Here is a 115,343-nt window from a genome sequence, read left to right as displayed (position 1 = left end):
CGCGTATACTACAAGACTGATTTTCAAAAGAAAAGCACTAATTGAAAAAAAACGCAGATGGGTAAAAATCGCTCACAAACCGACCTCTGCCAGAGCGTGACGAACTACCCATCTGAACTCAGTCCTGCTCTTCCTGGTTACCTTTTTCGCGCTGAATGCGCTGGTAAATTTCCTCACGGTGAACAGAGACGTTCTTCGGCGCATTGACGCCGATACGGACCTGATTACCTTTCACGCCCAGTACGGTCACTGTGACCTCGTCTCCGACCATCAGGGTTTCGCCAACACGGCGGGTAAGAATCAGCATGGGGGATCTCCTTATTACGTCCTGTGGGGGTGCTGACCTTTAGATACATTCACATTGCATCAACTCTGTACTTAAGCACAAACGCCAGAGTCTTCAAGCTTTTTGAAGTTCAGCGTTTGCTTATATGCACTATAGCTCAAAGGTCAGCCACGCGTTTACTCGCAGACGGTTTCCGCCTTGTCCAGGTTAAATGCGGTATGCAGAGCACGTACCGCCAGCTCCATGTACTTCTCAGCGATCACGACCGACACCTTAATCTCGGACGTGGATATCATCTGAATATTGATGTTTTCCTGCGCCAGGGCATCGAACATCTTGCTGGCGACACCGGCATGGGAGCGCATTCCGACGCCCACGATAGACACCTTGGCGATCTTGCTGTTGCCAGCAGAACTGCGGGCACCCAGCTCGGTCACGATCTGCTCGAGGATAGCCTGAGCGCGCTCGTAATCGTTACGGTGAACGGTAAAGGTGAAGTCGGTGGTCTGATCGGCACCGACGTTCTGCACGATCATATCAACTTCGATATTCTCGCGGCTGATAGGTCCAAGGATACGGGATGCGACACCCGGAATATCGGGCACACCCACCACAGTCAGCTTGGCTTCGTCGCGGTTGAACGCTATGCCTGAAATAACCGGTTTTTCCACAGTCTCTTCATCCTCTATTGTGATCAGCGTGCCCGGGCCGTCCTGAAAACTGGACAGCACGCGAAGCGGTACCTTGTACTTGCCGGCAAACTCTACCGACCGAATCTGCAACACCTTGGAGCCGAGGCTCGCCATCTCGAGCATCTCTTCAAAGGTGATACGCTCGAGACGCTGGGCGCCCGCCACAACCCTGGGGTCGGTGGTGTATACGCCGTCTACATCAGTATAGATCTGACATTCGTCAGCCTTCAGCGCCGCTGCCAGAGCCACACCGGTGGTATCGGAGCCACCGCGTCCGAGGGTCGTGATATTGCCCTCTTCATCGACCCCCTGGAAGCCGGCAACAATCACCACCCGGCCGGCATCCAGATCGGCACGCATGCGATGCGTTTCGATATCCTGGATACGCGCCTTGGTATGGGCGCTGTCGGTAAGAATTCGCACCTGGTCACCGGTATAGGAGCGGGCATCAACACCCCGCTTTTTCAGCGCCATCGACAACAGCGCAATGGTGACCTGCTCACCGGTGGAGACCAGCACATCCATTTCGCGCTTGTCCGGGCGCTCCTGGATCTCGTTGGCCAGACCGATCAGGCGGTTGGTTTCACCACTCATCGCAGAGACGACAACGACAATATCGTCACCGCGCTCACGAAATCCTTTGACCTTCTCCGCAACCGCTTCGATACGCTCTACCGAACCCACCGAAGTGCCGCCATATTTCTGAACGTATAACGCCATCTTCTCTATCTGTTCCATAGGGGCGCCCACGCAGGGGCGCCATCGCCAACTTACAGTGCCTGGGCTACCAGCTCCGGCACCGATTCCAGCGCGGCAGGCATGGCTGACTTGTCAGTACCACCACCCTGCGCCATATCCGGGCGGCCACCGCCCTTGCCACCGAGTTTCGCAGCGAGCTCACGCACCAGGTCACCCGCCTTGACCTTGCCGGTCAGATCCTTGGTGACACCGGCAGCCACGCTGACCTTGTCCCCCTGGGCCGTCATCAGGACAACGACACCACTGCCCAGCTTGTTCTTCAGCTGGTCGATGCTGTCACGCAGGGATTTGGCCTCGACACCTTCCAGGTTAGCCGCAAGCACCTTGATACCCTGAACCTCGATCACCTGGTTGAGCAGGTCACCGCTGGCAGCAGCAGCCAGTTTGGCGGTGAGTCGCTCGATCTCTTTTTCCAGCTGGCGGGTACGGTCGTTAAGATTACGAACTTTGTCCACCACGGTGTCGCGGGTACCTTTGACCAGGGAAGACAGGTTGCCTACAACCGTTTCGGTGTCGCGGAACCAGTTCAGCGCCGCCTTGCCGGTCACCGCTTCGATACGGCGTACGCCGGAAGCAATACCGCTTTCGGAGACAATCTTCATCATCGCGATGTCGCCGGTACGGCTGGCGTGAGTACCACCGCAGAGCTCCACGGAGAAGCCCTCTTCACCCATGCTCAGCACGCGAACCACTTCGTCGTACTTCTCGCCGAACAGCGCCGCGGCGCCCTTGGCCTTGGCTTCGTCGATCGGCATCACCTCTGTGGTTACCGCCGTATTGGCGCGCACCTGGGCGTTGACGATATCCTCGACCTGCTGCAGTTCGTCGTCGGTTACCGCTTCGAAGTGAGAGAAGTCGAAACGCAGACGCTCGGCGTCAACCAGTGAGCCTTTCTGCTGAACATGGCTGCCGAGCACACGGCGCAGCGCTTCATGCAGCAGGTGGGTCGCAGAGTGGTTCAGCGCCGCCGCACGGCGTTTTTCCACATCGATCTCGGTAGCAACGCTGTCACCGACTTCAAGCACGCCCTCTGCCACTTCACCGTGATGCAGGTGAACCTTGCCTTCTTTGGTGCAGTCAGCCACGTTGAACAGGCCACGATCCCAGCGGATCACACCACTGTCGCCCACCTGACCACCGGACTCAGCGTAGAAGGAGGTGTTTTCCAGCACCAGGGTGCCGCGCTCACCGGCACTCAGCTGGTTAACCGGCTGGCCGTCACGGAACAGGCCAACCACCTTGGTCCGGTCTTCAAAGGCTTCGTAACCGGTGAAACGGGTTTCGCCATCCACCTCGATGCGGGCGTTGTAATCCACGGAGAACTGACCGGATGCACGCGCTCTTTCACGCTGCTTTTCCATCTCGGACTCGAAGCCATCCATATCCAGAGTGACTTCGTGTTCACGGGCCACATCGGCAGTCAGATCAACCGGGAAGCCGAAGGTGTCATAGAGACGGAACACGGTCTCACCGGGCAGCACCTTGCCATCCAGATCGGCAATCGCCTGCTCCAGCAGGGACAGGCCGTTATCCAGGGTGCGGGCGAACTGTTCTTCCTCTTTCAGGATGACGCGCTCAACCTGCGCCTGCAGCTCTTTAAGCTCCGGATAGGCCTCACCCATCTCGGCCACCAGCGGAGCCACCAGCTTGTGGAAGAAGGTGCCCTTGGCGCCCAGCTTGTTACCGTGACGCACGGCACGACGCAGGATGCGACGCAGTACGTAGCCACGGCCTTCGTTGGAGGGCAGTACGCCATCGATGATCAGGAAGGCGCAGGAGCGGATATGGTCCGCGATCACGCGCAGTGACTTGGCAGTGAGATCCTGTACCCCCAGCACCTCGGCCGCGGCCTTGAGCAGGCTCTGGAACAGGTCGATCTCGTAGTTGCTGTGTACCTGCTGCATCACCGCAGCGATACGCTCCAGCCCCATGCCGGTGTCGATGGACGGCGCCGCCAGCGGCGTCATCTCACCATCGGCGGAGCGGTTGAACTGCATGAAGACCAGGTTCCAGATCTCGATGTAGCGGTCGCCGTCTTCATCCGGGCTGCCCGGAGGACCACCAGCCACTTCCGGGCCGTGATCGTAGAAGATCTCGGAGCAGGGGCCGCAGGGGCCGGTATCGCCCATGGACCAGAAGTTGTCTTCATCCAGTTTGGAGAAACGCTCGGGATCGGCGCCGATCTCCTCTTTCCAGATCTTTTCCGCTTCGTCATCGGTGTAATGCACGGTGACCCAGAGCTTCTCTTTCGGCAGACCGAGCACTTCGGTCAGGAAGGTCCAGGCAAACTTGATCGCATCACGCTTGAAGTAGTCACCAAAGCTGAAGTTACCCAGCATTTCGAAGAAAGTGTGGTGACGGGCGGTGTAGCCGACGTTCTCCAGGTCGTTGTGCTTGCCACCGGCGCGGACACAACGCTGCGAAGTGGTCGCACGGCTGTAGGAGCGCTTGTCGGTTCCCAGGAAGACGTCCTTGAACTGAACCATACCCGCGTTGGTGAACAGCAGGGTCGCGTCGTTACCGGGCACCAGCGGACTGGAGGGAACAACCTCATGCCCATGCTCGTTAAAGTAGTTCAGGAACGCCTGGCGAATTTCGGCACTCGTCATGTATTTCATCTGAATAAACCGTTTTCCTAGTTTCCTATTGCTGCGTAAACAGCGGGAATGTCTCTGGCGCAGCTGCCGAACTCAAACACCAGTGCACAGCCTGGTAATTCGATTAGCTTTTTCGCGCCCTGGCGCGTGCAAACACCGCAAAAAATGGCGGGACAGTATATAACGTGTCTGTTTTTTGTTCGAATACTTTTAGCGGCTGAAAAGCGGCATATTCAAGGCATTCAGCGCCAAAAACGTTCAGTCTTCGTTCACTTCCAGCGCATATCGAATCTCGTCAAAGCCGAATCCCCGCCCCTGAAGATGGCGCACCCGTTTCGCCTTCTCTTTCATATCAGTCACCGGGCGCCCTCCATACTTGCGTTCAGCCAGCTCTCGGGCCTGTTCAAACCAGTCCACCTCCTCCTCTTCCAGCACCTGCTCGACCAGTGCTGAAGCGATCCCTTTATTCTGCAGATCAAAGCGGACGCGGCGTTCACCATAGCCCTGGCCAACACGCTGGCGGAGGATCATACCGGCGCAGCGCAGATCGCTCTGGTAGCCATCCGCCGCCATTCGATCGAGTACTTTCTGCAGCAGAGCCTCTTCCACAACCCGACTGCGAAAACGGCTTTCAAGCTCATGACGGCTGTATTCACGCCGCGCCAGCAACTGGATAACAGCCTCGACCAGGCCCGACTCGGTTTCGATCAAGTTATCGTTTTTACTTTTTCGCTGGCCAAACATCGATCTCGCTACCTCCAGAACGCAGAAAAGGCCCCGAAGGGCCTTTTTCATTTTATACAGACGCGCAGCACTTAAATTCAGTGGCAATTAGAATTCAAGTTCAGCGTTCTTGTCAGCGTCTTCCTTGCCTGCTTCTTCTTTCGGCTTGGCCACGTTAAGCAGCTCGGCACGGATAGCGGTTTCGATCTCATCCGCCACTTCCGGGTGCTCCTCCAGGTAACGCGCCGCGTTGGCCTTACCCTGGCCGATCTTGTTGCCCTGGTAAGCGTACCAGGCGCCGGACTTGTCGATCAGTTTCTGCTGCACGCCCAGGTCGATCACTTCGCCCATATGGTAGATACCGGCGCCGTACATGATCTGGAATTCAGCCTGACGGAACGGCGGAGAAACCTTGTTCTTAACCACTTTGACGCGGGTTTCGTTACCGACCACCTCATCGCCCTGCTTGACCGCACCGGTACGACGGATATCCAGACGTACGGAAGCGTAGAACTTGAGCGCGTTACCACCGGTGGTGGTTTCCGGGGAACCGAACATGACACCGATCTTCATACGGATCTGGTTGATGAACACCAGCATGCAGTTCGCCTGCTTGACGTTACCGGTCAGCTTACGCAGAGCCTGAGACATCAGACGCGCCTGCAGACCGACGTGGGAATCACCCATCTCGCCTTCGATTTCCGCCTTCGGCACCAGCGCTGCCACGGAGTCAACGATGATCACATCAACCGCACCGGAGCGGGTCAGCATGTCGGTGATTTCCAGCGCCTGCTCACCGGTATCCGGCTGGGAGACCAGCAGCTCGTCCACATTCACGCCCAGCTTTTCAGCGTACTGCGGATCCAGCGCGTGCTCGGCATCGACGAATGCACAGGTTTTGCCCTGCTTCTGCGCCTGGGCAATCACCTGCAGGGTCAGTGTGGTTTTACCGGAGGATTCAGGACCGTAGATCTCAACGATACGTCCATAGGGCAAACCGCCTATACCCAGAGCGATATCCAGGCCGAGCGAACCGGTCGAAACAGCCGGAATCGCCTCACGCGGCTGGTCACCCATGCGCATGACCGCGCCCTTGCCGAACTGACGTTCAATTTGCGATAGCGCCGCATCAAGCGCCTTCTTTCTGTTATCGTCCATCACTCAACCTTTATCAAAGCCAGAGCTTTTATCGAGAGCCGTAAAAGCCGGATCAAAATACTGTATACCTGACCAGTATTATTCCAGAAAAAGGTTAATTTGCAACCTCAGTCGGGGAGATAGGCCAACAGCCCCTCAAGCGCCTGTACCACGGCCTGTCGGCGCACGGTTTCGCGGTCGCCATGAAAAAAACTCAAGCAGGTTACCGTGGGTTTTCCACGCACCGCCCAGGCCAGCCAGACCGTCCCCACCGGTTTCTCCGCAGAGCCCCCATCCGGGCCTGCGATACCACTGATCGCCACCGCGATATCGGCACTGGAGTTGGCCAGCGCGCCCTCTGCCATCTGGGTAACGACAGACTCGCTGACCGCGCCGAATTGCTCCAGCGTTTCCGCTTTCACACCCAGCATCCGCTGCTTGGCATCATAGGAATAGCTGACAAAACCACCCTCAAACCAGGCCGAACTGCCCGGTATCGCCGTCAGCGCCTCGGCCACCCAGCCGCCGGTACAGGACTCGGCCGTAATCGCCGTTGCTCCCGCCTTTACAAGTGCCTCTCCAACACTGCGCGCCAGTGCTTCCATACATCCCCACCTTTTTTCTGATTATGTGTCGCACTCTTCTGATTCGTTATTTATGCGACTTTAGTCGAATCAGTATATAAGCCACGTATCTGATGACCAGCCCCGCTTACCTGCCGCCCTCCGACGCCTTTAACCGCGGAAGCCGGCAAGGGACTTGTCGCCCACCCGCGCCGACAGATTACATTTTTGTCATTGTGCCCACCGCCGCACTGTTTGCTGGCAGAATATTGTCCAGCGGAGGATTAGCGTAGATGAAGATACTGATCGTCGAAGATGAGGAAAAAACCGGCAGCTACTTAAAGCAGGGGCTTACCGAATCCGGTTACGTGACCGACCTTGCCACCCGGGGCATCGACGGCCTGCACCTGGCCACTACAGAAGAGTACGACCTGATCGTGCTCGATATCATGCTGCCCGAAATCAACGGCTGGCACATTCTGGAAGCGCTGCGCAAACGGGGCGATGAAACCGCCGTTATTATCCTCAGCGCCCGGGATCAGGTTGATGACCGCGTCAAAGGACTGGAGATGGGGGCAGACGATTACCTGATGAAACCCTTCGCCTTCTCCGAACTGCTGGCACGGGTGCGCAACCTTCTCAGGCGCAGTCAGCAGACCGTGGAGCCCACCACACTCAAGATCGCCGATCTGGAGGTGGATGTGATCGGCCGACGGGTGGCCCGCGCCGGTCAACGCATCAACCTGACTGCCAAGGAGTATACGCTGCTGGAGTTTCTGCTTCGGCGCCGCGGTGAGGTGCTGTCCCGTTCACTGATCGCGTCCCAGGTCTGGGATATGAACTTCGACAGCGACACCAACATTATAGAGGTAGCGATACGCCGCCTGCGCAGCAAAATTGACGACCCCTTCCCCACCAAGCTGATCCATACCATGCGCGGAATGGGCTATGTGATGGATGAACCCGAAGCATCATGACCTCGCTCACCAGCCGACTGACCCTGCTTTTTGTCCTCGTATTCACAGCCATGTTCACGGTGCTGGGCCTGGTTATTCAACACAGCGTCGACCAGGAGTTTGAAAACCAGGATTTCAAAAGGCTGGAGGAGAAGCTGGAAACCGCTGCCCGACTGGTCGAGGGTCTGCAGAGCAACGGTGAGTGGGCGCTTGTCGATACCATCATGGATACGGCGCTGTCCGCACACGACAGCATCCGCGTGCGGATCGAGACAACACAGGGCGATACGCTGTTCAGCGACCGTCCCTTCAACTCGCCCTTCGATGCGGCTCAACTGCTGGCAGAGCCGGGACAGATAAAACACCGCAACTGGCAGGATGGAGAGACTGAGTTCCGCGGCGCGGCGATGGCGCTCTACGCGCCGCGCAGCCTGATTATCACCGCGGCCATGGAGACCAGCCAGCAGGCGGTGTTTATGCAGCACTTCTCATCCCGGCTGCTTAAAGTGATGCTTTGGGCCGCCCTGTGCAGCGGCTTTCTGGCCTGGTGGGTGACCCGGCAGGGGCTGGCCCCACTGCTCAGCATGGGCTCGGGTGCGAAAGCGGTCACCGCCTCCCATCTTGATCACCGGGTGCCTCTCGACAGCATGCCGTTCGAGCTGCACAACCTGACGAAGGAGCTCAACCGGATGTTCGAGCGCCTGCAGGACTCGTTCACCCGGCTGAATAATTTCTCCTCCGATATCGCCCATGAACTGCGCACCCCGATCAGTAACCTGACCACCCAGATGCAGGTTTCCCTGTCGCAACAGCGCAGTGCCGAAGAGTACCGGGATGTGCTGGCATCCAACCTGGAAGAGCTGGACAAGCTGTCGCGCATGATCGCCGACATGCTGTTTCTCGCCAAGGCGGAAAACGGCATGGAACTTCCCTCCAGAGAGCAGTTCAGCCTCGATCAGGAGGTGCTCAAGCTGTTCGAGTTCTACGAAGCACTGGCAGAAGACTACGAGATTACGCTGGAGACTCACGGACAGGGCAGCATAATCGGCGATCGCATCATGATCGACCGGGCCATCAGCAACCTGATCTCCAACGCCATCCGTCATACCCACCAGGGCGGGCGGCTCGACGTGAATATCAGCAGCGCTGCCGACACTGTCAGCATCAGCATCAGAAATACCGGCGACGAGATCCCGACCGCCGATATCCCCTACCTGTTCGACCGTTTCTACCGCGTCGACCAGGCCCGCTGCCACGCCGATAACGAAGGCACAGGCCTGGGGTTATCCATCACCCAGGCGATTGTCAGAGCCCACGACGGCACCATCGATGTCAGCTCCGGTGATGGCGTCACCTGCTTTACGCTGACCTTCCCGGCCGCGGATTAAACGCGTCGGTTTCAACCTCTTGCTATACCGGCACCAGGCTGGGAAGAACTCCCGGCCTATGCTGCATCTCATACAGAGTCTATCGCCTGGAGCCGGGCATCACCGGCTGAAAGAATATAAGAGCTGGTTTGAGCAATCCCATCCAAGGTCTCCCCCTACCCGCCAATAAGAGGCCGCGTTTTCAGTTCCATTAAAAGCGAATCAGGCTTCACCTGAAGGCGGGCAGTCTCCAGACAAACGAAAAAAAGGCCTCTTCCCATTAAAGGAAAGAGGCCCTTTGGTGCCAGTTGGCGTGAGTGCGGAGAGCTCAGTCAGCGTTACGCTTCAGCTCGATCTGACGCACTCGCGCGATTTCGTTACCAACCATGGTGATCTCTTTACCGCTGGCAGTGGTCAGGCTTGTACCCTCGTCCACTGACTTCACGAGACCAAATTCGTTTTCCACGCCCATTTTGCCATCATCGAAAACATACAGGGTGCCACCGTCCTGCAGACCATATTTCTCAACCGGTGCCAGACCGGCAACAGCAGCAGAGCTCATCAGGACAAAACCGGCAGCAATCAGTGTTTGTTTAATCATCGTCTTTATCTCCTTGAGTAAGTGTTCGAGAGCTATATTAAGGCCCCGGCACTTACTCAAAGCTGACGCCCAGATTACATAGCCGTAAGGTTTTAAAACGGCCTGTTTCGCGGTTTTTACCAACCGAAGCATTCATGCCACGGACTTTATTACAGGCATAAAAAAAGAGCCTGCAAAAAGGCTCTCTTTCAGTGTCGCTTGAGCGGTCGCGGTGATGCTCAGTCAGCGTTACGCTGCAGCTCGATCTGACGCACACGTGCGATTTCGTTACCAACCATGGTGATCTCTTTACCGCTGGCAGTGGTCAGGGTTGCGCCCTCTTCCACTGACTTCACGAGACCGAATTCGTTTTCCACGCCCATTTTGCCATCATCGAAAACATACAGGGTGCCACCATCCTGCAGACCGTATTTCTCAACCGGTGCCAGACCGGCAACAGCAGCAGAGCTCATCAGGACAAAACCGGCAGCAATCAGTGTTTGTTTAATCATCGTCTTTATCTCCTTGAGTAAGTGTTCGAGAGCCATATTACGAGCGCGCCACTTACCCAAAGCTGACATGAAGATTACATGACCGTAATGTTAATCAAACGCAGAAATAAGCGGGCTTACACTGGAACGGAGAAAGAGGAGCGGAGAAACCAGGAGCGCAGAAATAAGATCAGACGGGAAGAACAGAAGCCCCCGGGCGGAGGCTCCCGTTTAATTCAGGCGCTTAATTACAGGCCCGCTTTTTCATACACCGCGTGGGTCCAGGCGCCTTCCGGTTTCTTGGTGATAACCGGTGATGAATCGCCGCTCAGCAGGATATCCACGGTACGATCGAAGGCGGCAGGATCCAGGTAGCCGATCTCTTTCGGGTTACCTTCCAGCAGCTTGGCGATCTCTTTCGCCATGCGGATCTGGTGATCTTCGGTCTGGGCGCCGGTGTCGTCATACTCCAGCACGATCTCAGCGGCCTCTTCCGGATGCTCGGCGGCGTACTTCCAGCCCTTCACCGAGGCTTTCAGGAAGCGCGCCAGCTTGTCGACCATTTCCGGATCGGCCAGCTTCTCTTCGGTGGTGTAGAGGCCGTCTTCCAGCATCGCCACGCCCTGGTCTTCATAGCTGAACACGGTCAGCTCTTCCGGCGTCAGGCCGCCATCGAGCACCTGGCCATACTCGTTGTAGTTCATGGTGGAGACGCAGTCCGCCTGGCCCTGGAAGATCGGGTCCACGTTGAAGCCCTGCTTCAGCACGGTGACGCCGCCTTCGCTACCATCGGTGGCGATACCGAGCTTGGACATCCACGCCAGGAACGGATACTCGTTACCGAAGAACCAGACGCCGAGGGTTTTATCCGTCACGTCCATCGGCTGCTCGATACCTGAGGATTTCAGGCAGGTCAGCATCATGCCGGACTTGTTGAAGATCTGGCCGATGTTTACCAGCGGAAGCCCCTTCTCACGGGACGCCAGCGCCGCCGGCATCCACTCTACGATCACGTCGGCGCCACCACCGGCGATCACCTGCGGCGGCGCGATATCCGGGCCACCCGGCTTCACGGTCATATCCAGGCCTTCCTCTTCGTAGAAGCCCTTATCCAGCGCCACGTAGTAACCGCCGAACTGCGCCTGGGTCACCCATTTCAGCTGCAGCGTCAGCGGATCCGCCGCCTGTACTGCAGTGGTAGACAGCGCCGAAAAAGCCAGCGTACATCCTGCAATCAGAGAACTGATGTTTTTCTTCATCCTGTGTAGCTCCTGCTTTGACAAACCGTTTTTGGACTATCTGTTTTAAGAACCGTTGTAAGAACCGTTTTCCAAGAGAATTACTTAACCTGCAGCCCGGGTGGAGGGATGCCAGAAGGTCAGCTTGCGCTCCAGCAGCGCCAGCAGGCCGTAGCTGATAGAGCCCGCCAGAGCGGCAACCAGAATCGTGGCCCAGACCATATCCATGTTCATGCGCCCCACCTCGGTGGAGATGCGAAAGCCCATACCCACAATCGGCGTGCCGAAAAATTCGGCAACGATGGCACCGATCAGCGCCAGCGTGGAGTTGATTTTCAGGGCGTTGAAGATGAACGGCAGCGCCGCCGGCAGCTGTACATACCAGAGCGTCTGACGACGGTTACCCGCATAGGTGTGCAGCAGATTAAGGTGCAGGTTGTCGCTGGCGTGCAGCCCGGCCAGGGTATTCACCAGCATCGGGAAGAAGGTCATGATCACCACCACCGCCGCCTTGGACTGCCAGTCGAAGCCGAACCACATCACCATGATCGGTGCGATACCGACGATGGGGATCGACGACATGATATTGCCGATCGGCATCAGCCCCTTCTGCAAAAACGGGCTGCGGTCGATCAGCAGCGCAATTACAAAGCCGCTACCACAACCGATCAGCCAGCCGGCCAGCACCGCCTTAAGCCAGGTCTGGGCAAAATCCTTGGCCAGGGTTTCCAGCTCGGAAAAGAAGGTGATGCCGATGGTGCCTGGCGCCGGTAAGAGCACCGAAGGCACCGCGAAACCGGTGCAGATCAGCTGCCAGAGCACCAGCAGCAACACCGCAAACAGTGTTGGCACCGCCAGGTTCACGGCGCGCACCGCTGCTTTGGATTCCAGCCTGTCGCCCAGGGCGGTCAGCTGCTCCATGGCAAACCATCCGCCCAGCAGCATCAGAGGAATCAGCACCAGCCAGATCGGCTGACGACTGTAGGCACCGGGCTCACCGCCGGTTATCCAAAGGCTGAGAATCAGCGCCGCAGCGCCTGCTGCGATCAACACCAACCGGCTCATCGGCGTGCTCTGCGTATTAACAGTCATAGCGGAGGTCATGCGGCGATCCCCATACGTCGATTGATCTTGCGCTCCATCATGCCGACCAGTGCTACCAGCACGGCACCGAGCACCGCGGCGACCACCAAGGCGGCCCAGATCTGCACGGTCTGGCCGTAGTAGGAACCACTGAGCAGACGTGCACCGAGGCCGCCTTGGGCACCGGTAGGCAGCTCAGCGACGATGGCACCCACCAGCGAGGCGGCGATGGCGATCTTCAGACTGGCAAAGAGATAGGGCAGCGCCGTGGGCCAGCGCAGCTTCCAGAAGAACTCACCGGGCTTGGCGCTGTAGGTGGCCAGCAGCTCCATATGCAGTTTGTCCGGCGCCCTCAGCCCCTTCACCATGCCGATGGTGACCGGGAAGAAGGAGAGGTACATGGAGATGATCGCCTTGGGTACCAGGCCGGTGAAATTCAGCGCTCCCAGCACCACGATGATCATCGGTGCGATGGCGAGAATCGGAATCGTCTGCGAGGTGATCACCCAGGGCATCAGGCTGCGCTCCAGGGTGCGGTTATGCACAATGCCGATGGCCAACATGATGCCGAGCACCGCGCCCATCAGAAAGCCGAGCAGCGTGGACGACAGGGTGATACCGGTGTGATAAACCAGCGAACGCTTGGAGCTGATCCTGGTGTCGAAGATCGACTTGTACAGCTCCGCGGCGATCTGGTCCGGTGTCGGCAGCAGCGGCCGTTTCATCGAATAGGCATCGGCCAGCAGCTGACTGAAGTTCCAGTCGATATTGCGCCGCTCGTAGCCGTTGATCAGCAGATCGCTGTTGAGCCAGAGCGCGCCGACATACCAGAGTACCAGCAGCGCCAGCACCATCAACGTCAGCGCGGCGGCCTGACTTTTGTGAAGCGACTTGAACATCGGTGCGCCCCTGTCAGTTGATGCGGTGATCGTTGGCCAGTGCTTCACGCACTTCATGCGCCAGCGCGATAAATTCGTGGCTTTCCCGATCCTCAAGGGTGCGTTCGCGCGACAGCGGACTCTTAATGATCTTGGCGATCCGCCCCGGTCGCGGCGACATCACCACGATATGGGTCGACAACAGCACCGCCTCCGGGATCGAGTGGGTCACGAACACCACGGTTTTGCGGGTCTCACGCCAGATCTTCAGCAGCTCCAGGTTGAGGTGGTCGCGGGTGATCTCATCGAGAGCGCCGAACGGCTCATCCATCAGCAGCAGCTCCGGCTCAAAGCTCAGCGCACGGGCGATGGACGCCCGCTGCTGCATACCGCCGGAAAGCTGCCAGGGAAACTTCTTGTGGAAATCACCCAGGCCCACCAGCTCCAGGTACTTATCCACATGGCGCTGTTGCTGCTCCTTGCTCATGCCGAAGATCTCCAGCGGCACCTTGCAGTTCCCGGCGATGGTGCGCCAGGGAAACAGCCCCGGCGCCTGGAACACGTAACCGTAAAGACGGTTCAGGCGGGCATCCGCCGGCGAAGCGCCATCCACCTGAATCGAGCCTTGGGTCTGGCGTTCCAGATCGGCGATCACCCGCAGCAGCGTGGTCTTGCCGCAGCCCGACGGGCCGATAAAGGAGACGAAATCCCCGGCGTGAATATCCAGGTTAATGTGCGACAGGGCGTTCACCGGCCCATCGTTTGTCTCGAACACCAGCGACAGGTCATCAATGGCGATGATCTTGCGAGTTTCCGCCTGCATCTTTTCAGGGCTTGGGGATGGGGCGGCGTTTACAGTCATATCCATTCTCGGCTCCACTCCCAGCTCAGTCACGTTCCACGGCGGTAGGAGCGTTCACTTCGTTGAAGCGCTGCTGCGCCGAGAAGGCGGAGGCAAAAGCCGGACGCTTGATATAACGGCCCGCGCCCTCTTCCACGAACAGCTCGCCGTTGGCGTAAACCACCTTGCCCTGGCTGATGGTGTGGCTCGGTGCCCCGTTCACGGTGCGACCCTCGAAGATGTTGAAATCCACGTTCTGGTGATGGGTCTTGGCGGAGATGGTTTTGCTCAGGGCCGGATCCCAGATCACGATATCCGCGTCGGCGCCAACAGCGACGCGCCCCTTCTGCGGATAGAGGTTAAAGATCTGCGCCGCATTAGCGGAGGTCACGGCAACAAACTCGTTCATGGTAAGGCGGCCTGTATTCACGCCGGAATCCCACATGATCATCATCCGGTCCTCAACACCGGCCGTACCGTTGGGGATCATGGAGAAGTCGTCCTTGCCCATCGCCTTCTGATCGGCGCAGAAGCAGCAATGGTCGGTGGCGGTGGTCTGCAGCGTGCCGCCCTGCAGGCCCTTCCACAGTGCGGATTGATGCTCCTTGGGACGGAACGGCGGGCTCATCACGTGGGCCGCGGCAAAGTCCCAGTCATCGCTGCGGTAAACGCTGTCGTCCAGCTCCAGATGTCCGGCCAGCACTTCGCCGTATACGCGCTGACCTTCCTGACGGGCGCGGGAGATCTCACCCAGGGCTTCCTTGCAGGAGACATGCACCAGATAAAGAGGCACACCCAGGGTCTGGGCAAAACGGATGGCGCGGTTCGCGGCTTCGCCCTCCACTTCGCTCGGGCGCGACAGCGGATGGCCTTCCGGCCCGGTAATACCCTGCTCGGCCATTTTCTTCTGCAGGTGGTAAACCAGATCACCGTTCTCGGCGTGGACGGTGGGCATGGCGCCCAGCTCAAGGCAGCGGGTAAAGGAGTTCACCAGCGTTTCATCCTCACACATGATGGCGTTCTTATACGCCATAAAGTGCTTGAAGCTGTTGACCCCTTCCTCTTCGACCAGCACCTTCATCTCTTCGCTGACGGAGTCATCCCACCAGGTCACGGCCACATGGAAGGAGTAGTCGGATACGGAGCGGCTGGCCCATTCGCGCCAGGTACCGTAGGCCTCCAGCAGGCTCTGCTGGGGGCTGGGAATAACAAAGTCGATGATCATGGTGGTGCCGCCGGCAAGACCCGCCCGCGTACCGGTAAAGAAATCCTCGCTGGCAACGGTCCCCATAAACGGCAGCTGCATATGGGTATGGGGGTCTATACCGCCCGGCATCACATACTGACCGGCGGCGTCGATCACTTCCGCGCCCGCCGGCGCTTCCAGATCCGGGCCTACCGCCAGAATCTTGCCTTCGTCACACAGCACGTCCGCTTTCAGCGTCTGATCGGCATTGATAACGGTGCCGTTCTTGATGAGTAGAGCCATGACAATCCTCTGCGCAGCTAAATGTAGAAACTGCAGAGGCTATGCAATAGCTTGACCAACTGGACAAAAGATTAGTAGAGCAAGGGATCAAGCCATTGAAAATATAAGGGTATTTTGGTCATACAAAGCTGCTTACTCAGCAGCCATAGCTGACCGGGCAGTTAGAAAAGCGCAAGGTATCTGAGCAGATTCTGAGCGGGAGGAACCGTATTGGTGCACTTTTGACCAGTCGGTTAAAAAATGAAACAGCTTTCACACCATTTTGACGCCGCAGCCCTTCAGCACCAGCCTCGTCAGCAGCTCGATAGCGTTATCGAAATCATCATCGGTGAGCTCTTCACGGCCCAGCAACACCTTCATCTGCAAGGCAAAATCGGCGTAGGACTGGGTCGATGCCCAGAGGGTGAACATCAGGTGCTCGGGATTGACCGGGTCCATCCAGCCCTTGGCGATCCAGGCACGGAACACCGCCACCGTATCGTCAAACTGACGCTTCAGCGGGCCTTCCAGCTCTTCGCGTACATAGGGTGCACCATGCAGGATCTCGGCGGCGAAGATCTTGGAGGCATCGGGGAAATCGCGGGACTGACGCAGCTTACGCACTATATAGCCGCGCAGCGCCTCACGGGGATGGTCATCCACGTGCAGGTCATGCATCGCCTCCATCCACAGCTCCAGAATCCGCTTCAGCACCGCGCGGTAGAGGCCTTCCTTGGATTTGAAGTAGTAGAGCACGTTGGGCTTGGGCAGGCCTGCAGCCTCGGCAATAGAAGAGACCGTGGTGCCGGAAAAGCCGTTATCGGCGAACTGCTTCTCCGCCGCTTTGACTATCTGGTCAATGTTTTCCTGCCGGATTTCGGTCAACGGCCGGCGTGTTCGCCTGGCCGCTTTTTTCTTCTCGGTCATCTCTTTTCCACCCCATACAGCGACAGCCATGCCCGGGAATCGGCGCCCGCACCAGCCTCCAAGGTTGCACCAGTATGGTACCCAGACACAGAGTTAAGCGCCAACTGCGAACCAATCCAAGCTTTTATCCACAGTTTTTTCGTTTCGCCCTGACCTGCGCTGCAAATAGAAAGTCCTATTTTTTATCGGTGAATACTCTTTTTCATTCACAGACTTAGCATAAAAAACCAGCAACCGGAAAACCCACCTTCTGACCATGTGGTCAGAAGGTGGCACAGCCTCTGCATTACCGGATGACCGAATTACAACGAAGAAAGAGGCTGTCACAGCATGATCGAGCCACTCAAACATCTGGCAAACACCCCGGTGCAACCGGAAACGCTGGAGCTGAAGTTCTCCGACATAGCTCCCCCCCTGACAGAACGCCAGGCGGCACTGGAAAGCGCCCGCTGCCTGTACTGCTACGACGCACCCTGCGTTAACGCCTGCCCGAGCGATATCGATATTCCGGAGTTCATCCGCCAGATCGCCCAGGACAACGTCAACGGCGCGGCGAAAACGATCTGGAGCGAGAACATCCTCGGCGGTAGCTGCGCCCGCGTCTGCCCCACCGAGATTCTCTGCGAGCAGTCCTGCGTGCGTAACAAGAGCGATGAGTGTGCACCGGTTCTGATCGGCCAGCTGCAGCGTTACGCCACCGATAACGCCGACAAGTCCGCGCATCCGTTTGAGCGCGCCGAGTCCACCGGCAAACGGATCGCCATCGTCGGTGCAGGTCCTGCAGGTCTCAGCTGCGCCCACCGCCTTGCCATGCTCGGTCACGCTGTAGTGATCCACGAAGCCCAAGCGAAAAGTGGCGGCCTCAATGAATACGGTATCGCCAGCTACAAGATGACCGATGACTTCGCCCAGAAAGAGGTGGAGTTCCTGCTCGGTATCGGCGGTATCGAGATCATCTACAACAGCGCCCTGGGCCGGGAGATCTCCCTGTCGGCGCTGCAGTCAGACTTCGATGCGGTGTTCCTGGCTATTGGCCTGGGCTCCACCCGCACCCTGGCACTGGGCCATGAAGCAGCACCAGGCGTGATGACCGCCGTTGATTACATCCGCGAACTGCGCCAGAGCGATGACCTGACCGCGCTGCCAGTACCGGAAAACGCCATCGTTATCGGCGCCGGCAACACAGCCATCGATATGGCGGTGCAGATCAAACGCTTAGGAAGTGAGCAGGTTTACCTGGTCTACCGCCGTGGCGAAGAGGCGATGTCCGCCACCGGTCACGAACAGGCACTGGCGCGCGACGAAGGTGTGCAGATCCGCACCTGGGCGCGCCCGGCAGAGATCGAGCTTGATAACGAGGGCAAGGTTGCCGGTATGGGCTTTGTCCGCACCGCCGAGGATGACGGCAAGCTGGTCGACACCGACCGCAGCTTCAACCTGAAAGCGGAAGCGATCTTCAAGGCGATTGGCCAGACGCTTGTGAGCGACGAGCTTGACCCGGCCATCGAACTCAGCGGCGGCAAGCTGCTGGTCGACGAGAGTTTGCACACCACCCTGACCGGCGTTTATGCCGGCGGCGACTGCACCGGTATCGGGCAGGACCTCACCGTGGAAGCGGTGCAGCAGGGCAAGAAAGCAGCAGAATCTATCCATCAGGACCTGATGGCAGCAGGAGATAAATAATCATGGCTGACCTGAGTATCGAATTCGCGGGTATCAAGGCTCCCAACCCCTTCTGGCTGGCATCCGCTCCGCCCACCGACAAGCAGTACAACGTGGAACGCGCCTTTGAAGCCGGCTGGGGCGGCGTGGTGTGGAAAACCCTGGGTGAAGACCCGGCTGCGGTGAACGTATCCTCGCGCTACTCCGCCACCTACGACAGCAACGGCGATGTGGTGGGCTTTAACAACATCGAGCTGATCACCGACCGTCCGCTGGAGGTCAACCTGCGCGAGATCGAAGAGACCAAGCGCAACTGGCCCGACCGCGCCCTGATCGTCTCGCTGATGGTGCCCTGTGAAGAGGACGCCTGGAAACGGATCGTCAAACAGGTGGAGCAGACCGGCGCCGATGGCCTGGAACTGAACTTCGGCTGCCCCCACGGCATGCCGGAACGCGGTATGGGCGCGGCCGTCGGCCAGGTGCCGGAATATGTCGAGATGGTCACCCGCTGGTGCAAGCAGTACTCCAGCCTGCCGGTGATGGTGAAGATGACCCCCAACGTCACCGACGTGCGCCACCCGGCCCGCGCCGCCTTCCGTGGCGGTGCCGATGCGGTGTCGCTGATCAACACCGTCAACTCCATCACCGGTCTCGATCTGGATCGCATGGTGGCGCGTCCCATCGTCGGCAGACAGAGCACCCACGGCGGTATGTGCGGCCCGGCGGTGAAACCTATCGCCCTGAACATGCTGGCCGAGATCGCCCGTGACCCGGAAACCCACGACAAACGCCTTTGTGGTATCGGTGGCATCAGCAACTGGCGCGACGCCGCCGAGTTTATCGCCCTGGGTGCAGGTTCGGTGCAGGTGTGCACGGCAGCGATGTTGCATGGTTTCCGTATTGTCGAAGGGATGAAGGACGGTCTCTCCCGCTGGATGGATGAGAAGGGCTACGCCCGCATCGAGGATTTCCGCGGACTGGCGGTACCCAACACCACCGACTGGAAGTACCTGGATATGAACTACAAGTCGATCGCCCAGATCGACCAGGACAAGTGCATCAACTGCGGCCGCTGTCATATCGCCTGCGAAGATACCTCGCACCAGGCGATCAACAAACTGCTGCAGGCGGACGGCAGCAACATCTACACCGTCAACGATGACGAGTGCGTCGGCTGTAACCTCTGCGAGATCACCTGTCCGGTGGATCAGTGCATCACGATGGTGCCGCAGGAGACCGGCCTGCCCTACATGAACTGGACCCAGGACCCGCGTAACCCGTACCGGGAAGCCTAAAAGGAGGATTCAAGAATGTCAGTTGAGACACTTGTGAGCGAAGCAGGAACCAGCAGCGATATCGCCAACCTGAACATCAACGGCGAGCGCCTCTGGCAATCGCTGATGGATCTGGCCCAGCTTGGCGCCACGCCCAAGGGCGGCGTCTGCCGTCTGGCACTGACCGATCTGGACCGCGAAGGCCGCGACCTGTTCGTAAAATGGTGCGAAGAGGCCGGCTGCAGCATCACCATCGATGTAATCGGCAACATCTTCGCCCGCCGCCCCGGCAAGGATAACAGCCTGCCGCCGATCATGACCGGCAGCCATATCGACACCCAACCCACCGGCGGCAAGTTCGACGGCTGCTTCGGCGTTATGTCAGGCCTTGAGGTGATCCGCACCCTGAACGACCACAACATAGTCACCGAAGCGCCCATCGAGGTCGCCGTCTGGACCAACGAAGAGGGCTCCCGCTTCGCGCCCTGCATGATGGGCTCCGGCGTGTTTATCGGTAAGTTCGACCTGGAAGAGACCTACGCCATCGCCGATTACGAAGGCGCCAAGGTCGGCGACGAACTCAAGCGTATCGGCTACCTGGGCCAGCAGCAGGTCCCTGGCCACAAAGTGGGCGCTTACTTCGAGGCGCATATCGAACAGGGCCCGATCCTGGAAAACGAAGAGAAAACCATCGGCGTCGTTATCGGCTGTCTGGGCCAGAAATGGTTTGACCTGACCCTGAAGGGTGTCGAATCCCACGCCGGCCCCACCCCCATGAGCCTGCGCAAGGATGCCCTGCTGGGCGCAGCCGAAGTGATTCAGGCGGTCAACCGCATCGCCCTGGAACACCAGCCCTACGCCTGCGGTACCTGCGGCCATATCGAAGCCTACCCCGGCTCACGTAACGTTATCCCCGGTGAGGTACTGGTCAGCATCGACTTCCGCCACCTGGAGGAAGACCAACTGGCGCATATGATCAACGAACTCGATAAAGTGCTGGAGAAACTGAAAACCGAAAACGGCCTGGAGCTGGAACTCAAGCCCACCGCCAACTTCCCTGCGCTCTACTTCCACGACGACTGCGTCAACGCCGTGCGCACCGGCGCCCAGCGCTTGGGCGTTCCGCACATGGATATCGTCAGCGGCGCCGGCCACGACGCGATCTTTATGGCCGAAGTCTGCCCGGCGGGGATGATCTTCGTACCCTGTGAGGATGGCATCAGCCATAACGAGATTGAGAATGCGGATCCGGAGGATCTGGCGGTTGGGTGCAATGTGTTGTTACATGCGATGCTTGAAAGGTCTGGCGTCTGCTGAGGCTGTTTTCCTTTAGCCGGTGGGATTAGCGTCGATCGGCTGGTCTCTCAGCTACTGTGCCAGTAGTTGGCTCAGGTTGCGCCTGAAGGCGCGTTAAGGGATTTCACGGAAAATCCCTTAACAATCCCTGTCCGCCCCTGCAGCTTGGCCCGCTTCGCGGGCTTCCCTGTGCTTCTCGTCTGAAAGAGCGGGACGGGAAACTCGGCTTCGCCTCAAACAGCCCGTCCCTTTTTCTCTTTCAGCCTGCGATGCTCGGCTGCGCTGAAGGGGATTAGGCTGCAGTTAGTTGGTTCTAGATTGATTTCGAAAATCGATACTTTGCCCTGCCTTCCTTCCTATCTCGATATATCGAAGGATACGGAACTATAAAATAATCTTAGTGAGAATATTCGCGAAAAAGCTAAATGTCTTTTTCAGCTAGCTCGTTTTGAATTGCATCTATCGCTGACCTGATCCTCGCTAAAGCCTCATAATGTAGTGGTCAACTAATCCCGGACACGGTTTTAAGTTTTTCTTCCGCCGCCACCGGACTGATGCCGCCATTGGCACGATGTGGCCGCTGGCGGTTGTAGTAATCCATCAGATACCGACCCATATCCATTTTGGCGACCATTAGCGAGGAATAACCGGTTTCTGGCACCCATTCCGTTTTCAGGCTGCGGAACAACCTCTCCATCGGCGAGTTGTCCCAGCAATTTCCACGACGGCTCATGCTTTGCTCCATGCGGTAGCGCCAAAGCCGCTGGCGGAACTTCAGACTGGTGTACTGACATCCCTGATCCGAATGGAACATGATGCCTTCAGGGTGCCCACGCCGGTTCCAGGCGTCATCCAACGCCTTGATGACTAGACTCGCGTCGGCTGTCGTGGAGACTGCCCAGCCAACAACTTTGCGGGCGTACAGATCCAGAACGACGGCTAGATAAGACCACTGAGATCCTGTCCAAATGTAGGTGATGTCACCGCACCAGACTTGGTTAGGGTGTAACACATCAAATTCACGGTTCAGCCGGTTGGGTATGTCCACATGCTCAATGGTCGTCCGTTTGTATTTATGGCGGCCTGGCTGCTTACACACTAAGCCGGACTCTTTCATCAGGCGACGGACTAAATAGCGGCCGGCAACGATCCCTTCTGAAGCCAGAAAGTCACAGATACCCCGGCTTCCCAGCGCGCCACGGCTGAGCTTGAAAGCACGGTTTACGTGGGCTTTAAGCTCAAGGCGTTGCGGCTTGATACGCCGCTTTGCCTTCCTGTAGTCATAATAACTGGAACGTTTGATACCAAATGCCTGACAGACCAGATCAACAGGCTTTAACTCTCTCAAACGGTCTATCAGCGCATACGTTTGAACTCGTCTGACATTAAGAGAGCGGAAGCCTTTTTTAATATGTCCTTTTCTTGCTCCAGGCGTTTAACCCTGGCTTCCAGTTCCTGGATGCGCTTCTGCTCGGGCGTCATAGCTTTGCTGGCGGGCGTTTCCCCGTCACGTTCGGCACGTAACTGATCCACCCACCGACGCAGTGCGGTATCACCGATACCAAGTGACCGGCAGGCCTCAACGATGGAATAGCCCTGATCCAGTACAAGACTGGCGGCTTCCAGCTTGAACTCGGGCGTGAAGGAACGACGTTGTTTTTTCATTGAACACCTCTTGGGTGGCAAGGTTACCACCTATCTGGGTGTCCGGAATCATTGAACCACTACATAATGAACCTTTTTAAGCATTGGGCAATAGTTGGCAAGCTGCTTCTGAGTCTGCCTATACATACTATCGTTATCCGTGCGAGGTGAAGCTGCTTTTCGTTTAGCTGCATCATCATATCTTTGTACCAACATATTATTGTGTTGATAACTATCAATCAGCCCTTTCCCGGCAGAATAAGCAGTAATAATTTTATCTCGCAGGTTTCCATTTCTGACTAGGCCTATCGTGGTTGCATTTGAGTCAAAAATCGAAAAATAGCTGCTATATAACGGGAAATAAAAATTGAATGGCTCAGACTCTGGGTGCTTATCGAGCTCGTCACCGATTGACTCCATGTACTGCTTCGATACTGCTTTCAGTTCACTTTTCAAGGCTTCCAAAAGAGATGTCTCTGAATTCAAAGCCTGCTGTTTCAACAAGGACTGTTGATGCTCAAACGACCTACGAGCCTGCATCAATGTGGCTATACCTCCGACGATAGCACCGATTATGACCGCGGAGAAATTGATGGCTACCCCCATCCAATCAACACCCTCACTAGGCATTGATTGGATGTCTACTTGCAAATTAGAAACTGCCTGAGCAGCCTTACTTACAGTTTCAGCAGCAGGAACTACTGCAAGCGCTTGGCTAGCGACACTGGTTACTTGGATTGCTTGGCTCGCAACGGCTTGGAACTCATCCATAAAGCCTATATCCCTTAATGTAAGAACTTGGGGTCAAAGCAAGATATCAATTTTCAGATTACACCAGAACCATCTAACCGCACCCTAATCCCCTTCAGCGCTGCCGAGCATCGCAGGCTGAAAGAGGAATAAGGGACGGGCTGTTTGAGCCGCGAAGCGGTGAGTTTCCCGTCCCGCTCTTTCAGGCGAGAAGCACAGGGTAATCGGTGTAGCCGATCAAGCTGTCGGGGCGGCTTAGGATTGTTAAGGATCTTGGCCGTCCAAGATCCTTGACTCGCCAGCAGGCGAAAGGTGCGCTAAGCCCGTGCTCCCCAGCACAAACCCACCACCAAATAGACAAACAAAAAAACGAGCCTCACAACCAAGCAAGACCCGCTTCACTGCCAAGTAAGGCTAATTACTTAGCCGGAAAAATCCCCTTCTCAATAACCCCATGTACCCCCCAGTTACCATCCACAACCTGGGTCACGCCGAAGTCGGCGGCCACCGACATCAGGGAGATCGCTTCATCTTCACTGAGGCCCTTGGTGGTCATCAGGAAGGTGCGCATTTTACGGAAGGCATCACGCATCGCCTTGTCGATGGAAGACTGGGAGTAGATATCGCTCTGCGCGCTCTCGCCCAGTTCCTCCAGGTAGTTGGCGTAGCTGAAGCCGTGAACCACGTACTCGGTATCGGTTTCCAGCAGCGGGAAGTCCAGGCCTTCCATCACGGTGTCGGCCAGGTCCTCTTTCTTATGCAGGATCACCTGCACCACACCGGTGTAGGAGGTTTCGATGGCGGTACCGGCCAGCTCTGAATCGCCCTGTGCGGCATGCGGATCGCCGGCACTGAGCAGCGCGCCTTCGACGGCAATTGGGTAGTACATGGTGCCGCCCTTGCCGATACGCCAGTTGTCGATGTTGCCGCCAAAGTAACCGGGCGGCACGGTATCGACGAAGTCAGCCTCGGCCGGTGCCACGCCCATGGTGCCGAAGTGCGGGCGCACCGGAATACGCACGCCTTCCAGCACGTTCATATCCTTCTCGATGGTGCTGTGATCCACCGGTACACCGGGGTAATCGATGGTTTCATGCAGCACGCCGTCCGGGTCGGTCTGGGGCACCCAGTTATATTTATACACAGCCTGAGCCCAGTTGGTTTCGCCGGTGGCATCCATCTCATAAATGGTGATCACCTCACGCGGCTTGGGCTCTTCGATCAGGTCGCCGTAATGGAAACCCCACCAGGCCGCAGCATTACTGCCGAAGGTTTTGCCTGCGTATTCCGGATTCTGTGAGGGACGAGGCGTCATATCCAGAATCTTCACCTCCAGAATATCGCCCGGCTCAGCTCCACAGACATAGATCGGCCCGGTAAGCACATGCACACCAAAGCCTTCACCGGCGCCACGTCCGAGAATGGACGCATCCACCGGCCCAGCACCACGTCGGTTAACGCCCTTGTCGCCCTTCTCCCACTTGAACACGCTTTCCGCGCCAGCATCGCCTTCGATCATGCGCGAGGCATCATCGTTGGCGTGGTGGGTGAGGGTTTCGATGGTGACGAAATCACCGGACTGCACCGCGATCTGCGGCTCTATTTCCTTACTGAAATAGCCCCAGTGTACCGTGTCACTGTTGGCGGCAAGCAGGTGATGTGTCGGGACGCCCGACGGGGATTCACATTCGATAGCGAGAGCAGGTGCACTGATACTTAACGCAAGAGCTGACAGGGTCAGGTTTTTAACCACCTTTCCCTTCTGATGAGTTGAAGCCGGTTGAATCTTCCTCATTCCTCGTACCTCCGTAGTTAACTGGCGAAAAGGTGCAAGCAGCATGCATGCCATGGAGAGGTACAAACGACGGGATACAAATAACCCAATAAAACAAACGCTTAGCTGAAATTAAAAACTGACAACCCGGTCATCCGAGCAAAAACGGCTTTTCACGCCCGTATCCAAGCGTTCTGTACAAGAAACGACCAAATATAGTGCGAAAGAAATCGTTAATCGCTCGACTATCAGAAACCAGTCCAATGCACCAACTGGCCCTCTTCAACGCTGAACACAGCAATCCTCGTTTCTGGACCTGGGTCGAGTACTATTCTTTCACTATGCAATCCCAGTAGACCTGGGTCACCAAACCATTCTAAAACAGCGCACCGGAGCTTCCGCCGGATACTCATTCCGGCTCACCTACTCTGTATCGCTATCATTCTGTTCTCTGGGCCAGAAATCATAAAACCGTTCTAATACCAAGACACCAAGCAATATTAGCGGCATATTTATTAGATAGTTATGATCGGGCAAGATTTTAAATAACGTCTGCAGGTTGCAGCGAATATCTTCTGTAATTCTACCGTAATCTATCCTAACGCTGAATTTATAAACTGGATTTACTGGCGGCCTTATCTAACTGGACTACTCTCAATAACATTATGGGTTTAAAGCTATCGGGTATCGCCCACTGCTTCTCGAAATGATCAGGCTTGGCTCAACGGATGGGTAATGACTGATATCTCTATAAATACTTTTATATCAGCAGGTTATCCATCCAACTACTCCAGCCGCTTCACATAAAACGGGATCCCATAGATGCGATGGTTATTAATTACAAGGAGAAGTAGTCATGAAGAAATCTATTGTAGTAATTATGTCGCCATTAATACTCAGTAATGCTTTCGCTGATGACAATATGCCGAAAAGCATGAGTGAAGTCAGTGGCAAAGTCCCTTTTTTAACATTAACGGCTGAAGAGGCTTACACCGCTAACGCCAAAATACATCCCTTTATTAATTCATCTCTGGACCGGCCTACTACCTATGACGGTGGTTTTTTCGAGCTAAACCATGAGTATCCATCCGAGATTAAAAAGCCCACCGAACCCTATCCATGGAAAGCGGTAACCAAGGGTAAAGAGATAACCAAAGCCAACGCTTACGACTATGTAATGGCGTTAAAAGCGTACGTCGCTGATGACATGCGGGCGTTAATCTTTGATCGAAACAATCCCAATAACAGCGACTGGTATCAATCTATCTGGCTGGGCACAGAGCGTGAGCCTATCCACGGAATGTACGTTGGTTCCGGCTTTCCTGCACATGCCCTAACCGACCAGAATCTGGATCTGACCACCTACGTTTACACGCTTTACGATAAAACCGCCGCCAAAACACTGGGTGATATATGGGGAGTTGATCTGAAGTCGGCCATGAACCCGACCCTGTCCGAGAAGACAACCCAGTACGCAGAAGGCAGCGTGATCGTAAAATTCTCTTTTGTCACACCCTGTGGCTCAGACTGGTCACCGATGGAAAACACCGCCATATGGCAGATCTATGCACCGGTAAACATCAGTAACGGGACCGCCAAGTCAGCCGACTCAACCTGCAAAAACCGGGGAGCGGAAGGAGATGGCAGCACACCCGTGTTAACCAATGTCTATCTGATGCAGTTCGATATTATCGTCAAAGACACTCAGGCAGCACCGGATACGGGCTGGGTTTTCTCTACTCTTGTTTATGATAAAGATGCGAAAGGCAGCGATGCCTGGGACAGGATGGTCCCCCTGGGCGCAACCTGGGGTGGAGACCCGGATGTGATTAACGTAGAACCCTCGGCCCTCACGCCACCAGCCAGTGTTAACCCAAAGCTGCAGGAAAACTGGATCAACGAAGAGACGCCGGCATACGCGCGTTCAACCCTGGGATGGGATGGCCGCCTGTCCGGGCCTAATGATGGAGCCGTAGTCACCCCCGCCTGGGCTGCCGGAAAGTATTACCACAAGGGCCTTTCGAGTGCGGGATGTCTGGCTTGTCACAGCAGTGCGCAGTATCCGATGACCGCGTTCCTGCTACCTTCAACCACTTACCCTCCCCAAACACAAAAAGCACCGCTATCCAGTGATCCCAGTTCAGCATCCCTGGTATTGGCTGAGCCGGGTAGTGATTTATGGATGCAGTGGTTCCAAAGCAGGTCAGGCTCTACGCCCATGGGTCCGAAAGACAAAGATGGAAATGAACCGATCGCTTTAGACTATGACATGGTGACCGCATTTAAAGCGATTCCAATGTGGCAGGCTGCCGTTAAAGCGGCATCAAACTAGCCGAATACCTCTGCTGACAGTACTCTTCCCGCCATTTAGTGGAACTCTTTACCCAACGATGTTCGGCTATCCACTAAAGCGCGGGGAGGTCGGCGACCGCTCTGCCAACGCCTGTTCTCTGCGACAATCCCCATTGGCGTACTATTCTTCACCTATGACAACCGCAGCGCAGCAAGCCAGCAGATCATGCCCAAAACAGCCATCAGGATCCTCCGCCTGATCCTTATCCTGCTCGCCCTACCGGGTATTTTCGTCACCCTGTATGCCGGTGCGGTGGCCGTAAGCCTCCTGTGGACCGAGTTCTTTCCCGCCCCCAACGATATCGGTCACGGTATGGCGATGCTCGGCTTATTGCCCATGATTGCCTGGTCAGTGTTGGGGGTTATTTATCTATCTGTACTGCGCATGCTGTGGGTAGGCATAGGGAAAAAATCGAAACCGGATAAATGGGGTCTCTAAATCTCCCGGCAGGTGCTGTTGGCATAACCGCTAGCCGCCTGCCTTATCCCCGGTTGCTGCTTGGGGTATCCATACCTCCGCAGAAGCAGAAAACGCTCGGCAGCCTGGCTGCCGGCAACGGCTCTGCCCCTTCCCCAGCAGCCCCACAGCTTCCTTTCAGGATTCCAGGGTGAATGTTGGCTACCCGGGGCCCTCTTCCTATCCTTGGGTATAGGCCAGGCGTGACTTGTTGAGCGGGTTAAGCATGCGCCGCAACGAAAAAGGAGGATAAATGATGTTTAACAAAGATGATTTTATCCAGGATTGCATAAAGGCCGTGGCCGAGGGACAGGAAGCGGTGCGTGAGCTTGTTGCAGAAGCCGTTTCCGACAGTTCACGAGTGATATCGGAGCTCGGTGAGCCTGAGCATGCCGGCATTGCACCGCTCTACCGCTCGCCCGAGCTCACCATCATCAACTTTACCTGGGCTCCGTGTATGAGTTTGATGCCTCACAATCATCAGATGTTTGCCGTGATCGGTATCTATTCGGGCCGGGAAGACAATATTTTTTGGCGCCGCACGGACGCGAGCATCGAGGCATTCGGGGCTAAGTCTCTTGGCGCTCACGAGGTCGTCACGCTCGACCATTCGATGATCCATTCGGTGCTTAATCCCATTGGCAAGATGACCAGTGCCATTCATGTCTACGGCGGAGACTTTTTTGCCCCCGATATCCCCAGGAGTGGCTGGGACCATGAAACACTGGCCGAGCAGCCATGGGATATAGAACAGGTCAAAACGCTGTTCCGGGAAGCCGATGAACGCTTCAGCCTGTATGCAAAAAGTCAGCGTTAAACATCCCCTGTCGGGGTACAATTTTGCCTATTCAAATCCTGGGCTATGCCCCCTTTTATTGCACGGTCAGTCATAAGCCAATGAGTCGGTCACAAGCGCCCAACTACCTCAGCTGCTACAGCCCCGATATCCAGCAACAGGCGCAGTCCCTGCTGGATAACGAGAAAACCGGCCCCTGGCTGCTGAAGAAATATCCACAGGCCCATGAACTTGGCTCGGAGAAGGCGCTGTATGACTACGCCCAGGGCATCAAGAACGAGTACATGCGCAGCTCATCGCCGATCAGCAAGGTGATCTACGACGACAAGATTCACGTCATCAACAATGCGCTGGGCACGCACACTTACGTTTCTCGGGTGCAGGGCAAGAAGCTGAAAGCGAAAAACGAGATCCGGGTATCGTCCCTGTTCCGAAGGGTGCCGGAGCCGCTGCTGCGGATGATCCTGGTCCATGAACTGGCACACCTGCGCGAGAAGGAGCACAACAAGGCGTTCTACAAGCTCTGTAGCTATATGGAACCGGATTACCATCAGCTGGAGTTCGATCTACGGCTGTATCTCTGTCATCGCGACCGTTTTGGGGAGTTGTGGGGTTGACCGAGTAATACTCTGTGTTACCCTGAGATCTAAATTCAGTACATAATTCACATCTGGTAACGGATTACCAATGTATGGATTTAGTCTTTAAGGAAACCAGCATTTTTACCACTCAGGTTAAAGCGCTGTTAAGTGATGATGAATATAAGAGCTTCCAAGAACTTCTTCTGGGGAGACCTGATGTAGGGCCAGTTATCAGAGATACCGGGGGATGCAGAAAGATCCGTTGGGCTGCAAACAACAATGGCGGCAAAAGCGGAGGCATCCGGGTTATCTACTACTGGATCAAGAACGATAACCAGATATTTCTGCTCCTGGCCTACGAAAAATCCAAGCAGGACAACCTGACAGCTAAACAGAAAGCTGTACTCAAACATCTGGTCAAAAACGAATTGCAGACAGAGGAGAGTTGAGAATGGATGATTCAATGTTTGACGCTCTCTGTGAGAGTGTCAAAGAAGCCGGAGCCATTCGCCGAGGCGAGAAAAAAGCGAGTCGCGAGACCAGATTCTCTGCACTGGATGTGAAATCGATTCGCGAAAGCACTGGACGTACCCAGGAGGCTTTCGCTCAGATGATCGGAGTTCCTCTTTCGACTTTGCGCAGTTGGGAACAGGGAAAACGTGCACCGACCGGACCGGCAAGAGCCCTGCTGACTATGTTCAAAACAGATCCAGAGCAAGCCGCAAAGCTGTTGCACGTAGCCTGAAATACAGGCTACGAAGAACTCCAACGATAACGCTTGGGGTCACTTAATCCTCCCCTTCCATTCCCGCCTTTAACCGCTCACGCCGCTTCTCCTCATCGCGCAGTATCTGCTGGATCTCGGCCATCACCGAGTCCACATCGGCGCTGTGGGTGTCCTCTTCCACCAAGCCGGTCAGTTCGGTCTCCAGTGTCAGATCGCCCGCTTCAAACAGGTGCCACATCTCGGCGGCGTAGCGGGTTTCCATCAGCTCTTCGGCGTACTGGGCGTAGTAGCGGGTCATGTTATCCACATCCCGCTCCAGCATGGCTCGGGCGTTGTTGTTGGCCGCCGCATCCACCGCCTGGGGCAGGTCGATAATCACCGGGCCGTAGTCGTCCACCAGCACATTGAATTCCGACAGGTCGCCGTGGACCAGACCTGCGCAGAGCATCCGTTTGACGTACTCCATCACCATCAGATGATCTTCACGCGCTTGCTCGGCTGACATGCCCACATCGTTCAGGCGCGGCGCCACCCTGCCCTCATCATCGGTGACCAGCTCCATCAGTAGCACGCCATCAAAGCAGCCATAGGGTTCGGGCACACGCACACCCGTCGCGGCCAGCCGGTAGAGCGCATCAACCTCGGCATTCTGCCAGGTTTCTTCGGTCTCTTTACGCCCAAAGCGCGAGCCCTTCTCCATGGCGCGGGCACGGCGGGAGTTACGCACCTTGCGACCTTCCTGGTAGAGCGCGGCCTTCTTGAAGCTGCGCTTTTCCGCATCCTTGTAAACCTTGGCGCAGCGCACATCGTCACCGCAGCGGACCACGTAAACCGAGGCTTCTTTGCCGCTCATCAGCGGCCGCAGCACCTCGTCGATCAGGCCATCCTCTAACAGCGGGATAAGGCGTTTTGGGGTTTTCATGGCACTCCTGTGTGATGGCAGTCTTCGGCTGTCCCCTCTCTGATCGCCGATTAGATGGCACCAGTCTGAAAGGGTGTTTCAGGAAGAGTATGTCGCCACGCCGATCTCTTCAAATGAACACTGCTCCATCATCTGATTTATCGGTGGCTGCAGGGTTGCACTTTTCTCACCAAAAAAAGCCGATTCGTGTTGGATTGGTTCGCTCTTCGCAACAGCGGTGTTGCAGAGTTTCGAATTGATTATTGACCGCCGATTCGAAAAAATATCAACACTTGTTGATTTAAATTCTTTCCGCGTTATTTGTATCCATGACCCGTACCCATGACCGATAGCCAGAAACCTGACGCACCGCGCAGACGCGGCCGGCGCAGCAGCCAGGATATCTCCGGCCGCGAAGCGCTGATCCACGCCGCGATTCGCGCCTTTGCCCAACGCGGTTATGAGGGTGCGAGCCTGCGCATGATCGCCCGTGAGGCTGAGGTCGATGTGGCGCTCTGTGCCCGGCTATTCGGCAACAAGGAGCAGCTTTGGCAGGCGGTTATCGATCATCTGGCGGAGAATTTCGAATCACATTACGCCCAGCGGCTTGCCGAACTTGAGACACTCAGTGAGCACTCGGCACGACAGGCGATAGAGGGCTTTATCCGCCTCTATGCGGATATCTGCATGGCAACACCGGCGTTTACCGCTTTTCTGCTGCAGGAGTCCAACGCCCACTCTGAACGTCTGGAGATTATCGTTGAGAAGCTGACCCGACCGCTGCTGCTGCCAGCCCATCGCATAGTACGCAAGGCACAGGCGGCAGGCGTGGTAGCTGCCCGGGAACCCGAGCTGTTCGTGCGGATGCTGACCTCGGCGCTAGCTTTACCGATGACCACACCGACGCTGTTGCCGGCACACACCCGCAGCGCCAGCAATCTTGAACAACGCATTGTCGACGAAGCGCTGAGTATTTTTCTGCTGCCCGAATCCGGCAACCCGCCGGCATAAGCAGCCAGGTCCCTGGCTCTGTAGCGGGCTTTACACCCGACTTTTACAAGATTTACAAACTATGAACTTAGCACTTAATAGACCCATTTCAGGGACTAGCGGCCGCCTGTTGTTGGCCGGTCTGGCTGTGGCTTTCGCGCTGGCAGGCTGCGCCTCACCGAAGGGAATTCATCCCCAGGCGGCGCTGACACAGCCCGAGGCCGTCGAGGGTGTCAGCCATCCAGCCGCAAACAGCGATAACTGGCCCAGTATCCGCTGGTGGCAGAGTTTTGCCGACCCTCAGCTCGACAAGCTGGTGGAGCAGGCGATGCTGGACAACCCGACCCTGGAAGCCGCCGCCGCTCGTATCCGTCGTGCCCAGGCCCAGGCCGGCCGGACCCTGTCGCCGTCGGCGCCACAGTTGAATGCCAATATCAACGCCAACATTCACGGCTGGCCCACCGACGACCATTACGGCTCGGGCACCCTGGCCGGAACCGAAACCTGGGATAACAGCGCAATGCTGGGCTTCAGCTACGAGCTTGACCTGTTCGGTCGCCAGCAGGACCGCAAGCAGCGCGCCCAGCGGGATGTGGCCGTCAGCGAAGCCAGCGCCCGCGTGGTACAGCTGGACCTTACCGCCAACCTGATCCGCACTTATATCGCCTACGCGCTGAACTACGCCCAGCTTGATGTGCAGAAGTCACGCCTGGCGCAGCAGCACCAGATCGTCGATCTGACCCAGAAGCAGCTCAGTGCCGGCATAGGTACCCGTTACGACCTGCAGCAGGCACGCGCCCAACTGCCGGTGACCCAGCGCCGCATTCGTGCCCTGGAAGAGGCGATCGAGCTCAACCGCAATACACTGGTGACCCTGGCCGCTCAGCCGTTAAGTGAAGCTGGCAAGCTGGTGCGTCCTACCCTGCTGCTGAACCGTCAGTTGAGCCTGCCCAGCGATCTGCCGCTGGAGCTGATCGGCCGCCGTCCGGACCTGGTGCTGAGCCGCTGGCAGATCGCCTCCCAGGCCAGCGCCGTGGATATGGCGCGCACCGACTTCTATCCCAACATCAACCTGGTGGCGAGCCTGGGCCAGGTACTGACCAACGGCGCCCTGACCGACTGGACCGATGCCGAACGTCGCACCTTTAGCGCAGGGCCGGCCCTGTCACTGCCGATCTTCGATGGCGGCGCCCGTCGTGCCCGGCTCGGTATCGCCGCGGCCGAATATGACGAGGCGGTGCAGCAGTACAACAACACTCTGAGGCACGCCCTGCAGGAGGTCAGCGACCAGTTGATCCGCCAGCGTTCGGCCAAGGATCAGTCAGAACTGGCCGACCTGGCGGTACAGCAGGCAGAACAGGTGTACGACACGGCGGAAAAAGCGTTTCAGCGCGGTCTGACCGACTACCTGCATGTACTGGATGCCCAGACGCGGCTGCTCGACCAGCGTATCGCCCGTGAGCAGATCCATGCACAGCTGCTGCGGGTGCAGGCAGACCTGGCACTGTCACTGGGCGGCGGCGTGCAGTTCATGGCGCAACCAGACAACGAACAGCTGACACCTGAGCGTGTTCCGGTCAGCGCTGAGGTCAGCACGCCATGAGCACGCTAAGCCGGGACCTATTCAACCTCGATGCCCACCGCAGCGCCTTTCTCAACTGGCGGTTGGGCAGCGGCAGTGGCTGGCTATACGTCGGCAAAGTGCTGCTGGCAATGACGTTGGCCTACTACGCCTCGATGATATTGGAGCTTCAGCACACCCGTTCGGCGGCACTGACCGTGTTGATCGTCATGCAGCCCGAAGCGGGCCAGGTGCTGACCAAAAGCATCTTCCGCTTTATCGGTACGGTTTTTGGCCTGATCGCCATGCTGACGCTGGTGGCGCTGTTTCACCAGCAGCCACAGATGTTCATCCTCGGCACGGCGCTCTGGTGTGGCATCTGTGTCGCCGGTGCCGTTCACTATCGCGATATGCGCGCCTACTCTTTTCTGCTGGCGGGCTATACGGTCGGAATGATCGGTGTGCCGGCGGCGATTTCACCGGATGCCGCCGTCTCGCTGGCCGTGGGCCGCATGCTGGCGGTAGGCCTCGGGATCATCTGCGGCGGCATCGTCAGTGCCACGATTTTTCCGATGCAGACAGCCCACTCCATGCGTAACCAGCTGGCCAGCCGTATCAGCCGTCTATGCGGTTTTGCCCGCGCATCACTGCTCGGCGAAATCCACCGCAACGAGCGTAATGCCCGGGGCCGGGCGCTGGCTGCTGAAAGCGTCTCTATCGAAGCACTGAGACAGGCGGCTACCGTCGAGAATCTGCAGTTGAAGCAGAAAAACCCGCTGCTGAAATCGCTCAACCGCCAGTACATGGCACTAGGTACACGGCTGCACTCCATAGGCCGTCTGCTGGAGCAGCTGCGCGAGGATGCGGCAGAAAGCGAAACCTACGCCCTAATCGTTAAACAGGCAGAGCCGCTGGCGGAACCGCTGCTGGAACTGCTGGCTCGTCTGGAGAAGACCCCACCCCAGCCTCGGGATGCGGCGGCGTTACTACGCGAGTTCGACCTGATCGAGGCAGCGATCAAACAGACTATTCGTGAAACCCGCAGCGCACTTCGAGCAGAGGTAAGCGATAAGAAGGCGATGGAACGCTTCGATACCCTGGCCGAGCTGCTGGTGCGATTCAGCGGTCAGCTGCACACCTATTTGACGGACTACAGCCAGCTGGATGATGAGAAAGCAGCGCCGGTCAACGAGCAGAAAAGCCGGTTTCATGCTCACACCAACCCGCTCTATGCGGCCACCACGGGGGCACGGACCTTTCTGGTGATTCTCACCGTCGCCTGGTTCTGGATCAGCACCGGCTGGGAGAGCGGCACCATGGCGATCCAGAGTGCGATCATCGCATCGGTACTGACCTCAACGGTGCCCAATCCGAACCGCATGGCCCAATCCATGGCTCACGGCGCCATTGTCGGCTCCCTGATGGGCTTTATCATCAGCTTTTTCATGCTGCCCTACGTGGACGGCTTTCCACTCATGATGGCGGCTATTGCTCCAGTATTCATCCTGGGCACCTGGCTGAGCCTGACTCCCCGCTGGGCGGGTCTGGGCTTCGGTTCAGTGGTCGTGTTCTGCTTTGTCGCGTCACCCGACAACCCGGCCACATTCCTGCCACAGCAGTTCGCCAACCAGTCGCTCTCCACTGTTATCGGCTTCCTGATGTCGGCGGTTCTGCTGGCCCTGCTGTTCCCACCCAGCGGTCGGTGGCTGCACCGCGTCATGCTGCGCGATATGCGTGAACTGGCCGTAAAAGCGATTACCGCGCCACTGCCGGGCCTGGCCGCGCAGCTGGATAGCCGCAGCAGGGATCTGCTCAACCAGACCTACAACATCTCTGGCGGCCAACCGCAGCAACAGCAGACGGCGCTGGAGTGGTGCTGCCATATCCAGGAAGTGGGCCATGCGGTGATCGAGCTGCGCACCCTGCTGCGCTCTGAAGCACTTAAGGAAACAGACCCCGATACTCCCTGGCGCCAGACGCTGGATCAGATGGGACGGGCGCTGAGCCGGTTGTACCTCAAGCCTGGCGAACGCAATTTCGAACGTGCTCTCACGCAGGTTGAGCACTCCATAGAGCAGCTGCGCAGGGTGCTGGAACCGGAGCACGAGCATTTCTCCGATTCACCGCGACGCCAGCTACTGAGTTTTCTGCATTTTATCCAGGTCTCGCTGCTCGACCGGGAGGGTCCATTTGGCACCTACCTGAATCGCAGCGGTAACCAAGAATTACCACAAGGAGTCGCCCATGCCGCGTGAGATCGCCTTTTACGGCTTCTATTTTCCGACCCTCACCGTGCTGTTTATCACCGCACTGCTGATTACCTGGGGTGTGGATCGCATCCTTGCCGGCACCGGCCTTTACCGCTGGGCCTGGCATCCCACCCTGTTACGTCTTGCCATTTATGTCGGCATCAGCTGCGCGCTGACGCTGCCTGTTTATCGCTGAGGTCCACCTATGACTCTGAAAAAACTCTACAGCACCGTTTTTACCCTGGTGATCGTGCTCGCCGCACTGCTGATGGTGCGCCTGCTCTGGCTTCACTATATGAACGATCCCTGGACCCGCGACGCCCGTGTCCGCGCCGATGTAATCAATATCGCCCCGGACGTAACCGGCGCCGTCGTCACATTGAATGTGGAAGACAACCAGCGAGTGAAGAAAGGCGACCTGCTGCTGCAGATCGATCCGGCCCGTTATGAGCTGGAGGTGAAACGCGCAAAGGCCCAGGTGGAAGCCCAGGAAGCGATGCTCTCGCTGCGTACCGATGAGGCACGCCGCCGCGCCGACGCCGATGCCCTGGTGGTTTCCCGCGAGAGCCGCGACCAGGCGGAACGCGCCGCGCAGACCGCCAAGGCGGAACTGGACCAGGCCCGCGCCCAGCTTGACGCCGCACAGCTCGATCTTGAGCGTACCCAGGTGTTCGCGCCTGAAGATGGCTACATCACCAACCTCAATGTTCACGCCGGTGACTACGTGCACGCCGGCCAGGCCTCACTGGCACTGATCGATGAGCACTCATTCTGGGTCTACGGCTACTTCGAAGAGACCAAGCTGCCGCTGGTCAAACCTGGCGCCAGCGTGGATATCACCCTGATGAGCGGCATGAAGATGCAAGGTCAGGTAGAGAGCATCGCCCGCGGTATCTATGACGCGGACAACCCCCAGAGTAACGAACTCACCGCCAACGTCAGCCCCACCTTCGACTGGGTCCGCCTGGCCCGCCGTATCCCGGTACGCATCAGCATCGACGAGATCCCGGAAGGCGAAACCCTCACCGCCGGTACCAGCTGCACCGTGGTACTGACCGGTGTGGATACACGGAAATGGTGGCAGATTTTCTGAGCTGAAAGCGCCAGCTCAGGCTCAATGGAATCCCGGCCTGGTGCCGGGATTTTTATTGCCGGTGTCCATCAAGTTGCTTGGGATGACATCTTCAGCAGTTACGCACCAATAGATGCAGGTTTCGCCTGCTGGCGAGTTAAGGATCTTGGACGGCCAAGATCCTTGATAATCCTAAGCCGCCCCGACAGCTTGGCCGGCTGCGCCGATTACCCTGTGCTTCTCGTCTGAAAGAGCGGGAGGGGCTTTCTTTCCAAAAACAGTCGGCTTCGCCTCAAACAGCCCTTCCCTTGTTTTTCTTTCAGCCTGCGATGCTCGGCTGCGCTGAAGGGGAATTTTGGTGCGATCAGCAAGCCTGGGAATAAATTCATCCTTCTTTAATTTCTACGGATAACCGCAGGATACTTCCTTCACATTAAACAGCACCATTCAGCAGATGGCGGAACAAATAATAGTCATATTAAAAAATAGAGAATTTAATGACAGGGAAATAAACACAAAAAATCCCAATAATTGGGATTTAAAAAGGAAGGATAAATAAAGAGGGAAAATAGATTGAAGGTCTGAGCCCAACCGAGATGATCCATCATCCCGGTTCGTAGCTCGCCTGACGAAAGAGGAGAAAACAGGCTTAGAAGCCCGGCTCGCCAGGGATAGACAGGGCTGGAGACGCCCGAAAGCAAGTCGTTGTATAGCTGAAAACAGGGTTGTCTTGACTACTCTTGTCGCCTGATACCTGAAACTCTATACCTGAAAAGACAGCGAATAATACCCCTGAGCTTTATCTATACCGCTTTAACAGCGGTAAACCGACTTGCTATCCAGCGTGAACCGATTAACGGTTCGGGTGAGTAATAGTGAACAGGTAGTCACGCTCGCCGCTGGTCAGAATTTCTTTCGAGTCTTTATCGCTTTTAACTTCTGTTTTTACAGCCTGGTCGCGAGCAGTAGAAGCCTGGGCCAGCTGAATTTCGGCCTGCGCCTTGGCGCTTTCAGCCTTGTCATTAACCGGGGTGGCCTGAGCGATGCCAGCGAAACCAACAAGTGCCGCAGCGAGTGCGAATTTTTCGATACCTTTCATGGATAAATACCTCTGTTTTGCGAGCTTCTCAATAAAGGAGGGACACCGGTAAAGAAGCTGATTTGCGATGGGATGTACGGTGTTTCTTTCGAGTGATTGCTATTCTACTAGTGCATATGAGCCGTGATAATATGACAAAAATACCAAAGATTAGTGCACAAGAGCAACAATGAAATGGACGATCTTAACGACCTTTTCTTCTTTTCAGCCGTGGTTAGGTACAACGGCTTTTCCGCCGCATCACGTGCTACAGGTGTAGAAAAAACCCGCCTGAGCCGCCGTGTGGCGGAGCTGGAGAAGCGACTGGGCGTACGCCTGCTGCGCCGGTCCACCCGCTCCATGACACTGACAGAAGCCGGTGAACGCTTTTATCAGCAGTGCCAGAAAGTGGTTGATGATGCGGAACAGGCTTATGAGAGTATTGCCGAGCTGAAGAATGAGCCCAGCGGCAAGGTGAAGCTGAGCTGTCCGGTGATCCTGGCACAGAGCTATCTGGCACCTATCCTGTCCGGTTATATGGAGGCCTTTCCCAAGGTCTCCCTGCTGGTTGTGGCGACCAACCGGCAGATCAACTTTGTCGAGGAGCGGTTCGACCTGGCGCTGCGCGTCACCCCCGCCATTGAGGATTCCCCCAGCCTGGTGGCCAGGGAGCTGGGCGGCGCCAGCCGGATTCTGGTAGCCAGTCCGGATTACCTGGCACGCAACGGTCTCCCGGAAAAGCCGGAGGATCTGAACAGCCTGCATATCATCTCCGATATCCAGGAGGACGAGGTGCAGTGGCTGCTTTCCACCGCCGATGGCCAGTCGCACACGCTGCAACCCACGCCCAGGCTGATCTCAAACGACCTGCGCGTGCAGGTCGAAGCCGCCATCGACGGTGTCGGCATCGCCCTGCTGCCCGAGCCAATCGCAACCGCCGCCCTGAGAGATGGCCAGCTGATCCACGTGCTACCGCAATGGATGGGCTCCCGGCACACCATTTATCTGGTCTATCCGCGCCCCCGCGGGATGCTGCCCTCGGTCCGCAGCCTGATCGACTACCTGGTTGAAGAGATTCCGAAAACCGTGAACGATTAGCCCGTGCCCAAAGGCACTCCGCCTGCGAGCCAGAGGCCGTCACTCCCTGGCCCGCTTATTCTTCGACCAGGCTCCGCTGTTTCCCGCCGATACTACCTTTGGGCCAACCTACCACTGCTCCTTAACAGTGTTATCCACAGCTTCTGTAGATAACCTGCGCCTGTCTTTGCCCGGGCGTGTTTGGTACTCTGACGCGCTGCATTGCCGCCAACCGCTCCCCGGAAGAATCATGGAAACGAACAAAGCCAAAACAGCCTCCGAAACCAAGCACACCCCTATGATGCAGCAGTACTTCAAGATCAAGGCTGAGCACCCTGATCAGCTGCTGTTTTATCGGATGGGTGACTTCTATGAGCTGTTCTATGACGATGCAAAGCGTGCAGCCAAGCTGCTCGATATTTCACTGACAGCGCGCGGTAAATCCGGCGGCGAACCCATTCCCATGGCGGGCATCCCCTATCACGCAGCCGAGGGTTATATCGCCAAGATCGTGCGTGCCGGCGAGTCGGTGGTTATCTGTGAACAGGTCGGCGATCCCGCCACCAGCAAGGGTCCTGTGGAGCGCCAGGTGGCACGTATCGTTACGCCCGGCACCCTGAGTGATGAAGCGCTGCTGGATGAAACCCGCGATAACCTTCTGGCGGCAATCGATGCCCATAACGGCAGTTTCGGCATGGCGCTGGTGGATATCAGCTCGGGACGCTTCAGCCTGCTGGAGGTGGATTCGGAAGAAGGTCTGCTGGCGGAGCTTGAGCGCCTGCGTCCGGCGGAGATTCTCTATCCGGAGCACTCCTCTCTGAGCGCGGTACTGCAAGGCCGCCGTGGTCTTCGCCCCCAGGCGCCCTGGCACTTCGAGTTCGATACGGCCCAGCGCCTGCTGTGCCAGCAGTTCAACACCAAGGACCTTAGCGGCTTTGGCTGCGACCACCTGGAGCTCGCGATCGGCGCCGCCGGCTGCCTGCTGCAATATGCCCGCGACACCCAGCGCAGCGCGCTGCCCCATATCCGCCGTATCCAGGTAGAGCAGCGTTCGGAGGCGGTGCTACTGGACGCATCCACCCGTCGCAACCTGGAGCTGGATCAGAACCTGGGCGGCGGTACGGAGAACACTCTGGCCTCGGTGCTGGATAAGACCCGTACTCCCATGGGCGGACGTATGCTGCGTCGCTGGCTGCACCGGCCACTGCGTGAGCGCAGCACCCTGATGGCTCGTCAGGGTGCCATCGGCTGGCTGCGTCAGGGTTTTCAGTTTGAGGATATCTCAGACACCCTGCGCTCGGTAGGCGATATGGAGCGTATCCTCTCCCGTGTGGCGTTGCGCTCTGCCCGCCCCCGCGACCTGGAAAGACTCAAGCTGGCCCTGGCCTGCCTGCCGACACTGCAGCAGCAGTTATCCACCGAGGAGGCGCCGCGTATCCATGAGCTGGCCGCTCAGATCGGTACCTTCCCGACACTTGCAGAACTGCTGGAGCGGGCGATTATCGAATCACCGCCGATGCTGATCCGCGATGGTGGCGTGATCGCCGAGGGTTATGATGAAGAACTGGACGAGCTGCGCGGCATCAGCCAAAACGCCGGTGCCTATCTGCTGGAGCTGGAAGCCCGTGAGCGCAAGCGTACCGATATCAGCACCCTGAAAGTCGGCTATAACCGCGTCCACGGCTACTACATTGAGGTCAGTAAGGCACAGGCGGTGGATATGCCCGCCGAGTACCAGCGACGCCAGACCCTGAAGAACGCCGAACGCTTCATAACGCCGGAGCTGAAGGAGTTCGAGGACAAGGCTCTAAGTGCCAAGGGGCGTGCCCTTGCCCGGGAGAAACAGCTTTACGACGCGCTGCTGGAAACCCTGGCCGCCGAACTCGCCGCGCTGCAGGACTGCGCCTCGGCCCTGTCTGAGATCGATGTGCTGCAGAACCTGGCCGAGCGAGCCGAAACCCTGGGTTACCAGGCGCCGACGCTGGTCGAACATCCCTGTATCGAGATTCGTGAAGGCCGTCACCCGGTGGTTGAAGCGGTGCTGGATACCCCGTTCGTGGCCAACGACCTGAACCTGGATCCCGAACAGCGAATGCTGGTGATTACCGGTCCCAACATGGGCGGTAAATCCACCTATATGCGCCAGACCGCTTTAATCACCCTGCTGGCCCATATCGGTAGCTACGTGCCGGCCGCCGAGGCCACCATCGGCATAGTCGACCGCATTTTCACCCGCATGGGCTCGTCCGATGACCTGGCCGGTGGCCGTTCTACCTTCATGGTGGAGATGACCGAAACCGCCAATATCCTGCATAACGCCAGTGAACGCAGCCTGGTGCTGATGGATGAGGTCGGCCGCGGTACCAGCACCTTCGACGGCCTGTCGCTGGCCTGGTCCGCCGCCGAGTTTCTCGCCCGTGAGGTGCGTGCCTTTACCCTGTTCGCCACCCATTATTTCGAGCTGACCGCCCTGCCCGATCAGTGCGCCGGCGTCAGCAACGTGCACCTGACCGCCGTGGAGCACAACGACCACATCGTGTTCATGCATGAGGTTCAGGCAGGTCCCGCGAGCCAGAGTTACGGCTTGCAGGTGGCCCAGCTGGCCGGTGTGCCGCCCCACGTGATCAGTCAGGCACGGGAGAAACTGGTTCAGCTGGAGCAGGATTCCCGTGCCGCCGAGCTGCGCCCGGCCCCCACCAACGCGCCGAAGGAAAGCCCGGTACAGAACGACCTGTTTATCGCACCGGTGCCGTCGGAGGTGGAGCAGAAGCTGGAGGCGATCGATCCGGATGAACTGAGCCCGCGTGCAGCGCTGGACCTGCTCTACGAGCTGAAAAAACTGGCGCGCTGAACTGCAGCGGGTGCTGGGCTGACTATACTGCCTTCATACCGCCGCTACAGGGAGTTTCAACCATGACCTATGTCGTGACCGAGAACTGCATACGCTGCAAATACACCGACTGCGTCGATGTCTGCCCGGTCGACTGTTTCTATGAAGGGGCCAACTTTCTGGTGATCCACCCGGATGAATGCATCGACTGCGGGCTCTGCGAGCCGGAGTGTCCCGCCGAGGCGATACTGTCCGAGGATGACCTGAAGGACGATCAACAGCCCTACGTGGAACTGAATGCGGAACTGGCCGAGGTCTGGCCCAATATCAACGAGCGCAAGGCGCCGCTGGAAGATGCCGAAGAGTGGAACGGCGTCGAGGGAAAATTGAAATATCTGGAGCGCTGAGACAACACGCAGAAACAACAAAGGGGCCATCAGGCCCCTTTGCTTTTACGGTCTGCGCAGGTTACTGCAGCAGATCTTCACCGGACAGACCATTCTTTTCCACGATCTCTCTGAGTTTACGCAGGGCTTCCACCTGAATCTGGCGCACCCGCTCGCGGGTCAGGCCGATCTCACGCCCCACCTGCTCCAGCGTGGACATCTCGTGCCCGCGCAGACCAAAGCGACGTGACAGCACATCGGCGTGTTTTTCCGGCAGCATGTCCAGCCACTTGTTCAGGTTACCGCTGATATTGGTATTCTGAAGCAGGCTTTCCGGGTCACCGGAGGTCTGGTCCGCGATGGTATCGAGCAGGGATTTATCGTTGCTGCCCCCTACCGGCGTGTCCACCGAGCTGATCCGCTCGTTAAGCCCCAGCATCCGCTCCACGTCCTCCACCGGCTTATCGACCAGGTTGGCGATCTCTTCGGCAGAAGGTTCGTGATCCAGCTTCTGCGCCAGCTCACGGGAGGCTCGCAGGTAAACGTTGAGTTCTTTGACCACGTGGATCGGCAGGCGGATAGTACGCGTCTGATTCATGATCGCGCGTTCAATCGTCTGGCGGATCCACCAGGTAGCGTAGGTTGAGAAGCGGAAACCGCGTTCAGGGTCAAACTTTTCCACAGCCCGGATCAGGCCGAGGTTGCCCTCTTCGATCAGGTCCAGCAGCGACAGGCCGCGGTTGATATAACGTCGGGCGATCTTGACCACCAGACGGAGATTACTCTCGATCATCCGCTTACGGGAGGCTTCGTCGCCCTTCAGTGCCCTGCGGGAGAAGTAAACCTCCTCTTCCGCGGTCAGCAGTGGCGAAAAGCCGATCTCGTTAAGATAAAGCTGAGTGGCGTCCAGGGTCTTGGCATTGACCAGATCCTTGTGTGCCATACTGCCACGACCACGACCACTGTTGATGAACTCGGGCACCTCGTCGCTGCTGCCCGAATCATCGGTATCAGCATCGTCAGCCTGGTTCATCTCCATCTCGTCATCGGGCTCGACATCCTGATCACGGCCCGCATTTCCTGCGTCGTAGTCCTTGGTTCCGACTGTTACCATCTGATTTCCCCCATGCATCTAGCATTCGCGCTATCTGATTCTTATTTTTTTTTGGGCAGATACTGCAGCGGATTTACTGGCTTGCCATCTCGCCGTATCTCGAAATGGAGCATCGGACGGTTGGCACCGGTATTTCCAAGCTCGGCGATCTTGTCACCTGCCTTCACACTATCACTTTCCTTGACCAAGATGCGACTGTTATGTGCATAAGCACTCAGGTACTGGCGGTTGTGATTCAGGATCACCAGATTGCCATAGCCCAGCAGTCCACTGCCCGCATAAACGACCGTCCCTGACGCCGCTGCATAGACCGGATCGCCCACCTTTCCGGCCAGATTTATCCCCTTGTTGGGGGTTGAGCCGGAAGAGTATCGGCCGATCAAAGCACCTTGAGTCGGCCACTGCCATTTGATCGAACCGGAACTGACGGCCGGTGCGGGCGGTGGCGTGCGACTCGTTTTAGGAGGGGCGCTTGCTATCGTTTGAGAAGAACGGGCGGATTTGGTTCCGGAAGAGTTCGACCGTGAGGCATCAGACTGATTTTTCAGGCGCAACTGCTGCCCCGGGTAGATAAGATAGCGTCGATCTATACCGTTGATACGCGCAAGCGTTCTGAAATCGAGGCCGTAGCGCCAGGCGATGGAGTAAAGGGTATCACCGCGGCTCACGGTGTAGGTGGAGGGTGTCGGTCCCTGAAAACGCCCTCCCAGGGACTGTTCCGTGACCGGTGCATAGCCACTGGAACAGGCAGCCAGAGCGCATGCAGCGAGTGCGATCCAAAATCTCTGCAGACTGCGCTTTATGCCCCGCACCCAACCTCCTAGCTGTTGTTGCTAACCAGAGTTTCTATCCAGCACCAACACCAGTACAACGCCGACAAGCATCAGTGCCAGCGCCGGCCAGAGCAGGGTCGGCTGTCCGGTCAGCTCACTGAATACCGACGGAAAAACGTTGCGCTGCAATAGCGGGACGGCGTCGCCGTGGCTGTCCAGGGTGTATGCCAGGGTGTATTTCCACGGCCAGACCTTGTTCAACGAACCCAGCATGAAGCCGCCCAGCAGCGCCAGGATCAAGCGGCGATGGTGGTGAAAAGCCCAGCTTAGCAGGCGCGAAAAGCTTATCAAGCCGATCACACAGCCACTCGCAAAGATAGCCAGGGTGGTGAACTCAAATCCCTTGATCGCACTGAGTACCGGTGCGTACATGCCCAGCAGCAGCAGGATAAAGCTACCGGAGATGCCGGGCAGGATCATGGCACAGATCGCCAGCATACCTGAGCCCAGCAGGGTCCAGGGCGTGACAGTCAGTGTACCCGGTACCATCGAGGTGATGATGTAGGCCAGCAGAGCTCCCAGGAAGAAGGTCAGATTGGCGCTTAAATTCCAGCCTTTTACATGCCGCACCAGGCTCCAGACCGACGCCAGTATCAGGCCGAAGAAAAACGCCCAGAGCAACACCGGATAGTTATCCAGCATATACAGCACGCCGCGCGCCAGTGTAATCAGGCTGAATACGATACCGGCCAGCAGCGTGACCAGAAAAGTACCGTTAATGTGGCGCCAGCAGGCGGCCACACCCTGGCTGAACAGGATCTGTATCGCCTGCAGATCGAAACGGCGAATGCTTTCGATCAGCTCTTCATAGATACCGGTGATAAACGCGATGGTGCCGCCGGAGACGCCCGGGACCGCATCGGCAGCCCCCATCATCACGCCTTTACCGGCGAGCTTCAGATAATCACTTGTTGTACGCATGCGCCTTTCTTCCTGATTCAACGCACGGTTCCCGCCAGCAGCGGCACGAAACGAACAGCCTCAAGCTCCTCACGCTGGAACTCATCCTCGGCGGTACGGCGGATGCGCATCAGCACCTGTCCCTCGCCATCCCCCACCGGCAGGACCATGACACCACCGACGGCGAGCTGGTCGAGCAGCTCCTGTGGCACATGTTCCGGTGCTGCGGTTACGAGGATGCCATCAAACGGCGCCTTGTCCGGCCAGCCCATGCCACCATCGGTATGGCGGAATATCACGTTGCGCAGACGCAACTGCTGAATCCGTTTGCGCGCCTTCTCCTGCAGCGGCCGGATACGTTCGACGGTGTACACCTGATCAACCAGCTGGGCCAGAATCGCTGTCTGATAACCGGAGCCGGTGCCAACTTCCAGTACATGCTCCCGGGGGCCATCCTCCAGCAGCAGCTCGGTCATCCGGGCGACGATATAGGGTTGGGAAATGGTCTGGTTGAAACCGATGGGGAGTGAGCTGTCTTCATAGGCACGGTGGGACAGCGCCTCATCGATGAAGATATGCCTCGGGGTGTCACGTAGCACCGTCAACACCCTGTCGTCTTCGACACCTTGTTCCCGCAGGCGCGCTATCAGACGGTCCCGCGTCCGTCGGGAGGTCATACCGATACCCTGAAACAACACGTCGTTCAATTCGTCTCCTCCAGCCAGAGCGCCAGATTATCCATACCCGTGTAATGGGTCATATCGATCTGCAGAGGAGTGATCGACACATACCCTTCAGCGACCGCATAAAAATCGGTTCCCGGCCCGCTATCGGCCGGTTCGCCGGTACCCGCAATCCAGTAGCGGGTGCGGCCTCTGGGATCCTCCACCTTGACCGGAGCTTCACCGGCAAAGCGGTGCCCGAGGCGGGTCACGTGGATACCCTTGATCTCCTCCAGCGGCAGATCCGGCACGTTAACATTGAGCACCGTGCGCGGCGCCAGCACCAGGGATTCCAGCCGGCTCACCAGTTCTCGCACAATCTCCGCCGCCGTTTCGAAATGCTGGGGGTGGAAGCTGCACAGGGAAACGGCAATCGCCGGCAAACGGCAGTTGCGTCCCTCCATGGCGGCCGCAACGGTGCCGGAGTAGATCACGTCGTCGCCCAGGTTGGCGCCGGCATTGATACCGGAAACCACCAGATCGGGTTTACGCTCCGCACTGAACAGGCCGGATACGCCCAGGTGGACGCAGTCGGTCGGCGTGCCGTTGATGCCGATAAACCCGCTGTCGTGGGTATGCGCCTCCAGTGGCCGATCCAATGTCAGCGAGTTGCTTGCGCCGCTGCGATTGCGGTCCGGCGCAACCACACAGACCGAGGTTGCATCCTTATCCAAGGCTTTCGCCAGCGCTGCCAGACCCGGCGCGTACACGCCATCGTCGTTAGAAATCAAAATATGCATCGGGTGGGAAAACTCCGCCGGGCCTTCTCTGTGCCCTGTATCCAATCAAACTGCTATCAAAGATTAGTATTCAAAACCTACTGTGCGGCGCCACTCTGAGGTGTTTGCCAGTTGCACAATTCACGCAGCACGCTGGTTGCAAAGGAGCCAGCGGGCAGATCAAAACCCAGTCGCCATTGTCCGTCACTCTCGCGCTCTATCGCAAGCGACTCAGGTACCAGCCGCAGTGAGCGTCTTTCCTGTTTCAGTCCCAGCTGTTCCAGTTGTTCACAGACCGTCGACTCAACAGCGTAAACTTCCTGTTCGAACTCGCGGGCGGCAGCTTCGGTCATCAATTCGCCCCGTCCCCACATCGGCCCGGTCAGGTTGAGTTCACCCTTTGCCAGGCGCTCCGCAATGCTCGGGTCAGCGTTATCATAGCGGAAACAGCTCTGCGAACCATTGATCATCAGCACATCGCCTTCGAGCAGACTGTCCCAAAGGCCACGCCCTATGCGTTCGGATATCAGGCGATTGAACAGCCAGGAACGCACCGCCGAGATATACAGCCCCTTTTTATGACGCTGCCGCTCTTTCAGACGACCGGCGATCAGCGCCAGTCCTTTATCGATATTACCGAAATTATGCCCAAAGCGCTGTTCGCCAAAATAGTTGGGCACGCCCTGAGCCAACAGCGCGAAGCGACGCTCAAGCTCCGCACCATCAGAGACATCGCGCAGGCGCAGTTCGAAGCGATTGCCCTGCAGTGAACCGAGGCGCAGCTTGCGGCCATGTTTTTCCGCCCGCAGCACTTCGATGGTGTCACCACCAAACAGCTTCCAGTTCAGGCTGGCCCTGTGCCCTGGCAGATGTACGCAGAACCACTGTTCGGTGACAGCGTGGCGATCTTTCTTACCGGCGTAACTGACATCACGGGGGCTGACCTGACAGAAGTTCGCCAGCTGACGCGCCACCCAGTCAGTGTTCTCACCGCGTTTGCGGATATAGAGGAACTGATGCTCACCCTCGCCATCGGGCTCGAAACCCAGCTGTTCCACAACTTTAAAATCATCGGGCGTTGCCCGCAGTGTTGCACTGACACCCGGCTCGCCATGGAGCCAGCGCGGAGTTTCCTGCCAACGCGGTAGTTCCTGTGCCTCAGGGGTCGTTTGCCCCTCTGGGGGTGCTTGATGGTCGCTCAACGTTCGTTCTTCTCCTGTTCGGGCTCAACCAGCTGGAAGAAGGTTTCCCCCTCCCGGATCATACCCAGCTCACTGCGTGCCCGTTCTTCAAGCGCGGTCAGGCCTTTTTTCAGATCCTGCACTTCGGCTTCAAGCCGTTTGTTGCGCTCGACTAGACGCGCATTTTCAACCCGCTGCTGTTCTATCTGTTCCTCGAGCTGCCATACCTGGCGCAGGTTGGCCTCGCCGAACCAGAGCCGGTACTGTAAACCCGCGAACATCAGCAGCAAAATCAACAAAAGCCAGCGGTACACAAACGCCTCTCTACGTTTTCTCCTGCGAGCTGTCCGATGATGCACCGTCAGTCCCGCCCATTCCGCTCTCTATCCTAGCAGGGGAAGCAGTGAACAGATCCATATTAACTAGGGCTTACAGGCTATCAGGGCGGGCTTTTGCAGGCCCTGCCCTGTTACATCAAAGTGGTGCTACGTCAAAAAAGCCCAGCACAGAGAGCATGTCAGACCCTAAGCCCCGAAAGTGCAAAAAAAAGGGGCCTTTTCAGCCCCCTTTTTTCAAACCGGGCGATCAGCCCTGGCCTTTGATCTCTTTCAGACCGTTGTAAACCGCTTTCGCGCCCAGCTCTTCGGCGATGCGCAGCAGACGGTTGTACTTGGCAACACGGTCGGAGCGGCACAGGGAACCGGTCTTGATCTGGCCTGCAGCGGTACCCACGGCCAGGTCGGCAATGGTGGTATCTTCGGTTTCACCGGAACGGTGGGAGATCACCGCGGTGTAACCCGCATCCTTGGCCATCTTGATCGCGTCCAGGGTCTCGCTCAGGGAGCCGATCTGGTTGAACTTGATCAGGATGGAGTTGCCGATGCTCTTGTCGATACCTTCCTTCAGGATCTTGGTGTTGGTGACGAACAGGTCGTCGCCGACCAGTTGTACCTTGTCACCGATCTTCTGAGTCAGGTAGGCCCAGCCATTCCAGTCGGATTCGTCCAGACCGTCTTCGATCGATACGATCGGGTAGTTTTCGGTCAGCTGTGCCAGGAAGTCGCTGAAGCCCTCGGCATCAAACACCTTGCCTTCGCCAGACAGGTCGTACTTGCCGTCCTTATAGAACTCGGATGCCGCGCAGTCCAGCGCCAGGGTTACGTCCTTGCCGAGCGTGTAGCCGGCCGCAGAAACCGCTTCTTTGATAACCACCAGGGCTTCTTCGTTGGAACCCAGGTTGGGGGCGAAGCCACCTTCGTCACCGACAGCGGTGTTCAGGCCCTTGCTCTGCAGTACTTTCTTCAGTGCGTGGAAGATTTCGGCACCACAACGCAGAGCATCGGCGAAGTTGGTGAAGCCCACCGGCTGCACCATGAACTCCTGGATGTCGACGTTGTTGTCGGCGTGCTCACCACCGTTGAGGATGTTCATCATCGGTACCGGCATGGAGAACTGGCCGCTGGTGCCGTTCAGCTCGGCGATGTGCGCGTACAGCGGGATACCTTTCTCGGTAGCTGCCGCTTTGGCCGCTGCCAGGGAGACCGCCAGGATGGCGTTGGCGCCCAGGTTAGCCTTGTTGTCGGTACCGTCCAGTTCCAGCATCTTGTTGTCGAGGGCGCGCTGATCAGCCGCGTCCATACCGACCAGTGCGTCACGGATGGAGCCGTTGACTGCATTTACGGCTTTCTGAACGCCCTTGCCCAGGTAACGGGACTTGTCGCCGTCGCGCAGTTCCAGCGCCTCGCGGGAACCGGTGGAAGCACCCGAAGGAGCGCAGGCACTACCGACAACACCGGAAGCCAGGATTACGTCGGCTTCGACAGTGGGGTTACCGCGGGAATCGAGCACTTCGCGCGCTTTAATATCAGCGATCTGAGCCATTCTATTTTTCTCCGTTGTTTTAGCTTATTCAGTTTCAGCCTGCTGCGCCTGACGCTCAAGCGCTGCTTTAATGAAGCCGGTAAACAATCCATGACCGTCACGCGGTGTGGAGGTAAATTCCGGGTGGAACTGACAGGCTACGAACCAGGGATGATCGGGTACTTCGACCACTTCCACCAGCTCTCCATCCTCAGAACGACCGGAGATCAGCAGACCTGCCTCTTCCAGTTTCTGGGCATAGTTGTTGTTGAACTCGTAGCGGTGACGGTGGCGTTCCTTGATGTCGATACGGCCATAGGCTTCAGCCACCTTGGAACCCGGCTTGAGATGGCAGATCTGTGCGCCGAGACGCATAGTGCCACCCAGGTCGGATTCTTCGGTACGCTGCTCCACTTCGCCGCTGGCGTCGGTCCACTCGGTGATCAGACCGATGACCGGATGCTCGCTTTCGATATCGAACTCCGTGGAGTTGGCGTTGTTCAGCTGCGCCACGTGACGCGCGAACTCGATAACCGCCACCTGCATACCCAGGCAGATGCCGAGGTAAGGAATCTTGTTTTCACGGGCATAGCGCACGGCACTGATCTTGCCCTCGACACCACGCTCGCCGAAGCCGCCCGGTACCAGAATCGCGCTGACATCCTTTAGGATCTCGGCACCTTCACGCTCAACGCGCTCGGAGTCGATATATTCGATCCGCACCTTCTTGCGCAGGGTGATGCCGGCGTGGGTGATCGCTTCGATCAGCGACTTGTAGGCATCGAGCAGTTCCATGTACTTGCCGACCATGGCGATACGCACTTCACCTTCTGGGTTAAGGAAGGCATCGGCAACACGGTCCCACTCACGCAGGTCAGCCGCCGGGCAGCCAGCCAGACGGAAGCGGTCGATAACGATATCGTCCAGCCCCTGCTCGCTGAGCATACGCGGAATGTTGTAGATCGACTCGGCATCCGGCAGAGACACCACGGCACGCTCTTCCACGTTGGTGAACATGGACAGCTTGCGGCGGGAGGATTCCGGGATCGCCTGCTCGGAACGGCAGATCAGTATATCCGGCTGGATACCGATGGAGCGCAGCTCCTTGACCGAGTGCTGTGACGGCTTGGTCTTGGTTTCACCGGCGGTGGCGATGTAGGGCACCAGCGTCAGGTGCATGAACAGCGCGCGGTTGGAGCCCAGTTCCACTTTCAGCTGACGCACAGCTTCCAGGAACGGCAGGGATTCGATATCACCCACAGTACCGCCGATCTCAACCAGCGCCACGTCAGCATCACCCGCACCTTCGATCACGCGACGTTTGATCTCGTCGGTAATGTGCGGAATCACCTGTACGGTTCCGCCCAGGTAATCACCGCGGCGCTCCTTGCGCAGCACATGCTGGTAAACGCGGCCGGTGGTGAAGTTGTTGCGCTTGGTCATCGTGGTGCGGATGAAGCGCTCGTAGTGACCCAGATCCAGGTCGGTCTCGGCGCCGTCTTCGGTAACAAACACTTCACCGTGCTGGAAGGGGCTCATGGTGCCCGGGTCCACGTTGATATACGGGTCCAGCTTGAGCATTGTGACTTTGAGACCACGGGCCTCGAGAATAGCCGCCAGAGAAGCAGATGCGATGCCTTTGCCCAATGAGGACACAACACCGCCGGTGACGAAAATATAACGCGTCATGCGGAACCTGTCAGATCGAAAGTTAGGAGGGAAAACGTACTCAAGATGGGGTTACAGTCTACCAAAGCGGACCCCTTCAGACAAACCCGATGGGCGCCATGTTGGGATCAAACCGCCCTTTGTCACCGCCTCTTCACACAGACAGATGCCGGGCACGGCTACCAGCTGGTCGCCAGAGTAGAGAATTGGCCAGTCCGGCCTCAGCCAGGGCGGCACTCCCGCCTCCTGCAGGAGCTGTTTCAGGGTCACCGAACCACCTCTGCCAAACGGCCTGAGCCGCTCGCCGCCACGTCGGTAATCCAGTCGCAGCGTCTCGCCTTCAGCCAGCCCAACCCCATCAGTGGACTGAAACGCGAGTACGCCCTGATTCAACGTTTTGCTATCCGCCGTGCAGTCTAGCTCATGGGGCGCAGAGCGTGGCGGCAGCGGCGGGGTCAGAAACAGCAAACCGCGGTAGCGCCTGAGCTCAAAGCCACCCAGGTTAAGCAGCGGTGTACGATCTTCGCCGGCGGTAATCACCGACTGCTCGATCTCAAGCAACTCTTCCCGGGAAAGCCGGCTCCCCGTACACTGGAATACCCAGTGACGTATCAGATTACGCTGCCGTGGCAACGACAGCCGCTGCACCTGCGCCAACGGCAGACACTCAGGTACCGTCTGTAACCCGGCCAGATCACCGGCCGCCACTTCATCGAGCAACTGGTCGGTTTCGGCGAGCTGAGCCGTCGTGGCCATCAGCCGCTCGAGCACGGCGGATTTGCGCTGTTTCAACGGCGCCAGTATCCGATGGCGGATCCAGTTGCGGTCGTAACGCTCGCTGGCGTTACTGGGATCTTCCACCCACTCGATCCGTTGCTGCCGCGCCCAGGCTTCCAGTACCGCACGCGGTTGGTCCAGCAGCGGACGGTAGAGCATCCCCTGCCCCACCGGTCGCTGCCAGGGCATCCCGGACAGACCGCGAACGCCAGCACCGCGGAGTAGCCGCAGCAGAAAGGTTTCAGCCTGATCATCGGCGTGCTGCGCCAGCAGCAGCCAGTCTCCCGGTTGCAGCACTGCTTCGAATGCACGGTAGCGGGCATCACGCAGGTCCGCCTCGGAGCCACTGCCGGGGTCAACAGAGACGGAGGTAAATGGCACGCCCAGGCGCAGACACTGGTCAGCGCACCAGGTTTCCCAGGCCGCGGCGTCGGCCTGAAGTTGATGGTTGATATGCAGTGCCAGCAGTTTATCCCGCGGCTGGGTTCTGGCGCAGAGTTCCAGCAGTACCCTGGAATCAACACCGCCGCTGAGTGCGATCACCCAGCGGCGGCTGTCGTGCAGGCGCTCGAGGCGCCGTGTCAGGAGGGCTGACAGATCAGTCTGCAAAGCGCCCGTAATCCATCAGGCGGGCGTAACGACGCTCAAGCAGCTCGTCGATCGACATCCCCTGCAGGCGATCCAGGGTTTCAACCAGCACCTGCTGCAGGCTCGCAGCCATCAGTGCGGGATCGCGGTGAGCACCGCCGAGCGGTTCGGAGATCACGCGGTCAACCAGACCGAGTTCATGCAGACGCTCAGAGGTGATACCCATCGCCTTGGCAGCATCGGAAGCACGCTCGGCGCTTTTCCACAGGATGGATGCGCAACCTTCCGGAGAGATAACCGAGTAGGTGCTGTACTGCAGCATCAGCAGCTCATCGCAGACACCGATCGCCAGCGCACCGCCGGAACCGCCTTCACCGATAACGGTGGAGATCACCGGTGTACGCAGCTGGGACATTTTCGCCAGGTTATAGGCGATCGCCTCGGACTGGCCGCGCTCTTCTGCGTCGATGCCCGGGTAGGCCCCCGGTGTATCGATAAAGGTCAGCACCGGCAGCTTGAAACGCTCGGCCATCTCCATCAGGCGCAGTGCCTTACGATAACCTTCAGGGCGCGGCATACCGAAGTTGCGCTTGACCTTCTCTTTGACTTCACGGCCTTTCTGATGACCGATGATCATCACCGGCTTATCATCCATGCGCGCGATGCCGCCCACCAGCGCCTGGTCGTCAGCGAAATGACGGTCACCGTGGATCTCTTCGAACTCGTCGAAGGCGTGCTTGACGTAGTCAAAGGTGTAGGGACGCTTGGGGTGACGCGCCAGCTGGGAGATCTGCCAGGCCGAGAGGTTTGAAAAAATACTTTGAGTCAGGGTACGACTTTTTTCCTGCAGCCGGCCGATCTCTTCAGCGAGATTCAGGTCTTCGTTATCTTCGCCCACGAGACGAAGCTCGTTGATTTTTGCTTCCAACTCGGCGATCGGCTGTTCGAAATCCAGATAGTTAGGATTCATGCGCGTCTGCTTCTGCTCTTTTAAATGAGTTAAACGAAAGCCCGGCGGGCTCGTCAAAATAGGCTCAATTCTACCGGGTGAGGATCACAGACTCCACCCCACTCAGCGGAGTCAACGTTCGAAGCGAAGTTGGACCCGGTCATTGCCGAACTGTTCCTTCAGCGCGAGTATCAGATCGTCGCTGACGCGGACCCGCCAGTTGTCGCCAAACCGCAGCGGGCCTTCGGCATCCTCGCGTTGATAATGCAGCACCACAGGCAGGCCGCCCTGCGGGGTGCGCTCACGGCCAAGCGTCTCGGCGAGGCTCTTCAGTGTCTGGCGCTTGATCTGGTCATGGCGGCAACTGACTTCCACATGACTGGCGTACATCGAGCGCGCATCGGCCATGCCATAGACCTTGTTGCCGCGCACCTTGAGACCACCATTGTAGTCATCCTGAGCGACTTCGCCTTCGATAATAAGCACCGCATCCTTGGCGATCTGGTTCCGGGCTGCATCGTAGGCCTCGCCAAACAGAGTGACCTCCATGCGGGCACTGCGGTCGTCAAGGGTAACAAAGCAGAGCGTGGCACCCTTCTTGGTTTTCTTCATCCGCATATCGACCACCAGGCCGGCCATTTTCTGCGTCTGGCCGCGGGCCGGCTGCAGATCGACCAGCTTCTTGCGCACGAAATGCCTGAGCTCCGCCTCATATTCGTCGATCGGGTGCCCGGTGACGTAGAGCCCCAGGGTGTCTTTCTCGCCGGTGAGTCGCTCCTTGTCGCTCCATTCACGGGCGTTGCGAAAGCTCTCGTAAGGATCGCTCTCCTCTTGGGCTTCCATCTCGCCGAACAGATCGAACATGCCGGCATTCTGGTTCTGCTCCTCCTGGTCCGCCGACTTCAGTGCGGCGGGGATCGCCTGCCAGAGCACTGCGCGGGGCGCACCGAGACCATCCAGTGCACCGCAGCGTACCAGCGCTTCGAGCACACGCTTGTTCAGGCGTTTGCTGCCGACACGCTTGCAGAAGTCGAACAGGTCGGTAAACGGGCCACCCTCGGCACGGGCACGCACGATGGCATCCACCGGACCTTCACCCACGCCCTTGATGGCGCCGAGACCGTAGATGATCTCGTCCTTGTCATTGACGGCGAACTTGAACTCACCGTCATTCACGTCCGGCAAACGCACGGTGAGGCCGATCTGACGACACTCTTCGATGAAGATCACCACTTTCTCGGTGGTCTGCATATCGGAGGACATCACCGCTGCCATGAACGGCGCCGGGTAATGCTGCTTGAGCCAGGCGGTCTGGTACGAGACCAGCGCGTAGGCGGCGGAGTGCGACTTGTTGAAGCCGTAACCGGCGAATTTTTCCACCAGGTCGAAGATGTTGCCGGCCAGGTTTTTGTCTATGCCCTGGGTTTCGCAGCCATCCAAGAAGATGGCGCGCTGCTTGGCCATCTCCTCAGGCTTTTTCTTACCCATGGCTCGACGCAGCATATCCGCGCCGCCGAGGGTATAGCCCGCCATCACCTGGGCAATCTGCATTACCTGTTCCTGGTACAGGATGATGCCGTAAGTGGGCTCCAGTACCGGCTGCAGGGAATCGAGCTGGTAGTCCGGGTGCGGCCAGGCCAGCTCGGCGCGGCCATGCTTACGGTTGATAAAGTCATCCACCATGCCGGACTGCAGAGGCCCCGGACGGAACAGGGCCACCAGGGCGACGATATCCTCGAAGCGCGACGGCTGCAGGCGGCGGATCAGGTCCTTCATACCGCTGGATTCAAGCTGGAACACCGCGGTGGTCTGGGCGCTCTGCAACAGCTTGAAGGTCTCCGGATCTTCCAGATTGATCCCTTCGATCTCGAGATGATCTTCGCCGCGACGCTTGCGCTTGTCGTTGATGATCTCCAGCGCCCAGTCGATGATCGTCAGCGTACGCAGACCGAGGAAGTCGAACTTAACGAGACCCGCCTCCTCCACATCGTTCTTGTCGAACTGGGTAACGAGACCGTGCCCCTCTTCATCGCAATAGGTGGCGGCAAAGTCGGTCAGTTTGGTAGGCGCGATAACCACACCACCGGCGTGCTTGCCTACGTTACGGGTCACGCCTTCAAGCTTGTACGCCATCTCCATGATCTCCTGCGCTTCTTCGCTGGACTCAACGAATTCACGCAGCTGCTCTTCCTGCTCCCAGGCCTTGGAGAGGGTCATGCCCACCTCGAACGGGATCAGCTTGGAGAGGCGGTCGGCCAGGCCGAACGGCTTGCCCTGTACACGGGCCACGTCGCGCACCACCGCCTTGGCGGCCATGGTGCCGTAGGTGATGATCTGGGATACCGCATCGCGGCCGTATTTGCCGGCCACGTAATCGATCACCCGGTCACGGTTGTCCATGCAGAAGTCGATATCGAAGTCAGGCATGGAGACACGTTCCGGGTTAAGGAAACGTTCGAACAGCAGGTCGTATTCCAGCGGATCCAGGTCGGTGATCTTGAGCGCGTAGGCCACCAGGGAACCGGCACCTGAGCCTCGCCCAGGTCCCACGGGAATGCCGTTTTCCTTACCCCACTTGATGAAGTCCATCACGATAAGGAAGTAACCGGGAAAACCCATCTGGATGATGATATCGAGCTCGAACTTCAACCGCTCGTCGTAGGGCTTGCGGATCTCGGCAAACTCCGGCGAGCTGGTGTCATAGAGGAATTCGAGGCGCTCTTCCAGCCCCTGGCGCGAGACATAGCGAAAATAGTCATCCATCAGGATCCCTTCCGGGATCGGATAACGCGGCAGGTAGTAGGTGCCCAGCTCTATATCGATGTTGCAGCGTCGCGCGATTTCCACGCTGTTTGCCAGCGCACTGGGGATATCGGCGAACAGCTCCGTCATCTCTTCAGGGGTGCGGAAATACTGCTGATCGGAATAGTTACGCGGCCGGGTCGGATCTTCCAGGGTGCGGCTCATGTTGATACAGACGCGCGCTTCGTGAGCTTCGAAGTCCGCCGCGTTGATAAACATCACCTCGTTGGTGGCCACCAGCGGACAGCCGGTTCTGCGCGCCAGCTCGACACTGCCGTGCACCAGGGCCTCATCGCCGGGGCGCCCGGTACGCTGAATCTCCAGGTAGAAGCTGTCCGGGAAGACCTGCATCCACTGCTCGAGTATCGTCTGGGCCTCATCGCTCTCGGACAGAATCGCGCGTCCCACTTCACCCAGGCGAGCGCCCGACAGCGCAATCAGCCCGGCGGACTTTTCACGTACCCATTCGCGTTTTACCAGCGCCCGGTCCGCAACTATCCCCTGCCCTTTTTCATAGGCCAGGGAAACCAGCTCCATCAGGTTACGATAGCCTTCGCCGTTGCGCACCAGCAGGGTGATTCGATAGGGATCGCTCTCCGGTTCCTGCTCGTTTTCAACCCAGAGATCAACGCCGCAGACCGGCTTGATGCCGGCACCCAGGGCTGCCTTGTAGAACTTGACCAGGGCAAACATGTTGGTCTGGTCGGTCATGCCCACGGCGGGCATACCGCCTTCGGCGGCAGCTTTGACCAGTTCCTTGATACGGACGAGGCCGTCGAACAGGGAATATTCGGTGTGCACCCTCAGGTGGACATAATTGGCTGCAGACATCTCTACTCCTGGTTCAACAGGCGTTTTACCGGACCGAAACTACGACGGTATTCCGGCAGAACGCCGTGTGTGGCGAGCGCCTGTAAATGCGCTTTAGTCGGATAGCCCTTATGGCCGGCAAAACCATATTCCGGATAACGGGCGTGAAGCTCTTCCATCTGCCGGTCGCGGTATACCTTGGCGAGTATCGACGCGGCACTGATCTCGGCGATCAGCAGGTCACCCTTGACCACCGGCTCCGATGGGCAGGGCAGTTCCGGGCAGCGGTTGCCGTCGATCATGGCGTATTCCGGCTGCGGGTCCAGTGCCAGCACAGCTCGTCGCATCGCCAGCATGCTGGCGTGCAGTATGTTGATTTCATCGATCTCTGCGGGTGACGCACTGGCAATTGACCAGGCCAGCGCCCGCTCCTGAATCTCATCAAACAGGCGCTCGCGCTTCTTCGCACTGAGCTTTTTCGAGTCGGTCAGCCCCTCGATCGGCCGGGCCGGATCGAGAATGACCGCCGCGGCGACCACATCACCGATCAGCGGGCCACGCCCCACCTCGTCAACGCCAGCCACGAGGCCGGCAGGCCGAAAATCGAAGCCGGGATTATCCATGCGGCGTCTCCCCTCTTTGGGAATGCCGCTGCTGCAGCAGCTCAAGTACGGCATCGGCGGCCCGTTCACTGGCATTCTGGCGCAGTTGCTCGCCTATCTGACCGAACACCTGCTCGATGCGGCTGCGGTACTCGTTATCATCCAGCGCCCTGAGCACCAACGGCCCAAGCACGTCCGGGCTCACCCGGTCCTGCAATATTTCGGGCACCATCTCCTCGCCTGCCAGTACATTAGGCAGAGAGATCCAGCGGCTTTCGATCATCCGTGAATAGATTTTGTAGGTCAGCCCCGCCATGCGATACGCCACCACCATGGGCTTGCGCAGCAGGCAGGCTTCCAGCGTGGCGGTCCCGGACGCGATCAGAATCGCATCGGCGGCGGCCATCACTTCGCGTGAGTGACCACGCACCAGTTTAAGGTTCAGGTCGCCATATTCCGCAGCCACCATTGCGGCCAGCTGGTCGTAGCGACGCTGGTTGGCCGCCGGCATCACGAACACCAACCCGGGATCACGCGCCTGCAGCCAGCGCGCCGTCTCGAGAAACGGCTGCGCAAGGTATTTCAGCTCACTGCCGCGGCTTCCCGGCAGCAGCGCCACCATCTTCTGGTCTGCCTGGGCAGCATACTGCTCCCGGGCCTGCTCCATATCGATCTGCGCGGGGATAATCTCGGCCAGCGGATGCCCCACGAAGCGCAGGTTCTGCTGAGTCGGCTCATACACCTCGGCTTCGAACGGAAACAGCGTCAACAGCAGATCGACGCAGCGTTTGATCTTGAAGATCCGTTTGCGCTTCCAGGCCCAGACCGACGGGCTGACATAGTGAACAGTTGGAATACCGGCCTGCTTCAGCTGACGCTCCATACCCAGAGTGAAGTCCGGGGCGTCGATACCGATAAACAGGTCCGGCGGGTTGGCAATGAAGTGTCGCACCAGGCGGCGACGTTCCCGCAGCAGCTCCGGCACCCGGCCCAATACTTCGACCAGCCCCATCACCGACAGGCGCTCCATCGGATAAAGCGAGCGGCAGCCGGCGGCGAGCATCAGCTCACCGCCTATACCTTCAAACTGGATATCAGGGAAACGTTTTTGCAGGGCCTGCATCAGGCCAGCGCCCAGAATATCGCCGGACGCTTCACCTGCGACGATGCCGATTCTAAGAGATCGCATCGACAATCAGCGGATGATGCCGCGGGCCGACTCACTGAGCGAATCGATCAGCGGCTGCACCGCCGGTTCATCAGCAGCAAGCTGATGGAGTTGTTCCAGGGCTTCGGCAACCGTCAGGCCTTTGCGGTAAATCGTTTTGTACGCCTGGCGCAGCGCACGCAGAGACTCCGGTGAGAAGCCACGACGGCGCAGACCTTCGAGGTTGATGCCGTGAGGCTGGGCCGTATTACCGGTGGCCATCACGTAGGCGGGGATATCCTTCAGCACCACGGTACCGGCGCCACACATCACGTGGGGACCGATCTGACAAAACTGGTGCACGGCGGTAAAGCCACCCAGAATCGCGTAATCGCCCAGTTTCACGTGCCCCGCCAGCGCCGTGCTGTTGGCCAGGATACAGTGGCTGCCGACAACACAGTCATGGGCCACATGCACGTAGGCCATCAACAAGTTATCGCTGCCGATCCGGGTGATCCCCTCGTCCTGCACCGTGCCGCGATGGATGGTACAACCTTCACGAATCACGTTACGGTCGCCGATCACCAGCTCGGTGGGTTCGCCCTTGTACTTCTTGTCCTGACACTCTTCGCCGACACTGGCGAACTGGAAGATCCGGTTATCCTCACCGATAACGGTGGGGCCCTTGATCACCACGTGAGGACCTATACGTGTACCGGCACCGATTTCAACATCGGCGCCGATATAGCTCCACGGGCCTACTTCGACGTTGTCGGCCAGCTTTGCTCCGGGTTCAACGATAGCCTGTGGATGAATCACTCACACCTTCCTGTCTGCGCAGAGAATAGTAGCTGAACTGACGGTGTCGCCATCGACGCTGGCACGGACTTCAAACTTCCAGATGCCGCGACGTTCGGAAAGAACCTTGGCTTCCAGCTGCAGACGGTCTCCCGGCACAACCGGACGCTTGAATCTCAGGTTATCCGCTCCTACAAAATAGTAGATAGAACCATCCTGTGGAGTTTTATCCATGGTTTTAAAGCCAAGAATACCCGCGGCCTGAGCCATCGCCTCGACGATCAGTACGCCCGGCATGACTGGATGATCGGGGAAATGCCCGTTAAAGAAGGGCTCGTTCACCGTGACGTTCTTGTACGCCACGATTGATTCTCCGGGGACAAGTTCTACTACCCGGTCCACCAGCAGGAAGGGATAGCGGTGGGGCAGGTACTCCCGGATTTCCTTAACATCCATCATTTTTTTGACCTTCAGTAGAAATATGCTCGAGGCTGTTTTCGAGTTTGCGCACACGCCTGGCCAGCTCATCCAGCTGGCGGAAGCGCACCACGTTGCGCTTCCACTGCTGATGCGGCTCGATACCTGTTCCTGACGAATAGGCACCCGGCTGGGTAATCGAACGGCTCACCAGGGTCATTGCCGTCACATGGGTACCATCGGCAATATCGAGGTGTCCCGTGATGCCGCTCATGCCAGCTATGGTGCAGTGGCGGCCAATTCTAGTGCTTCCGGCAATGGCGGTACAGCCCGCAATGGCCGTATGCTCCCCAATACTCACGTTATGCGCCACCTGAACCTGGTTATCCAGCTTCACGCCTCGCTCTATGCGGGTATCGTCCAGCGCACCACGATCGACCGTAACACCGGCGCCGATCTCCACATCATCACCGATGCTGACACCGCCCAACTGGCAGATCTTCACCCAGCCTTGGTTTTTATCGGGGGCAAAGCCAAAGCCATCTGCGCCAATCACCGCGCTGCTGTGAATCAATACCCTGGCACCCAGGCGAACCCGCGGATACAGGGTTACGCCTGCCTCCAGCCGACTCTCTTCACCAATATAGCAGTCAGCTCCCACCACCGTGTTGGCACCAATCACTGCGCCTGCGGCTATTTCGCTGTTTGCGCCAACGACGACACCCGCGCAAATTTCGGCCTCGGGCGAGACGTTGGCAGAGGGATCGATAATAGCGCCGGGATGAATGCCCGGGTTGCAGGGGGTACGCCAATCAAACAGCTGGGTCAGGCGGGCAAACGCCAGGTAAGGGTTAACCACGACCAAGGCGCTGCCGGGTACATCATGCAGATGCTCTTCGCTCACCAGCACCGCTGCCGCAGCGGTCGACCGCAGCTGCTTGAGATATCGGCTGTTCGCAAAGAACGACAGCTGGCCTGGGCCAGCTGTCTGTAGAGTTGCCAGCGACTCGATTACGCACTGGCTGTCGCCCACCACCCGGGCTGAGCAGCGCTGCGCGAGCTCTTCGAGTGTAAAGCCTGACGATCCTTTCATGGATTACTGCTTGTTCAGGAGTTCAATCACTTTGGAGGTCATATCAAGACCCGGATCACTGAATACCGAGGCCTGCTTATTGATAATCAGGTCGATATCCTCCTGCTCGATCAGCTTGCGGATAACCTCGTCCAGCTTGGGCTTCATGTCGCTCATGAACTCCTGCTGACGCTGAGCCTGCTGCTGCTGAAGCTCCTGCCCCTTGCGCTGAAACGCGCCAAAAGCCTTCTGGAACTGCAGACGCAGCTGCTGCATCTCGTCTTCAGAACTGAGACCGGCATTTTTCTGAATCTTTTGCTGCAGGGACTTGGCCTGTTTTTCCAGGTCGACAAGTTCCTGCTGATCGGAAGAGAACTCCTGCTGCATCTGCTCACGGAAGTCACTGGCTGCATCGGAGGTCAGCAACGCTTCGCGCACGTCCAGCACCGCCAGCTTACCAGCCAATACCGGGGCACTCAGCGTCAGACAGGCAACCGCGAACAGCGTTTTGATAGATTTCATGCGTTCTCCTTAGAAGGTTTGGCCCAGAGCAAACTGGAAGGTTTCGGTGTCATCGTCGTCGCCGTCGTTCAGCGGCATCGCCAGTGCGATCGACAGAGGCCCAACCGGGGTCAGCCAGCTCAGACCCAGACCCGTTGAGTAGCGCAGCTCGCCCAGGTCGATATCGTTCGAGCAGTTGTTCTGGGTCTCCCGGCAGTCGGTGGAGTAAACGTTACCGGCATCGAAGAACAGCAGTGAACGCCAGGCACCTTTATCGCCAACAAACGGCATCGGGAAGATAAACTCGGCGCTACCGGTCAGGATCACGTTACCGCCGAAGGAGTCCTGATCTGTACAGTCCGTCACTCCGTTGATCGTGGTACAGCCTTCGGTTGGGCCCAGTGAGTTGTTCTGGTAACCGCGGACACTGCGCAGGCCGCCCGCATAGAAATTGCGGTAGAACGGGTAACTGGTATTCCCCCAGCTGTCGCCGTAGCCGATGCGTCCTTTCAGCGCACCCACCCAGACCTCATTGTCATCGATCGGCTGATACCAGCTGGTGTTGTAGTTGGCGCGGTAATAGGTCAGATCACTGCCCGGCAGGGCGATCTCGATGTTGGCACGATGAGAGTAACCAGCGGTCGGGAACAGGCCCTTGTTCAGATGGTTATTACTCCAGCCGAACGTCAGCTGATAGGAGAGGTAATCCTCGCCCTCTTCGTCGACGAACTCCTTGATGATGTCTGCAGTTTCGTCATAGGTATTGATTTCGGTCAGATCGATGCCCAGGCCGAAAGACAGGCGCTGATAGTCATTGATCGGATAGCCGAAGTTCACACCGCCACCGAACTCGTTGGTGGTGTAGGTACTGACATCGCTTGCGTCGTAGTCACGCTCACGGTAGTAGGCTTCAAAGCCGCGACTGACGCCGTTGATCGTGTAGTAAGGGTTGGTGTAGTTGAAGCTGTATTCGGTCAGCGTATCGCTATTGGACAGGTTGACGCCGAACTTGCGGCCGGTGCCAAGGAAGTTGTCCTGCTGCACACCGAGCTGGAAGATGATGCCATCGCTGTCGGAGAAGCCGACGGATGCGGTGAACTGGCCGGACTGCTGCTCTTCAACGCTGTATTCCAGATCGACCTGGTCATCGGTACCCGGCACCGGCGTGGTCTCGACGTTGACCGACTTGAAGTAACCGGTCCGCTCAAGCCGCTCTTTGGAGCGTTCGATCGCTTCAGTGGTGGCGATACCCGCCTCCATCTGTTCCATCTCCCGGCGCAGCACATCATCGGCCGTCAGGGTGTTGCCACGGATACTGATGCGGCGAACATAGGTTCTTTTGCCGGGCTCGACAAAGTAGCGCACCGACAGGGTGCCGTCTTCGTTCAGTTCAGGCACAGGGCTTACGTTGGCAAACATGAAGCCCTCGTCACCGAGACGACGCACCAGTTTTTCCTGGGTATCGGTCATCGCCTTGCGGGAGAAGGTATCACCCTCGTTCAGCAGGAACAGCGCCTCGAGTTCTTCCCGCGGCACCACCAGATCGCCGGCCACACTGACACCGCTGACCTTAAACTGCTGGCCCTCGTTGACATTGACGGTGATGTAGACGTTTTTCTTGTCCGGGGTTATCGATACCTGCGCGGATTCGATATTGAAATTGATGTAACCGCGGTCCATGTAGTACGAACGCAGGCGCTCAAGATCGCCGGACATCTTCTCGCGGGAGTAGCGGTCACTCTTGGTATAGAAGCTCCAGAAGTTCGGCAGCTTCAGCGAGAACATCTCTTTCAGTTCTTCATCGCTGAACACCGTATTACCGACGATATTGATATGCTGGATCGTCGCTTCGCGGCCTTCCGTGATATCGATATTCAGCGCGACACGGTTACCGGACAGGTTCTCGACCTCGGTCTGGATATCGGCACCGTAGCGTCCCTGACCGACGTATACCCGCAGCAGGTCGAGGCGGATCTGGTCAACCGCCGAGCGCCGGAACACATCCCCCTCTTTGACACCGGACTGCTCAAGGCCCTGGCGCAGATCCTCTTCCGCAATGAAGTCATTGCCGTCAATCCGGATCAGGGCAAGCGATGGGCGTTCATGCAGCTGCAGCACCAGGTCGTCACCGTCGCGCAGGATATCGACATCATCGAAATAGCCGGATGCAAACAGTTCGCGGGTTGATTCGGACAACTGGCGACGAGTGAGGTTGTCACCCACGTTGACCGGGAAATAGCGAAACACCAGACCAGGCTCGACGCGCTGCAGGCCCTCAAGGCGTATATCACTGACTGTAAACGGAAATTCAGCCGCACTTACCTGAAAAGTCCACAAAAACGATACGAGTAACAATCCCAGCTTACTTTTCATGCTGCAGGTCTTAATTTCCGTATAGTGAATTCTTTTTGAGACACGCGTCAGAGTCGGGCGATGTCATTCAGGATGGCAAGCGCCATCAGACTGAATAACATGGCCATCCCGATGCGCAGACCCATCATCTGAACTTTTTCGCTGACCGGACGCCCCCGCACCAGTTCTATAAACTGATACAGCAGGTGTCCCCCATCCAGCATCGGTATCGGCAAGAGGTTCAACACACCAAGACTGATGCTCAGATAGGCAAGGAAGCTGACAAAAGACTCGAGCCCCGAGGCCGCCGAAGCCCCCGCCACTTTAGCAATCGTTATCGGGCCACTCAAGTTTTTTACCGAGATGGCGCCGACGATCATTTTATGTATCGCATCCAGCGTGAGCCCTATCATCTGCCCGGTTTTCTGCAGCCCGATCCAGAGCGCTTCCACCGGTCCATGACTGACTTCACGCAGCATATTGTCCGGCCATTCGACGGCCTGAACGCCCGCGCCGATGTAACCGTAGCCGTTGCCAGCGTCATCGACCCGGCTGTCCGGCGTCAAACTGAGGGTTTCAGTGGCGCCGTCGCGCTGCACGGTAAAGGTCATCGACTCACCGGGGGCTGCACGCACCTTGCCGACCAGGTCGACCCAGTTAGCGACCGGCGAACCGTTGATCGCCACCACCTTGTCACCGACTTGCAAGCCGGCACTCTGGGCCACGCCGCCATCTGTCAGCACACCGATAACCGCAGGGATTTCCGGACGGTATGGCTGCAGCCCCAATGCGCTGATGGGAGACTCTTTCTCAAGGTTTACGTCCCAGTCCGACAGGCGCACCTGGTATTCCCGCGCCAGTCCGCGACCGGGTTCGCCGGCGCGCAGCGCAAGCTCGCCGCTCTCCCCGACCCGGGCTGCCAAACGGAGATTCACCTCATCCCAGGACTGGACCTGATGACCATCCACCGCCATCAACTCGACGCCGGCCGGAACCCCGGCCCGCTCGGCCAGTGAGCCGGGAGCCACACCACCAACCACGGGAACAACCACCGTACTGCCCCAGACAAACAGGAACCAGTACGCCAGCACGGCGAAAACCAGGTTAACCACGGGGCCTGCGGCGACAATCGCCATCCGCTGCAGCACCGGCTTGTTATTGAACGCCTGGGACTTCAGCGCATCGGGAACTTCCGCCTCGCGTTCATCGAGCATGCGCACGTAACCGCCCAGGGGAATCGTCGCCACTGCATACTCGGTACCGTCGCGCCCTTTACGCATCCACAGCGGCTTGCCGAAGCCAACCGAAAAACGCAGCACCTTGACCCCGCAGCGACGCGCTACAAAGAAGTGCCCCCATTCGTGAATGGTGACCAGCACGCCCAGAGTGACAAGGGTGGCGAGCAGCGTCTGCACTATACTCATGAACAACTCCGAGGACTCATGAACGACTCTGAGGATTTAAAACATCGGCGCCCAGTGGATACCCAGCATAAAGACCGGCGCCGCTGCTGTCAGGCTGTCTATCCTGTCCAGGATCCCGCCATGCCCGGGCAGAATGCGACCACTGTCTTTAATGCCACGCTCGCGCTTGAACAGGCTCTCAAAGAGATCGCCCAGCACCGAGGCAAGACCCGTGATCAATGAAAGCGCCACCAGATAGACCAGCGCAACAGGGGGAAGTTCGCGTGACAGACCGATAATCACGCCGATAAGAATGCAGGTTGCCAGTCCACCCAGCATCCCCTCCAGGGTTTTACCCGGACTGACATTGGGGATCAGTTTTCTGCGCCCCAACAGCTTGCCTGCACAGTAGGCACCGGTATCTGCGCCCCAGACCAGAAGCAGCAGCATCACCAGGGCCAACTCCCCCTCGGTCAAGGCTTTGAGGGAGGTAAGCGCCAGCCAGGTCGGCACAATGACCACAAGCCCCACCAGCAGTTTCAGCCAGCGGCACTCCAGTCTGATTGCGGGATAGCGGACGACGACGTAGCAGGCAACCAGCCAGAACAACCCGGCCAGGGTCAGAATAGCGGTATCCAGTAACGGGGTCACAACCTGCAGCAGAGCCACCAGCGCCAGACACAGCAGTGCATATCCCGAGCGCCCCAGCTGCCCAAGGGCGGCAAAATTGCCCCATTCATGCGCCGCCAGTGCGACGACAGCCGCCGCAAAGAAAGCAAACCATCCGGGTGAGAGCCAGAACACACCCAGCAGCACCAGAGCACCCAGAATCACTCCGGTGATCACCCGCTGTTTAATCATTTTTTTCGGCCTTTAACTGCTCGCTGGTTTTTCCAAAGCGCCGTTCCCGGGTACAGAAATCCAGGATCGCCTCGCGGATCTGCTCCTTGCCAAAGTCAGGCCAGTAAAGCGGAGAGAAATAAAATTCAGTGTAGGCAAACTGCCAGATCAGGAAGTTACTTACCCGCTGCTCCCCGCCGGTACGAATACACAGATCAGGTTTTGGCAGGTCCGAGAGGCAGACACGTTGATCAAGAAACTCAGCATCGATCTGTTCCGGCGTCAGCTCACCGCGCAGACAGGCCTCGGCAGCCTGCCTGGCAGCCTGGGCAATATCCCACTGACCACCGTAATTCGCCGCTACATTCAGCTGCAGCCCGGTACAGCCCCGGGTCTCCACTTCTGCCTCGGCAATCCGCTTCTGCAGATCACGACTGAAGCGGCTGCGATCGCCGATAATGCGCAGGCGAATATTGTTCTTCACCAGCTTCGGCACCTCGCGGTCCAGAGCGATACGGAACAACTCCATCAGGCCGCGCACTTCCAGCGCCGGTCTGCGCCAGTTTTCGCTACTGAAGGCAAACAGGGTCAGTGCCTCAACGCCGTTTTCGATACAGCCTTCGATAACCCGTCGCACGCTGTTCACACCCGCCTTATGACCAGCCAGCACACCCTTGCGGTGCAGCTTGGCCCAGCGGTTGTTGCCATCCATGATAATGGCGATATGGCGCGGGGGATTTTTCCCTTCAGGGAGGTCTATAGTTGTCGCTGCAGCCATGAACAGAACATTCTACAAACAAACGGGGCAGCCAAGCCGCCCCGTTTGATGTATCAGATTTCCATTAGATCGGTTTCTTTCTGCGCCAGCAGCGCATCGACTTCACCGACATACTTGTCGGTAATTTTCTGAATCTGATCTTCACCGCGACGGTTCTCATCTTCGGTGATCTCTTTTTCTTTCAGCAGATCCTTGAAGTCACCGTTGGCATCGCGACGAATATTACGGATCGCCACACGGGCATTTTCCGCCTCATGACGCGCCTGGCGAATATAGCCCTTACGGGTTTCTTCGGTCAGCGCAGGCATGGGAACTCGAATCACACCGCCATTGGTGGACGGGTTGAGGCCCAGGTCGGACTTCATGATCGCTTTTTCGATCTCCGGCACCATATTCTTTTCCCAGGGGGTGATCATCAGTGTGCGGGCATCCTCAACACTGACGTTGGCCACCTGCTGAATCGGCATCATGGAGCCATAGTAGGAAACCTGAACCGCGTCCAGGATCGCCGGAGTTGCACGTCCAGTGCGGATCTTTTTGAAGTGCTCGGTCAGAGACTCGATACTTTTCTTCATGCGCCCGTCGGCGTCTGACACTATCTCATTGATCATTTTATTCTCCAGCAGCACTACCGCAGTCAATCAAGGTACCCTCGTCACCACCCACGACAAGGTTAACGAGCGCACCGTGCTTATTCATATTGAACACGCGCACCGGCATATTATGGTCGCGCGTCAGACAGATGGCCGTCATATCCATAACGCCCAGCTGTTTTTCCAATACTTCGTCGAAGCTCAGACGTGTATAGCGCTCAGCCTTGGGATCCTTCATCGGATCGGCTGTAAACACGCCATCCACCTTGGTCGCCTTGAGCACAACGTCCGCTTCCACCTCTATGCCGCGCAGACAGGCAGCGGAATCGGTGGTAAAAAACGGGTTACCGGTACCGGCCGCAAAGATTACCACATCCCCCTGGTTCAGGTAGCGCATGGCGTTGCGGCGATCATAATGATCGACAACACCACTCATCGGAATTGCCGACATGACGCGGGTGGCGATATTACAGCGCTCAAGCACTTCACGCATCGCCAGGGCATTCATCACTGTCGCCAGCATTCCCATATGGTCGCCAGTCACCCGATCCATTCCAGCAGCATTCAGCGCTGCACCTCGGAACAGGTTGCCGCCACCAATAACCATCCCGACCTGCACACCAATCCCGACCAGCTGGCCGATCTCCAGCGCGACGCGATTGAGCACTTTCGGATCGATACCGAAGTTTTCATCGCCCATCAGCGCTTCGCCGCTAAGTTTCAGCAGGATTCGTTTATATTTTGCGTGCTTATCGGTAGGAGGCATGGCGGAATCTCCAAAGAGGGTGGGAACAGAGTGTAAAACAACGGTACGGACCAGGCGACGCCCGGCCCGTAATTTTGCCGAATTAGCCTTTCAGCTGTTCAGCAACCTCTGTAGCAAAGTCTTTCTGCTCGACTTCGATACCTTCGCCGACTTCGACACGTACGAAGGAAACCAGTTCAGCACCAGCCGCCTTGACCAGCTGACCAACGGTCTGATCCGGGTTCTTGACGAACGGCTGCTCAACCAGGCTGTTCTCGGACAGGAACTTCTTCAGACGGCCACCGGCCATCTTTTCCTTGATCTCTTCCGGCTTGCCTTCCATATCCGGCTGAGCCTTGATGATCTCTTTTTCGCGATCCAGCTCGTCCTGCGGCATATCTTCCGGCTTGGCAACACGCGGGTTAACAGCGGCAACGTGCATAGCCACGTCGCGTGCCAGTTCGCCTTCGCCACCGGTCAGAACGACTAGGGAAGCGATACGGTTGTTGCTGTGGACGTAACCGTCAACAACAGCACCTTCGACAACCATGATGCGGCGCACGCTGATGTTTTCGCCGATTTTCTGCACCAGAGCTTCACGAGCAGCTTCCAGATCGCCAGCCATCAGGGCAGCAACGTCTTCCTGCTTGTCAGCGAAAGCCTTGTCGACAACCTTGGCCACGAAGCCCAGGAAGTTGTCGTCACGGGCAACGAAGTCGGTTTCGGAGTTAACTTCAACCACGACAGCGTAGCTGTTGTCGTCTGCAACCTTGACAGATACAACACCATCAGCGGCTACACGGCTGGCCTTTTTGGCCGCCTTCATACCGGATGATTTACGCAGATCATCGATAGCCTTATCGATATCGCCACCAGCCTCGACCAGTGCTTTTTTGCACTCCATCATGCCCAGACCAGTACGTTCACGCAGATCTTTAACCATCGCTGCGGAGATGTTCGCCATGTCGGTTACCCCTTTAAAATATTCGCGTTATATCTGAATTCAAAAAAGGGGAGCCAGGCTCCCCTTAACGAATCGCTCAAGCTTAATAGCAGCCTTTGACAGCCCGATTACTCGGCTGCGTTCTGCTCTTCAACTTCAACGAATTCGCTCTTATCTCCAGCGTTTTCGCCAGCGCCTTCGACACAAGCATCGGCAACAGACTGCGCGTAGATCTGGATCGCACGCAGCGCGTCGTCGTTACCCGGGATAACGTGATCGATACCGTCCGGGTTGCTGTTGGTGTCGACGATACCAATAACCGGGATACCCAGTTTGTTGGCTTCGTTCACAGCGATACGCTCGTGATCAACGTCGATGACGAACAGCGCGTCAGGCAGACCGCCCATGTCCTTGATACCGCCGATAGACAGCTCCAGCTTTTCCATTTCGCGAGTACGCATCAGCGCCTCTTTCTTGGTCAGCTTCTCGAAGGTGCCATCCTGAGACTGAGCTTCGAGCTCACGCAGACGACGGATAGACTGGCGAATAGTCTTGTAGTTGGTCAGCATACCGCCGAGCCAGCGGTGGTTGACGTAAGGCATGCCAGCACGGCTTGCTTCTTCTTTCACTACCTTCGCAGCAGCGCGCTTGGTACCGACGAAGAGAACCTTGTTCTTGTTGGCAGCCATACCCTTGACCACGTCCAGCGCAGAGTTCAGCGCCGGCAGAGTGTGCTCAAGGTTGATGATATGGATTTTGTTGCGTGCGCCAAAGATGAACTGAGACATCTTCGGGTTCCAGTAACGGGTCTGGTGACCGAAATGAACGCCTGCCTTGAGCAGGTCACGCATGCTTACTTTAGCCATTCTGATTTTTCCTCTGAACGGGTTAAAACCTCCACATATCCCACCGTCCAACCGCGTTAGCAGCACCCAGGAGCGGCGTGTCGACATGTGTGTGTTTTGTTATGTGCCTGAGGCACGGAATTTTGGGAGCGCTTTTATACCACAAACCCCGATTGGTTTGAAGTCGCCTTTCTCTGTCAGGTCGTTTTTCGCTACAATTCCCCTTTTCCACCCTTAGCAATCAGCGATGCCCTGTCGGACATCCTGCCTAAGCAACCAGCGGAGCCTTATGAGCATCACTATCAAAACCCCGGAAGAGATCGAAAAAATGCGCGTCGCTGGCCGCCTGGCCGCCGAAGTCCTCGAGATGATCGAGCCGCATGTCGTTCCCGGCGTTACCACCGAGGAGCTGGACCGCATCTGCCACGATTACATCGTCAACGAGCAGAAAGCGATCCCGGCGCCCCTCAACTACCACGGCTTCCCGAAATCGATCTGTACCTCGGTAAACCAGGTTGTCTGCCACGGTATTCCCAACAACAAGAAGCTCAAGCAGGGCGACGTTCTTAATATAGACATCACGGTCATCAAGGATGGTTACCACGGCGATACCAGCAAGATGTTCTTCCTCGGCGACGTAGCGCCCCATGCCAAACGTCTGTGCCAGGTAACCCAGGAATGCATGAATATGGGTATCGAACTGGTCAAGCCGGGCGCACGCCTGGGCGATATCGGCGCTGTGATCCAGAAGCACGCGGAAAGCAACCACTACTCCGTCGTACGCGAGTACTGCGGTCACGGCATCGGCGCCGGTTTCCATGAAGACCCGCAGGTACTGCACTACGGCCGTGCCGGCACCGGTGAAGTGCTGGAAGAGGGAATGTGCTTCACCATCGAGCCGATGATCAATGCCGGCAAGCGCCAGGTTAAACTGAACAAGCGTGACGGCTGGACCGTAGAGACAGCAGACCGACGCCTGTCTGCTCAATACGAGCACACCATCCTGGTCACCGCCGATGGTCACGAGATCCTGACCCTGAGAGCGGAAGAGAAGCTCTGATCTGATCCGCCCGACCCGCTGCAAGGGAGCACCCCTGTCATGAAAACCCGTAACCAGGCTGCAGAGCAGTTTGCCCGCTATCTCGATATCGACGCGCTGCAACTTGAGCTCGAGGACAACCCGCCCTTCAAGGTACTGAAAAAGGCACTCAGCGAATCGCGTCAGACGATGGATGCAGCCTTTACCCAGGGCGAGGATATCCGTCACCTGATCTACGGCCGGGCCTGGGTACTGGACCAGATACTGACACTGGCCTGGAACCGCTTTGACTGGCCCGAAGGCGATAAAGTCGCACTGGTCGCGGTGGGCGGCTACGGCCGCGGTGAGCTGCATCCGTTTTCGGACGTGGATATCCTGATCCTTGCGGATGGCGTCAACGCGGAAAGTTTCGAGGGCAGTATCAGCGGTTTTCTGACACTGCTCTGGGATATCGGCCTGGAGATTGGTTCCAGCGTACGCACCATTGACGACTGCTACCAGGAAGCGATGAAGGACATCACCATCGCCACCAACCTGATCGAGTCGCGCACCCTGGTGGGTAACGAGCGCCTGCAGGAGGAGATGTACGAACGGGTCACCTCAGAAGGCGCCTGGACCGACAAGGAGTTCTTCCGTGCCAAGTACGCCGAGCAGGTCGAGCGCCACAAGAAGACCAACAACACCGAGTACAACCTGGAACCGAACCTGAAGAACTCGCCCGGAGGTCTGCGCGATCTGCAGACCATCGGCTGGGTCGCCAAGCGTCACTTCGGTGCCACCTATATCAGGGACCTGGTTGACCACGGCTTCCTCACCGAGTCGGAACTGGATGCCCTCAACAGCGGCGAGCTCTACCTCTGGACCGTGCGCTATGCGCTGCACATGATCAGCGGACGCCGCGAAGACCGGCTGCTGTTCGACCACCAGCGCGCCCTGGCGGAGTTCTTCAAATACAAGGACGACGAAGGCGCACTCGCGGTCGAGCAGTTCATGAGCAAGTATTACCGCGTCGCCAAGGCGATGTCGGAATTCAACGACATGCTGCTGCAGTACTTCGACGAGGTTATTCTGCGAGCAGACGAAGAGCAGCACATGCGCCCGCTCAACAACCGCTTCCAGGTGCACAACGACTACCTGGAGGTCACCTACGACAAGGTGTTTGAATACCACCCGTTCGCGCTGATGGAGCTGTTCGTCCTGATGGCCCACAATCCGGACATCAAGGGAGTACGCGCCTCCACCATCCGCCTGATCCGCAACCACCGTCACCTGGTTGACGATACCTTCCGTAATGATATCCGCAACACCTCCCTGTTCATGGAGCTGCTGCGTTCACCGGAAGGCGTCTCCACCGAGCTCAAGCGGATGAACCGCTACGGTATTCTCGGCCGCTACCTGCCGGAGTTCGGCCGTATCGTCGGCCAGATGCAGCACGACCTGTTTCACATCTACACCGTGGACGCCCACACGCTGAAAGTGATTCAGATGATGCGCCAGTTCCGCCACCGCGAGCATCGCGACACCCTGCCGGTCGCCTATCGCGTGGTGAACCACCTGCCAAAGATCGAGCTGCTGTATATCGCCGGCCTGTACCACGATATCGCCAAGGGGCGCGGTGGCGATCATTCCGAGCTGGGCGCGGATGACGTTATCGCCTTCTGCCGCCGCCACCATATCGCCCAGTGGGATACCCAGCTGGTGGCCTGGCTGGTGCGCAACCACCTGAAGATGTCGATGACCGCCCAGCGCCGCGACCTGTCGGATCCGCAGGTGATCCACACCTTCGCCGAGCAGGTCTGCGACAGCATCCACCTGGATTATCTCTACGTGCTCACCGTGGCCGACATCAACGCCACCAACCACACATTGTGGAACAGCTGGCGTGCCAGCCTGCTGCGCCAACTCTACATGGAGACCAAGCGCGCCCTGCGCCGCGGCCTGGAAAACCCGGTCAACAAGACCGAGCGCATCGCCCAGGTCCAGCACGAGGCACTGCTGGCGCTCTCCCGTATGGGGGTATCGGAACAGGCGGCCAAAACACTCTGGGAAAGCCTCGGCGACGAGTACTTCCTGCGCGAAGAGCCCAAGGCGATCGCACACCACACCCAGGCGATTCTTGAGCACCCCTCGCCGGAAATCCCTCTGGTTACCCTGGAGAAGACCTCCTACCGCAGTCACGAGGGTGCCACCGAGATTTTCATCTACACCAAGGATGTTCCCAACCTGTTTGCGGCCACGGTATCAACACTGGACCAGCTGCAGCTCAGCGTTCAGGACGCGCGCATTATCGTCAGTGACAACGGCTACGCGCTGAACAACTACACCGTGCTGACCGATGACGACCAGCCGCTTTCAGACAACCCGGACTACCTGAACAATATCCGTCAGCGACTGATCGAGGAGCTGGACGACCCGGACGACTACCCCGACATCGTGCAGCGCCGGGTGCCGCGACAGCTGAAGGCGTTTGCCACCAAGACCCGGGTGCTGATCAGCAACGACCCCAGCCTGCAGCAGACGGTACTGGAGGTGATCACCGCCGACCGTCCCGGACTGCTGGCACGTATCGGCCATATCTTCGTTGAGTTCGGCATCACCCTGCGCAAGGCGAAGATCGCCAACGTGGGCGAGCGCGTAGAGGACTTTTTCTTCATTACCGACCTCAACGACCAACCGATCAGCGACCCGCAGCTGTGCGAAACGCTGCAGAAGGCGATCTGCGAGCAGCTCGACGAGCACGTCCAGCACAGCCAGTAAACCGCCCTGTAAAGCGCCTGATAACGAGAGAACGACATGGATAAACAGACACAGACCGACATCGAAGCCGCCGTGTTCCGCCGCCTGCTGGAGCACCTGAATGAGCGCAAGGATGTGCAGAACATCGACCTGATGAACCTGGCAGGATTCTGCCGCAACTGCCTGTCGAAGTGGTATTCAGCCGCCGCACAGGAGCGCGGCGAGTCCGTGGATTACGAACAGGCCCGCGAGCTGGTTTACGGCGAACCGTACAGCGACTGGAAGAAGAAGTATCAGAAAGAGGCGAGCGCAGAGCAGCTGGCCGCCTTCGAGCAAAGCCAGCAGAAATAAACAGTCAGTCGGCGGCGCGTATCCAGGCGCGCTGCACCTGGCTCAGGTCCACCTCGAGCACCGTGGCGTAGGTATCGTCCTGTACCGGGTAACTCTTGACCACCCGGGCGCCACGCACGATGCCCGCCACGGCCGTTTTGAAGCGGTCGTTGCTGATCACCAGGTCATCCACCTGGGTGGTACCGTACAGGTACTGCCCGTGAATCACCCCTGCCAGCTCCTGGTAAGCACGCAGTTTGGACGCCCGCATCGCCATCAGAACTTTCTGCTGATGCGTCTCCCCCGGCTGCAGACTGATCGGCGCATAGCCGGTGGCACGGACCCAGTGCGGCTCGGCCGTCTGTTCGATACGCGGCGTGCTGTCCGCATCCGGCATCGCATCCACGGTATCGGAAAAGCCCCGGGCTAGCGTTTCACAGCCGGCCAGCATGACCAGAGCGGCCAGCGCCAATGCGCATTTGAGTTTATTCACAGCGTCCTTCCTGCTCGGCTCAGCGGTCTAAACCTGCCGGCCCCTGTCGATTTTCGATAATCATACCCGACTGCAACGCCTTGAGCGGATCATAGCCGGGCCACTGCCCCTCAAGACGAGAGGTGGGTATGTGGGTCTGTCCGGAGGCCAGCACCTGGCGCGTGGTGGTATCCAGCACCCGGGCGTTGATAACCAGACCGCCCGGCTGACGCGCATAGGTGCCGGTCAACACAAAATAGATCCGGTGGGTCCGGCGCAGCAGTGACAGCGACGAGGGATCAAGTACCGGCTTGGTGCTGGTGGTCAGGCTGACGGCGCGGTAATCCACCAGGTTGTAGCCCAGGTGTTCCAGCTGGAAGATAAAGCTGTCGCTGAGTCGCTCGCCCACCGGGCCGACCTGGTCTCGCTGCATCAGGTCATGAAACTTCAGTACCGCCATCGGCAGACGACGGATACGGTTTTCATCCAGTCCGTTTGCCAGCTGGCCGGCCAGTTGCTGCACCGCTTCACTGATCGGGTCGATACCCTCATTACTTTCATCCACACGCGTCAGGGCGGCCGTTCTGCCCTGGCGGCCGCTTTCGACACCCGGGTTCAGCAGGGAATCCACCTGGGACAGCGCCTCGGGCCCAAACCTTTCCACCTGAACAGGCTCCAGCTGTTCATGTCGGGCACAACCGGACAACAGCAAAAGCAGCGCTACGCCCAGTCCACCTGTCACCTTGATCATCGGCGCTTCATCCTCTGAGGTTTATAACCGGGTAGCGGCCCGGCGACATTACTATCCCAAACGGCTCTATGCTACATTCTCGCAAAGCCTGTCACTACTGTATCGGTCAGCCTCGGTCTATGTTGAGTACTCTTCGCCCTCTGCTTGCTGTTTTGACACTTCTGATTGCGCTGCCGGCCGAAGCGATCCAGGTGGAAGCCGAAGGCCGCGCACTGGTGATCAACGGCGATATCAGATCCGCCCGGGAGCAGGCGATCGCCGATGCCCGCCAGGCCGCCTCGCTGCAGGCGGCTGCCTACATCTCCACCACCCAGGAGATTCGTGATGGTGTGCTCGAGGTCGACGACATGAAGATCCAGACCTTCGGCAGCGTCAGCGAGGTGGAAGTCCTGGATGAGCGGATCGAAAACAAGATGCTGATCGTGCGCATCAACGCCGAGGTCACAGAAGACGCCTTCTGCCCCTCACCCAGGGCACTGAACTACCGCAAACGCGTGGCATTGACGCTGTTCCCGCTCAGCGACCCGGCCCAGGCCAGCAGCGGTACTCTGGGCGAGATCCAGTCGCGGTTACCCAGCCTGCTGGCGTCGCAACTGCAACAGAGCCGCGCGATTGAGCCACTGGATTTTTCCGGCAACAACCTGGTTCAGAATACAGCCACCGCACCAACCCACCAACTGCCGGAAGGCAGCCTGAGCAACGCCCTGAACGCCAGCGACCAGCTCAACGGTCAGTTTATCGTCAGTGGTGTCATCCGGGACATGTCGATGCGGATGCCGGCCGGTCCCGGCGAGCCCAACATCCTCAACCACTGGTACAACGAAGCGGACTACAAGAGCCAACGCCACCTGCGCAACCTGGCCGTTGAACTGTTTGTCTATGACGGCCTCAGCGGACAACTGCTGGAGCGTAAACTGTTTACAACCCGGGGGCGCTGGACACGCCCCACCGAGGAGCGCACCGGTTTTGGCAGCGCCCTGTTCTGGCAGCAGGACTACGGCAGGCAGGTGAAATCGTTGATCGAGAGCGCCGGCACCTGGCTGGATGAGCAGCTGCGCTGCGAGCCGCTGGCCACCCGTATCAGCCGCAGCAGCGGCGACCAGGTCTGGATAGAGGCGGGCAGCGCCCAGGGGCTGAAAACGGGCGATAACCTTTCTATTCTGCGCCGCATGACCTTTTACGATGACCAGATGCGCGCCTACTCGGAACTCAACGAAACCCGGATCAATCTCAAGCTCGAGCAGGTACAGCCAGGCTTTTCCCGCGGCCGTATTGTCGGCGACAGCCTCAGCCACAACATCCAGCGCGACGACATCGCCGTGCTGAGATGATTGACACTTCCCCTCCCCCCTCTTAGTCTGCGCGCGGACAAAAGCCGCGTGTAGAGATGGGAGTACATTGATGTCGAGCGAGATCTTTTCCGAACTGGAAAGCAAACTGGATTCACTGATTGAAGAGGTAGAGACCCTGCGTCTGGAGATCAGTGAACTGCGTGAAGTCCGTGACGGACTGAAAGCGGAGCAAAACGAGACCGAAGGGCGCCTGCAGCGTTTGCTTGGCAAGTTCGATCGACTGGAAGAAAGCGCCTCTCTCTGAGCGGGTGCGAGGGCGCGGTCGCTGGACCACGCCCCTCCTTTCACGCTACCCGATTAACGCCGGGTACCGCGAATCCTCACCTCAACACGACGGTTGATAGCACGCCCTGACGCACTGCTGTTATCCGCGATCGGGTTACGCTCACCGTAGCCGACTGCGTTAACACGCAGCCTGTCGACACCGATGGACATCAGGTACTGAGCCACCGACACGGCACGACGCTCGGACAGCTGCTGGTTGTACTCGGCGCTGCCGGTGGAGTCGGTATAGCCTTCCACAGCAACCTGGGTTTTCTCAAACTCCATCAGCACCTTGCCGACGGAATCAAGTACCGGGTAGAAACCGGCATCGACCCGCGAACTGTCAGTGGCAAAGGTGATATTGCCCGGCATGACCAGTCGAATATCATCACCGACCCGCTCTACGCGAACGCCGGTACCCTCAAGTTCCTGGCGCAGAATCATCTCCTGCTGATCCTGGTAGTAACCGATACCACCACCGATCGCGCTACCGAGCAGAGCCCCTGCCAGCGCGCCCTCACTGTCATCAGCGATAATCGCCCCCAGAGCGGCACCGCCGAGAGCACCGATGCCGGCCCCCTTGGTCGCCTGGGAGGTCTTCTGCTCCTGCGTATAGGGATCCAGAGTGGTACAGCCACCCAGCAACGCCAGAGACAGTGCCGAAGCGACGGCTAGTTTAACGTTCATTCTCTTGCTCCGTTTGTTCATTCCAGAAAACACCCTCTTGCTGACCGATGAAATGCCTACCGGTTCACTTACTTTTCTATTTAAACCAGCATAGCTTAACCGGGGATGAAAACGCCGTTTATTCCGCGCCTGCCGTGCCCTTGGGGTGACAGACCGCAAGGCCATGGCGTTGTTCACAGCTTCCCAGAAGGCCAGACTACCGATAAAATAACGGCAGCCGTTTTTTGCATTCTTCTTATCCGCGTTACCAGTCCAAGGAGTTCCCCTTGTCCTATCTTCCCGTCATTGTCGGTTTCGGTGGAATCAGCCCGGCCGGCCGAGCATCCTTTCATCATGGCTATCGCCGCCTGATCCTGGATAAGCTCGACACTGACAGTCGACAGGAGACCGTGATCGGCCTGGCTACGCTGATGGGGCTGGCCAGCTTTGAAGATGGCAGCTACCTCAACGACGCCGGCGAGCGCGTCAGCGAAGCGGAGCTTGCCGCTGCGGTAGAGAGTTCGGTTCTGGACAACACACTGGTCCGCCGCATCCACCCGGACTGGTTCGACGTACATGCACAGACCTTCAACCGCCCGGCGAACATCAAGGGCGACAACGACCTGCTCACCTTCCAGCTGCGCAAGCGTCAACTGCCCGCGCAGCTGCCGGAAAACTGGCAGGTAAAGGAGCTCGACGGCGGCCAGGTAGAGGTCAGCGTGCACGGACAGTGCAGCCTGATTTTCCCCGATACCCGCGAAGCCCAGGTGCAGAGCGCCGGCATGCTGCCCACGGGGTTCAAGCCCGGCACCCTCTATCAGTCGCGCAACCATCCGCGCGGCCTGCAGATGGCGGTATACGCGGCATCCGATGCACTCAGCTCCGTCGGCATCGATTACGCAGAGATCATGAGTCACCTGGCGCCGGATCAGATCGCGGTATTTGCCAGCAACTCGATCGGCCAGCTTGATGACCTCGGCTTTGGCGGTCTGACCAAATTCCCGGCCCTGGGCAAGCGCACCACCTCCAAGCAGATGCCGCTGGGTTACGCCCAGATGCCGGCCGACTTTATCAACGCCTACCTGCTCGGTAACGTCGGCACCACCGGCGGCGCCCTCGGTGCCTGCGCCACTTTCCTCTACAACCTCAAGAGCGGGGTCGATGCGATCCGCAGCGGCGCCTGCAAACTGGCGATGATCGGCGGCTCAGATGCACCGGTCACCCCGGAAATCATCGAAGGCTTCCGCGCCATGGGCGCCCTGGCTGAAGACCGCCAGCTGGCTGCCCTGGATGGCCTCGATCAACTGAGCGAAGAGCACTACCGTCTGGCCTGCCGCCCGTTCGGTGACAACTGTGGCTTCACCATCGGCGAGTCCAGCCAGTTCCTGGTACTGATGAGCGATGACCTGGCACTGGATATTGGCGCCGATATTCACGGCTGCGTGCCGGATGTTTACGTCCATGCCGACGGCCACAAGAAATCGATCTCGGCCCCCGGCGTGGGTAACTACATGACGCTGGGCAAATCGGCTTCGCTGATTCGCAGCATGCTCGGCGACGACTCACTGCGCCAGCGCAGCTATGTGCACGCCCACGGCACCAGCACGCCGCAGAACCGGGTCACCGAGTCCCACGTGATCAACGAAATCGCCCGCGCCTTCGATATCCAGGACTGGACCGTCTCTGCGGTGAAAGCGTTTATCGGTCACTCCCAGGGCACCGCCGGTGGCGACCAGATCATGGCGGCGCTGGGGCAGTGGCGCTACGGTATCGTTCCGGGCCTGACCACCACCTCGGCCATCGCCGATGATGTTCACCAGAGCCACCTGAACCTGCCGTTGCAGCATCTGGATCTCGGCACTGCCGCAATGGATTCTGTGCTGGTCAACGCCAAGGGCTTCGGTGGCAACAACGCCACCGCCTGTATTCTGTCGCCCCAGGTCACCGAAAGCCTGCTGGCGAAACGCCATGGCGACAAGGCTCTGACCGGCTGGCAGCAGCGCCGGGAAAGCACCCGGGCAAAAGCCGCCGAATACGACCAGCTGGCCACGCGCGGCCTGGCACGACCGGTCTACCTGTACGACCACCAGGTACTGACCGGCGAAGATTTGACGATCAGCGACCACCAGATCAAGCTGCCGGGTTACAGCAACCCGATCAGCCTGGACCTGGAAAACCCTTACAAGGACATGTGTTGATATGCGCACTGGAGGCAAGATGAGAACCGCACTGACGGCCGGCCTGATAGCTCTCTCGCTGACCGGCTGTGGCGGCGATTTTCTGAAGCAGGACCCGACCGTAAGCCAGTTCTACACCCTGGATACCGACAAGCTGCTGCTCTGCCAGGGATTGAGCAAAAGCTGCCGCGACCTGATTCCGATCGCCTCAGCCCAGCACCTGGTGCCGAAAATCGAGCAGGCCTACGATGGTGAACTGACCGGCCCCAACTACCCGATCAACCTGGCACGCATGCTCATCGACCCACCCAACGGCGGCTACAAGGCCTCACCGGTAGATGAGAACGGCCGCTACGTGCAACTGCCGATCAACGCGCAGACCGATACGGTCTGGGATGTGCTGAAGCAGGCCCACGATTCCATCTACAACAACTGATCCAGGCGCCAGCTGCTCGCACTACGCCAGCAGCTGAAGCCAACAACTAAAGCCTCAGCAGGTCGGTCACCGTGCGACTGGTGGTTTCGGCCACCTCGGCGACCGGTATGCCACGCAATTCAGCGATGATTCGCGCCACATCCGCCACGCGCATCGGCTCATTGGGCTGGTCGCGCCAGTCGCTCAGCGCCATATCCGGTGCATCGGTTTCCAGCACTATCGCCTGCAGCGGCAGCTCAGCTGCCAGGCTGCGCAGTTTGGTCGCGCGGGTATAGCTTATCGCCCCACCGAAGCCCAGTTTGAACCCCAGCTTGAGATACTCCTCGGCCTGCTGCCGGCTGCCGGAAAAGGCATGTACGATCCCCGCCCGCGGCAGTTTAAACCGCCTGAGCTGCTTCAGCATCTGGTCATGGGCCTTGCGCACATGCAGCAGCACCGGCAGATCAGTAGCCCGGGCTATCTTCAGCTGCCCGACCAGCAGCTCCGTTTGCACCACCTCATCGAAGCCGTCGATCTGAAAATCCAGTCCTATCTCGCCAATCGCCACCAGCGCTGCACGCTGACGTTCAACCTCCTCCGCCAGACGATCCAGATCAGCGCGACGATGCTGCGCCATAAAGTACGGGTGTAGGCCCAGTGCCGGGTACAGCGCTACCCCATGGGGCGCGGAGCGGCACAAAGACAGGCAGCGCGACCAGTGCTCAGCGGTTATACCCGGCACCACAATGGCCCCCAACCCCGCCGCGCGGGCACGGGCAATGACCTGATCACGACAGGTGTCGAAAACGGGAAAATCCAGGTGGCAGTGGGAGTCGATCAACATGTGCCGCAGTATGGCACAGTTAACGCCTGCGAAAGATGAGAAGGAAGGTAAAGAGAAAGAAGAGGCCGCCTGGAAACGGCGGCCTCGGCAGCGATCAGTGCTCGCGCGTCGAACGGAACGCGATATCGGGCCAACGCTCTTCGGTCAGGGACAGGTTGACGCGGGTCGGCGCCAGGTAGGTGAGCAGGCCTGAGCCATCGTAAGCCAGGTTCTCGTAGGCCTTGCGCTCAAACTCATCCAGCATCTTGTTGTCCGTGCACTCGACCCAGCGTGCGGTCGCCACGCTGATCCCCTCGTAAACACACTCCACCTTGTACTCATCCTTCAGGCGGAACATGACCACGTCAAACTGCAGCTGACCGACAGCCCCGAGCACCAGGTCGTTGTTCTTCATCGGCTGGAACAGCTGTACCGCGCCCTCTTCCGACAGCTGCTGCAGACCTTTCTGCAACTGTTTCATCTTCAGCGGGTCGGTGGGACGTACACGACGGAAGATCTCCGGCGCAAAGTGCGGAATGCCGGTGAACTTCAGCAGCTCACCCTCGGTGAAGGTGTCGCCGATCTGGATGGTACCGTGGTTATGCAGACCGATAATATCGCCGGACCAGGCGGTATCCACGTTTTCACGATCACCTGCCAGGAAGGTCACCGCATCGGCGATCTTCACATCCTTGCCGATACGCACATGCTTCATCTTCATACCGCGGCTGTAGGCCCCGGAGCAGATACGCATAAACGCAATGCGGTCACGATGCTTGGGATCCATGTTCGCCTGGATCTTGAACACGAAACCGGAGAACTTCTCTTCGGTAGACGCCACATCGCGGGTTTCAGTGCCACGGGCAGGCGGTGCCGGTGCCCAGTCGACGAAGTCGTCCAGCATCTCGCGTACACCGAAGTTACCCAGTGCGGTACCGAAGTAGACAGGGGTCAGCTTGCCGGTCAGGTAGGCCTCCTGATCCCATTCATGGGTCGCGCCACGTACCAGTTCGATCTCATCGACAAACTCTTCATAGTCGTCGTCCAGCAGCGCCTTAGCCTCGTCAGACTCCAGCCCCTGAATCAGCTTCTCCTCGGCCAGGGTATGACCCATGCCCGGGGTGAACAGGTGCAGGGTATCGGTATAGAGGTTGTAGACGCCCTTGAAGCGCTTGCCGGAAGCGATCGGCCAGTTGATCGGCGCCGCCTGGATCTTGAGCACCTCCTCGATCTCATCAAGCAGCTCGATGGGGTCGCGGATATCGCGGTCGAGTTTGTTGACGAAGGAGAAGATCGGCGTGTCACGCAGGCGACAGACATCCATCAGCTTGATGGTGCGTTCCTCGACACCCTTGGCGCCGTCCACCACCATCAACGCCGAGTCCACGGCGGTCAGGGTGCGGTAGGTATCTTCAGAGAAGTCCTCGTGCCCCGGGGTGTCGAGCAGGTTGACGATCCGCTCCTTGTACGGGAACTGCATCACCGACGAGGTGATGGAGATACCACGTTCCTGCTCCATGCTCATCCAGTCGGACGTGGCATGCCGGTCACTGCCGCGGCCCTTGACGGTACCGGCCACCTGGATCAACTGACCGATCAGCAGCAGCTTTTCGGTGATCGTAGTCTTACCGGCGTCGGGGTGGGAGATGATGGCAAAGGTACGTCGCTTGGCGACTTCTTGCGGGACAGGATTGGACATCGCTTTGGGTCTTCCAGAATTGCATAGCTGATCGATCGGCCCACAGGCCGTCGACAGGTGATCGGTTAGAAAGTGCGCTATTCTCGCTGATCAGAGGCCGATGAACAATCGATCAGAGCTTAAATCGGCCCGCTTACCCGCTAATCCGAGGCAAAAGGCAACAAATACCGGCCAGATTTCCGGCGCGGTGAGCTGTTGGCGGACGATACCGAAAGGCGCTTCAGGTCTGCGACATTCTGCCCCATGAGCGAATGTAAACGACAGAGTACAATACGGCAGTTACCGCCACTGAGTTGACGCAACATGCCCGGTTATCACGAGACCCTTTTACAGCTGACCTACACCCGCGTCCTGATTCTGTTCGGTCTCGGTATTCTGATACTCGCCGCCGTCTACTTTGTCGGCGCCGGCGTCAATGTCTGGCTGATCAGTGCCACCCTGGGGATGATGGCACTGATCAACCTGTTCACCTATGCGCGTCTGCATTCGCAATGGCCGGTCACCGAGACCGAACTGTTCTCCCAGCTCTGTGCCGATGCCATTCTCTACGGCGCGCTGATCTACCAGACCGGCGGTGCCACCAACCCGTTTATCTTCCTGCTGCTGATCCCCCTGCTGATATCGGCGGCCACACTCTCCTGGCGTTTCACCTGGCTGATGGCGGTCATTGTGGTGCTGTTCTACAGCTCTCTGCTGCGCTACTACCTGCCGGTACTGCCGCCAAAAACCGAGCACCACTTCAGCCTGGCCGCCCTGTTTGACCTGCATATCATCGGTATGTGGCTGAATTTCCTGCTGACAGTGCTGCTGATCACCTGGTTTCTGGTGCGTATGCAACACGCCATGCGGCAACAGGAGCGGCGCCTTAATCGCGAGCGGGAACGTCGCCTGCGCGATCAGCAGATGATCTCTCTGGCTACCTTCGCGGCCGGCACCGCCCATGAACTGGGCACGCCGCTGTCGACCATGAGCGTCATCCTGAAAGATATGGCACTGACCCATAAAGACCCGGAAACCGCCGAGGATATCGCCCTGCTGCAACAGCAGGTCGGCGCCTGCTCCGAGCGGCTGCAGGCGATGGCTCGCAGCGCACGCGATGCGGATGCCAGTCAGCCGAAGCCAGTAGACCGGCTGCTGGACGAACTGCTCGATGAGTGGCAGATAATCCGCCCCCAGGCGCAGTACCGGCAGCCGATCATAAAACAGGGGGACGCCCCCGAGGTTGCCACCAGCCCGCAGTTGAAACAGGCGCTGACCAACCTGTTCAACAACGCCGCCGATGCCTCGGACGAACCACTGGAGATCGAACTGGACTGGGATAAAAACGATATCTGGCTGCGCATTCATGACCAGGGACCCGGCCTGCCGCTTAGCAGCTCGGCCAACCTGGGACGGCCGTTCGTGACCACCAAGGGCAAAGGACTGGGCATTGGCCTGTTTTTGACCGCCACAACGCTGTCCCAGCACGAGGGCGAGGTGCGCCTGTACGACCACCCGAAAGGCGGTACACTGACGGAAGTCCGGCTACCCGTCGTGCCACAGCACACCCAGGAGGCAGAGTGAGCGAGAAGTTTCTCGTGGTCGATGACGACCCTACCTTTACCCGCGTACTGGCACGCTCGCTGACCCGGCGGGGCTTCAGTGTCAGCGTCGCGCGCAATGTTGAAGATGCGCTAAGCCAGGCCCGGCAGGAGACCCCTGCACTGGCCAGCGTTGACCTGAAGATGGAAGGTCCTTCCGGGCTCGAGCTGATCGAGGGGCTGAAAGCGCTGAACCCACAGATGAGAATCCTGATCCTGACCGGCTACGCCAGCATTGCCACCGCCGTCGATGCGATCAAGCTTGGCGCCAGCAACTACCTGCCCAAGCCCGCCGATGCGGACCAGATACTCGCCGCCCTGAACCATGAACAGGTGGACGTCGCGCAGGAGATCAGCGCCGACCCCATGTCGGTGAACCGGCTGGAGTGGGAGCACATTCAGAAGGTACTGGCGGAACACGACGGCAACATCTCCGCCACCGCACGCGCGCTGGGAATGCACCGGCGCACCCTGCAGCGCAAACTGCAGAAACGCCCGGTCAGGCGCTGATTCCCGCCGCTAACGGAAAGAAAAATCCTTACTGCTCATCGATATAGCGGCGCGCATCGAAGGTGCGGATCCAGTCCGGGTGAAACACCATCATGCCGGTCATGATGATGCCGTTGAGCAGGCCTTCCGGGAACATAATCAGCGGCAGGTAGCGCACGTATTCGTGGTAGATCTTGCTCCAGGGATAGACGTCTGCCAACCAGAGCAGCGACCCCATCGACAATCCCCCCGCCGCTGCGGCCACTCCGCCTCCCAGAAAAGCGCAGAGGAAGAGATAAACAAAGAAATTACGCGGCAGCCAGGCCTCGACTGTTCTCAGCACGCCCAGGCTGACCAGCGCCGGAATCACCACAAAACAGAGTGCATTCAACGGTAACGCCTGCCAGCTCTCACGTCCGATCAGCGCCAGCCCGATCAGCGCCGCACTGCCGGCGCAGAGCGCCAGATCCCAGCCAAACATCAGGGTCAGGGTGGTCATACCAACAAAATGGATCGACAGACCGGGGGAGATACCGGCACGCATGGTCCACATCAGCATCAGCACAACCGCTGCACCGAACAGCAGATGCTGAATACCGCGCTCACGCTTCAATACACCCCAGGGAAGCCGCCAGAGTGCGAACGCCATAATACCGAGATAAAGCAGTGCCGAGATGCCCAGCCAGAGCCCGGACACCAGTCCGTCATTTGGAGTCATTGGCTAAATTCCACTGCGCCAGTGAGGAAGTTACGTCCAGTGTAAAACATTGGATCGGCCTGCCGCAGCGGCGGCAACTGACACAGATCAATCCAGCCCAAGGGTAAAGAGCAGTGCATCCTCGCTGCCATCCTCGGCGGCGTAATAGTTGCGTCGGCGCCCGCTGGGCGTCCAGCCGCAATGCTGATAAAGCCGCTGGGCGGCATAGTTGGACTCGCGGACCTCGAGGTGACAGCTGGCAACACCTTGCGCAGCCAGCCCTGACTGCACGGTCCTGAGCATAGCGGCAGCCAGCCCCTCGCCCTGACGCGCAGGGTCCACACCGATACGCAGCAGCTCCGCTTCATCCAGCACCACGCCGAACAGTAGAAAGCCGAGCGCGACGTCGGCTTCCATCAATAACCAGCAACGGTAGCGTTTGGGATTCGAGAGCCAGCCGAGCCAGATTTTTTCCGACCAGGCCTCATCGAAACAGCGATCGTCGAGTCTGCGCAAAATCGCCAGATCGTTTTTATTCGCCGGGCGCAGGTCAGCCATTGCCAGTCCGCGCTCGCAGCGGCTGGATATCCCGCCAGATGCCGGCTTTCATCTCGGGAAGTTGCAGCGCCTCACTGAGACTGTGACTGGCGACACAGGCGATACCGCCCTGCAGCGTGAAGCGGATGCCGCGCAGCACATCCAGCCCCTCTTCCCGGCCCAGCAGCCATTGCGCAGCACTCTCGCCAAGCAGCAAGGCGCCACGTACCGGTTTCAGCGCCAGCGTCAGTTCCAGCTTGCGGGCGACCGCTTTCGCCAGCTCATCCGGCCCCTGATTCAGCGACGCGCCTGCTAACACAGGCCAGGAGAGCAGCGAGGCATCGCTCGGCGCTTCGCTCTGCCCCAGTGCCGTCAGTATGCCCCGCAACAGGCGCTGATGCTGTTGCCCAAAACCCTGACGGCCCGCCGGTGGCAGACTGTCTACCACCAGCAGATCGCCCGCCAACACAAACGCCAGCTTGACTCTCGGCGCTTCGACACGCGGGCCCGGACGCGCGGAAACCCTGGGTGCTTCCATCTCGTCTTTGCTGACGGCTTGCTGAGCTGCCGGCTTGGGCTTGGACTTAGTCTCAGCAGCCATCTCCAGGTCCAGCGATGCACGTGCTGCCGCTCGCGCCTCCTGTCCAGCGGCACTGGGCATTAGCGGCGCTGTCTCCGGGGCAGCAGTCGCCACCGCCTCGCGGGCGGCCTGGGCAGGCTCAACCGAATCAGGTTCTTCCGAGTCCCAGACATCTTCCTGGCCATGGACAAAACCGGATACCCAATCCGCCGAAGGCGCCGCGCCGGGCAGCGCGGTGCGCGGCAGCCAACTGGTAATGCCGATGGCACTCAGGTAGTCGTGTCTGTGCTGTTCCCGGGTAACGCTCACGCGGCTTTGTCCTTCACAACGGCGTCCTTCACACCTGAGGGTGCGCTTTCTGAATATTGGCGTCGAGCATGTTCAGGGCATGCAGATACGCCTTGCCCGAGGCAATAATGATATCGGTATCCGCACCCAGGCCGTTGACGATCCGCCCGCCTTTCTCCAGGCGCACAGTTACCTCACCCTGGGAATCGGTACCCTCGGTCACCGCATTGACCGAATAAATCAGCAGACTGGCACCTGAGTTGGCGACCTGCTCGATCGCCTTGAAGGTGGCATCCACCGGACCGCTACCCTGGGATTCAGCGGCATACTCTTCGCCACCGATCATCAGCTTCACGCTGGCTACCGGTATTTCACCGGTCTGGGAGGTGACGCTGAGGCTACTGAGGCGGTATTTTTCGCTGGCCGCTTCGGCGCGGGCATCACTGACCAGCGCCATCAGGTCTTCATCGAAGATCTCGTGTTTCTTGTCCGCCAGTTCCTTGAAACGGGTAAAGGCGGTATTCAATTCGGCATCGGTCGCAAAGCTGGTACCCAGCTCTTCCAAGCGTGCGCGGAAGGCGGCACGGCCTGAGTGCTTGCCCAGCACCATGCGGTTGGTGTTCCAGCCCACATCCTGGGCGGTCATGATCTCGTAGGTTTCGCGATGCTTGAGCACGCCATCCTGATGGATGCCGGATTCATGCGCAAAGGCGTTGGCACCGACGATCGCCTTGTTGGGCTGCACTGGGAAGCCCGTGACGCTGGAGACCAGGCGCGAGGCGGGTACGATCTGGGTCGTATCGATAGCCGTTTCCAGACCGAGCATATCCTTGCGGGTGCGCAGCGCCATAACGATCTCTTCCAGCGCGGCGTTACCGGCACGTTCACCGAGACCGTTGATGGTGCATTCCACCTGGCGGGCACCGGCACTGACTGCGGCCAGGGAGTTAGCCACCGCCAGTCCCAGGTCGTTGTGGCAGTGCACGGAGAAGATCGCCTTGTCGGCATTGGGAATGCGCCGCAGCAGTTCGGCGATGCGGTTACCGAACTCTTCCGGCACGGCGTAACCAACCGTATCGGGAATGTTGATGGTGCGTGCGCCAGCATCGATCACGCGCTCGATGATACGGCACATGAAATCCATCTCGGAGCGGCTGGCGTCTTCCAGTGAAAACTCCACATCGTCGATCAGGCCACGGGCACGGGTAACGGCGCGCACGGCGCTTTCGACCACCTGATCCGGATCCATCTGCAGCTTGTACTTCATGTGGATCGGCGAGGTGGCGATAAAGGTGTGGATACGACCGGAGTTCGCCTCGCGCAGCGCCTCACCTGCGCGGTCGATATCCGCATCCAGCGCCCGGGACAGGGAACAGACGGTGCTGTCCTTGATCGTGCGCGCGATCGCCTGCACCGACTCGAAGTCACCAACGCTGGCGATGGCGAAGCCCGCCTCGATCACATCCACCCGCATCCGTTCCAGCTGTCGCGCAATGCGTAGCTTTTCGTCTCGCGTCATCGATGCGCCCGGGCTCTGTTCGCCGTCACGCAGGGTGGTATCAAAAACTATGACTCGATCCTGGCTACTCATGGTGTTCTCCGAATTCTTTGGCTCGCACAGCCTGTAACGATATGGGCTACAGTATACAGCCCATGGAGGGTGGATGCGGCGCTAATATAGCGCCTGAACACCTGCTTTAAAACAGGGTGCTGCGACCGGCATTCACTATGGGTTAACCTAACCTCACCGACAACAGCCAGATCGAAGGGTAAGCATGTCTCCGACCGATTTCGACCGACTGATCGACCGCCGCGACACCGCCAGCCAGAAATGGGAAAAGTATCGCGACCAGGAAATCCTGCCGATGTGGGTAGCCGACACCGATTTCATGGCGCCCCCCTCGGTACTTGCAGCCCTGCACGAACGTGTCGATCACGGTGTGTTCGGCTATACCAATACGCCTGCAACACTGAACGAGCGGGTCTGCGAAAGACTGCAGCGACGCTATGACTGGACCGTCAGCAGCGATCAACTGGTCTGGCTGCCGGGGCTGGTCTGCGGCCTGCACCTGGCCTGCCGCGCCGCCACCGAGCCGGGTGCGACGGTGATGACACCGCAGCCGATCTACCCGCCATTCATGTCGGCGCCGAGGCTATCGGAGCGGGAGATGTTGACCCTGCCGATGGTCCGCGACAACGGTCGACTGCGCATCGACTTCGACGCGCTGGAGCAGGCGATCACCCCCGCCACTCGCCTGCTGCTGTTCTGCAACCCGCACAACCCGGGCGGCACCGTCTATCGCCGAGAGGAGCTGGAGCAGCTTGGTCAGATTGTTCTGCGCCACGATCTGCTGGTCTGCTCCGACGAGGTCCACTGCGACCTGATTCTGGAGCCGGGGCTTGAGCATATTCCGCTGGCCTCGCTGAGCGAGGAGCTGGCGGCCCGCACCATCACCCTGATGGCGCCGAGCAAGACCTACAATATCGCCGGCCTCGGCTGTGCATTCGCGGTTATTCCTGACGCCCAGCTTAGGCGGCAGTTTCAACGCGTGCGCAAGGGAATCGTTCCCGATGTCAATCTGCTGGGTTACACCGCCGCAGAAGCGGCCTACGCCGATGGTGATGCCTGGAACGAGGCGCAGCTGAACTATCTGCGTGGCAACCGTGACTACCTGGTGGAACAGATCAACGCACTGCCCGGCCTGAAGCTGGACCCGATAGAGGCAACATACCTGGCCTGGATCGATGTCAGCGGCGCCAAGCTGGAAAACCCGGCCCACTTTTTCGAGCAGGCGGGCGTTGGCCTTTCACCAGGCAGAGATTTTGGTGATGACCGGTTCATGCGCCTGAACTTCGGCTGTCCACGCGCCTGGGTCGAGGAAGCGGTGGACCGGATCCGGCGGGGACTGCTGAACTCACTGCCCGCCTGAACCCGTTTCAGGCACGTTCAAAGCTGAACGGGATCACCTCGTCGATGCGTGCTGCACCCAGCGCCAGCATGGCCAGACGGTCGAAGCCTAGGGCGACGCCGGCACTGTCCGGCATCCCCGCCTCCAGCGCCGCCACCAGGCGCTGCTCCAGCGGACGCTGAGGTAATCCGAGCCCGGCGCGCTGGTTCTGATCCTGCAGCAGCCGGCGCGCCTGCTCCCGCGCATCGGTCAGCTCCTGGTAGCCGTTGGCCAGTTCGATACCGCGTACAAAAAGCTCAAAACGGGTGGCTACCGGGGTGCCGGTTTCATCCTCCACCACCTGCGCCAGCGCCGCCTGAGAGGCGGGAAAGCTGTGCACAAACACGGCACTCTGCAGCCGGGGTTCGATCACCTCGGACATCAGCAGGTTGAGCCAGGTATCCCTATCATCATCATCGAACGGTGCGTCGACATGCTCACGACAGCGACGCGCAAGTTCGGCGGCGCTGGCGCGGTGCGGATCCAGCCCCAGCTCACGCTGAAACAGCGCGCGGTAGCTGATCCGCTCTGCGCTGAACGCCGGGATCGCAGCCGCCACCAGCGCCTCCACCTCGTCCATCAACGCCCCTGCATCCCAGCCGGGCCGATACCACTCCAGCATGGTGAACTCCGGGTTGTGACGACTACCGGATTCACCATTGCGAAACACCTTGCCAAGCTGATAGATCGCTCCGCTGCCGGCCGCGAGGAGCCGCTTCATGGCGTATTCGGGCGAGGTCTGCAGGTAGAGCGAATGCGCCGGTTGCCCCGGTGCAGGACTGTAGGACGCCTCTATCGAGTCAATAAAGGGGTCACTGACGGCACAGTGGGAAAGCAGCTGGGTATCAACTTCGAGGACGTTTCGGGACGCAAAAAAATCACGGACAAGCGCCAGAAGCCGGGCACGGGACCGCAAGGAATCGATGGACGCACTGGGACGCCAGTCTTCACTCGGTAGCATTGAAAAAACCGGACTTGAGGAAAAGGTCGGTAGGGGGTGTCTCTCCTTCGGTAGCCCGGCGGTCTAATCCATTTAAACCCGTAGCTTTGCGCACCCGGTTACCCGAGATTGCCTTTTCGAGAGAGACTCTTTCGCTGGAATGCGGAATCGATATTTGGGCAACGTACAGGTTGGGCGGCCTGAACGCCTATCGATATCCGTATCAGCATGCTAGCAACAAAATCTGAGCAGCACCATCCCCGGTATCGATTAATTTTCAATCAGGGATACTGCTCTTATCCTGCGCTCTGCGGCACAGCAAAACGGCCCCGCCCGGGGGCCGTCGCAGCTATCAGGCGCGGCTGACGTATTCACCGGTACGGGTGTCGATTTTCAGCACTTCACCCCGTTCGATGAACAGCGGCACACGCACGACAGCACCGGTGCTCAGTGTCGCCGGCTTGGAGCCACCCTGAGCGGTATCGCCCTTAAGGCCCGGATCGGTTTCAACCACTTCGAGCTCGACAAAGTTCGGCGGCGTAACAGCGATCGGATTGTCGTTCCACAGCGTGATCAGGCACTTGTCCTGCTCTTTGAGCCACTTGCCGGCGTCGCCCACAGCGGCCTGGTCGGCAGCGAACTGTTCGAAGCTGCTCGGCTCCATGAAGTGCCACATTTCACCATCGTTGTAGAGGTATTCCATGTCACGGTCCATGACATCGGCGCCTTCCAAGGATTCGTTGGACTTGAAGGTCCGCTCCCAGATACGGCCGGTCATCAGGTTGCGCAGACGCACGCGGGTGAACGCCTGCCCCTTACCCGGTTTGACGAAATCTACATCGACCATGGTGCAGGGATCGCCATCGATCATTACCTTGAGGCCGTTTTTAAACTGGTTGCTGGAGTAAGTTGCCATTGGATGGTTCCGTTTTATGCTTGGATTAAGCTTAAAATCTTGCAAACGTGCCGGGAAAGCCGGCGGAAAAAGTGCGCTAAAGTGTACAGGGGAGGCTCCGGCCAAGTCCACCTGCATGGACTTGATAGACGGGGGACTGATTCGGCAGAATGCCGCCCACCATCCCGTTGAAGAACCCGGACATGACCCTGACCTGGCCCGCCCCTGACGCCTGGCAACAGGCGCTGCGCAGCGCTGTTACCGATACAAACGAACTGCTTGCCCTGCTGGAGCTGCCGGCGGACCTCGCTGACGATCGCGCCCATGCGCAGTTTGAACTGCGCGTTCCCCGGGGGCTTGTCAGGCGAATGCACCGGGGCGATCCCCAGGACCCGATCCTGCTGCAGGTACTACCTCAGGGCCGGGAGATGACACCGGTCACCGGCTTCAGCACCGACCCATTGGCCGAGCTCGGCTCGAACCCGGTGCCCGGCGTGGTGCACAAGTACAGAGACCGCGTGCTGCTGATCGGCAGCGGCGGTTGCGCGATCAACTGCCGTTACTGCTTCCGGCGCCATTTCCCCTACCAGGAAAACCAGCTCGGCGGCGATCAGTGGCAGCAGGCACTCGCCTATATAGATGCGCACCCCGAGCTGCATGAAGCGATTCTTTCCGGCGGCGACCCGCTGGTAACACCGGACTCCCGCCTGGAGCGGATGATCGCGGACCTGGCCAAGCGTCCACACCTGAAGCGCCTGCGCGTCCACACCCGACTGCCTATCGTGATCCCCGAGCGCGTCACCGAAGGCCTGGTGTCAGCACTGACCGCCACCAGACTCAAGCCGGTGCTGGTCCTGCACTGCAACCACCCTCAGGAGATCGACGCCAGTGTCCGCGACGCCATCCGGCGGCTGATCGATGCCGGCGTCACCGTACTGAACCAGGCGGTGCTGCTGAGAGAGATCAACGACAGCGTGGACACCCTGCGTATACTGAGCGAAACCCTGTTCGAGTCGGGCGTGCTACCCTACTATCTGTTTGTACTGGACCCTGTTGCCGGTGCCGCTCATTTCGATATCGACGATGAAACGGCGAAACGGCTGGTGGCAGAGCTTCAGGCACAGCTGCCGGGGTACCTGGTACCACGCCTGGCACGGGAAGTGCCCGGAGAGCCATCGAAAACGCTGCTTGCACCCAAAGACTAAGGCCTGGGTTCAAACAAACGTTTGCAGCTGGCGGAGAAGTTTTATACAACACTTGTACAACGTTGAGCTGCTGAGAAATAGCTGTATTTCAGCAGCGCCAGAAATATCTAATCGCTGGGAGCCCATCCATGAAACAGCCGCAAAAGTCCTTCAAGGGGCTTGGTCGAATTGTGATTCCTGCCACCTGCGCAATGCTGCTGGCCGCCTGTGCCCAGAAACCGCAGCCGGTGGTACAGAAACCCGTCCCCAAGAAGGTTGAGCCGGCTCCGGTGCTGGTAATACGCGACATGCACCCGGCGGCACCGGAAAGCCGAGGCATAGTTGCGGCCCACATCGATTTCACCAACAACAGCAAGAACACCCTTGAATACGTCATGTTCAAGACCACCGCCTACACCAAGGACGGCGAGCTGGTGCAGGCCAAGAAAAGCGGACGTGACAATGCCTGGCTGCGCATAGCCGGTCCCTTTGCCCCGGGCCAGTCCAGTGGTGACAAGCGCTGGGAGAAAGTCTGGCAGAACAAAAACATCGCCTGCTTCCGTATCGATGGCGCTGAAGTGATCGATATCCAGGGCGTGGTCGAGTATTACAAGGCGGACCGCATCCAGCTGTCGCCGGCCCTGCTGGCCCGCGGCTCATGCGACGGCGCAGTCCAGCAGAACCTGGCTGCGCAGTAAGCATTACTGACGCTTTGGCGGGATGGTGGGGAAAGCCGTCACCGTCCCCTTAGCGTCAGTTATCTTGGCAACCCCTTCCTGGCGCACTTCATCGATGCGGATGATCGCCTGCATCGGCACGATCGAGCGCTTCACATCGTCAAACTGCTGCTTCAGCTTTTCCTCGGCCGGGTCCACGACCAGCTCGGAGCGGGAGCCGAAAATAAAACCCTCCAGCTCAACGAAGCCCCACATATCGCTGGGGTAAACGTGGCGTACGTAAAGCTCGTAGACTTTATCCTGGTTAACAAAGGCAACACGGTAAATAGGGTCTTCACTGGCCATCGCCTGCAACGTCTCCTGTGCAATCTGTCGATTGGCTGAAATATAGGGCCGGCCCGGGTAAAAACAAGGCTGCCGGCGCAGGTTTCCACTGTTCAATTTCTGGTCTGTGACTATGCTCTCACGTATAATACGCGGTCCTTAAATCTATACCCTCCCGAAGCAACAGGTGATTCATGGCGAAAAAGCTGTTTATCAAGACACATGGCTGTCAGATGAACGAATACGACTCAGCCCGCATGGCGGATCTGCTGGGCGAGAGCCACGCGCTCGAACTGACCGATAATCAGGACGATGCCGATGTACTGCTATTGAATACCTGTTCCATCCGGGAAAAGGCGCAGGAGAAGGTATTTCACCAGCTCGGCCGCTGGCGCAAGATGAAGGAAGCACGTCCCGACCTGATGATCGGTGTCGGCGGCTGTGTCGCCTCCCAGGAAGGCTCCGCCATTCTTGAGCGCGCGCCCTATGTAGACATGATTTTCGGTCCGCAGACCCTGCATCGCCTGCCAGAGATGATCAACGAAAGCCAGAAGGGCAGCGTCGGCATCGTCGACGTCAGCTTCCCGGAAATCGAGAAATTCGATCACCTGCCAGCACCCAAGGTTGAAGGCGCCGAGGCGTTCGTTTCCGTCATGGAAGGCTGCAGCAAATACTGCACTTTCTGTGTTGTGCCCTACACCCGTGGTGAAGAGGTGAGCCGCCCGCTCGATGACGTGATCGCCGAGTGTGTCGAGCTGGCAGAACAGGGCGTCCGCGAGGTCAACCTGCTGGGCCAGAACGTTAACGCCTACCGTGGCGCAACCTCTGATGGTGATGAGGCCGATCTGGCAGAGCTGATTCGCACCGTCGCGGCTATCGATGGCATCGACCGCATCCGCTTCACCACCAGCCACCCGGTGGAGTTCAGCGATTCGCTGATCGAGGTCTATGGCGAAGTGCCGGAGCTGGTCAGCCACCTGCACCTGCCGGTACAGAGCGGTTCCGACCAGGTACTGATGTCGATGAAACGTGGCCATACGGCACTGGAGTACAAATCCAAACTGCGCCGTATCAAGAAACTGCGCCCCGATATCAGCTTCTCCTCCGACTTCATTATCGGCTTCCCGGGAGAGACCGACCGTGATTTCGAGGCGACCATGAACCTGATCGCCGATATCGGTTTCGATGCCTCGTTCAGCTTCATCTACAGCCGCCGCCCCGGCACACCCGCCGCGGACCTGCCGGACGATGTCTCGGAAGAGACCAAGAAAGAGCGCCTGAAGATTTTGCAGGACCGGATCACCGCCCAGGCGATGCAGATCAGCCGCCGCATGGTGGACTCCACCCAGCGGATTCTGGTCAACGGTTACTCCAAGAAGGACCCGGGCCAGCTGTCCGGCCGCACCGAGAACAACCGCGTGGTGAACTTCCGCTGCGATAACCCGGACCTGATCGGGCACTTTGCCGACGTGAAGATTATCCAGGCCTACGCCAACTCCCTGCTGGGCGAGCTGGTTTCGTCAGAACTCGATTGAGACAAGCGCACTAACTTATGACCGATAGCGACAACGCAACCCGCCCGTCCGTCAAGCTCCACCTGGAGCCGGAAAACCCCGACGCACTGGCAAATCTGTGCGGCCAGTTCGACGAGCACCTGAAACTGATCGAGGAACGCCTGGGCGTTGAGATCCGCAACCGCGGCAGCGCTTTCCTGCTGCTGGGTGATCTGGACCTGATCCGCGTCGTAGCCGACATCCTGCAGCAGCTCTACGCCGAGGCGGTCAAAGGCGAAGCGGTCACCCCGGAAAAGGTGCACCTCAACCTGCAGCAGGCCGGTATCGAGCAGTTACAGAGCGAGCTGCTGAAAGAGGACAAGGAGGTCAGCATCCGCACCCGCAAGATGCTGATCCGTCCCCGCGGCCAGAACCAGCAGACCTACGTCCGTTCGATCCGTCAGCACGACGTCAACTTCGGCATCGGCCCCGCCGGCACCGGCAAAACCTACTTGGCCGTGGCCTGCGCGGTGGAAGCCCTGGAGCGCGATGAAGTAAGCCGCATCCTGCTGGTGCGCCCGGCCGTGGAAGCCGGTGAAAAACTGGGCTTCCTGCCCGGTGACCTGGCCCAGAAGGTGGACCCTTACCTGCGCCCGCTGTACGACGCCCTGTATGAAATGATCGGCTTCGAGAAAGTCGCCAAGCTGATCGAAAAAAACGTCATTGAGGTAGCTCCTCTGGCGTATATGCGTGGCCGCACGCTGAACGGCTCGTTCGTGATTCTGGACGAAAGCCAGAACACCACGCGCGAGCAGATGAAGATGTTCCTGACCCGTATTGGCTTCGGATCCACCGCCGTTATCACCGGCGATGTGACTCAGGTCGACCTGCCCAAGGGTACCCGCTCCGGGCTGCTGCACGCCATCGACGTTCTCGACGGCGTCAAGGGGATCGGCTTTACCCACTTTACCGCCCGCGACGTGGTACGCCACCCGCTGGTACAGCATATTGTCCAGGCCTACGAAAGCTTCGAGAAACGCGAGAACGCTCGCAAGGACGATAACTGATGAGCTATTCCGTCGACCTGCAGATTGATGTGGATAACGCCGGCCTTCCCTCGTCCGAAGCACTGCAACGCTGGGTCACAACCGCGCTCGATGGCCAGCGCGAGCGGGGCGAAGTCTGCGTTCGCATCGTCACCCCGGAAGAGAGCCAGACGCTGAACCGGGAGTACCGCGGCAAGGATAAGCCGACCAACGTACTCTCCTTCCCGTTTGACGTACCGCCCGGCATTCCGATGGACCTGCTGGGCGATCTGGCGATCTGCGCTGACGTCGTCGAACAGGAAGCTGAAGAGCAGGGAAAATCTCTCGAAGATCACTGGGCCCACATGGTGATTCACGGCACCTTGCATCTGCTCGGTTTCGATCATATAAATGACGACGAAGCCGAAGAGATGGAAGCGCTGGAGCGCGAACTGCTCGCCCGGCTCGGCATAGCCGACCCCTATGAATCGCCCTAGAGGAACACCATGAGCGAAGATCGATCGGGAAGCTCGTCGAAAAGCTGGTTGGAAAAACTGACCAACGCCTTTTCCGACGAACCCCGGACCCGGGCAGATGTCCTGGAAGTGCTTTATGAAGCGGGTGAAGAGGGCATCCTCGACCAGGATGCCGTAAGCATCGTCGAAGGTGCCATGCAGGTATCCGACATGCAGGTGCGCGATGTGATGATCCCGCGCTCGCAGATGTCTGTCGTCCAGCTGGACCAGTCACCGCGTGACTTCATGCCGCTGATCATCTCCAGCGCCCACTCCCGTTTTCCGGTCTGTGGTGAGAATCCCGATGAAATTGTCGGCATTCTGCTCGCCAAGGACCTGCTCCCCTTCCTCCTCGAAGGTCGCCTGGATGAGTTCAACCTGCGCAGCTGCATGCGCAAGGCGACCATGATTCCGGAAAGCAAGCGCCTCAACGTGCTGCTCAAGGAGTTCCGTGGCACCCGTAACCATATGGCGATCGTCGTCGACGAATACGGCGGTACCGCCGGCCTGATCACCATCGAGGATGTGCTCGAGCAGATTGTCGGCGAGATCGAGGATGAACACGACGCCGATGAGGGCGAGGGCAATATCAAACCCTTCGATGACGAGGGTTACATCGTCAAGGCGTTAACACCGATCGAGGATTTCAACGAATACTTCGATGTCGGCTTTCCCGATAACGAGTTCGATACCATCGGCGGTATCGTGACCCAGCACTTTGGCCACCTGCCAGACAAGGATGAATGTGTTGAGTTTGACGGTTTCAGCTTCAAGGTGCTGAGCTCCGACAACCGTCGCATCCGGCTGCTGCAGGTCAACCGCACCGGCAAATAAGGATGCGCAGTTTTCAGTTGCTGCTGCCCGGGCTGGCAGCACTGCTTTGCGGCGCCAGCGCCAGCCTGGCGTTCGCGCCCTTCTCACTGCCGCTGTTCGCGGTGCTCTCTGCCGCCGGTCTCTGGCTTCTGATCCGCGAACAGTCCCCACGCCAGGCGCTCCTGCGCGGCTGGCTGTTTGGCCTGGGGTTCTTCGGCGCCGGCACATCCTGGGTGTATGTCAGTATTCACACCTACGGCAACGCCCCGGTTCCGCTGGCTGCCGGGCTCACCCTCCTGTTCTGCGCAGCGCTTGGAATACTCTTTGCGTTACAGACCTGGATAGGCGCCCGCTGGTTCCGCGGCCGCGGCGCCTGGCTGGGCTTTGTGGCGCTCTGGTGGCTGTTTGAATGGCTGCGCAGCTGGTTCCTGACCGGCTTCCCCTGGCTCTATCTTGGCTACGCCTGGACCGACTCCCCGCTGCGCACCCTGGCGCCGGTAGCAGGCGTCTGGGGACTGACATTACTGACCCTGCTGGTGGCGGCCGGTGCCGTGGAGAGCGTCCTGCAACGGCGTATCCGCCCCCTGATACCGGGCGTTCTGATGATCGGCCTGAGCCTGCTGCTACCCGCCCAGTGGACACTAAGCGCGGGGGAACCGGTCAGGACCGCGGTTATGCAGCCTGACGTCCCGCAGTTGCAAAAGTGGGATCCGGCCCAGCGCGGCGAGATTGTCGATCAGCTGATCGCCATGACCGAAGCTCAGCCCGATGCCGAGCTGATCGTCTGGCCGGAAAACGCGATACCGGCGTTCTATTACCAGGTTGCCGATCGGTTGCAGCCCCTGCTACAGCAACTCGGCAGTCGGACCCTGTTGACGGGGCTGCCCACCAGCGAGCTGGATATCCATGACAGGCAACGACGCCTCTACCACAACAGCGTCGTTGCTCTCGGTGACACCCCCGGCGTCTACCACAAGCAGCGACTGGTGCCTTTCGGCGAATACGTCCCGCTGGAATCCCTGTTGCGTGGCCTGATCGAATTTTTCAACCTGCCGATGTCGAGTTTCAGCCTGCCGCAGCGAGAACAACCGCTGCTGGCCGCGGGGCCCTACCGGCTGGGAGTGGCGATCTGCTACGAGATCGCTTATCCGGAGCTGGTGCGGGATTCAGGTCAGGTCAGCGACATCCTGCTAACGGTGTCCAACGACACCTGGTTCGGCCGTTCCATCGGGCCCGACCAGCACCTGCAGATGGCGCAGATGCGGGCGCTGGAGAATGGTCGCTGGGTGATACGCGGCACCAATAACGGCATCACCGCACTGATCGACCCTCAGGGGCAGATCAGTGCCAGGCTGCCGGTCGACGAGGCCGCGGTCTTGAGCGGAGAGGTGGTGCCGATGCAGGGGCGCACGCCTTATCAGGTGACCGGAGTCTACCCCCTGCTGGCATTCAACTTACTACTGCTGCTGGCTCTGCTGGTCATCCGCATCCGTACGCCGGAAAAACACCACTGAGCCGCAGCTGCACGGCGCGATCACCGAGGTCGCCGTCAGGCACTGCTGCTCGCCGCAGACGGCACACTCCAGGGTACCCGGAATGGTGATCTCGCCGGCGATATACTCGTTTTCACTGTGCGCCAGCTGCTCCCGCAGCAGCTCCAGGTCGACACGGGTACGATCGGCCAGATCCAGTAGGCGCTCCATCGCCTTGCGCTCCAGCACGTCCAGGTCAAAGTGCAGCCAGGAGGCCACACCGGCGCCGGTCTCGTGAATGTAATACCCGAGCTGAACCAGGTCGCGGCGAATATACGCCTTGAGCAGGTCCATCTCGTCACGGGTCATCTCTTCAGCAGCAAGCTCAATCTCCGCGGCCTCTTCAATCTGCTCCTGAAGAAATTCCCAGGAGTATTCGCTGGCCTTGTCGAGCCGTTCACGCAGCCGGTCGAGGATACGATCGTAAGCGCTTGGGGCGTCGGGTGAATGCTTGGGGGACTTTTTATCTCGACTGCTCATCGGTAACTCCTGTCAGCTGCATCGGGTACCCGCCAACCGCCGGTACACCTTGTTATTAGTATAAGCCGATTGAAGCAGATCAATGCGCTCCGGATCAACGAAGCGCAGTTTCCTGTGTCATGCCCGTTACCAGGCATCCTGCGCACCTCGCGCAGCCGTAGCTCGGCACGCCGGTTAGGCTCACCAGCGGCAGCGCTTTACTCACGCCAGCCCGATCCCGGCCATCCGTTTTCCATCCGATGCAGTAAAAACAAGCAGGACAGATTGGGCAGCAGCGGTTTCCTATTAGTTCGCGCCGAGCAAACGCCCCCGCCTCTGTTGACACTAGGGCGAATATTGTATGCTATGCGCCTTTCGTCCCTTTTCTATCCTGACCCGCTGATTTCGGCACACAGTCCATTAAGTCAGGCGTAGGCATACCAACGAGTTACTAGCGGCCACAATGAACGAACAATATATTCCGACGGATATCGAAAACCGGGCCCAGCAATACTGGGTGGAAAACGACAGCTTTACGGCGAAGGAAGATCCGAGCCGCGAAAAGTTCTACTGCCTGTCGATGTTCCCCTACCCCAGCGGTCGTCTGCACATGGGGCATGTTCGTAACTACACCATCGGTGACGTGATCTCCCGCTACCAGCGGATGCAGGGCAAGAACGTCCTGCAGCCGATGGGCTGGGATGCCTTCGGTCTGCCGGCCGAAAACGCGGCGATCAAAAACAACGTCCCGCCGGCCAAATGGACCTACGAAAATATCGATTACATGCGCGACCAGCTGCGCCAGATGGGCTTTGGCTACGACTGGGACCGCGAGCTGGCCACCTGCCACCCGGAATACTATCGCTGGGAACAGTGGTTCTTTACCCGCCTGCTGGAAAAGGGTCTGGTCTACAAGAAAGAGGCCGAGGTGAACTGGGATCCGGTCGACCAGACGGTGCTTGCCAACGAGCAGGTTATCGACGGTCGCGGCTGGCGCTCCGGCGCCATCGTTGAGCGCAAAAAGATTCCGCAGTGGTTCCTGAAGATTACCGACTACGCAGATCAGCTGCTGGACGACATCGAGAAGCTGGAACACTGGCCCGAACAGGTGCGCACCATGCAGCGCAACTGGATCGGCCGCTCCGAAGGCGTCAACCTGAGCTTCCATGTGGATGGCTGGGGTGATCTGGAGGTGTTCACTACCCGTCCGGATACCCTGATGGGTGTCACCTACGTGGCTGTGGCTGCGCAGCACCCGCTGGCGATCAAGGCTGCCGCCGATAACGCCGAGCTTGCCGCGTTTGTCGAGGAGTGCCGCCACACCAAGGTTGCCGAGGCTGATATGGCAACCATGGAAAAGAAAGGGATGCCTCTGGGCATCATGGCAACTCACCCGCTGACCGGCGAGACTGTGCCGGTGTGGACCGCCAACTTCGTGCTGATGGACTACGGTTCCGGCGCCGTGATGTCGGTTCCGGCCCACGACCAGCGTGACTGGGAATTTGCCAGGAAATATAACCTGCCGATCAAGCAGGTTATCGCACCGCTGTCGGCCAGCACTGCGGTCAACCTGGACGAAGAGGCCTTCACCGAGAAGGGCGTACTGGTCAACTCCGGTGACTTCGACGACCTGGAATTCGAATACGCCTTCAAGGCGATCGCCAAAGAGCTCTCCAGCAAGGGACGCGGGGAGGTCACCATCCATTTCCGCCTGCGCGACTGGGGCGTCTCCCGTCAGCGTTACTGGGGCGCGCCGATCCCGGTGATCAACTGCCAGAGCTGCGGCTCCGTGCCGGTGCCTGAGGATCAGTTGCCGGTGCTGCTGCCGGAAGAGATCGAGTTCGACGGCGTCGGCTCACCGATCAAGAAGATGGACAGCTTCATCAACACCACCTGTCCCTGCTGCGGTGGCAAGGCTGAACGCGAAACCGACACCTTCGACACCTTCATGGAATCGAGCTGGTATTTCGCCCGTTACGCCAGCCGTTTCAGCGACAACAAGATGCTGGATCCGACAGCCGCCAACTACTGGTTGCCGGTGGATCAGTATATCGGCGGTATCGAGCACGCGATCCTGCACCTGCTCTACTCGCGCTTCTACCACAAGCTGCTGCGCGATGAGGGCCTGGTCAACTCCGACGAACCGTTCACCCGCCTGCTCTGCCAGGGTATGGTGCTGGCCGACAGCTACTACTACGAAGACGACAACGGCGGCAAGGTCTGGATCTCTCCCACCGAAGTGGAAGTAGACACCGATGACAAGGGCCGCGTCACTGCTGCCCGCCGCAAGAGCGATGGCCTTACCCTGAGCCACGACGGCATGTCGAAGATGTCCAAGTCGAAGAACAACGGCATCGACCCGCAGGTGATGATCGACCGCTACGGTGCCGACACCGTGCGTCTGTTCATGATGTTCGCAGCACCGCCGGAGCAGTCCCTGGAATGGTCCGACTCGGGTGTCGAAGGCGCCAACCGCTTCCTGCGTCGCCTGTGGAAACAGGTGCATGATCACCTGACCAATGGCGCGCCTGTTGCCACCACGCTGAACCAGACCGAGCTCAGCGACAGCCAGCGCGAGCTGCGCCTCAAGGTTCACGAAACGATCCAGAAAGTCAGCGACGATATCGAACGCCGTCAGACCTTCAACACCGCCATTGCCGCCGTCATGGAGCTGTCCAACAGCATCGGTCGCTTTGTCGATGTCAGCGACGCCGGCCGCGCTGTGATGCAGGAAGCACTGGAAACCGCCGTACTGCTGCTCTCGCCGATCGTGCCGCACTTCAGCCACGAGCTCTGGCACCAGCTGGGTCATGCGGATGGCATCATCGATGCCGACTGGCCGAAGGTGGATCAGAACGCCCTGGTACGTGCATCCCTGGAGATGGTGGTTCAGGTCAACGGTAAACTGCGCGCCAAGATCAACGTGGCCGCCGATGCCGACGAGGACGTCATTCTTCATCTGGCACTGGCCGAGGAAAACGTCCAGAAGCACATGGCTGGAAAAACCCTGCGCAAAAAGATCGTCGTGCCGGGCAAACTGGTCAATATCGTGGTCGGCTAGGAGGCCTTCATGCTTAGATTGCGCGCCCCGCTGTTCGCACTGATCGCATCGCTGCTGATCAGTGGCTGTGGTTTCCATCTGGCCGGTTACTACGACGTGCCGGAAAACCTGCGCCAGGTTAACCTCGATATTCCCGATGACCGCCCGAGCAATATCGAAACGCACCTGACCAGCCTGCTGGAGGTTAACGGTGTCGAAATCACGCGGCGCGCCAACTATCGTCTGGAAATCCTTGATGAAAGAACCCGCCGCCGCAGCGCGTCCACCAGCCTGAGCGCCGATACAATCGAGTATGAACTGATCGCCACTGCTCGCTTCAGCGTCAGCAACGGTGCGGGCGAGCTGCTGATCGACAATCGCGAGGTGCGGGCCGAGCGCTTCTTCAACAACAACCAGAACACGACGGCCAAGGACGCGCTGGAAGTTGAAATCCGTCGCCAGCTGCAGGAACAGCTGGCGCAGCAGATCGTACGCCAGTACCTGAGCCTGAAGTAAGTCAGCGCAATGAAGCTCAAGGCGGACCAGCTCGGCAGCCAGCTCAAACGTCAGCAGGACGCGTTGCCGGTATACCTGGTGACTGGCGACGAGCCACTGCTGTGTGGCGAAAGTATCGACGCGATTCGCGCTCACCTGCGCCTGCTGGGATTCAGCGAGCGTGAGGTGATGCACGTCGACGCCAGCTTCAGCTGGGAAAGCCTGCTTGAAAGCGCCAATGCCCTGTCACTCTTTGCCGAACGCAAAATCATAGAGATCCGCCTGGGCGGCCAGAAGTTGAACCGCGCTGCCAGCGACCTGCTGCAGAAATACCTGGCGAACCCGGCACCGGATAATGCCCTGCTGATCATCTGCGACCGTCTGGACCGCTCCAGCAAACAGAGCGCCTGGTTCAAGAAGGTGGAACAGACCGGCGTCGTGGTCGAGGTCTGGCCCATCGAGCCGGACCAGCTGGTGCAATGGCTTGGCCAGCGCGCCGCCAGTCAGAATGTTCAGCTTGAACCCGAAGCGCTGCAACTGCTGGCAGACCGTATCGAGGGCAACCTTCTCGCCGCCCGCCAGGAACTGGACAAACTGGCCCTGCTATATCCCGGCCAACGCCTCAACGCCGAACAGGTGATCCAGGCGGTCAGCGACAGCTCCCGCTTCGATATCTTTGCGCTGACGGATGCCGCGCTTACCGGCGACGCCGGTCGCTGCCAGCACATACTCCAGGTCCTGCGCCAGGAGGGCAACGAAGCCGCCGTCGTACTCTGGGGACTCACGCGGGAGATCCGTATGCTGCACCGGGTGATCCGCGCCGTTGCCAGCGGCCAGCCCTGGGATCCGCTGTGTCAGCGCGAACGCATCTTCGGCAAACGCAAGAACCTGGTCAGAAACGCCAGCCGCCGCCTGCGGACGGAACAGCTCGAGGAGATGCTGGATCTGGCCTCCAGCGTGGATATGGCGATCAAGGGACAGCGCGAGGATGACCCCTGGCTGCTGTTGAACCAGATCACCCTCACATTAAGTGGCTACCCGCTGCCCTGGCAAAGGGCGATGGATTAACCGCCAGGTACAAGGTCTCCAAGTCGCCCCGCCCGATCCAGGCGACAAGCAGGCCGAAGCTGCTGCCCGCCACACTTACTCTTTGCCGGGATCGGCCGACAACTGATCGCGCACCGCTGCAATAAGGCTCTCGCCCTCGCCCTGCTCCAGCAGTTTGCGGATCTGCTCAGAGGCCATGGGAACTATCGCAATTAACGCATCGGCAGGCACCAGCCAGACATCGGAAAAAGGCTGAAACAGGCGATCGGTCAGCAGCAGCAGCGGTGTCTGCTGAAACTCGAGCGAGTGCAGATTGATTCTCTGCTGATCACTGCCCTCGAAACGTATCGCCTGACCATCGTGGGTAACGCCGCTGATCGCCCCCAGCGCGCTGCTCGAATCGCGCTCAGGGATCAACCGGTTGATAATCAGTACCTGCTGCATCAGTTTCCGCTCCCACATTAACAGGATCGCCCCTGCCCGGCGCTGCCGGCAAATCCGAGCTGCCTCCAGGCCTCAAAGACGATAACCGCACAGGCGTTTGACAGGTTCATACTTCGACTTCCCTCAAGCATCGGCAGTGTCAGGGCATCATATTGCTGGCGAACCGACTCGGGCAGCCCCCGGGTTTCTGGACCCAGCAGCAGGATATCCCCTGCACTGAAGGTCGCATCGGTATAGCAGCGCTCCGTTTTTGTCGTCATCGCCCAGACACGGGATGGCGCCAGGGCCTCGACGCAGGCTTCAAGCGTCGGCCAGGTTTTGACGTCGGCATACTCACGGTAATCGAGCCCCGCCCGACGCAGGCGCTTGTCATCCAACTCGAAGCCCAGGGGCTCGATCAGATGCAGATGAAAACCGGTGTTCGCACAGAGGCGAATAATATTGCCGGTGTTCGGTGGGATTTCAGGTTGGTAGAGTACAACGTTCAGCATGACAACCGGCTCCGCAATCAGGAGCCGGATCTTAACCCGTGACGCCCTCAGTCGTCACTGTCATCCTCGCCCATTTCGTCATGATCCATGCCCAGCTCCTTGATTTTGCGGGTCAGGGTATTGCGCCCCCAGCCCAGCAGCTGTGCAGCATCGCGACGCCGCCCCGCGGTATGTTTGAGAGCGATCTCGATCATCACCTTCTCAAACTGCGGCACCGCTTCGTTGAGAATACCCTGTTGCCCGCGGGAGAGCTGCTGATCGGCCCAGAGCCGCAGCGCCTGCTCCCAGCTGCCGGCGACCGGTACACCCTCTTCCTGGGATTCGATCAGTTCGGTCGGCAGGTCGGAAATCAACACCTCCCGTCCAGACGCCATCACCGTCAGCCAGCGGCAGATATTCTCCAGCTGACGCACGTTACCCGGCCAGGGCAGATCACAGAGAAAGTTTTCCGTCTCTTCCCGCAGCGTCTTCGGCTCGACCGCCAGCTCTTCGGCGGAGTGCGCCAGGAAGTGGCGTGCCAGACGCGGGATATCCTCGCGGCGTTCCGCCAGTTTGGGGATATGGATGCGGATCACATTGAGGCGATGGAAAAGGTCTTCACGGAAGCGGCCGTCCTTCACCAGACGTTCCAGGTTCTGGTGCGTCGCCGCGATAATACGGACATCGACCTTGACCGGCGTGTGCCCACCAACCCGATAGAACTCACCATCCGCCAGCACACGCAGCAGTCGTGTCTGCGTATCCGCCGGCATATCGCCGATCTCATCAAGGAACAGCGTACCGCCATCCGCCTGCTCAAAACGCCCACGACGGGCCGCCTGAGCGCCGGTGAAAGCGCCTTTTTCGTGGCCGAAGAGTTCGGACTCGATCAGGTCCTTGGGGATCGCCGCCATGTTAAGCGGAATGAAAGGTCCGGAAGCACGGGGACTGTGTCGGTGCAGCGCATGGGCGACCAGCTCCTTACCGGTACCGGACTCACCGTTGATCAGTACCGTGATATTGGAGTGCGACAGACGACCGATGGCGCGGAACACCTCCTGCATCGCCGGCGCTTCACCAATAATCTCGGCGCTCGCATCGACCTCCTGCTCAGCGACCTTCTCCTTGCGCTCGTTCGCGTGCTCCAGGGCACGCTTAACCAGGGCTACGGCTTCGTCCACATCGAACGGCTTGGGCAGGTACTCGAACGCGCCGCCCTGATAGGACGCCACAGCACTGTCCAGGTCGGAGTGCGCCGTCATGATAATGATCGGCAGATCCGGGTTGAGCTGCTGCAGGTGATCCAGCAACTCCAGACCACCGGTCCCCGGCATACGGATATCACTGAGGACCGCATCGGGCTGCTCCCGATCCAGGCGCTTTATCAGGTCATCTGCGCTTTCAAAAACCTGGGTATCAACCCCCGCAGAGGTCAGTGCTTTTTCCAGCACCCAGCGGATCGATCGGTCGTCATCGACAACCCAGACGTTACCTGAGGTTTTCATGATTCTGCTCCAGCGGTATAAACAGTTGGAACCGGGTCTCTCCCGGCTCCGTATTGCATTCAATCAATCCATGGTGACGGTTGATGATCGATTGCGCGATTGACAGGCCGAGACCCGAGCCGTCAGCGCGTCCGGTCACCATGGGATAAAAGATGGAGGCAAGCAGCTCGGCGGGGATGCCCGGTCCGTTATCGATAATTTCCACCGAACAGACCAGGCGATGACGCTCGGTACCCAGCGTAATCTGCCGCAGCGCACGGGTTCGCAACACAATCTGCGGCTCCGGTATCTTCGCCTCCTGCAGCGCCTCCATGGCGTTGCGGGTGATGTTCAGAGTCGCCTGTATCAGCTGCTCACTGTCGCCCTCAAATTCAGGAATACTCGGGTCATAGTCGCGTACCAGGCGGATCTGGCCGCCAGACTCCACCTCGATAAGGCTGCAGACCCGCTCCAGAATCGCATGGATGTTCACCAGTTCGATATTGGGTAACTTGTGCGGCCCCAGAAGGCGGTCGACCAGGTTTCTCAGCCGGTCGGCTTCCTCAATAATGATGCGGGTATATTCGTGCAGGCTTTCGTCATCCAGCTCCCGCTCCAGCAGCTGAGCGGCACCACGGATCCCGCCCAGCGGATTCTTGATCTCGTGGGCCAGCCCCCGGACCAGGGTCCGTGCGGTTGCGTGTCGAGTCAGTATCTCCTCTTCACGCTCGATCCTGATCAGCCGGTCACGGGCCTGAATCTCCAGCAGCAAGCCGGACTGAGGCACCGGGTTTACGCTGTAATCGACGATCAACTCCTGCCCGGTCTGGGTGACCAGCCGCGCTTCTCGCTTGCTGTACGGGTGGCCACTGGTAAACGACTCCCGCAGTACCTTGAGCTCTTCCTCGCTCGGAGAGAGCCAGTCTTCGATAGGCCGGTTTTTCAGTCGCCTGAGCGTTGCTTCAAGCAGCATCTCCGCAGCAGGATTCATGTACTGGATGCACAGCGACTCGTCGAGCAGCAGCACCGACGATGTCAGGTTATCCAGGATCTGTTTATGCGACTGTTGACGAAACATTGACTCGCTCTCTATATAACTGAGCTTCATTTATGCAAGTTAAACGCCAAGTAGAGAATGCTCGCAAAAGCGCCACAACTGCGCATATTCGGAGCACTGCCGGAAAACTCGCCAGACTGGATAGGAATTATCGCACCATATTGGTGCGCATGCATTTTTTAAACGCACCGAAAGTAGACCGCGGCTGATGATGCGTTTTTGCACAACCAGCGCCGGAAACGAAAAAGGCCTCCATCAGGAGGCCTTTTCAAAACTACCGAATTCGGTATTTATACGGAGTAGTACAGGTCGTACTCAACCGGGTGAGTAGTCATGTTGACCTGTGCAACTTCTTCACGCTTCAGGCCGACGTACGCGTCCAGCATGTCGTCGGTGAAGACGCCGCCCTTGGTCAGGAATTCACGGTCCGCTTCCAGAGCGTCCAGAGCTTCAGACAGAGTCTCGCAGACAGTCGGGATTTCAGCCGCTTCTTCCGGCTCCAGGTCGTACAGATCCTTGTCCGCAGCATCGCCCGGGTGGATCTTGTTCTGGATACCGTCCAGACCAGCCATCATCAGAGCCGCAAAAGCCAGGTACGGGTTGGCGATCGGATCCGGGAAGCGGGTCTCGATACGACGACCTTTCGGGCTGGTTACGTACGGAATACGGATGGAAGCGGAACGGTTACGGGCAGAGTAAGCCAGCATAACAGGTGCTTCGAAGCCCGGTACCAGACGCTTGTAGGAGTTGGTACCCGGGTTGCAAAGTGCGTTCAGCGCTTTAGCGTGCTTGATGATGCCGCCGATGTAGTACAGAGCGGTTTCGCTCATACCAGCGTACGCATCACCTGCGAAGATGTTAACACCGTCCTTGGACAGAGACTGGTGTACGTGCATACCAGAACCGTTATCGCCAACGATCGGCTTCGGCATGAAGGTAGCAGTCTTGCCGTAAGAGTGAGCAACGTTGTGAACGCAGTACTTCAGGACCTGTACTTCGTCAGCCTTGTTGACCAGGGTGTTACCGGCAACGCCGATTTCACACTGACCAGCAGTTGCTACTTCGTGGTGGTGTACTTCAACTTCCAGACCCATAGCAGTCATGGCGTCGCACATGGCGGCACGCAGATCGTGCAGGGAGTCAACCGGGGGAACCGGGAAGTAACCGCCCTTAACGCGCGGACGGTGACCGATGTTGCCACCTTCGATCTTGTGGGAAGACGCCCAGGCAGCTTCTTCAGAGTTGACGGTGTAACCGCAACCGCTCATGTCAGCGTGCCATTCAACGGAATCAAATACGAAGAATTCCGGTTCCGGACCGAACATAGCGGTGTCGGCGATACCGGTAGACTTCAGGTACTCTTCTGCGCGCTTGGCAACAGAACGCGGATCACGCTCGTAACCCAGGCCAGTCATCGGCTCGACGATATCGCAGCGAACGATAACAGTGGCGTCTTCAGCGAACGGATCCAGCAGGGAAGCGCTATCGTCCGGCATCAGGATCATGTCGGAGTCGTTGATACCCTTCCAGCCAGCGATGGAAGAACCATCGAACATTTTGCCTTCTTCGAAGAAGTCTTCACCAACTTCGGTTACCGGAATAGTCAGGTGCTGCTCTTTACCCTTGGAATCGGTAAAACGCAGGTCAACCCAGCGCGCTTCGCTTTCTTTAATGAGATTCAGAGTATTCTCTGACATGTGACTCTCTCCACTCGATGAATTTGCCAGACGCTTAATTCTATTTAAGCCACGCGTTTTCCAACGCGTTAACCATGGCGCTGTTTAAGCAACATGCGTGCCAGCACCTAAATTGTGCTCACTGCCAATAAAATTGGGCACTCAAGCTAAAAGCTTAGCCTAGAGGCGCACCAAATTCAGGCACAACTTCTTTTTATGCACTATATCGGCCCATCGGCACCTATACAGCACCCTTGGCAACCGTTGAAACATCATACCGCAAAGATTTGCTTCTGGCCTCTATCAGCGGCGTCAAAGTTTGACCGGAGCACGTCCAGCCAACGGATGTTCACACAGTAATCGATTGTTCTTGAGGCGTTACGTATAATGCCTCCCTTTCAGCACTAAACTAGGTATATCCGTGTGATAGAAAATCTCAGAAATATCGCCATCATCGCGCACGTCGACCATGGCAAAACCACCCTCGTCGATAAACTCCTGCAGCAGTCAGGCACGCTCGCTCGTCGTGACGAAGGCGCCGAGCGCATCATGGACTCCAATGACCAGGAACGCGAACGCGGTATCACCATTCTGGCTAAAAACACGGCTATACGCTGGAACGACTACCGCATCAACATCGTTGATACTCCGGGACACGCCGACTTCGGTGGTGAAGTAGAGCGTGTACTGTCCATGGTCGACTGCGTTCTGCTGTTGGTGGACGCCGTTGACGGCCCGATGCCACAGACCCGCTTCGTCACCCAGAAGGCGTTTGCCCAGGGTCTGCGTCCTATCGTCGTCATCAACAAGATCGACCGTCCCGGCGCCCGTCCGGATTGGGTTATGGATCAGGTCTTCGATCTGTTCGATAACCTCGGCGCTACTGACGAACAGCTGGACTTCCCGGTTGTTTATGCTTCAGCTATCAACGGCATCGCCGGCAACGACCCGGAAGAGATGGCCGAAGATATGACGCCGCTGTTCGAAGCGATCGTCGAGCATGTGCACCCGCCGATCGTGGATACCGAAGGTCCTTTCCAGATGCAGATCTCCGCTCTGGATTACAACAGCTACGTGGGCGTCATCGGTGTCGGCCGCGTTACTCGCGGCAAGGTTAAAACCAACACTGTGGTCAAGGCGATCGACCGCCACGCTAAAGTGCGTAACGGCCGTATCCTGAAGATCATGGGCTATCACGGCCTGGAGCGTGTTGAGGTCAACGAAGCTCAGGCCGGTGACATCATCTGCATCACCGGACTCGACGAACTGAACATCTCGGATACCCTGTGTGATCCGGAAGTCGTTGAAGCGCTGCCGGCTCTGTCCGTCGATGAACCGACCGTTTCCATGACCTTCCAGGTAAACGACTCCCCGTTTGCCGGCCTGGAAGGCAAGTTCATCACCAGCCGTAACATCAAGGACCGTCTGGATCGCGAACTTATCCACAACGTAGCTCTGCGCGTTGAGCCCGGCGACAGCCCGGAGAAGTTCAAGGTGTCCGGCCGCGGTGAACTGCATCTGTCGGTACTGATCGAAAGCATGCGTCGCGAAGGCTTCGAGCTGGGCGTTTCACGTCCCGAAGTTATTCAGAAAGAGATCGATGGCATCATCCAGGAACCTTACGAAGAGGTGATGATCGATGTCGAAGATCAGCACCAGGGTGCTGTTATCGAAGAACTGGGTAAACGCCGCGGCGACATGACCAACATGGAAGTGGACGGCAAGGGCCGTGTACGTCTGAGCTTCATGATCCCGTCCCGGGGCCTGATCGGCTTCCGCAGCCAGTTCCTCACCATGACGTCCGGCACCGGTATCATGACCTCCATCTTCGACCACTATGGTCCGGTTCGCGAAGGTGAAGTAGTTTCGCGCATCAACGGCGTACTGGTTTCCATGGTCACCGGTAAGGCACTGGGCTACGCGCTGTTCAGCCTGCAGGAGCGCGGCCGCCTGTTCATAGACCCCAACATCGAGGTCTATGAAGGTATGGTACTGGGTATCCACAGCCGCTCTAACGACCTGGTGGTCAACCCGACCAAAGGTAAGCAGCTGACCAACGTCCGCGCTTCCGGTACCGACGAGAACATCGTGCTGACCCCGCCGATCAAGTACTCGCTGGAACAGGCACTGGACTTCATCGAGGATGACGAGCTGGTCGAGGTGACCCCGGAAGCGATCCGCATCCGTAAAAAGCTGCTCAAGGAAAACGAGCGCAAGCGCGCCGGCAACAAGAAGTAACACCCGAAGGGCAGCATCCGCTGCCCTTTTTTACGCCCCCTCACCCTGTTAAGCCGCCCGTCCGCCGCCTTATACTAATCACTCTCATGGCCAGACAATGGAGTGCGTAATGCGGACCCTCTACCCCGAAATCCAAAGCAACCAAGAGTTCTATCTGGACGTTGGCCAGGGACACCGGATCTATGTGGAGGAAAGCGGCAACCCAGCCGGCATACCCGTTCTGTTTATCCATGGCGGACCTGGTGGAGGTTGTTCTCCGACCCATCGCCGTTTCTTCAACCCGGAGAAGTACCGCATTATTCTGTTTGATCAGCGCGGCTGTGGACGCTCCACCCCCCATGCCAGCCTGGATCACAACACGACTCAGGCACTGGTCTCAGACATGGAACAGATACGCCGCCACCTGGGCATCGAACGCTGGCTGCTCTTCGGCGGCAGCTGGGGATCAACGCTCAGCCTGGTCTATGCGCAAACCCACCCGCAGCATGTGTGTGGATTAATACTGCGCGGCATATTCCTGTGTCGCGAGCGTGATATCCGCTGGTTCTACCAGGATGGTGCCAGCTTTATTTTCCCGGACTTCTGGCAGGATTACATCGAGGCGATCCCCGAAGAGGAACGGCACAACCTTCTCGCCGCGTTCTACCGACGCCTGACCTCTGAAAATGAACTCTCACGCATGGCAGCCGCCAAAGCCTGGTCCGTGTGGGAGGGGCGCTGTTCGACGTTGGATCCCAACCCCGAAATAGTAGAGCACTTCGCAGATCCGCACTTTGCCCTGGCCATGGCGCGTATCGAAGCCCACTACTTTATTAACGCTGCTTTCCTGACACCCAACCAGATCCTGGAAAACCCAAAGTCACTCAGAGATATTCCGATCACCATCGTACACGGGCGTTACGACATGGTGTGCCCAATTGAGCAGGCGCTGGCGTTACAAAAGGCGGCCCCCCATGCTGAGCTGCATATAGTGCGCGATGCGGGCCACTCTGCATTCGAGCCGGGTATCATCGATAACCTGATACATGCCACTGACTATTTTGCCCGCAGCCTTGCCTGAGACAGGATAACAATGAAAGGACTGATTCAACGCGTAAACCATGCCTGCGTACGTGTCGACGGCGAAGCCGTGGGCTCGATTCAGCGGGGCGTTTTGCTGCTTCTCGGCATCGAGAAAGAGGACGACCAGGCAAAGGCAGATAAACTGCTGCATAAGACTTTGAACTACCGAATCTTCCCAGACGAACAGGGACGCATGAACCTGAGCCTCAAGGATACCGGCTACGAACTTCTGATCGTGTCACAGTTCACGCTGGTGGCGGATACCCGTAAAGGGATGCGCCCCGGGTTCTCGAAGGGAGCTCACCCCGAAGTCGGGGAGAAACTCTATGACTATTTCGTCGAGCGTGCGTGCTCTGATGCACCAGGGCTGATTCAAACAGGCCAGTTTGGCGCTGACATGCAGATCGCGCTTGAAAACAACGGCCCGGTTACCTTCATGCTGGAAAGCTAGGAAGGCAAACCGAAGAGAGAGGCAAGACTCTAAAGACTCCAGCACCTCCCTATAAAAGGCAGGGCCCGCACACATCCGTGTAACGGGCCCCTGGTTCGCAGCATCCTTGCTGCCCCCACCACGTTCCCTGCGGTGGGATGAGGTTCAGCATCCAGCTGTTATCTACGCATCCCTGCGTACCTCGTCGAGTATCATCTCTTAAGTGGTGATCGGGTGATATAGGAGTTTTTCCTAATTTTCCATATAAAGTGAGCGGGTATAGTCAGGGGCTGTGTCTGATTAGCTCGCCGGGATCTGCCAGCGTTGTTTGAATAGGGGATATAGCTGGCTCGTTCTGTGCTGGGTGCTTCATGTTTGTAACTCGCCCAGATATTTCTGTGAGAGCTGAATGAGTATTGGATTTCGGGTTGAGAGAGGCCTGCAGGGATCAAGAGCGTTGCTTCTGGGTCTGCGGGTTTCGGTGGGAAAGATCGGGTGGTTTGGTGCGGGGTGATGACCTGCTTTTCCGGTAACGGTCGCTGTTTCGGTCATCAGGCCGGGGAGTACCTGAGAGGATTAACTGGTTTAACTAGGGATGGCTACGGGTAAACGTTGGTAACGTTTGGGCACTTTGCCTGGAGGGAGGTGAGCTACTTTAGGTCGCAAGCTGTGCTTGCGATCCTTCGGACATGGACGGCTGGGATAGGTCGGTCTGGCGCGGTGAGATGACCTACTTTAGGTGACGAGCGCTGCTCGTCATCCCTTCGGGACGCCTGCGGCGCCTATCCGCCGTACCTGCGGTACAGGCGTATTCACATGGGCCTGGTAGTAAGGGGCGGCAGCGCCGCCCAATACGAAAAAACCCCAGTACCAACGGTACTGGGGTTCTTCGTATTAGGTGCCTGGCGATGACCTACTCTCACATGGGGAAGCCCCACACTACCATCGGCGATGACGCGTTTCACGACTGAGTTCGGCATGGGATCAGGTGGTTCCACGTCTCTATTGTCACCAGGCAAAACTGGAACAAACTGAGATCTAAAAGCTTTTAGTAGAAGACCCGCTGTCGCTTATCTCCTATCTGATGTCTTGTCGTTCGCTACAAGCTACAACCGCGATACGATCTATATATTCTGTGCTCAAACGCCTTTGGCGTTATATGGTCAAGCCTCACGAGCAATTAGTACTGGTTAGCTCAACGCCTCACAGCGCTTACACACCCAGCCTATCAACGTCCTGGTCTTGAACGGCTCTTTAGGGACCTCAAGGGTCCAGTGAGATCTCATCTTGAAGGAGGCTTCCCGCTTAGATGCTTTCAGCGGTTATCCCGTCCGAACGTAGCTACCGGGCAATGCCATTGGCATGACAACCCGAACACCAGAGGTTCGTTCACTCCGGTCCTCTCGTACTAGGAGCAACTCTTCTCAAATCTCAAACGCCCACGGCAGATAGGGACCGAACTGTCTCACGACGTTCTAAACCCAGCTCGCGTACCACTTTAAATGGCGAACAGCCATACCCTTGGGACCGGCTTCAGCCCCAGGATGTGATGAGCCGACATCGAGGTGCCAAACACCGCCGTCGATGTGAACTCTTGGGCGGTATCAGCCTGTTATCCCCGGAGTACCTTTTATCCGTTGAGCGATGGCCCTTCCATACAGAACCACCGGATCACTAGAACCTACTTTCGTACCTGCTCGACGTGTCTGTCTCGCAGTCAAGCACCCTTATACTCTTACGCTCAATGCATGATTTCCGACCATGCTGAGGGTACCTTCGTGCTCCTCCGTTACACTTTGGGAGGAGACCGCCCCAGTCAAACTACCCACCACACAATGTCCCTGATCCGGATTACGGACCTAGGTTAGAACCTCAACAGTACCAGGCTGGTATTTCAAGGTCGGCTCCACTCTAACTGGCGTCAGAGTTTCAAAGCCTCCCAGCTATCCTACACAAGTAATGTCAAAGTCCACTGTGAAGCTATAGTAAAGGTTCACGGGGTCTTTCCGTCTAGCCGCGGGGACGCTGCATCTTCACAGCGAGTTCAATTTCACTGAGTCTCGGGTGGAGACAGTGTGGCCATCGTTACGCCATTCGTGCAGGTCGGAACTTACCCGACAAGGAATTTCGCTACCTTAGGACCGTTATAGTTACGGCCGCCGTTTACCGGGGCTTCGATCAAGAGCTTCGCTTGCGCT

At 58.4% G+C, this 115,343-nt stretch carries 105 protein-coding genes, 2 rRNA genes and 1 riboswitch (1 of these 108 cut by a window edge); of the genes, 42 read left to right on the top strand and 65 right to left on the bottom strand.

Annotated elements, in window-relative coordinates; genetic code table 11:
- Window positions 1–118: 118 nt before the first annotated feature.
- From csrA to ACQUQP_RS04855, 6 genes are all read right to left on the bottom strand, one after another.
- Window positions 119–307, bottom strand: a complete 189-nt coding sequence (csrA, locus tag ACQUQP_RS04880; RefSeq protein ID WP_432697685.1) for a carbon storage regulator CsrA — start codon at window positions 305–307, stop codon at window positions 119–121.
- A gap of 155 nt (window positions 308–462) precedes the next feature.
- Window positions 463–1,698, bottom strand: coding sequence for an aspartate kinase (locus tag ACQUQP_RS04875; RefSeq protein ID WP_432698676.1), 1,236 nt, complete (start codon window positions 1,696–1,698; stop codon window positions 463–465).
- Between the two features lie 50 nt (window positions 1,699–1,748).
- On the bottom strand, window positions 1,749–4,346 hold the full coding sequence (alaS, locus tag ACQUQP_RS04870; protein WP_432698675.1) for an alanine--tRNA ligase: 2,598 nt from the start codon (window positions 4,344–4,346) through the stop codon (window positions 1,749–1,751).
- Window positions 4,347–4,592: 246 nt separating this feature from the next.
- Entirely contained in the window at window positions 4,593–5,078 is a 486-nt protein-coding gene (locus tag ACQUQP_RS04865; RefSeq protein WP_432697684.1) for a regulatory protein RecX, read from the bottom strand.
- Between the two features lie 87 nt (window positions 5,079–5,165).
- Window positions 5,166–6,215 carry a recombinase RecA gene (gene recA / locus ACQUQP_RS04860; protein WP_132290895.1) on the bottom strand — a complete coding sequence of 350 codons (1,050 nt, stop codon included), beginning with the start codon at window positions 6,213–6,215 and terminating at the stop codon, window positions 5,166–5,168.
- Window positions 6,216–6,322: 107 nt separating this feature from the next.
- Window positions 6,323–6,799, bottom strand: coding sequence for a CinA family protein (locus ACQUQP_RS04855; protein WP_432697683.1), 477 nt, complete (start codon window positions 6,797–6,799; stop codon window positions 6,323–6,325).
- Window positions 6,800–7,050: 251 nt separating this feature from the next.
- Here ACQUQP_RS04855 and ACQUQP_RS04850 point away from each other — a divergent pair, with 251 nt between their 5' ends.
- Both ACQUQP_RS04850 and ACQUQP_RS04845 read left to right on the top strand, forming a co-directional pair.
- Window positions 7,051–7,734 carry a heavy metal response regulator transcription factor gene (locus tag ACQUQP_RS04850; protein ID WP_432697682.1) on the top strand — a complete coding sequence of 228 codons (684 nt, stop codon included), beginning with the start codon at window positions 7,051–7,053 and terminating at the stop codon, window positions 7,732–7,734.
- Complete coding sequence (locus tag ACQUQP_RS04845) at window positions 7,731–9,101, top strand: heavy metal sensor histidine kinase (RefSeq protein WP_432697681.1); 1,371 nt, start codon at window positions 7,731–7,733, stop codon at window positions 9,099–9,101. The genes ACQUQP_RS04850 and ACQUQP_RS04845 overlap by 4 nt, the downstream gene beginning before the upstream one ends.
- Window positions 9,102–9,408: 307 nt before the next feature.
- On the opposite strand, the gene ACQUQP_RS04840 is transcribed toward ACQUQP_RS04845, so the two are convergent.
- From ACQUQP_RS04840 to ACQUQP_RS04805, 8 genes are all read right to left on the bottom strand, one after another.
- Window positions 9,409–9,681: a CopK family periplasmic copper-binding protein gene (locus ACQUQP_RS04840; protein ID WP_432697680.1), complete on the bottom strand. Its 273-nt coding sequence runs from the start codon at window positions 9,679–9,681 to the stop codon at window positions 9,409–9,411.
- A 218-nt stretch (window positions 9,682–9,899) separates the two neighbouring features.
- Window positions 9,900–10,172, bottom strand: coding sequence for a CopK family periplasmic copper-binding protein (locus tag ACQUQP_RS04835; RefSeq protein ID WP_432697679.1), 273 nt, complete (start codon window positions 10,170–10,172; stop codon window positions 9,900–9,902).
- Between the two features lie 227 nt (window positions 10,173–10,399).
- Window positions 10,400–11,410: an ABC transporter substrate-binding protein gene (locus ACQUQP_RS04830; RefSeq protein ID WP_432697678.1), complete on the bottom strand. Its 1,011-nt coding sequence runs from the start codon at window positions 11,408–11,410 to the stop codon at window positions 10,400–10,402.
- Between the two features lie 84 nt (window positions 11,411–11,494).
- Window positions 11,495–12,493, bottom strand: a complete 999-nt coding sequence (locus tag ACQUQP_RS04825) for an ABC transporter permease (RefSeq protein WP_432697677.1) — start codon at window positions 12,491–12,493, stop codon at window positions 11,495–11,497.
- Entirely contained in the window at window positions 12,490–13,371 is an 882-nt protein-coding gene (locus ACQUQP_RS04820) for an ABC transporter permease (protein WP_432697676.1), read from the bottom strand. The genes ACQUQP_RS04825 and ACQUQP_RS04820 overlap by 4 nt, the downstream gene beginning before the upstream one ends.
- Before the next feature lie 13 nt (window positions 13,372–13,384).
- On the bottom strand, window positions 13,385–14,218 hold the full coding sequence (locus tag ACQUQP_RS04815; RefSeq protein WP_432697675.1) for an ABC transporter ATP-binding protein: 834 nt from the start codon (window positions 14,216–14,218) through the stop codon (window positions 13,385–13,387).
- 19 nt (window positions 14,219–14,237) lie between these two features.
- On the bottom strand, window positions 14,238–15,680 hold the full coding sequence (hydA, locus tag ACQUQP_RS04810; RefSeq protein ID WP_432697674.1) for a dihydropyrimidinase: 1,443 nt from the start codon (window positions 15,678–15,680) through the stop codon (window positions 14,238–14,240).
- A gap of 252 nt (window positions 15,681–15,932) precedes the next feature.
- Window positions 15,933–16,586: a TetR/AcrR family transcriptional regulator gene (locus tag ACQUQP_RS04805; RefSeq protein WP_432697673.1), complete on the bottom strand. Its 654-nt coding sequence runs from the start codon at window positions 16,584–16,586 to the stop codon at window positions 15,933–15,935.
- Window positions 16,587–16,916: 330 nt separating this feature from the next.
- Between ACQUQP_RS04805 and ACQUQP_RS04800 the strand changes: the two genes are divergently transcribed.
- Genes ACQUQP_RS04800 through ACQUQP_RS04790 form a run of 3 tightly spaced genes read left to right on the top strand, consistent with a single transcriptional unit; the run spans window position 16,917 to window position 20,839 of the window.
- Window positions 16,917–18,269 (top strand): NAD(P)-dependent oxidoreductase, encoded by a 1,353-nt coding sequence (locus ACQUQP_RS04800; protein WP_432697672.1) that lies wholly within the window; start codon window positions 16,917–16,919, stop codon window positions 18,267–18,269.
- 2 nt (window positions 18,270–18,271) lie between these two features.
- Window positions 18,272–19,543, top strand: a complete 1,272-nt coding sequence (preA, locus tag ACQUQP_RS04795) for an NAD-dependent dihydropyrimidine dehydrogenase subunit PreA (protein WP_432697671.1) — start codon at window positions 18,272–18,274, stop codon at window positions 19,541–19,543.
- A 15-nt stretch (window positions 19,544–19,558) separates the two neighbouring features.
- Window positions 19,559–20,839 carry a Zn-dependent hydrolase gene (locus ACQUQP_RS04790; protein ID WP_432697670.1) on the top strand — a complete coding sequence of 427 codons (1,281 nt, stop codon included), beginning with the start codon at window positions 19,559–19,561 and terminating at the stop codon, window positions 20,837–20,839.
- A gap of 481 nt (window positions 20,840–21,320) precedes the next feature.
- Here the strand turns inward: ACQUQP_RS04790 and ACQUQP_RS04785 are convergent.
- The 3 genes from ACQUQP_RS04785 to ACQUQP_RS04775 form a co-directional block, all read right to left on the bottom strand.
- A protein-coding gene (locus ACQUQP_RS04785; RefSeq protein ID WP_432695585.1) for an IS3 family transposase occupies window positions 21,321–22,483 on the bottom strand; the annotation gives its coding sequence in 2 pieces (ribosomal slippage) (window positions 21,321–22,228 and window positions 22,228–22,483; 1,164 coding nt in all).
- A 48-nt stretch (window positions 22,484–22,531) separates the two neighbouring features.
- On the bottom strand, window positions 22,532–23,233 hold the full coding sequence (locus ACQUQP_RS04780; protein ID WP_432697669.1) for a hypothetical protein: 702 nt from the start codon (window positions 23,231–23,233) through the stop codon (window positions 22,532–22,534).
- A 397-nt stretch (window positions 23,234–23,630) separates the two neighbouring features.
- A complete protein-coding gene (locus ACQUQP_RS04775; RefSeq protein WP_432697668.1) occupies window positions 23,631–25,007 on the bottom strand; it encodes an acetamidase/formamidase family protein in 1,377 nt (458 codons plus the stop codon).
- Between the two features lie 835 nt (window positions 25,008–25,842).
- Here ACQUQP_RS04775 and ACQUQP_RS04770 point away from each other — a divergent pair.
- The 6 genes from ACQUQP_RS04770 (at window position 25,843) to nadS (ending at window position 29,917) form a co-directional block, all read left to right on the top strand.
- Window positions 25,843–27,318, top strand: a complete 1,476-nt coding sequence (locus ACQUQP_RS04770) for a hypothetical protein (RefSeq protein WP_432697667.1) — start codon at window positions 25,843–25,845, stop codon at window positions 27,316–27,318.
- Window positions 27,319–27,504: 186 nt separating this feature from the next.
- On the top strand, window positions 27,505–27,777 hold the full coding sequence (locus tag ACQUQP_RS04765; protein ID WP_432697666.1) for a hypothetical protein: 273 nt from the start codon (window positions 27,505–27,507) through the stop codon (window positions 27,775–27,777).
- 271 nt (window positions 27,778–28,048) lie between these two features.
- Window positions 28,049–28,612, top strand: a complete 564-nt coding sequence (locus ACQUQP_RS04760; protein ID WP_432697665.1) for a hypothetical protein — start codon at window positions 28,049–28,051, stop codon at window positions 28,610–28,612.
- Window positions 28,613–28,692: 80 nt separating this feature from the next.
- Window positions 28,693–29,208, top strand: a complete 516-nt coding sequence (locus tag ACQUQP_RS04755; protein ID WP_432697664.1) for a M48 metallopeptidase family protein — start codon at window positions 28,693–28,695, stop codon at window positions 29,206–29,208.
- Between the two features lie 74 nt (window positions 29,209–29,282).
- The gene (locus ACQUQP_RS04750; protein ID WP_432697663.1) at window positions 29,283–29,621 is read left to right on the top strand and encodes a type II toxin-antitoxin system RelE/ParE family toxin; all 339 of its coding nucleotides are present in this window, start codon (window positions 29,283–29,285) and stop codon (window positions 29,619–29,621) included.
- Between the two features lie 2 nt (window positions 29,622–29,623).
- Window positions 29,624–29,917, top strand: a complete 294-nt coding sequence (gene nadS, locus ACQUQP_RS04745) for a NadS family protein (protein ID WP_432697662.1) — start codon at window positions 29,624–29,626, stop codon at window positions 29,915–29,917.
- A 43-nt stretch (window positions 29,918–29,960) separates the two neighbouring features.
- On the opposite strand, the gene ACQUQP_RS04740 is transcribed toward nadS, so the two are convergent.
- Complete coding sequence (locus ACQUQP_RS04740) at window positions 29,961–30,821, bottom strand: PA4780 family RIO1-like protein kinase (RefSeq protein ID WP_432697661.1); 861 nt, start codon at window positions 30,819–30,821, stop codon at window positions 29,961–29,963.
- 321 nt (window positions 30,822–31,142) lie between these two features.
- On the opposite strand from ACQUQP_RS04740, the gene ACQUQP_RS04735 reads away from it, so the two are divergent.
- From ACQUQP_RS04735 to ACQUQP_RS04715, 5 genes are all read left to right on the top strand, one after another.
- Window positions 31,143–31,811 carry a TetR/AcrR family transcriptional regulator gene (locus ACQUQP_RS04735; protein WP_432697660.1) on the top strand — a complete coding sequence of 223 codons (669 nt, stop codon included), beginning with the start codon at window positions 31,143–31,145 and terminating at the stop codon, window positions 31,809–31,811.
- A 61-nt stretch (window positions 31,812–31,872) separates the two neighbouring features.
- Window positions 31,873–33,393, top strand: a complete 1,521-nt coding sequence (locus ACQUQP_RS04730) for an efflux transporter outer membrane subunit (protein ID WP_432697659.1) — start codon at window positions 31,873–31,875, stop codon at window positions 33,391–33,393.
- Window positions 33,390–35,606, top strand: coding sequence for an FUSC family protein (locus ACQUQP_RS04725; RefSeq protein ID WP_432697658.1), 2,217 nt, complete (start codon window positions 33,390–33,392; stop codon window positions 35,604–35,606). Before ACQUQP_RS04730 ends, ACQUQP_RS04725 begins: the two co-directional genes overlap by 4 nt.
- Window positions 35,596–35,796, top strand: coding sequence for a DUF1656 domain-containing protein (locus ACQUQP_RS04720; RefSeq protein ID WP_432697657.1), 201 nt, complete (start codon window positions 35,596–35,598; stop codon window positions 35,794–35,796). The genes ACQUQP_RS04725 and ACQUQP_RS04720 overlap by 11 nt, the downstream gene beginning before the upstream one ends.
- A gap of 9 nt (window positions 35,797–35,805) precedes the next feature.
- Window positions 35,806–36,693, top strand: a complete 888-nt coding sequence (locus tag ACQUQP_RS04715) for an efflux RND transporter periplasmic adaptor subunit (protein WP_432697656.1) — start codon at window positions 35,806–35,808, stop codon at window positions 36,691–36,693.
- 832 nt (window positions 36,694–37,525) lie between these two features.
- Here the strand turns inward: ACQUQP_RS04715 and ACQUQP_RS04710 are convergent.
- Entirely contained in the window at window positions 37,526–37,771 is a 246-nt protein-coding gene (locus ACQUQP_RS04710) for a hypothetical protein (protein WP_432697655.1), read from the bottom strand.
- Between the two features lie 174 nt (window positions 37,772–37,945).
- Between ACQUQP_RS04710 and ACQUQP_RS04705 the strand changes: the two genes are divergently transcribed.
- The 3 genes from ACQUQP_RS04705 (at window position 37,946) to fdxA (ending at window position 42,064) form a co-directional block, all read left to right on the top strand.
- Window positions 37,946–38,848 (top strand): LysR substrate-binding domain-containing protein, encoded by a 903-nt coding sequence (locus tag ACQUQP_RS04705; protein ID WP_432697654.1) that lies wholly within the window; start codon window positions 37,946–37,948, stop codon window positions 38,846–38,848.
- A gap of 229 nt (window positions 38,849–39,077) precedes the next feature.
- A complete protein-coding gene (gene mutS, locus ACQUQP_RS04700) occupies window positions 39,078–41,678 on the top strand; it encodes a DNA mismatch repair protein MutS (RefSeq protein ID WP_432697653.1) in 2,601 nt (866 codons plus the stop codon).
- A gap of 62 nt (window positions 41,679–41,740) precedes the next feature.
- Entirely contained in the window at window positions 41,741–42,064 is a 324-nt protein-coding gene (gene fdxA, locus ACQUQP_RS04695) for a ferredoxin FdxA (RefSeq protein WP_432697652.1), read from the top strand.
- 61 nt (window positions 42,065–42,125) lie between these two features.
- Here the strand turns inward: fdxA and rpoS are convergent, their stop codons facing one another.
- The 26 genes from rpoS to rpsB all read right to left on the bottom strand — a co-directional run bounded on the left by rpoS (window position 42,126) and on the right by rpsB (window position 70,023).
- Entirely contained in the window at window positions 42,126–43,082 is a 957-nt protein-coding gene (gene rpoS / locus ACQUQP_RS04690) for an RNA polymerase sigma factor RpoS (RefSeq protein WP_432698674.1), read from the bottom strand.
- Between the two features lie 116 nt (window positions 43,083–43,198).
- Complete coding sequence (locus ACQUQP_RS04685) at window positions 43,199–43,969, bottom strand: peptidoglycan DD-metalloendopeptidase family protein (RefSeq protein WP_432697651.1); 771 nt, start codon at window positions 43,967–43,969, stop codon at window positions 43,199–43,201.
- Between the two features lie 21 nt (window positions 43,970–43,990).
- Entirely contained in the window at window positions 43,991–44,911 is a 921-nt protein-coding gene (locus ACQUQP_RS04680) for a DUF368 domain-containing protein (RefSeq protein WP_432697650.1), read from the bottom strand.
- 17 nt (window positions 44,912–44,928) lie between these two features.
- Window positions 44,929–45,567, bottom strand: coding sequence for a protein-L-isoaspartate(D-aspartate) O-methyltransferase (locus ACQUQP_RS04675; RefSeq protein WP_432698673.1), 639 nt, complete (start codon window positions 45,565–45,567; stop codon window positions 44,929–44,931).
- Window positions 45,568–45,593: 26 nt separating this feature from the next.
- Window positions 45,594–46,352: a 5'/3'-nucleotidase SurE gene (gene surE / locus ACQUQP_RS04670; protein ID WP_432697649.1), complete on the bottom strand. Its 759-nt coding sequence runs from the start codon at window positions 46,350–46,352 to the stop codon at window positions 45,594–45,596.
- Between the two features lie 77 nt (window positions 46,353–46,429).
- Window positions 46,430–47,533 (bottom strand): tRNA pseudouridine(13) synthase TruD, encoded by a 1,104-nt coding sequence (gene truD, locus ACQUQP_RS04665; protein WP_432697648.1) that lies wholly within the window; start codon window positions 47,531–47,533, stop codon window positions 46,430–46,432.
- Window positions 47,530–47,826, bottom strand: a complete 297-nt coding sequence (ftsB, locus tag ACQUQP_RS04660; RefSeq protein WP_432697647.1) for a cell division protein FtsB — start codon at window positions 47,824–47,826, stop codon at window positions 47,530–47,532. Before ftsB ends, truD begins: the two co-directional genes overlap by 4 nt.
- 271 nt (window positions 47,827–48,097) lie before the next feature.
- Window positions 48,098–49,393 carry a phosphopyruvate hydratase gene (gene eno, locus ACQUQP_RS04655; RefSeq protein WP_432697646.1) on the bottom strand — a complete coding sequence of 432 codons (1,296 nt, stop codon included), beginning with the start codon at window positions 49,391–49,393 and terminating at the stop codon, window positions 48,098–48,100.
- Between the two features lie 24 nt (window positions 49,394–49,417).
- The gene (locus tag ACQUQP_RS04650) at window positions 49,418–51,061 is read right to left on the bottom strand and encodes a CTP synthase (protein ID WP_432697645.1); all 1,644 of its coding nucleotides are present in this window, start codon (window positions 51,059–51,061) and stop codon (window positions 49,418–49,420) included.
- A 51-nt stretch (window positions 51,062–51,112) separates the two neighbouring features.
- Window positions 51,113–52,426 carry a tRNA lysidine(34) synthetase TilS gene (gene tilS / locus ACQUQP_RS04645; protein WP_432697644.1) on the bottom strand — a complete coding sequence of 438 codons (1,314 nt, stop codon included), beginning with the start codon at window positions 52,424–52,426 and terminating at the stop codon, window positions 51,113–51,115.
- Window positions 52,416–53,375: an acetyl-CoA carboxylase carboxyl transferase subunit alpha gene (gene accA, locus ACQUQP_RS04640; protein WP_432697643.1), complete on the bottom strand. Its 960-nt coding sequence runs from the start codon at window positions 53,373–53,375 to the stop codon at window positions 52,416–52,418. The genes tilS and accA overlap by 11 nt, the downstream gene beginning before the upstream one ends.
- 111 nt (window positions 53,376–53,486) lie before the next feature.
- Window positions 53,487–56,987, bottom strand: coding sequence for a DNA polymerase III subunit alpha (gene dnaE, locus ACQUQP_RS04635; protein WP_432697642.1), 3,501 nt, complete (start codon window positions 56,985–56,987; stop codon window positions 53,487–53,489).
- 2 nt (window positions 56,988–56,989) lie between these two features.
- Entirely contained in the window at window positions 56,990–57,589 is a 600-nt protein-coding gene (rnhB, locus tag ACQUQP_RS04630; protein WP_432697641.1) for a ribonuclease HII, read from the bottom strand.
- Window positions 57,582–58,757 carry a lipid-A-disaccharide synthase gene (gene lpxB / locus ACQUQP_RS04625; RefSeq protein ID WP_432697640.1) on the bottom strand — a complete coding sequence of 392 codons (1,176 nt, stop codon included), beginning with the start codon at window positions 58,755–58,757 and terminating at the stop codon, window positions 57,582–57,584. The genes rnhB and lpxB overlap by 8 nt, the downstream gene beginning before the upstream one ends.
- 6 nt (window positions 58,758–58,763) lie before the next feature.
- Window positions 58,764–59,534, bottom strand: a complete 771-nt coding sequence (lpxA, locus tag ACQUQP_RS04620) for an acyl-ACP--UDP-N-acetylglucosamine O-acyltransferase (RefSeq protein WP_432697639.1) — start codon at window positions 59,532–59,534, stop codon at window positions 58,764–58,766.
- Window positions 59,535–59,972, bottom strand: a complete 438-nt coding sequence (gene fabZ, locus ACQUQP_RS04615) for a 3-hydroxyacyl-ACP dehydratase FabZ (RefSeq protein ID WP_104003770.1) — start codon at window positions 59,970–59,972, stop codon at window positions 59,535–59,537.
- Window positions 59,959–61,023 (bottom strand): UDP-3-O-(3-hydroxymyristoyl)glucosamine N-acyltransferase, encoded by a 1,065-nt coding sequence (lpxD, locus tag ACQUQP_RS04610; protein WP_432697638.1) that lies wholly within the window; start codon window positions 61,021–61,023, stop codon window positions 59,959–59,961. Before lpxD ends, fabZ begins: the two co-directional genes overlap by 14 nt.
- Before the next feature lie 3 nt (window positions 61,024–61,026).
- Window positions 61,027–61,524 carry an OmpH family outer membrane protein gene (locus tag ACQUQP_RS04605; RefSeq protein ID WP_432697637.1) on the bottom strand — a complete coding sequence of 166 codons (498 nt, stop codon included), beginning with the start codon at window positions 61,522–61,524 and terminating at the stop codon, window positions 61,027–61,029.
- 9 nt (window positions 61,525–61,533) lie between these two features.
- Window positions 61,534–63,876, bottom strand: coding sequence for an outer membrane protein assembly factor BamA (gene bamA / locus ACQUQP_RS04600; protein ID WP_432697636.1), 2,343 nt, complete (start codon window positions 63,874–63,876; stop codon window positions 61,534–61,536).
- A gap of 47 nt (window positions 63,877–63,923) precedes the next feature.
- Window positions 63,924–65,279, bottom strand: a complete 1,356-nt coding sequence (gene rseP / locus ACQUQP_RS04595) for an RIP metalloprotease RseP (RefSeq protein ID WP_432697635.1) — start codon at window positions 65,277–65,279, stop codon at window positions 63,924–63,926.
- 36 nt (window positions 65,280–65,315) lie between these two features.
- Window positions 65,316–66,119: a phosphatidate cytidylyltransferase gene (locus tag ACQUQP_RS04590; RefSeq protein ID WP_432697634.1), complete on the bottom strand. Its 804-nt coding sequence runs from the start codon at window positions 66,117–66,119 to the stop codon at window positions 65,316–65,318.
- Window positions 66,112–66,876 carry a polyprenyl diphosphate synthase gene (gene uppS / locus ACQUQP_RS04585; protein WP_432697633.1) on the bottom strand — a complete coding sequence of 255 codons (765 nt, stop codon included), beginning with the start codon at window positions 66,874–66,876 and terminating at the stop codon, window positions 66,112–66,114. The genes ACQUQP_RS04590 and uppS overlap by 8 nt, the downstream gene beginning before the upstream one ends.
- Before the next feature lie 53 nt (window positions 66,877–66,929).
- Complete coding sequence (frr, locus tag ACQUQP_RS04580; RefSeq protein WP_432697632.1) at window positions 66,930–67,487, bottom strand: ribosome recycling factor; 558 nt, start codon at window positions 67,485–67,487, stop codon at window positions 66,930–66,932.
- A gap of 1 nt (window position 67,488) precedes the next feature.
- Complete coding sequence (gene pyrH, locus ACQUQP_RS04575) at window positions 67,489–68,235, bottom strand: UMP kinase (protein WP_432697631.1); 747 nt, start codon at window positions 68,233–68,235, stop codon at window positions 67,489–67,491.
- A gap of 82 nt (window positions 68,236–68,317) precedes the next feature.
- The gene (gene tsf, locus ACQUQP_RS04570) at window positions 68,318–69,178 is read right to left on the bottom strand and encodes a translation elongation factor Ts (RefSeq protein ID WP_432697630.1); all 861 of its coding nucleotides are present in this window, start codon (window positions 69,176–69,178) and stop codon (window positions 68,318–68,320) included.
- Between the two features lie 107 nt (window positions 69,179–69,285).
- Window positions 69,286–70,023 (bottom strand): 30S ribosomal protein S2, encoded by a 738-nt coding sequence (gene rpsB, locus ACQUQP_RS04565; RefSeq protein WP_432697629.1) that lies wholly within the window; start codon window positions 70,021–70,023, stop codon window positions 69,286–69,288.
- Between the two features lie 268 nt (window positions 70,024–70,291).
- Here rpsB and map point away from each other — a divergent pair, with 268 nt between their 5' ends.
- The 3 genes from map to ACQUQP_RS04550 are packed head-to-tail and all read left to right on the top strand — an operon-like array spanning window position 70,292 to window position 74,128.
- On the top strand, window positions 70,292–71,062 hold the full coding sequence (gene map, locus ACQUQP_RS04560; RefSeq protein ID WP_432697628.1) for a type I methionyl aminopeptidase: 771 nt from the start codon (window positions 70,292–70,294) through the stop codon (window positions 71,060–71,062).
- Window positions 71,063–71,101: 39 nt separating this feature from the next.
- A complete protein-coding gene (locus tag ACQUQP_RS04555) occupies window positions 71,102–73,798 on the top strand; it encodes a [protein-PII] uridylyltransferase (RefSeq protein ID WP_432697627.1) in 2,697 nt (898 codons plus the stop codon).
- A 36-nt stretch (window positions 73,799–73,834) separates the two neighbouring features.
- Entirely contained in the window at window positions 73,835–74,128 is a 294-nt protein-coding gene (locus ACQUQP_RS04550) for a DUF1244 domain-containing protein (protein WP_432697626.1), read from the top strand.
- Window positions 74,129–74,132: 4 nt separating this feature from the next.
- Here ACQUQP_RS04550 and ACQUQP_RS04545 read toward each other — a convergent pair whose 3' ends face one another.
- On the bottom strand, window positions 74,133–74,600 hold the full coding sequence (locus ACQUQP_RS04545) for an LPP20 family lipoprotein (protein ID WP_432697625.1): 468 nt from the start codon (window positions 74,598–74,600) through the stop codon (window positions 74,133–74,135).
- A 19-nt stretch (window positions 74,601–74,619) separates the two neighbouring features.
- Window positions 74,620–75,330 (bottom strand): FlgO family outer membrane protein, encoded by a 711-nt coding sequence (locus ACQUQP_RS04540; protein ID WP_432697624.1) that lies wholly within the window; start codon window positions 75,328–75,330, stop codon window positions 74,620–74,622.
- A gap of 152 nt (window positions 75,331–75,482) precedes the next feature.
- Here ACQUQP_RS04540 and ACQUQP_RS04535 point away from each other — a divergent pair, with 152 nt between their 5' ends.
- Together ACQUQP_RS04535 and zapB are read left to right on the top strand one after the other, a co-directional pair.
- Window positions 75,483–76,661, top strand: a complete 1,179-nt coding sequence (locus ACQUQP_RS04535; RefSeq protein WP_432697623.1) for a flagellar assembly protein T N-terminal domain-containing protein — start codon at window positions 75,483–75,485, stop codon at window positions 76,659–76,661.
- A gap of 70 nt (window positions 76,662–76,731) precedes the next feature.
- On the top strand, window positions 76,732–76,926 hold the full coding sequence (gene zapB / locus ACQUQP_RS04530) for a cell division protein ZapB (RefSeq protein WP_432697622.1): 195 nt from the start codon (window positions 76,732–76,734) through the stop codon (window positions 76,924–76,926).
- A gap of 53 nt (window positions 76,927–76,979) precedes the next feature.
- On the opposite strand, the gene ACQUQP_RS04525 is transcribed toward zapB, so the two are convergent.
- A complete protein-coding gene (locus tag ACQUQP_RS04525; protein ID WP_432697621.1) occupies window positions 76,980–77,633 on the bottom strand; it encodes an OmpA family protein in 654 nt (217 codons plus the stop codon).
- 266 nt (window positions 77,634–77,899) lie between these two features.
- Between ACQUQP_RS04525 and ACQUQP_RS04520 the strand changes: the two genes are divergently transcribed.
- A complete protein-coding gene (locus ACQUQP_RS04520) occupies window positions 77,900–79,810 on the top strand; it encodes a beta-ketoacyl synthase (RefSeq protein WP_432697620.1) in 1,911 nt (636 codons plus the stop codon).
- A 19-nt stretch (window positions 79,811–79,829) separates the two neighbouring features.
- A complete protein-coding gene (locus tag ACQUQP_RS04515; RefSeq protein ID WP_432697619.1) occupies window positions 79,830–80,225 on the top strand; it encodes a hypothetical protein in 396 nt (131 codons plus the stop codon).
- A gap of 46 nt (window positions 80,226–80,271) precedes the next feature.
- Here ACQUQP_RS04515 and ACQUQP_RS04510 read toward each other — a convergent pair whose 3' ends face one another.
- Together ACQUQP_RS04510 and ACQUQP_RS04505 are read right to left on the bottom strand one after the other, a co-directional pair.
- Window positions 80,272–81,048: a TatD family hydrolase gene (locus tag ACQUQP_RS04510; protein ID WP_432697618.1), complete on the bottom strand. Its 777-nt coding sequence runs from the start codon at window positions 81,046–81,048 to the stop codon at window positions 80,272–80,274.
- A 94-nt stretch (window positions 81,049–81,142) separates the two neighbouring features.
- Window positions 81,143–82,726, bottom strand: coding sequence for a peptide chain release factor 3 (locus ACQUQP_RS04505; protein WP_432697617.1), 1,584 nt, complete (start codon window positions 82,724–82,726; stop codon window positions 81,143–81,145).
- Between the two features lie 303 nt (window positions 82,727–83,029).
- On the opposite strand from ACQUQP_RS04505, the gene ACQUQP_RS04500 reads away from it, so the two are divergent.
- Both ACQUQP_RS04500 and ACQUQP_RS04495 read left to right on the top strand, forming a co-directional pair.
- A complete protein-coding gene (locus tag ACQUQP_RS04500; RefSeq protein ID WP_432697616.1) occupies window positions 83,030–84,289 on the top strand; it encodes an ATP-binding protein in 1,260 nt (419 codons plus the stop codon).
- Complete coding sequence (locus ACQUQP_RS04495) at window positions 84,286–84,816, top strand: response regulator transcription factor (RefSeq protein ID WP_432697615.1); 531 nt, start codon at window positions 84,286–84,288, stop codon at window positions 84,814–84,816. Before ACQUQP_RS04500 ends, ACQUQP_RS04495 begins: the two co-directional genes overlap by 4 nt.
- Before the next feature lie 28 nt (window positions 84,817–84,844).
- Here the strand turns inward: ACQUQP_RS04495 and ACQUQP_RS04490 are convergent, their stop codons facing one another.
- From ACQUQP_RS04490 to ACQUQP_RS04475, 4 genes are all read right to left on the bottom strand, one after another.
- Window positions 84,845–85,513, bottom strand: a complete 669-nt coding sequence (locus ACQUQP_RS04490) for an energy-coupling factor ABC transporter permease (RefSeq protein WP_432697614.1) — start codon at window positions 85,511–85,513, stop codon at window positions 84,845–84,847.
- An 87-nt stretch (window positions 85,514–85,600) separates the two neighbouring features.
- Window positions 85,601–86,050 (bottom strand): ribosomal protein S18-alanine N-acetyltransferase, encoded by a 450-nt coding sequence (rimI, locus tag ACQUQP_RS04485; protein ID WP_432697613.1) that lies wholly within the window; start codon window positions 86,048–86,050, stop codon window positions 85,601–85,603.
- Window positions 86,043–86,918 carry a hypothetical protein gene (locus ACQUQP_RS04480; protein ID WP_432697612.1) on the bottom strand — a complete coding sequence of 292 codons (876 nt, stop codon included), beginning with the start codon at window positions 86,916–86,918 and terminating at the stop codon, window positions 86,043–86,045. Before ACQUQP_RS04480 ends, rimI begins: the two co-directional genes overlap by 8 nt.
- A 28-nt stretch (window positions 86,919–86,946) precedes the next feature.
- Window positions 86,947–88,488, bottom strand: coding sequence for a 2-isopropylmalate synthase (locus tag ACQUQP_RS04475; RefSeq protein ID WP_432697611.1), 1,542 nt, complete (start codon window positions 88,486–88,488; stop codon window positions 86,947–86,949).
- A 184-nt stretch (window positions 88,489–88,672) separates the two neighbouring features.
- Between ACQUQP_RS04475 and ACQUQP_RS04470 the strand changes: the two genes are divergently transcribed.
- Complete coding sequence (locus ACQUQP_RS04470) at window positions 88,673–89,827, top strand: MalY/PatB family protein (protein ID WP_432697610.1); 1,155 nt, start codon at window positions 88,673–88,675, stop codon at window positions 89,825–89,827.
- Window positions 89,828–89,834: 7 nt separating this feature from the next.
- Here ACQUQP_RS04470 and epmA read toward each other — a convergent pair whose 3' ends face one another.
- Window positions 89,835–90,806, bottom strand: coding sequence for an EF-P lysine aminoacylase EpmA (epmA, locus tag ACQUQP_RS04465; protein WP_432697609.1), 972 nt, complete (start codon window positions 90,804–90,806; stop codon window positions 89,835–89,837).
- 46 nt (window positions 90,807–90,852) lie between these two features.
- A riboswitch (cyclic di-GMP riboswitch) is annotated at window positions 90,853–90,929 on the bottom strand.
- A 208-nt stretch (window positions 90,930–91,137) separates the two neighbouring features.
- A complete protein-coding gene (efp, locus tag ACQUQP_RS04460) occupies window positions 91,138–91,701 on the bottom strand; it encodes an elongation factor P (RefSeq protein ID WP_432697608.1) in 564 nt (187 codons plus the stop codon).
- Between the two features lie 149 nt (window positions 91,702–91,850).
- Here efp and epmB point away from each other — a divergent pair, with 149 nt between their 5' ends.
- Together epmB and ACQUQP_RS04450 are read left to right on the top strand one after the other, a co-directional pair.
- The gene (epmB, locus tag ACQUQP_RS04455) at window positions 91,851–92,885 is read left to right on the top strand and encodes an EF-P beta-lysylation protein EpmB (RefSeq protein WP_432697607.1); all 1,035 of its coding nucleotides are present in this window, start codon (window positions 91,851–91,853) and stop codon (window positions 92,883–92,885) included.
- 128 nt (window positions 92,886–93,013) lie between these two features.
- Window positions 93,014–93,562, top strand: a complete 549-nt coding sequence (locus ACQUQP_RS04450; RefSeq protein WP_432697606.1) for a hypothetical protein — start codon at window positions 93,014–93,016, stop codon at window positions 93,560–93,562.
- Window positions 93,563–93,565: 3 nt separating this feature from the next.
- Here the strand turns inward: ACQUQP_RS04450 and ACQUQP_RS04445 are convergent, their stop codons facing one another.
- Window positions 93,566–93,886, bottom strand: coding sequence for a DUF1820 family protein (locus ACQUQP_RS04445; protein ID WP_432697605.1), 321 nt, complete (start codon window positions 93,884–93,886; stop codon window positions 93,566–93,568).
- Window positions 93,887–94,059: 173 nt separating this feature from the next.
- Between ACQUQP_RS04445 and miaB the strand changes: the two genes are divergently transcribed.
- From miaB to lnt, 5 genes are read left to right on the top strand one after another with little or no spacing between them, the layout of a single operon-like run.
- A complete protein-coding gene (gene miaB, locus ACQUQP_RS04440; protein ID WP_432697604.1) occupies window positions 94,060–95,400 on the top strand; it encodes a tRNA (N6-isopentenyl adenosine(37)-C2)-methylthiotransferase MiaB in 1,341 nt (446 codons plus the stop codon).
- A gap of 17 nt (window positions 95,401–95,417) precedes the next feature.
- Window positions 95,418–96,425: a PhoH family protein gene (locus tag ACQUQP_RS04435; RefSeq protein WP_432697603.1), complete on the top strand. Its 1,008-nt coding sequence runs from the start codon at window positions 95,418–95,420 to the stop codon at window positions 96,423–96,425.
- Window positions 96,425–96,880 (top strand): rRNA maturation RNase YbeY, encoded by a 456-nt coding sequence (gene ybeY / locus ACQUQP_RS04430; protein WP_432697602.1) that lies wholly within the window; start codon window positions 96,425–96,427, stop codon window positions 96,878–96,880. The genes ACQUQP_RS04435 and ybeY overlap by 1 nt, the downstream gene beginning before the upstream one ends.
- Window positions 96,881–96,889: 9 nt before the next feature.
- Window positions 96,890–97,732, top strand: coding sequence for an HlyC/CorC family transporter (locus ACQUQP_RS04425; protein ID WP_432697601.1), 843 nt, complete (start codon window positions 96,890–96,892; stop codon window positions 97,730–97,732).
- A gap of 2 nt (window positions 97,733–97,734) precedes the next feature.
- Complete coding sequence (gene lnt / locus ACQUQP_RS04420; RefSeq protein WP_432697600.1) at window positions 97,735–99,225, top strand: apolipoprotein N-acyltransferase; 1,491 nt, start codon at window positions 97,735–97,737, stop codon at window positions 99,223–99,225.
- On the opposite strand, the gene ACQUQP_RS04415 is transcribed toward lnt, so the two are convergent.
- Window positions 99,169–99,723, bottom strand: coding sequence for a zinc ribbon-containing protein (locus ACQUQP_RS04415; protein WP_432697599.1), 555 nt, complete (start codon window positions 99,721–99,723; stop codon window positions 99,169–99,171). The genes lnt and ACQUQP_RS04415 overlap by 57 nt on opposite strands.
- 442 nt (window positions 99,724–100,165) lie before the next feature.
- Between ACQUQP_RS04415 and leuS the strand changes: the two genes are divergently transcribed.
- The 3 genes from leuS to holA are packed head-to-tail and all read left to right on the top strand — an operon-like array spanning window position 100,166 to window position 104,305.
- Entirely contained in the window at window positions 100,166–102,763 is a 2,598-nt protein-coding gene (leuS, locus tag ACQUQP_RS04410) for a leucine--tRNA ligase (RefSeq protein WP_432697598.1), read from the top strand.
- Window positions 102,764–102,772: 9 nt separating this feature from the next.
- Complete coding sequence (gene lptE / locus ACQUQP_RS04405; RefSeq protein WP_432697597.1) at window positions 102,773–103,258, top strand: LPS assembly lipoprotein LptE; 486 nt, start codon at window positions 102,773–102,775, stop codon at window positions 103,256–103,258.
- 9 nt (window positions 103,259–103,267) lie between these two features.
- Window positions 103,268–104,305 carry a DNA polymerase III subunit delta gene (gene holA / locus ACQUQP_RS04400; protein WP_432697596.1) on the top strand — a complete coding sequence of 346 codons (1,038 nt, stop codon included), beginning with the start codon at window positions 103,268–103,270 and terminating at the stop codon, window positions 104,303–104,305.
- Window positions 104,306–104,380: 75 nt separating this feature from the next.
- Here the strand turns inward: holA and ACQUQP_RS04395 are convergent, their stop codons facing one another.
- The 5 genes from ACQUQP_RS04395 to glnA form a co-directional block, all read right to left on the bottom strand.
- Window positions 104,381–104,746 carry a hypothetical protein gene (locus tag ACQUQP_RS04395; protein WP_432697595.1) on the bottom strand — a complete coding sequence of 122 codons (366 nt, stop codon included), beginning with the start codon at window positions 104,744–104,746 and terminating at the stop codon, window positions 104,381–104,383.
- Window positions 104,746–105,219, bottom strand: a complete 474-nt coding sequence (locus ACQUQP_RS04390; protein WP_432697594.1) for a tRNA (cytidine(34)-2'-O)-methyltransferase — start codon at window positions 105,217–105,219, stop codon at window positions 104,746–104,748. The genes ACQUQP_RS04395 and ACQUQP_RS04390 overlap by 1 nt, the downstream gene beginning before the upstream one ends.
- A 47-nt stretch (window positions 105,220–105,266) precedes the next feature.
- Window positions 105,267–106,703 carry a nitrogen regulation protein NR(I) gene (gene glnG / locus ACQUQP_RS04385; protein ID WP_432697593.1) on the bottom strand — a complete coding sequence of 479 codons (1,437 nt, stop codon included), beginning with the start codon at window positions 106,701–106,703 and terminating at the stop codon, window positions 105,267–105,269.
- On the bottom strand, window positions 106,687–107,760 hold the full coding sequence (gene glnL, locus ACQUQP_RS04380; protein WP_432697592.1) for a nitrogen regulation protein NR(II): 1,074 nt from the start codon (window positions 107,758–107,760) through the stop codon (window positions 106,687–106,689). Before glnL ends, glnG begins: the two co-directional genes overlap by 17 nt.
- Window positions 107,761–108,029: 269 nt before the next feature.
- A complete protein-coding gene (gene glnA / locus ACQUQP_RS04375) occupies window positions 108,030–109,436 on the bottom strand; it encodes a glutamate--ammonia ligase (RefSeq protein WP_432697591.1) in 1,407 nt (468 codons plus the stop codon).
- Between the two features lie 402 nt (window positions 109,437–109,838).
- Here glnA and typA point away from each other — a divergent pair, with 402 nt between their 5' ends.
- The 3 genes from typA (at window position 109,839) to dtd (ending at window position 113,166) form a co-directional block, all read left to right on the top strand.
- Window positions 109,839–111,653 (top strand): translational GTPase TypA, encoded by a 1,815-nt coding sequence (gene typA, locus ACQUQP_RS04370; RefSeq protein WP_432697590.1) that lies wholly within the window; start codon window positions 109,839–109,841, stop codon window positions 111,651–111,653.
- 109 nt (window positions 111,654–111,762) lie between these two features.
- On the top strand, window positions 111,763–112,713 hold the full coding sequence (gene pip, locus ACQUQP_RS04365; RefSeq protein ID WP_432697589.1) for a prolyl aminopeptidase: 951 nt from the start codon (window positions 111,763–111,765) through the stop codon (window positions 112,711–112,713).
- 12 nt (window positions 112,714–112,725) lie between these two features.
- Entirely contained in the window at window positions 112,726–113,166 is a 441-nt protein-coding gene (gene dtd / locus ACQUQP_RS04360; protein WP_432697588.1) for a D-aminoacyl-tRNA deacylase, read from the top strand.
- 879 nt (window positions 113,167–114,045) lie between these two features.
- Here dtd and rrf read toward each other — a convergent pair.
- Window positions 114,046–114,161 (bottom strand): 5S ribosomal RNA (gene rrf / locus ACQUQP_RS04355).
- Between the two features lie 143 nt (window positions 114,162–114,304).
- Window positions 114,305–115,343: ribosomal RNA gene (locus ACQUQP_RS04350) — 23S ribosomal RNA — on the bottom strand (it continues 1,848 nt past the right edge of the window).

It is taken from the genome of Marinobacterium sp. YM272 (assembly GCF_050908845.1).
GTDB lineage: Bacteria > Pseudomonadota > Gammaproteobacteria > Pseudomonadales > Balneatricaceae > Marinobacterium_D.
This window is presented reverse-complemented; position numbering and strand designations above follow the sequence as displayed.

Excerpts from the sequence above, each read along its gene's own strand:
- ACQUQP_RS04780 (WP_432697669.1), bottom strand. The coding sequence starts at position 23,233 with ATGGATGAGTTCCAAGCCGTTGCGAGCCAAGCAATCCAAGTAACCAGT.
- ACQUQP_RS04830 (WP_432697678.1), bottom strand. The coding sequence starts at position 11,410 with ATGAAGAAAAACATCAGTTCTCTGATTGCAGGATGTACGCTGGCTTTT.
- rseP (WP_432697635.1), bottom strand. The coding sequence starts at position 65,279 with ATGAGTATAGTGCAGACGCTGCTCGCCACCCTTGTCACTCTGGGCGTG.
- lnt (WP_432697600.1), top strand. The coding sequence starts at position 97,735 with ATGCGCAGTTTTCAGTTGCTGCTGCCCGGGCTGGCAGCACTGCTTTGC.
- ACQUQP_RS04515 (WP_432697619.1), top strand. The coding sequence starts at position 79,830 with ATGAGAACCGCACTGACGGCCGGCCTGATAGCTCTCTCGCTGACCGGC.
- rnhB (WP_432697641.1), bottom strand. The coding sequence starts at position 57,589 with ATGGATAATCCCGGCTTCGATTTTCGGCCTGCCGGCCTCGTGGCTGGC.
- ACQUQP_RS04875 (WP_432698676.1), bottom strand. The coding sequence starts at position 1,698 with ATGGCGTTATACGTTCAGAAATATGGCGGCACTTCGGTGGGTTCGGTA.
- ACQUQP_RS04605 (WP_432697637.1), bottom strand. The coding sequence starts at position 61,524 with ATGAAATCTATCAAAACGCTGTTCGCGGTTGCCTGTCTGACGCTGAGT.
- eno (WP_432697646.1), bottom strand. The coding sequence starts at position 49,393 with ATGGCTCAGATCGCTGATATTAAAGCGCGCGAAGTGCTCGATTCCCGC.
- efp (WP_432697608.1), bottom strand. The coding sequence starts at position 91,701 with ATGGCAACTTACTCCAGCAACCAGTTTAAAAACGGCCTCAAGGTAATG.
- ACQUQP_RS04675 (WP_432698673.1), bottom strand. The coding sequence starts at position 45,567 with ATGACCTCCCGACGGACGCGGGACCGTCTGATAGCGCGCCTGCGGGAA.
- accA (WP_432697643.1), bottom strand. The coding sequence starts at position 53,375 with ATGAATCCTAACTATCTGGATTTCGAACAGCCGATCGCCGAGTTGGAA.
- nadS (WP_432697662.1), top strand. The coding sequence starts at position 29,624 with ATGGATGATTCAATGTTTGACGCTCTCTGTGAGAGTGTCAAAGAAGCC.
- ACQUQP_RS04395 (WP_432697595.1), bottom strand. The coding sequence starts at position 104,746 with ATGTGGGAGCGGAAACTGATGCAGCAGGTACTGATTATCAACCGGTTG.
- ACQUQP_RS04500 (WP_432697616.1), top strand. The coding sequence starts at position 83,030 with ATGCCCGGTTATCACGAGACCCTTTTACAGCTGACCTACACCCGCGTC.
- ACQUQP_RS04490 (WP_432697614.1), bottom strand. The coding sequence starts at position 85,513 with ATGACTCCAAATGACGGACTGGTGTCCGGGCTCTGGCTGGGCATCTCG.
- ACQUQP_RS04445 (WP_432697605.1), bottom strand. The coding sequence starts at position 93,886 with ATGGCCAGTGAAGACCCTATTTACCGTGTTGCCTTTGTTAACCAGGAT.
- lpxB (WP_432697640.1), bottom strand. The coding sequence starts at position 58,757 with ATGCGATCTCTTAGAATCGGCATCGTCGCAGGTGAAGCGTCCGGCGAT.
- ybeY (WP_432697602.1), top strand. The coding sequence starts at position 96,425 with ATGAGCTATTCCGTCGACCTGCAGATTGATGTGGATAACGCCGGCCTT.
- zapB (WP_432697622.1), top strand. The coding sequence starts at position 76,732 with ATGTCGAGCGAGATCTTTTCCGAACTGGAAAGCAAACTGGATTCACTG.
- ACQUQP_RS04540 (WP_432697624.1), bottom strand. The coding sequence starts at position 75,330 with ATGATCAAGGTGACAGGTGGACTGGGCGTAGCGCTGCTTTTGCTGTTG.
- ACQUQP_RS04850 (WP_432697682.1), top strand. The coding sequence starts at position 7,051 with ATGAAGATACTGATCGTCGAAGATGAGGAAAAAACCGGCAGCTACTTA.
- rpoS (WP_432698674.1), bottom strand. The coding sequence starts at position 43,082 with ATGGAGATGAACCAGGCTGACGATGCTGATACCGATGATTCGGGCAGC.
- ACQUQP_RS04740 (WP_432697661.1), bottom strand. The coding sequence starts at position 30,821 with ATGAAAACCCCAAAACGCCTTATCCCGCTGTTAGAGGATGGCCTGATC.
- ACQUQP_RS04390 (WP_432697594.1), bottom strand. The coding sequence starts at position 105,219 with ATGCTGAACGTTGTACTCTACCAACCTGAAATCCCACCGAACACCGGC.
- ACQUQP_RS04470 (WP_432697610.1), top strand. The coding sequence starts at position 88,673 with ATGTCTCCGACCGATTTCGACCGACTGATCGACCGCCGCGACACCGCC.
- pyrH (WP_432697631.1), bottom strand. The coding sequence starts at position 68,235 with ATGCCTCCTACCGATAAGCACGCAAAATATAAACGAATCCTGCTGAAA.
- rpsB (WP_432697629.1), bottom strand. The coding sequence starts at position 70,023 with ATGGCTAAAGTAAGCATGCGTGACCTGCTCAAGGCAGGCGTTCATTTC.
- ACQUQP_RS04855 (WP_432697683.1), bottom strand. The coding sequence starts at position 6,799 with ATGGAAGCACTGGCGCGCAGTGTTGGAGAGGCACTTGTAAAGGCGGGA.
- ACQUQP_RS04415 (WP_432697599.1), bottom strand. The coding sequence starts at position 99,723 with ATGAGCAGTCGAGATAAAAAGTCCCCCAAGCATTCACCCGACGCCCCA.
- fabZ (WP_104003770.1), bottom strand. The coding sequence starts at position 59,972 with ATGATGGATGTTAAGGAAATCCGGGAGTACCTGCCCCACCGCTATCCC.
- ACQUQP_RS04820 (WP_432697676.1), bottom strand. The coding sequence starts at position 13,371 with ATGTTCAAGTCGCTTCACAAAAGTCAGGCCGCCGCGCTGACGTTGATG.
- tsf (WP_432697630.1), bottom strand. The coding sequence starts at position 69,178 with ATGGCGAACATCTCCGCAGCGATGGTTAAAGATCTGCGTGAACGTACT.
- ACQUQP_RS04555 (WP_432697627.1), top strand. The coding sequence starts at position 71,102 with ATGAAAACCCGTAACCAGGCTGCAGAGCAGTTTGCCCGCTATCTCGAT.
- glnA (WP_432697591.1), bottom strand. The coding sequence starts at position 109,436 with ATGTCAGAGAATACTCTGAATCTCATTAAAGAAAGCGAAGCGCGCTGG.
- dnaE (WP_432697642.1), bottom strand. The coding sequence starts at position 56,987 with ATGTCTGCAGCCAATTATGTCCACCTGAGGGTGCACACCGAATATTCC.
- ACQUQP_RS04725 (WP_432697658.1), top strand. The coding sequence starts at position 33,390 with ATGAGCACGCTAAGCCGGGACCTATTCAACCTCGATGCCCACCGCAGC.
- ACQUQP_RS04825 (WP_432697677.1), bottom strand. The coding sequence starts at position 12,493 with ATGACCTCCGCTATGACTGTTAATACGCAGAGCACGCCGATGAGCCGG.
- ACQUQP_RS04755 (WP_432697664.1), top strand. The coding sequence starts at position 28,693 with ATGAGTCGGTCACAAGCGCCCAACTACCTCAGCTGCTACAGCCCCGAT.
- frr (WP_432697632.1), bottom strand. The coding sequence starts at position 67,487 with ATGATCAATGAGATAGTGTCAGACGCCGACGGGCGCATGAAGAAAAGT.
- alaS (WP_432698675.1), bottom strand. The coding sequence starts at position 4,346 with ATGACGAGTGCCGAAATTCGCCAGGCGTTCCTGAACTACTTTAACGAG.
- ACQUQP_RS04510 (WP_432697618.1), bottom strand. The coding sequence starts at position 81,048 with ATGTTGATCGACTCCCACTGCCACCTGGATTTTCCCGTTTTCGACACC.
- preA (WP_432697671.1), top strand. The coding sequence starts at position 18,272 with ATGGCTGACCTGAGTATCGAATTCGCGGGTATCAAGGCTCCCAACCCC.
- ACQUQP_RS04525 (WP_432697621.1), bottom strand. The coding sequence starts at position 77,633 with ATGAACGTTAAACTAGCCGTCGCTTCGGCACTGTCTCTGGCGTTGCTG.
- ACQUQP_RS04750 (WP_432697663.1), top strand. The coding sequence starts at position 29,283 with ATGGATTTAGTCTTTAAGGAAACCAGCATTTTTACCACTCAGGTTAAA.
- ACQUQP_RS04735 (WP_432697660.1), top strand. The coding sequence starts at position 31,143 with ATGACCGATAGCCAGAAACCTGACGCACCGCGCAGACGCGGCCGGCGC.
- ACQUQP_RS04775 (WP_432697668.1), bottom strand. The coding sequence starts at position 25,007 with ATGAGGAAGATTCAACCGGCTTCAACTCATCAGAAGGGAAAGGTGGTT.
- map (WP_432697628.1), top strand. The coding sequence starts at position 70,292 with ATGAGCATCACTATCAAAACCCCGGAAGAGATCGAAAAAATGCGCGTC.
- ACQUQP_RS04730 (WP_432697659.1), top strand. The coding sequence starts at position 31,873 with ATGAACTTAGCACTTAATAGACCCATTTCAGGGACTAGCGGCCGCCTG.
- epmA (WP_432697609.1), bottom strand. The coding sequence starts at position 90,806 with ATGCTACCGAGTGAAGACTGGCGTCCCAGTGCGTCCATCGATTCCTTG.
- glnG (WP_432697593.1), bottom strand. The coding sequence starts at position 106,703 with ATGAAAACCTCAGGTAACGTCTGGGTTGTCGATGACGACCGATCGATC.
- ACQUQP_RS04705 (WP_432697654.1), top strand. The coding sequence starts at position 37,946 with ATGGACGATCTTAACGACCTTTTCTTCTTTTCAGCCGTGGTTAGGTAC.
- ACQUQP_RS04435 (WP_432697603.1), top strand. The coding sequence starts at position 95,418 with ATGACCGATAGCGACAACGCAACCCGCCCGTCCGTCAAGCTCCACCTG.
- dtd (WP_432697588.1), top strand. The coding sequence starts at position 112,726 with ATGAAAGGACTGATTCAACGCGTAAACCATGCCTGCGTACGTGTCGAC.
- ACQUQP_RS04590 (WP_432697634.1), bottom strand. The coding sequence starts at position 66,119 with ATGATTAAACAGCGGGTGATCACCGGAGTGATTCTGGGTGCTCTGGTG.
- rimI (WP_432697613.1), bottom strand. The coding sequence starts at position 86,050 with ATGGCTGACCTGCGCCCGGCGAATAAAAACGATCTGGCGATTTTGCGC.
- holA (WP_432697596.1), top strand. The coding sequence starts at position 103,268 with ATGAAGCTCAAGGCGGACCAGCTCGGCAGCCAGCTCAAACGTCAGCAG.
- pip (WP_432697589.1), top strand. The coding sequence starts at position 111,763 with ATGCGGACCCTCTACCCCGAAATCCAAAGCAACCAAGAGTTCTATCTG.
- ACQUQP_RS04710 (WP_432697655.1), bottom strand. The coding sequence starts at position 37,771 with ATGAAAGGTATCGAAAAATTCGCACTCGCTGCGGCACTTGTTGGTTTC.
- ACQUQP_RS04765 (WP_432697666.1), top strand. The coding sequence starts at position 27,505 with ATGCCCAAAACAGCCATCAGGATCCTCCGCCTGATCCTTATCCTGCTC.
- lpxD (WP_432697638.1), bottom strand. The coding sequence starts at position 61,023 with ATGAAAGGATCGTCAGGCTTTACACTCGAAGAGCTCGCGCAGCGCTGC.
- lptE (WP_432697597.1), top strand. The coding sequence starts at position 102,773 with ATGCTTAGATTGCGCGCCCCGCTGTTCGCACTGATCGCATCGCTGCTG.
- ACQUQP_RS04800 (WP_432697672.1), top strand. The coding sequence starts at position 16,917 with ATGATCGAGCCACTCAAACATCTGGCAAACACCCCGGTGCAACCGGAA.
- recA (WP_132290895.1), bottom strand. The coding sequence starts at position 6,215 with ATGGACGATAACAGAAAGAAGGCGCTTGATGCGGCGCTATCGCAAATT.
- ACQUQP_RS04760 (WP_432697665.1), top strand. The coding sequence starts at position 28,049 with ATGATGTTTAACAAAGATGATTTTATCCAGGATTGCATAAAGGCCGTG.
- ACQUQP_RS04865 (WP_432697684.1), bottom strand. The coding sequence starts at position 5,078 with ATGTTTGGCCAGCGAAAAAGTAAAAACGATAACTTGATCGAAACCGAG.
- ACQUQP_RS04650 (WP_432697645.1), bottom strand. The coding sequence starts at position 51,061 with ATGACGCGTTATATTTTCGTCACCGGCGGTGTTGTGTCCTCATTGGGC.
- mutS (WP_432697653.1), top strand. The coding sequence starts at position 39,078 with ATGGAAACGAACAAAGCCAAAACAGCCTCCGAAACCAAGCACACCCCT.
- ACQUQP_RS04845 (WP_432697681.1), top strand. The coding sequence starts at position 7,731 with ATGACCTCGCTCACCAGCCGACTGACCCTGCTTTTTGTCCTCGTATTC.
- ACQUQP_RS04680 (WP_432697650.1), bottom strand. The coding sequence starts at position 44,911 with ATGCGTACAACAAGTGATTATCTGAAGCTCGCCGGTAAAGGCGTGATG.
- ACQUQP_RS04840 (WP_432697680.1), bottom strand. The coding sequence starts at position 9,681 with ATGATTAAACAAACACTGATTGCTGCCGGTTTTGTCCTGATGAGCTCT.
- ACQUQP_RS04715 (WP_432697656.1), top strand. The coding sequence starts at position 35,806 with ATGACTCTGAAAAAACTCTACAGCACCGTTTTTACCCTGGTGATCGTG.
- fdxA (WP_432697652.1), top strand. The coding sequence starts at position 41,741 with ATGACCTATGTCGTGACCGAGAACTGCATACGCTGCAAATACACCGAC.
- ACQUQP_RS04475 (WP_432697611.1), bottom strand. The coding sequence starts at position 88,488 with ATGAGTAGCCAGGATCGAGTCATAGTTTTTGATACCACCCTGCGTGAC.
- ACQUQP_RS04770 (WP_432697667.1), top strand. The coding sequence starts at position 25,843 with ATGAAGAAATCTATTGTAGTAATTATGTCGCCATTAATACTCAGTAAT.
- csrA (WP_432697685.1), bottom strand. The coding sequence starts at position 307 with ATGCTGATTCTTACCCGCCGTGTTGGCGAAACCCTGATGGTCGGAGAC.
- glnL (WP_432697592.1), bottom strand. The coding sequence starts at position 107,760 with ATGTTTCGTCAACAGTCGCATAAACAGATCCTGGATAACCTGACATCG.
- epmB (WP_432697607.1), top strand. The coding sequence starts at position 91,851 with ATGCCGCCCACCATCCCGTTGAAGAACCCGGACATGACCCTGACCTGG.
- ACQUQP_RS04720 (WP_432697657.1), top strand. The coding sequence starts at position 35,596 with ATGCCGCGTGAGATCGCCTTTTACGGCTTCTATTTTCCGACCCTCACC.
- ACQUQP_RS04805 (WP_432697673.1), bottom strand. The coding sequence starts at position 16,586 with ATGACCGAGAAGAAAAAAGCGGCCAGGCGAACACGCCGGCCGTTGACC.
- surE (WP_432697649.1), bottom strand. The coding sequence starts at position 46,352 with ATGCATATTTTGATTTCTAACGACGATGGCGTGTACGCGCCGGGTCTG.
- ACQUQP_RS04550 (WP_432697626.1), top strand. The coding sequence starts at position 73,835 with ATGGATAAACAGACACAGACCGACATCGAAGCCGCCGTGTTCCGCCGC.
- ACQUQP_RS04815 (WP_432697675.1), bottom strand. The coding sequence starts at position 14,218 with ATGGATATGACTGTAAACGCCGCCCCATCCCCAAGCCCTGAAAAGATG.
- ACQUQP_RS04835 (WP_432697679.1), bottom strand. The coding sequence starts at position 10,172 with ATGATTAAACAAACACTGATTGCTGCCGGTTTTGTCCTGATGAGCTCT.
- ACQUQP_RS04505 (WP_432697617.1), bottom strand. The coding sequence starts at position 82,726 with ATGTCCAATCCTGTCCCGCAAGAAGTCGCCAAGCGACGTACCTTTGCC.
- leuS (WP_432697598.1), top strand. The coding sequence starts at position 100,166 with ATGAACGAACAATATATTCCGACGGATATCGAAAACCGGGCCCAGCAA.
- ACQUQP_RS04790 (WP_432697670.1), top strand. The coding sequence starts at position 19,559 with ATGTCAGTTGAGACACTTGTGAGCGAAGCAGGAACCAGCAGCGATATC.
- ACQUQP_RS04425 (WP_432697601.1), top strand. The coding sequence starts at position 96,890 with ATGAGCGAAGATCGATCGGGAAGCTCGTCGAAAAGCTGGTTGGAAAAA.
- ACQUQP_RS04450 (WP_432697606.1), top strand. The coding sequence starts at position 93,014 with ATGAAACAGCCGCAAAAGTCCTTCAAGGGGCTTGGTCGAATTGTGATT.
- miaB (WP_432697604.1), top strand. The coding sequence starts at position 94,060 with ATGGCGAAAAAGCTGTTTATCAAGACACATGGCTGTCAGATGAACGAA.
- hydA (WP_432697674.1), bottom strand. The coding sequence starts at position 15,680 with ATGGCTCTACTCATCAAGAACGGCACCGTTATCAATGCCGATCAGACG.
- bamA (WP_432697636.1), bottom strand. The coding sequence starts at position 63,876 with ATGAAAAGTAAGCTGGGATTGTTACTCGTATCGTTTTTGTGGACTTTT.
- uppS (WP_432697633.1), bottom strand. The coding sequence starts at position 66,876 with ATGGCTGCAGCGACAACTATAGACCTCCCTGAAGGGAAAAATCCCCCG.